General features: G+C 51.0%; 97 protein-coding genes and 4 pseudogenes (1 of these 101 cut by a window edge). 69 read left to right on the forward strand and 32 right to left on the reverse strand.

What is annotated here, in order from left to right; all coding sequences use genetic code 11:
• On the forward strand, positions 1-336 hold the end of the coding sequence (locus ACFOLF_RS29330) for a discoidin domain-containing protein (RefSeq protein WP_210037507.1). It extends 8,592 nt beyond the left edge of the window; 336 of the gene's 8,928 nt are visible here — the last part of the coding sequence; its start codon lies beyond the left edge, outside the window; the stop codon is at positions 334-336.
• An 87-nt stretch (positions 337-423) separates the two neighbouring features.
• Here the strand turns inward: ACFOLF_RS29330 and ACFOLF_RS29335 are convergent, their stop codons facing one another.
• Positions 424-2,037, reverse strand: a complete 1,614-nt coding sequence (locus ACFOLF_RS29335; protein ID WP_210037508.1) for a response regulator — start codon at positions 2,035-2,037, stop codon at positions 424-426.
• The gene (locus ACFOLF_RS29340) at positions 2,038-3,744 is read right to left on the reverse strand and encodes a cache domain-containing sensor histidine kinase (protein ID WP_379112782.1); all 1,707 of its coding nucleotides are present in this window, start codon (positions 3,742-3,744) and stop codon (positions 2,038-2,040) included.
• Positions 3,745-3,992: 248 nt separating this feature from the next.
• Between ACFOLF_RS29340 and ACFOLF_RS29345 the strand changes: the two genes are divergently transcribed.
• The 5 genes from ACFOLF_RS29345 to ACFOLF_RS29365 all read left to right on the forward strand — a co-directional run bounded on the left by ACFOLF_RS29345 (position 3,993) and on the right by ACFOLF_RS29365 (position 9,210).
• Positions 3,993-5,369, forward strand: coding sequence for an extracellular solute-binding protein (locus tag ACFOLF_RS29345; RefSeq protein WP_210037509.1), 1,377 nt, complete (start codon positions 3,993-3,995; stop codon positions 5,367-5,369).
• Positions 5,370-5,442: 73 nt separating this feature from the next.
• A complete protein-coding gene (locus ACFOLF_RS29350; RefSeq protein WP_379112779.1) occupies positions 5,443-6,330 on the forward strand; it encodes a carbohydrate ABC transporter permease in 888 nt (295 codons plus the stop codon).
• A complete protein-coding gene (locus ACFOLF_RS29355) occupies positions 6,330-7,169 on the forward strand; it encodes a carbohydrate ABC transporter permease (RefSeq protein ID WP_210037510.1) in 840 nt (279 codons plus the stop codon). The genes ACFOLF_RS29350 and ACFOLF_RS29355 overlap by 1 nt, the downstream gene beginning before the upstream one ends.
• A gap of 400 nt (positions 7,170-7,569) precedes the next feature.
• Positions 7,570-8,004 carry a DUF1641 domain-containing protein gene (locus ACFOLF_RS29360; protein WP_210037511.1) on the forward strand — a complete coding sequence of 145 codons (435 nt, stop codon included), beginning with the start codon at positions 7,570-7,572 and terminating at the stop codon, positions 8,002-8,004.
• A gap of 27 nt (positions 8,005-8,031) precedes the next feature.
• Complete coding sequence (locus ACFOLF_RS29365; protein ID WP_210037512.1) at positions 8,032-9,210, forward strand: NAD(P)/FAD-dependent oxidoreductase; 1,179 nt, start codon at positions 8,032-8,034, stop codon at positions 9,208-9,210.
• Positions 9,211-9,353: 143 nt separating this feature from the next.
• Here ACFOLF_RS29365 and trhO read toward each other — a convergent pair whose 3' ends face one another.
• From trhO to ACFOLF_RS29385, 4 genes are all read right to left on the reverse strand, one after another.
• A complete protein-coding gene (gene trhO / locus ACFOLF_RS29370) occupies positions 9,354-10,268 on the reverse strand; it encodes an oxygen-dependent tRNA uridine(34) hydroxylase TrhO (RefSeq protein WP_379219566.1) in 915 nt (304 codons plus the stop codon).
• Positions 10,269-10,351: 83 nt separating this feature from the next.
• Entirely contained in the window at positions 10,352-11,014 is a 663-nt protein-coding gene (locus ACFOLF_RS29375; RefSeq protein WP_210037513.1) for a TetR family transcriptional regulator, read from the reverse strand.
• A 152-nt stretch (positions 11,015-11,166) separates the two neighbouring features.
• Entirely contained in the window at positions 11,167-11,991 is an 825-nt protein-coding gene (locus ACFOLF_RS29380; protein ID WP_379112776.1) for an oxidoreductase, read from the reverse strand.
• A 402-nt stretch (positions 11,992-12,393) separates the two neighbouring features.
• Positions 12,394-13,134, reverse strand: coding sequence for an SDR family oxidoreductase (locus ACFOLF_RS29385; protein ID WP_210037514.1), 741 nt, complete (start codon positions 13,132-13,134; stop codon positions 12,394-12,396).
• A 205-nt stretch (positions 13,135-13,339) separates the two neighbouring features.
• On the opposite strand from ACFOLF_RS29385, the gene ACFOLF_RS29390 reads away from it, so the two are divergent.
• Complete coding sequence (locus ACFOLF_RS29390) at positions 13,340-13,921, forward strand: TetR/AcrR family transcriptional regulator (protein ID WP_210037515.1); 582 nt, start codon at positions 13,340-13,342, stop codon at positions 13,919-13,921.
• 108 nt (positions 13,922-14,029) lie between these two features.
• On the opposite strand, the gene melA is transcribed toward ACFOLF_RS29390, so the two are convergent.
• The gene (melA, locus tag ACFOLF_RS29395) at positions 14,030-15,442 is read right to left on the reverse strand and encodes an alpha-galactosidase (protein ID WP_210037516.1); all 1,413 of its coding nucleotides are present in this window, start codon (positions 15,440-15,442) and stop codon (positions 14,030-14,032) included.
• Positions 15,443-15,622: 180 nt separating this feature from the next.
• On the opposite strand from melA, the gene ACFOLF_RS29400 reads away from it, so the two are divergent.
• The 14 genes and pseudogenes from ACFOLF_RS29400 to ACFOLF_RS29465 all read left to right on the forward strand — a co-directional run bounded on the left by ACFOLF_RS29400 (position 15,623) and on the right by ACFOLF_RS29465 (position 34,072).
• Positions 15,623-16,603: an Ldh family oxidoreductase gene (locus ACFOLF_RS29400; protein ID WP_210037517.1), complete on the forward strand. Its 981-nt coding sequence runs from the start codon at positions 15,623-15,625 to the stop codon at positions 16,601-16,603.
• A 328-nt stretch (positions 16,604-16,931) separates the two neighbouring features.
• Positions 16,932-17,345, forward strand: coding sequence for a LytR/AlgR family response regulator transcription factor (locus ACFOLF_RS29405; RefSeq protein ID WP_379112950.1), 414 nt, complete (start codon positions 16,932-16,934; stop codon positions 17,343-17,345).
• 196 nt (positions 17,346-17,541) lie between these two features.
• A pseudogene (gene cysK, locus ACFOLF_RS29410) lies at positions 17,542-18,484 on the forward strand (cysteine synthase A).
• A 42-nt stretch (positions 18,485-18,526) separates the two neighbouring features.
• Complete coding sequence (locus ACFOLF_RS29415; protein WP_210037519.1) at positions 18,527-19,105, forward strand: GNAT family N-acetyltransferase; 579 nt, start codon at positions 18,527-18,529, stop codon at positions 19,103-19,105.
• Between the two features lie 502 nt (positions 19,106-19,607).
• Positions 19,608-21,251, forward strand: coding sequence for an extracellular solute-binding protein (locus tag ACFOLF_RS29420; RefSeq protein ID WP_210037520.1), 1,644 nt, complete (start codon positions 19,608-19,610; stop codon positions 21,249-21,251).
• A 161-nt stretch (positions 21,252-21,412) separates the two neighbouring features.
• On the forward strand, positions 21,413-22,291 hold the full coding sequence (locus ACFOLF_RS29425; protein ID WP_210037657.1) for an ABC transporter permease: 879 nt from the start codon (positions 21,413-21,415) through the stop codon (positions 22,289-22,291).
• 12 nt (positions 22,292-22,303) lie between these two features.
• The gene (locus tag ACFOLF_RS29430; protein WP_210037521.1) at positions 22,304-23,185 is read left to right on the forward strand and encodes a carbohydrate ABC transporter permease; all 882 of its coding nucleotides are present in this window, start codon (positions 22,304-22,306) and stop codon (positions 23,183-23,185) included.
• Positions 23,186-23,382: 197 nt separating this feature from the next.
• Positions 23,383-25,740, forward strand: coding sequence for a helix-turn-helix domain-containing protein (locus ACFOLF_RS29435; protein WP_210037522.1), 2,358 nt, complete (start codon positions 23,383-23,385; stop codon positions 25,738-25,740).
• A gap of 31 nt (positions 25,741-25,771) precedes the next feature.
• Positions 25,772-27,451, forward strand: coding sequence for an extracellular solute-binding protein (locus ACFOLF_RS29440; protein WP_210037523.1), 1,680 nt, complete (start codon positions 25,772-25,774; stop codon positions 27,449-27,451).
• A 71-nt stretch (positions 27,452-27,522) separates the two neighbouring features.
• Complete coding sequence (locus ACFOLF_RS29445; RefSeq protein ID WP_210037524.1) at positions 27,523-29,364, forward strand: cache domain-containing sensor histidine kinase; 1,842 nt, start codon at positions 27,523-27,525, stop codon at positions 29,362-29,364.
• Positions 29,364-30,875, forward strand: coding sequence for a helix-turn-helix domain-containing protein (locus tag ACFOLF_RS29450; RefSeq protein ID WP_210037525.1), 1,512 nt, complete (start codon positions 29,364-29,366; stop codon positions 30,873-30,875). The genes ACFOLF_RS29445 and ACFOLF_RS29450 overlap by 1 nt, the downstream gene beginning before the upstream one ends.
• Positions 30,876-31,028: 153 nt before the next feature.
• Positions 31,029-32,303, forward strand: coding sequence for an ABC transporter substrate-binding protein (locus ACFOLF_RS29455; RefSeq protein WP_210037526.1), 1,275 nt, complete (start codon positions 31,029-31,031; stop codon positions 32,301-32,303).
• A 63-nt stretch (positions 32,304-32,366) separates the two neighbouring features.
• Positions 32,367-33,251, forward strand: coding sequence for a carbohydrate ABC transporter permease (locus tag ACFOLF_RS29460; RefSeq protein WP_210037527.1), 885 nt, complete (start codon positions 32,367-32,369; stop codon positions 33,249-33,251).
• The gene (locus ACFOLF_RS29465) at positions 33,248-34,072 is read left to right on the forward strand and encodes a carbohydrate ABC transporter permease (protein ID WP_210037528.1); all 825 of its coding nucleotides are present in this window, start codon (positions 33,248-33,250) and stop codon (positions 34,070-34,072) included. Before ACFOLF_RS29460 ends, ACFOLF_RS29465 begins: the two co-directional genes overlap by 4 nt.
• Before the next feature lie 9 nt (positions 34,073-34,081).
• On the opposite strand, the gene ACFOLF_RS29470 is transcribed toward ACFOLF_RS29465, so the two are convergent.
• Entirely contained in the window at positions 34,082-35,188 is a 1,107-nt protein-coding gene (locus ACFOLF_RS29470) for an acyltransferase (protein ID WP_210037529.1), read from the reverse strand.
• 559 nt (positions 35,189-35,747) lie between these two features.
• Between ACFOLF_RS29470 and ACFOLF_RS29475 the strand changes: the two genes are divergently transcribed.
• Positions 35,748-36,044, forward strand: coding sequence for a DUF4286 family protein (locus tag ACFOLF_RS29475; protein WP_210037530.1), 297 nt, complete (start codon positions 35,748-35,750; stop codon positions 36,042-36,044).
• Positions 36,045-36,094: 50 nt separating this feature from the next.
• Positions 36,095-37,021: an SDR family oxidoreductase gene (locus ACFOLF_RS29480; protein WP_379219568.1), complete on the forward strand. Its 927-nt coding sequence runs from the start codon at positions 36,095-36,097 to the stop codon at positions 37,019-37,021.
• 106 nt (positions 37,022-37,127) lie between these two features.
• Here the strand turns inward: ACFOLF_RS29480 and ACFOLF_RS29485 are convergent, their stop codons facing one another.
• Complete coding sequence (locus tag ACFOLF_RS29485; RefSeq protein ID WP_210037531.1) at positions 37,128-37,748, reverse strand: isochorismatase family cysteine hydrolase; 621 nt, start codon at positions 37,746-37,748, stop codon at positions 37,128-37,130.
• A 787-nt stretch (positions 37,749-38,535) separates the two neighbouring features.
• Between ACFOLF_RS29485 and ACFOLF_RS29490 the strand changes: the two genes are divergently transcribed.
• Together ACFOLF_RS29490 and ACFOLF_RS29495 are read left to right on the forward strand one after the other, a co-directional pair.
• The gene (locus ACFOLF_RS29490) at positions 38,536-39,120 is read left to right on the forward strand and encodes a TetR/AcrR family transcriptional regulator (protein WP_379112773.1); all 585 of its coding nucleotides are present in this window, start codon (positions 38,536-38,538) and stop codon (positions 39,118-39,120) included.
• Between the two features lie 568 nt (positions 39,121-39,688).
• Positions 39,689-39,911 (forward strand): annotated as a pseudogene (locus ACFOLF_RS29495) (IS1595 family transposase); the annotation flags it as partial.
• 188 nt (positions 39,912-40,099) lie between these two features.
• Here ACFOLF_RS29495 and ACFOLF_RS29500 read toward each other — a convergent pair.
• The gene (locus tag ACFOLF_RS29500; RefSeq protein WP_379112768.1) at positions 40,100-40,519 is read right to left on the reverse strand and encodes a winged helix-turn-helix transcriptional regulator; all 420 of its coding nucleotides are present in this window, start codon (positions 40,517-40,519) and stop codon (positions 40,100-40,102) included.
• 9 nt (positions 40,520-40,528) lie between these two features.
• The gene (locus tag ACFOLF_RS29505) at positions 40,529-40,801 is read right to left on the reverse strand and encodes a hypothetical protein (RefSeq protein WP_210037534.1); all 273 of its coding nucleotides are present in this window, start codon (positions 40,799-40,801) and stop codon (positions 40,529-40,531) included.
• 199 nt (positions 40,802-41,000) lie between these two features.
• Between ACFOLF_RS29505 and ACFOLF_RS29510 the strand changes: the two genes are divergently transcribed.
• The 13 genes from ACFOLF_RS29510 to ACFOLF_RS29570 all read left to right on the forward strand — a co-directional run bounded on the left by ACFOLF_RS29510 (position 41,001) and on the right by ACFOLF_RS29570 (position 57,128).
• A complete protein-coding gene (locus tag ACFOLF_RS29510; protein ID WP_379112765.1) occupies positions 41,001-42,107 on the forward strand; it encodes a GerAB/ArcD/ProY family transporter in 1,107 nt (368 codons plus the stop codon).
• A 190-nt stretch (positions 42,108-42,297) separates the two neighbouring features.
• Complete coding sequence (locus ACFOLF_RS29515) at positions 42,298-42,582, forward strand: hypothetical protein (protein ID WP_210037535.1); 285 nt, start codon at positions 42,298-42,300, stop codon at positions 42,580-42,582.
• 232 nt (positions 42,583-42,814) lie between these two features.
• Positions 42,815-44,695: a molecular chaperone HtpG gene (gene htpG, locus ACFOLF_RS29520; RefSeq protein WP_210037536.1), complete on the forward strand. Its 1,881-nt coding sequence runs from the start codon at positions 42,815-42,817 to the stop codon at positions 44,693-44,695.
• A gap of 174 nt (positions 44,696-44,869) precedes the next feature.
• Positions 44,870-45,550, forward strand: coding sequence for a GntR family transcriptional regulator (locus tag ACFOLF_RS29525; RefSeq protein ID WP_210037537.1), 681 nt, complete (start codon positions 44,870-44,872; stop codon positions 45,548-45,550).
• Between the two features lie 297 nt (positions 45,551-45,847).
• The gene (locus tag ACFOLF_RS29530) at positions 45,848-47,509 is read left to right on the forward strand and encodes an extracellular solute-binding protein (protein WP_210037538.1); all 1,662 of its coding nucleotides are present in this window, start codon (positions 45,848-45,850) and stop codon (positions 47,507-47,509) included.
• Between the two features lie 22 nt (positions 47,510-47,531).
• Entirely contained in the window at positions 47,532-49,517 is a 1,986-nt protein-coding gene (locus ACFOLF_RS29535) for an ABC transporter permease subunit (RefSeq protein WP_210037539.1), read from the forward strand.
• Positions 49,518-49,522: 5 nt separating this feature from the next.
• Positions 49,523-50,371, forward strand: a complete 849-nt coding sequence (locus tag ACFOLF_RS29540; RefSeq protein ID WP_210037540.1) for a carbohydrate ABC transporter permease — start codon at positions 49,523-49,525, stop codon at positions 50,369-50,371.
• Positions 50,372-50,509: 138 nt separating this feature from the next.
• Positions 50,510-52,597 carry a right-handed parallel beta-helix repeat-containing protein gene (locus ACFOLF_RS29545; protein ID WP_210037541.1) on the forward strand — a complete coding sequence of 696 codons (2,088 nt, stop codon included), beginning with the start codon at positions 50,510-50,512 and terminating at the stop codon, positions 52,595-52,597.
• A 31-nt stretch (positions 52,598-52,628) separates the two neighbouring features.
• The gene (locus ACFOLF_RS29550; RefSeq protein WP_210037542.1) at positions 52,629-53,387 is read left to right on the forward strand and encodes an SDR family NAD(P)-dependent oxidoreductase; all 759 of its coding nucleotides are present in this window, start codon (positions 52,629-52,631) and stop codon (positions 53,385-53,387) included.
• Between the two features lie 39 nt (positions 53,388-53,426).
• Positions 53,427-53,729, forward strand: a complete 303-nt coding sequence (locus tag ACFOLF_RS29555) for a hypothetical protein (RefSeq protein WP_210037543.1) — start codon at positions 53,427-53,429, stop codon at positions 53,727-53,729.
• Positions 53,710-54,471: a phytanoyl-CoA dioxygenase family protein gene (locus ACFOLF_RS29560; protein WP_210037544.1), complete on the forward strand. Its 762-nt coding sequence runs from the start codon at positions 53,710-53,712 to the stop codon at positions 54,469-54,471. The genes ACFOLF_RS29555 and ACFOLF_RS29560 overlap by 20 nt, the downstream gene beginning before the upstream one ends.
• Before the next feature lie 48 nt (positions 54,472-54,519).
• Entirely contained in the window at positions 54,520-56,427 is a 1,908-nt protein-coding gene (locus ACFOLF_RS29565) for a hypothetical protein (protein WP_210037545.1), read from the forward strand.
• A gap of 185 nt (positions 56,428-56,612) precedes the next feature.
• Positions 56,613-57,128 carry a DUF6886 family protein gene (locus ACFOLF_RS29570; protein WP_210037546.1) on the forward strand — a complete coding sequence of 172 codons (516 nt, stop codon included), beginning with the start codon at positions 56,613-56,615 and terminating at the stop codon, positions 57,126-57,128.
• A 55-nt stretch (positions 57,129-57,183) separates the two neighbouring features.
• On the opposite strand, the gene ACFOLF_RS29575 is transcribed toward ACFOLF_RS29570, so the two are convergent.
• Both ACFOLF_RS29575 and ACFOLF_RS29580 read right to left on the reverse strand, forming a co-directional pair.
• The gene (locus ACFOLF_RS29575) at positions 57,184-57,966 is read right to left on the reverse strand and encodes a sugar phosphate isomerase/epimerase family protein (protein WP_210037547.1); all 783 of its coding nucleotides are present in this window, start codon (positions 57,964-57,966) and stop codon (positions 57,184-57,186) included.
• 132 nt (positions 57,967-58,098) lie between these two features.
• Entirely contained in the window at positions 58,099-58,938 is an 840-nt protein-coding gene (locus ACFOLF_RS29580) for a helix-turn-helix transcriptional regulator (RefSeq protein WP_210037548.1), read from the reverse strand.
• 148 nt (positions 58,939-59,086) lie between these two features.
• Between ACFOLF_RS29580 and ACFOLF_RS29585 the strand changes: the two genes are divergently transcribed.
• Positions 59,087-60,475: an MFS transporter gene (locus ACFOLF_RS29585; RefSeq protein WP_379112762.1), complete on the forward strand. Its 1,389-nt coding sequence runs from the start codon at positions 59,087-59,089 to the stop codon at positions 60,473-60,475.
• Positions 60,476-60,654: 179 nt separating this feature from the next.
• The gene (locus ACFOLF_RS29590; protein ID WP_379112759.1) at positions 60,655-61,701 is read left to right on the forward strand and encodes a DUF4037 domain-containing protein; all 1,047 of its coding nucleotides are present in this window, start codon (positions 60,655-60,657) and stop codon (positions 61,699-61,701) included.
• A gap of 71 nt (positions 61,702-61,772) precedes the next feature.
• On the opposite strand, the gene ACFOLF_RS29595 is transcribed toward ACFOLF_RS29590, so the two are convergent.
• The 4 genes and pseudogenes from ACFOLF_RS29595 to ACFOLF_RS29610 all read right to left on the reverse strand — a co-directional run bounded on the left by ACFOLF_RS29595 (position 61,773) and on the right by ACFOLF_RS29610 (position 66,154).
• Positions 61,773-62,777, reverse strand: coding sequence for a CotS family spore coat protein (locus ACFOLF_RS29595; RefSeq protein ID WP_210037550.1), 1,005 nt, complete (start codon positions 62,775-62,777; stop codon positions 61,773-61,775).
• 5 nt (positions 62,778-62,782) lie between these two features.
• Positions 62,783-64,039 carry a glycosyltransferase family 4 protein gene (locus ACFOLF_RS29600; protein WP_210037551.1) on the reverse strand — a complete coding sequence of 419 codons (1,257 nt, stop codon included), beginning with the start codon at positions 64,037-64,039 and terminating at the stop codon, positions 62,783-62,785.
• Positions 64,040-64,057: 18 nt separating this feature from the next.
• Positions 64,058-64,874: pseudogene (locus ACFOLF_RS29605) on the reverse strand (NAD-dependent epimerase/dehydratase family protein).
• Entirely contained in the window at positions 64,871-66,154 is a 1,284-nt protein-coding gene (locus ACFOLF_RS29610) for a UDP-glucose dehydrogenase family protein (protein WP_210037552.1), read from the reverse strand. Before ACFOLF_RS29610 ends, ACFOLF_RS29605 begins: the two are co-directional and overlap by 4 nt.
• A gap of 226 nt (positions 66,155-66,380) precedes the next feature.
• On the opposite strand from ACFOLF_RS29610, the gene ACFOLF_RS29615 reads away from it, so the two are divergent.
• A complete protein-coding gene (locus ACFOLF_RS29615; RefSeq protein ID WP_210037553.1) occupies positions 66,381-67,196 on the forward strand; it encodes a UTP--glucose-1-phosphate uridylyltransferase in 816 nt (271 codons plus the stop codon).
• Positions 67,197-67,365: 169 nt separating this feature from the next.
• On the opposite strand, the gene ACFOLF_RS29620 is transcribed toward ACFOLF_RS29615, so the two are convergent.
• Positions 67,366-67,659, reverse strand: coding sequence for a c2 calcium-dependent domain-containing protein 4C-like protein (locus tag ACFOLF_RS29620; RefSeq protein ID WP_210037554.1), 294 nt, complete (start codon positions 67,657-67,659; stop codon positions 67,366-67,368).
• 321 nt (positions 67,660-67,980) lie between these two features.
• Between ACFOLF_RS29620 and ACFOLF_RS29625 the strand changes: the two are divergent.
• From ACFOLF_RS29625 to ACFOLF_RS29665, 9 genes and pseudogenes are all read left to right on the forward strand, one after another.
• Positions 67,981-68,845, forward strand: a pseudogene (locus ACFOLF_RS29625) (MurR/RpiR family transcriptional regulator).
• Positions 68,846-69,055: 210 nt separating this feature from the next.
• Positions 69,056-69,970 (forward strand): N-acetylmuramic acid 6-phosphate etherase, encoded by a 915-nt coding sequence (gene murQ, locus ACFOLF_RS29630; RefSeq protein ID WP_210037556.1) that lies wholly within the window; start codon positions 69,056-69,058, stop codon positions 69,968-69,970.
• 40 nt (positions 69,971-70,010) lie between these two features.
• Positions 70,011-71,462, forward strand: a complete 1,452-nt coding sequence (locus ACFOLF_RS29635) for an ABC transporter substrate-binding protein (protein ID WP_210037557.1) — start codon at positions 70,011-70,013, stop codon at positions 71,460-71,462.
• An 81-nt stretch (positions 71,463-71,543) separates the two neighbouring features.
• The gene (locus ACFOLF_RS29640) at positions 71,544-72,446 is read left to right on the forward strand and encodes a carbohydrate ABC transporter permease (RefSeq protein ID WP_210037558.1); all 903 of its coding nucleotides are present in this window, start codon (positions 71,544-71,546) and stop codon (positions 72,444-72,446) included.
• Positions 72,447-72,464: 18 nt separating this feature from the next.
• Positions 72,465-73,325 (forward strand): carbohydrate ABC transporter permease, encoded by an 861-nt coding sequence (locus ACFOLF_RS29645; RefSeq protein ID WP_210037559.1) that lies wholly within the window; start codon positions 72,465-72,467, stop codon positions 73,323-73,325.
• The gene (locus ACFOLF_RS29650) at positions 73,326-74,522 is read left to right on the forward strand and encodes an anhydro-N-acetylmuramic acid kinase (RefSeq protein WP_210037560.1); all 1,197 of its coding nucleotides are present in this window, start codon (positions 73,326-73,328) and stop codon (positions 74,520-74,522) included. It begins immediately after the preceding gene.
• Between the two features lie 28 nt (positions 74,523-74,550).
• Positions 74,551-75,516: a GNAT family N-acetyltransferase gene (locus ACFOLF_RS29655; protein WP_210037561.1), complete on the forward strand. Its 966-nt coding sequence runs from the start codon at positions 74,551-74,553 to the stop codon at positions 75,514-75,516.
• Positions 75,517-75,518: 2 nt separating this feature from the next.
• Positions 75,519-76,223 (forward strand): PIG-L deacetylase family protein, encoded by a 705-nt coding sequence (locus ACFOLF_RS29660; protein ID WP_210037562.1) that lies wholly within the window; start codon positions 75,519-75,521, stop codon positions 76,221-76,223.
• Positions 76,220-77,359: an exo-beta-N-acetylmuramidase NamZ family protein gene (locus ACFOLF_RS29665; protein WP_210037563.1), complete on the forward strand. Its 1,140-nt coding sequence runs from the start codon at positions 76,220-76,222 to the stop codon at positions 77,357-77,359. The genes ACFOLF_RS29660 and ACFOLF_RS29665 overlap by 4 nt, the downstream gene beginning before the upstream one ends.
• 219 nt (positions 77,360-77,578) lie before the next feature.
• Here the strand turns inward: ACFOLF_RS29665 and ACFOLF_RS29670 are convergent, their stop codons facing one another.
• Both ACFOLF_RS29670 and ACFOLF_RS29675 read right to left on the reverse strand, forming a co-directional pair.
• On the reverse strand, positions 77,579-78,379 hold the full coding sequence (locus ACFOLF_RS29670) for an SDR family NAD(P)-dependent oxidoreductase (RefSeq protein WP_210037564.1): 801 nt from the start codon (positions 78,377-78,379) through the stop codon (positions 77,579-77,581).
• Positions 78,380-78,494: 115 nt separating this feature from the next.
• On the reverse strand, positions 78,495-79,238 hold the full coding sequence (locus ACFOLF_RS29675; protein ID WP_210037565.1) for an SDR family oxidoreductase: 744 nt from the start codon (positions 79,236-79,238) through the stop codon (positions 78,495-78,497).
• Positions 79,239-79,390: 152 nt separating this feature from the next.
• Here ACFOLF_RS29675 and ACFOLF_RS29680 point away from each other — a divergent pair, with 152 nt between their 5' ends.
• From ACFOLF_RS29680 to ACFOLF_RS29710, 7 genes are all read left to right on the forward strand, one after another.
• Complete coding sequence (locus tag ACFOLF_RS29680; RefSeq protein ID WP_210037566.1) at positions 79,391-80,236, forward strand: helix-turn-helix transcriptional regulator; 846 nt, start codon at positions 79,391-79,393, stop codon at positions 80,234-80,236.
• Between the two features lie 206 nt (positions 80,237-80,442).
• A complete protein-coding gene (locus ACFOLF_RS29685; protein ID WP_210037567.1) occupies positions 80,443-82,017 on the forward strand; it encodes a response regulator in 1,575 nt (524 codons plus the stop codon).
• A gap of 78 nt (positions 82,018-82,095) precedes the next feature.
• Positions 82,096-83,823 (forward strand): sensor histidine kinase, encoded by a 1,728-nt coding sequence (locus tag ACFOLF_RS29690; protein ID WP_210037661.1) that lies wholly within the window; start codon positions 82,096-82,098, stop codon positions 83,821-83,823.
• 144 nt (positions 83,824-83,967) lie between these two features.
• On the forward strand, positions 83,968-85,674 hold the full coding sequence (locus ACFOLF_RS29695; protein ID WP_210037568.1) for an extracellular solute-binding protein: 1,707 nt from the start codon (positions 83,968-83,970) through the stop codon (positions 85,672-85,674).
• A 119-nt stretch (positions 85,675-85,793) separates the two neighbouring features.
• Positions 85,794-86,744, forward strand: coding sequence for an ABC transporter permease (locus ACFOLF_RS29700; protein ID WP_379112947.1), 951 nt, complete (start codon positions 85,794-85,796; stop codon positions 86,742-86,744).
• A 14-nt stretch (positions 86,745-86,758) separates the two neighbouring features.
• Positions 86,759-87,703 carry a carbohydrate ABC transporter permease gene (locus ACFOLF_RS29705; protein WP_210037570.1) on the forward strand — a complete coding sequence of 315 codons (945 nt, stop codon included), beginning with the start codon at positions 86,759-86,761 and terminating at the stop codon, positions 87,701-87,703.
• Between the two features lie 143 nt (positions 87,704-87,846).
• Entirely contained in the window at positions 87,847-88,296 is a 450-nt protein-coding gene (locus ACFOLF_RS29710; protein ID WP_379219571.1) for a HEAT repeat domain-containing protein, read from the forward strand.
• A 232-nt stretch (positions 88,297-88,528) separates the two neighbouring features.
• On the opposite strand, the gene ACFOLF_RS29715 is transcribed toward ACFOLF_RS29710, so the two are convergent.
• Both ACFOLF_RS29715 and ACFOLF_RS29720 read right to left on the reverse strand, forming a co-directional pair.
• Complete coding sequence (locus ACFOLF_RS29715) at positions 88,529-89,587, reverse strand: Gfo/Idh/MocA family protein (protein WP_210037572.1); 1,059 nt, start codon at positions 89,585-89,587, stop codon at positions 88,529-88,531.
• 6 nt (positions 89,588-89,593) lie between these two features.
• The gene (locus tag ACFOLF_RS29720) at positions 89,594-90,679 is read right to left on the reverse strand and encodes an FG-GAP repeat domain-containing protein (RefSeq protein WP_379112944.1); all 1,086 of its coding nucleotides are present in this window, start codon (positions 90,677-90,679) and stop codon (positions 89,594-89,596) included.
• A gap of 179 nt (positions 90,680-90,858) precedes the next feature.
• On the opposite strand from ACFOLF_RS29720, the gene ACFOLF_RS29725 reads away from it, so the two are divergent.
• A complete protein-coding gene (locus ACFOLF_RS29725) occupies positions 90,859-91,656 on the forward strand; it encodes a helix-turn-helix transcriptional regulator (protein ID WP_210037574.1) in 798 nt (265 codons plus the stop codon).
• 117 nt (positions 91,657-91,773) lie between these two features.
• Here the strand turns inward: ACFOLF_RS29725 and ACFOLF_RS29730 are convergent, their stop codons facing one another.
• From ACFOLF_RS29730 to ACFOLF_RS29740, 3 genes are all read right to left on the reverse strand, one after another.
• Positions 91,774-92,421, reverse strand: a complete 648-nt coding sequence (locus ACFOLF_RS29730) for a transmembrane-type terpene cyclase (protein ID WP_210037575.1) — start codon at positions 92,419-92,421, stop codon at positions 91,774-91,776.
• Between the two features lie 278 nt (positions 92,422-92,699).
• Positions 92,700-93,812 (reverse strand): copper amine oxidase N-terminal domain-containing protein, encoded by a 1,113-nt coding sequence (locus ACFOLF_RS29735; RefSeq protein WP_210037576.1) that lies wholly within the window; start codon positions 93,810-93,812, stop codon positions 92,700-92,702.
• A 246-nt stretch (positions 93,813-94,058) separates the two neighbouring features.
• Complete coding sequence (locus ACFOLF_RS29740; protein WP_210037577.1) at positions 94,059-94,757, reverse strand: hypothetical protein; 699 nt, start codon at positions 94,755-94,757, stop codon at positions 94,059-94,061.
• Positions 94,758-94,878: 121 nt separating this feature from the next.
• Between ACFOLF_RS29740 and ACFOLF_RS29745 the strand changes: the two genes are divergently transcribed.
• Both ACFOLF_RS29745 and ACFOLF_RS29750 read left to right on the forward strand, forming a co-directional pair.
• Entirely contained in the window at positions 94,879-95,649 is a 771-nt protein-coding gene (locus tag ACFOLF_RS29745; RefSeq protein ID WP_379112756.1) for a gluconate 2-dehydrogenase subunit 3 family protein, read from the forward strand.
• A gap of 21 nt (positions 95,650-95,670) precedes the next feature.
• Positions 95,671-97,386 (forward strand): GMC family oxidoreductase, encoded by a 1,716-nt coding sequence (locus ACFOLF_RS29750; RefSeq protein ID WP_210037579.1) that lies wholly within the window; start codon positions 95,671-95,673, stop codon positions 97,384-97,386.
• Positions 97,387-97,494: 108 nt separating this feature from the next.
• Here ACFOLF_RS29750 and tatA read toward each other — a convergent pair whose 3' ends face one another.
• Together tatA and tatC are read right to left on the reverse strand one after the other, a co-directional pair.
• Positions 97,495-97,707 carry a twin-arginine translocase TatA/TatE family subunit gene (tatA, locus tag ACFOLF_RS29755; RefSeq protein WP_210037580.1) on the reverse strand — a complete coding sequence of 71 codons (213 nt, stop codon included), beginning with the start codon at positions 97,705-97,707 and terminating at the stop codon, positions 97,495-97,497.
• Positions 97,708-97,725: 18 nt separating this feature from the next.
• On the reverse strand, positions 97,726-98,463 hold the full coding sequence (gene tatC, locus ACFOLF_RS29760; RefSeq protein WP_210037581.1) for a twin-arginine translocase subunit TatC: 738 nt from the start codon (positions 98,461-98,463) through the stop codon (positions 97,726-97,728).
• A 209-nt stretch (positions 98,464-98,672) separates the two neighbouring features.
• Here tatC and ACFOLF_RS29765 point away from each other — a divergent pair, with 209 nt between their 5' ends.
• Positions 98,673-99,056, forward strand: coding sequence for a c-type cytochrome (locus tag ACFOLF_RS29765; RefSeq protein WP_210037582.1), 384 nt, complete (start codon positions 98,673-98,675; stop codon positions 99,054-99,056).
• A gap of 148 nt (positions 99,057-99,204) precedes the next feature.
• Here the strand turns inward: ACFOLF_RS29765 and ACFOLF_RS29770 are convergent, their stop codons facing one another.
• Positions 99,205-99,792 carry a TetR/AcrR family transcriptional regulator gene (locus ACFOLF_RS29770; RefSeq protein ID WP_210037583.1) on the reverse strand — a complete coding sequence of 196 codons (588 nt, stop codon included), beginning with the start codon at positions 99,790-99,792 and terminating at the stop codon, positions 99,205-99,207.
• Between the two features lie 304 nt (positions 99,793-100,096).
• Between ACFOLF_RS29770 and ACFOLF_RS29775 the strand changes: the two genes are divergently transcribed.
• The 6 genes from ACFOLF_RS29775 to ACFOLF_RS29800 all read left to right on the forward strand — a co-directional run bounded on the left by ACFOLF_RS29775 (position 100,097) and on the right by ACFOLF_RS29800 (position 108,081).
• A complete protein-coding gene (locus tag ACFOLF_RS29775; RefSeq protein ID WP_379112753.1) occupies positions 100,097-100,849 on the forward strand; it encodes a 3-oxoacyl-ACP reductase family protein in 753 nt (250 codons plus the stop codon).
• Between the two features lie 344 nt (positions 100,850-101,193).
• Positions 101,194-102,330 carry a DNA sulfur modification protein DndB gene (locus ACFOLF_RS29780; RefSeq protein WP_210037585.1) on the forward strand — a complete coding sequence of 379 codons (1,137 nt, stop codon included), beginning with the start codon at positions 101,194-101,196 and terminating at the stop codon, positions 102,328-102,330.
• Positions 102,330-103,487, forward strand: a complete 1,158-nt coding sequence (locus ACFOLF_RS29785; RefSeq protein ID WP_210037586.1) for a DNA sulfur modification protein DndB — start codon at positions 102,330-102,332, stop codon at positions 103,485-103,487. Before ACFOLF_RS29780 ends, ACFOLF_RS29785 begins: the two co-directional genes overlap by 1 nt.
• A 59-nt stretch (positions 103,488-103,546) precedes the next feature.
• A complete protein-coding gene (locus ACFOLF_RS29790) occupies positions 103,547-104,110 on the forward strand; it encodes an FAD-dependent oxidoreductase (protein WP_210037587.1) in 564 nt (187 codons plus the stop codon).
• Between the two features lie 302 nt (positions 104,111-104,412).
• On the forward strand, positions 104,413-105,558 hold the full coding sequence (locus tag ACFOLF_RS29795; RefSeq protein WP_379112750.1) for a metallophosphoesterase: 1,146 nt from the start codon (positions 104,413-104,415) through the stop codon (positions 105,556-105,558).
• A 255-nt stretch (positions 105,559-105,813) separates the two neighbouring features.
• Positions 105,814-108,081: a poly(ethylene terephthalate) hydrolase family protein gene (locus ACFOLF_RS29800; RefSeq protein WP_210037589.1), complete on the forward strand. Its 2,268-nt coding sequence runs from the start codon at positions 105,814-105,816 to the stop codon at positions 108,079-108,081.
• A 62-nt stretch (positions 108,082-108,143) separates the two neighbouring features.
• On the opposite strand, the gene ACFOLF_RS29805 is transcribed toward ACFOLF_RS29800, so the two are convergent.
• The 4 genes from ACFOLF_RS29805 to ACFOLF_RS29820 all read right to left on the reverse strand — a co-directional run bounded on the left by ACFOLF_RS29805 (position 108,144) and on the right by ACFOLF_RS29820 (position 112,262).
• Positions 108,144-109,250 (reverse strand): GerAB/ArcD/ProY family transporter, encoded by a 1,107-nt coding sequence (locus ACFOLF_RS29805; protein ID WP_210037590.1) that lies wholly within the window; start codon positions 109,248-109,250, stop codon positions 108,144-108,146.
• A gap of 5 nt (positions 109,251-109,255) precedes the next feature.
• Entirely contained in the window at positions 109,256-109,501 is a 246-nt protein-coding gene (locus tag ACFOLF_RS29810) for a hypothetical protein (protein WP_210037591.1), read from the reverse strand.
• Positions 109,502-109,518: 17 nt separating this feature from the next.
• Positions 109,519-110,739 (reverse strand): Ger(x)C family spore germination protein, encoded by a 1,221-nt coding sequence (locus tag ACFOLF_RS29815; RefSeq protein ID WP_210037592.1) that lies wholly within the window; start codon positions 110,737-110,739, stop codon positions 109,519-109,521.
• 62 nt (positions 110,740-110,801) lie between these two features.
• On the reverse strand, positions 110,802-112,262 hold the full coding sequence (locus tag ACFOLF_RS29820) for a spore germination protein (protein WP_210037593.1): 1,461 nt from the start codon (positions 112,260-112,262) through the stop codon (positions 110,802-110,804).
• Between the two features lie 240 nt (positions 112,263-112,502).
• Here ACFOLF_RS29820 and ACFOLF_RS29825 point away from each other — a divergent pair, with 240 nt between their 5' ends.
• Both ACFOLF_RS29825 and ACFOLF_RS29830 read left to right on the forward strand, forming a co-directional pair.
• A complete protein-coding gene (locus ACFOLF_RS29825) occupies positions 112,503-114,689 on the forward strand; it encodes an alpha-galactosidase (protein ID WP_210037594.1) in 2,187 nt (728 codons plus the stop codon).
• A 168-nt stretch (positions 114,690-114,857) separates the two neighbouring features.
• Complete coding sequence (locus tag ACFOLF_RS29830; protein WP_210037595.1) at positions 114,858-115,217, forward strand: phage holin family protein; 360 nt, start codon at positions 114,858-114,860, stop codon at positions 115,215-115,217.
• Positions 115,218-115,343 lie beyond the last annotated feature (126 nt).

A 115,343-nucleotide genomic window follows, 5' to 3' on the forward strand; every position in this document is an offset into this window, starting at 1 on the left:
GACTGGTATGCGGAAGCGGTCTTGATCGCGGCGAAAGCGGGAATCGCGACGGGGAAAGGCGAAGGCGTATTCGATCCGAACGCGCAAATTACGCGTGAAGAAATGGTGACGATGCTGATGAGAGCGTATATCGCGGCGAACGGCGTCGGCAATGACGGCGCAAGCGGCGCAGTGTTTGGCGATGAAGGGGAAATATCCTCCTGGGCGTCGGAATACGTTCGGAATGCTGCAGCGCTCCAATTGATTCAAGACCGTTCGGCCGGCCTATTCGATCCGCAGGGCATTGCCACGCGTGCGGAGTCGGCGCAAATCATTTACAATTTATTGAATTCCTAATAGACGAAAAGCGGCTGAACAGGAGATCTTCCTGCTCAGCCGCTTTTCTGTCCTTTTAGCGTACATATGTTTCACTAGGGGCTGTTTTCATTGCCTCTGCCTCAGCTCTTTAAATGCGCGGGGGGAATAGCCGGTATGCTTTTTAAATATATTCGAGAAATATTTGTAATCGTTGAATCCCACTTTCTCCGCCACGGAGTAGGTTTTGGCGTCAACCGCCCCCAGCAGGGCTTTGGCCTTCTCCACTCTGAAGCGGTTGAGCCATTCGGTAAACGCGACGCCCATTTCTTCCTTGAACACACGGCTCAAATAATTGGGTGTCACATGCACAACCCCGGCCACTTCGCGGAGACTCATTTCCCGGTTATAATTTTCCTGCATATAGTGCAGCGCAATCTTGACCAGGCTTTTGAATCTCAGCGATTTATTGGCGCGGACAAGCTCTGTAATCCGCCCCAGCAGCGAGCCAATCCATTGGCGCAAATCCTCTAGCGTATCAAATTTCTCCGCTTCCTTATAAGGACTGTAGCGGGAGCCGAAGTCGTTCTGGACGTCTACCCCTATATCCTCGACGCTGCTGAGCGCAATAACAATCAATCGGCCGCATATATTCCGAATGCTCTCGATGCTTGCTCCGCCGGTGACAAAACCGGCAAAAAAACCGTCGACAGCACGGCTTAAATCCTCTTTGTTCAGCGTTTGCAGGCAATGGATGACGGTTTTTTCTTCCTCTGACGGATAAAGCACGGGTCTCGGCGGGTCCGCCGACGCATTTTCCTTGAATCGGATCACGCTGCCTTTTCCCGCATAGGTTTTTTCCCTCAACGCGGATACGGCTTCCCTGTAGGAGGCTGGCAGGTCCAGGATGCTAAGGCGGGCGGCGCCGATGCCGATGGAAACCGAGAGCTTCAAATAATGGTTGACACAATGCCGGATTTCCCCGCACAACCCGGATACGCCCGCCTCTGTCAGCTTCCTGGCGCCCACCAGCCCGATAAGATGCTCAAATTCGCTGTGGCAGACCAGACCGGATGCCCGGGACGCAATCAGCTCTTCGGCAATGTTCATGACAGCGAACTTCAGCAGCTGCTTCTCGGCAGCCGACCGGTTCTCGGTCATGATGGCCAAATCGTCAATATCAATTGTGATGACAGCATATTCCGGCTCCGACAGATTCAGCTTCAGCAGGCGGCTTTTCTCGTGAACGGCATCGAAGTCGGCATATTCGCCCTTCAGCATTTTGTTGATGAAATCGGATTTGATCGCAGGGTAATTCTCATTAAAAATCAGATCGCGCTGCAGCCGCTTGCGTTTTCCGTCCTCTTCCTGCCGGATTTCTCCGCTGAGCCGGCCCATCAGAGCAATCAGCTCCTCCGCGCCTGCAGGCTTGAGCAAATATTCATTGACACCCATGCTAAGCGCCTTCTTGGCATAGGCGAAATCCTCATAACCGCTCAGAATAACAACACGGGCTTGAGGGAGCCGCGTTCTTAAATGGCCGGATAGCTCCAGCCCATCCATCACGGGCATACGGATATCCGTAAGGACAATATCAGGCTGCAGCGCCAGCGCCTTATCCAGCGCCTCCGCACCGTTGGCGGCTTCACCCGCGATTTCGATGCCGCAGCTTTCCCATTCGATGGAAGTGCGAATCCCTCTTCGAATAATCGGTTCATCGTCCACAAGCAGCAGCTTAATCATCTAACGTTCCTCCTCTATATAGGGCTGGCTGACAATAACGGCCATTCCCTGGCCCGGCGCCGAGCGGAAGCTGATTCCATAGGACGGTCCAAAGTAAAGACGGATCCGGTCATTGACATTTTTGATGCCAAGGCCCCGATTGTTCTCTTCAACCTTACCGAGCAGGGCGTTCAATTCCGCTTCGTCCGCGCCCGCCCCGTCGTCTGTAATCCGGTAGATCAACCGGTTCTCCTCCTTGTAAATGTCCACCTCGATGCTTCCACGGCAGCCTTTCCTTTCAATGCCATGGTGAATGGCGTTTTCCACCAACGGCTGGAGCACAATTTTGACCGCTTTGCAGTTCAGCGTATCCTCGGCAGCGCGAAGCTGGAAATGAATCAGATCCTCAAACCGCTTTTCCTGGATGGCCATATAATACTTCAAATGCTCAATCTCCTTGCCGACCGTCGTAAATTCGTTGCCGCTGTTCAGGCTTAGCCGGAACAGCTTGGATAGAGCCTGAACCAGATGCGAGCTTTCATGAGCTTTCTCCATCCGGCACATCCAATAGATCGTGTCCAATGTATTGTAGAGAAAATGCGGGTTGATCTGCGCCTGCAGCGCCTCAAGCTCGGCTTCCTTCCGCTTGATTTGCACCGCGTAGACCTCATTGATCAATTCATTCAGCCGCTTGGACATCCGGTTGAAGCTGGTCCCGATCAAGGCGATTTCATCATTGCCCCGCACATGAATGTTGATATTGAAATTTTCTTTTTCCAGTGCTTTCATCGCCTTGCTGATCCGATTCAAAGGACTGAGCACTCTGAAGGAAAACAGGACGATCATGAGCAGGCATAGGGCAAAGCTTCCCGAAACGGCATAAAGCGTAATATTCCGGATTATTTTCGTATCCCTGGACAGCTCGTTCATCGGCATCAGATTGACCAGCTTCCAGCCCGGGCGCGACAAATTGTAATAGGTCTGAATGAATTGTCTGCCGTCCAGCGTTGTTTTGAAGTAACCGTTTTCATCTTGATGCAGCCGCGGGTCGTTCAGCTTGTCTTCCAGCGTCAGGCCAAGCTTGGCTTTGTCCAATGAAGAAATGACGGTATTCTTCTCATCGATAATAAAGAAATCGACGCTGCCGCCGAGCAGCTTGTCCCGATAGACGGCGGAGAACTGTTCTTCCGCTACATTGATTTTAATAATGGCCAGATTGGAGGACAGATCGTCGATATCCTTCAGCACCTTGATAAAGGAGATGACCGGCAGCTCCGAACCGTCGTATTGGATAATTTCATCCGCAATCCACATGCCCTCGCCGCGAAGTCCGAACAGGCGGCTTTGAAGCTCGCCGTCAAGCTTATTGGTGTTGCTGGCGGTGTCAAATACGAGGCCGTTCATCCCCTGGACATAGATGGAATGAATGTCCGGCTTGAAGACGACAAAGCTGTTGACGGCGTTTTGCGTAGCCAGCAGATCGTTTCGCGATTGCCGGACCTCTTGCGAGGGCAGCTTGAGATAATGAATAAACGCTCTGTTCTGCGCCAGATAGATAGAGGACTGGCTCATATCATTCAGGATGAAATTAAGATTTTCGGCAATCTGCTGAACGGTCTTGAAATTGGACAGGCCGACCTTTTCCTCGATGACCGAAGTCGACTTGACATAAGAAAAGCCGCCTACCAGGAGCAGGGGGATGATCGCGATCAACAGCGAAAAGATCATAAATTTGTACTGCAGACTGAAAAATCTTCTCTTGAATATACGGAACACCCCTTGAAATTATGCGCTTTCAGCCTATCATAGCGCTATCATTCGGGCTTTGTAAAGAAAGCTTCCGCTAGAAAGGAAGAGCAGCGGAATTCAGAATATATTTCGGACATTATTGTAGAATAGTCGCCTGTGTTTCTCCCCGGGAGCCGTCTACAATAAGTGTGGGATTCATAAATAAAGGGGAAAAACAGGAGGAGAACATGAATACAAAAATGTGGAAATTACTCAAATTGCCGCTCGTTGTCGCTTTGGGAACAACATTGCTTGCGGGCTGCGGAAATGCTAATCAGCCGTCGTCCTCATCGAATGCGGAGAACGGAGCGCCTTCGCCGGAGACAACCGCGAAGACCCCGACCGAAGAGACGGTGGAGATTTCTTTCATGAATCTGTGGGCCAAGGACAATACGGAAAATGTGGCTACGTCCGTGAGAGAAGCCCTGGCCAAATTCCAGGAAGAGAATCCGGGTATCGTCATTAAAGAGGAAGCGATCGGAGATCAGAATGCGTATTACACCAAATTGAAAACGCTGGCAGCATCCAATGATCTCCCGGATATCTTCATCAGCAAAGGCTCGGAGCTTGCCATGTTTGCCGCCAACGGCGCTGCCGCTCCTCTCGATGAAATTCTTGAAGCGGACGCCGGCTGGAAGGATGGATTTCTGCCTTCATCCTTCAACGACTTGAGCAGCGGGGGACAAACCTACGGTATTCCGTTCTCGATGCTGGCAACTTCGGTTGTTTATTACAACAAACAGATTTTGGCGGATGCGGGATACGATACGTTCCCCGCTACCTGGAACGAATTTGTGGACGCAATCGGAAAAATCAAAGCGAAGGGCATTGTGCCGATTGCTTTGGGCAACAAGGAGCAGTGGGTGGCCGAATCCTGCATATTGAGCGCATTGGGAGACCGGTTCACAGGACCGGAATGGTTTGCAAGCATTAATGAAAAAACCGGGGCCAAATTTACCGACGGGGCGTTTGTTCAGAGTCTTACCGCGTTCCAGAGCCTGGCTCAGATGGGCGCATTCAATTCGGACTTGAACAGTATTAACAATGATCAGCAGAAAACGATTTATTTCAACGGAAAAGCCGCGATGTTCATAGAAGGCAGCTGGGCAATCGGAGCTGTCGCGTCGGCGCCGCCGGAAATCGCGAGCAATACGGACGTGGCCGTTCTGCCGGCTGTGGACGGAGGCCAAGGCAATCCGCTTGCGACATCGGGCGGCGCCGGCTCCGGCTTTGCAGTGGGAGTGAAAGGATACGACGCCAAGAAAGAAGCGATCGCCAAAGTGCTGAAAGCGATCAGCGGCGCCGAATTTGCTGCAAGTCTCGCCGAGAAAGGCGAGCCTGCCGCGTTTAAAGTCGCCGATTACGACAAAAGCAATGTAAGCCCGCTCGCTGTCAAATACGCAGAGCTGTCGTCCAAGCTGCAGTTTACGCCGATCTATGATTCTTATCTGAGCCCAGCGCTCGTCAGCACGATGAACGCCGGCTTGCAGGATCTGCTGATCGACGCCGTGTCGCCGGAAGAGCTGGCCAAACGGATTCAGGCCGAGTATGAGAAAACAAGCTAGAGCAGCTGGCGGATATTCCGATTTCGCACGGGGATGGTGGCATTCCCCCGTGCTGCAGATAAGGAGCAAGGCAATGATGAACGATTCGACTGCAATGAAAATTAAACCGGTTATGCTGCTGGCTTTGCTGGTTCCGGGATTGGCCGTGTATACATTTGTCATGATCGTGCCGCTGGTGTTCTCATTCTATTACAGTCTGACCGATTGGACGGGGGGGCCGGTCAAGCAATTTATAGGATTTGACAACTACCTGCAGCTGGTCAAGGATCGACTGTTCTGGGATTCCTTCAAGAACAATTTGACCATTATGCTTCTGACGCTGATTATCCAGATGGGACTGGCCTTTTTTCTGACCACTTTGTTCATGTCCAAGCTGATGCGTATGAAGGAGTTTCATCGAACGGTCATTTTTTTCCCGGTTGTCTTGTCGGCGGTTGTTGTGGGCTTCATCTGGCAAATGATCTACAGCCGCGATTACGGCATTTTGAATGCGGTTTTGACCTCCGTCGGACTGGAAAGCTGGATTCGGCCCTGGCTTGACGATCCAGGACTGGTCATCTATTCCGTTGCGGTACCGCTGATTTGGCAGTATCTGGGGATCCCGCTTATTATTTTTTTGTCCGCTGTACATGGGATTCCCAAGGAGATTTACGAGACTTGCGAGCTGGACGGGTGCACGGGCTTCAAGAAAGCAAGATATATTACATTTCCGCTTATTTACGACACGATTAAAGTTGTCATGATGCTGAGCATCTCGTCCAACATGCTTGTTTTTAGCCATATCTATGTCATGACGGGCGGAGGGCCGGGGACGAGCTCCATGGTGCTGGCGCAGTATGCTTACAAGACCTCGTTCACAAGCATGCAGCTGGGCTATGGCAGCGCGGTGACGATGGGGATGTTCGTGCTCAGCTTTGGCATCGTGCTAATCTTCAAACGGTTGACGGAGGTGAGGCGGTGATGTCCGTTCGACTGCTTTTAGGAAAAACCGCGGGATATGTGTTAAATGCGGCCATGCTTGTTTTTTCCCTGAGCTGCATATATCCGATCGTCTGGATTATGTATTCATCCCTGAAAAGCAAAGACGAATTTATGCTGGATTCCGTTTCTTTGCCGGGACGTCTGCAATTCGGTAACTACTACAAGGCGTTTGTGGAAGGCGAGATGAGTCAGTATTTTATAAGCAGCACGCTCAACAGCGCGGTCACTGTCATTGCAGTTGTCGTACTGTCCTTCTGCATGGCATATGCGCTGTCCAGATTCAGGTTTCGGGGACGCAGCTTCATTTACATCTTTTTTATTGCGGGCATGCTCATACCGGTCTACGGGCTGATTGTTCCGCTGTTTCTGCAATTCAAGCAGCTTGGCTTGTACGACAAATTTTACACGCTCATTCTGCCTTATATCGCAATCCGGCTGCCGCTGCCGATTTTTCTGCTGGAGAGCTATATCCGGACCATTCCGAAGGATTTGGACGAAGCTGCCTATATGGACGGCGCCTCCACCTTTTACACGATGACCCGGATATTGTTCCCGCTGTGCAGCCCGGTGATTTCCACCGTGATTATTCTGGTGTTTCTGGATACGTGGAACGAGTTCCCGTTCTCGCTGGTGCTCGTCACCAATGAGGCGTTCAAGACGCTCCCTGTGGGGCTGACCAACTTCTACGGCCAGTACACGACAGATTACACCACCCTGATGGCGGCGATGGTGTTGTCCATTCTGCCGGTCATGCTGGTATACCTGATCTTCTACAAAAATATTATTCAGGGAATGACCGCAGGGGCAGTCAAAGGATAAAATAACGCCCGCAGCGGCGAATCACCGATGATTGCTGTTAAAAAATAACCGGCAGCGCGATATGCGCGCAGCCGGTTTTCTTGTTGAAAAATTCTCATTGGCCCAGGTAGAATAAGCAGCCTGACTATCCCGCATAATAAATCCAGATCCGCCATAAAAACAAAAGATCTGACAATTTGTTTTGGGGATGCAAAATTCGTCGTTTAGGTATACAATAGATACAGATGTGACCATGTCGTTCGCATCAGTCTGGATACGGCCCACCTCTATGATTCTATGTGAAGATTTTCACTAAGAAGGCTGATAGATGAAAAATTATTACATTCCGACTGATTAGAAGAGTATCCGTTTTCAGCAGCGAGCCGGCACTATTTATTTGAATGAAGGAGGAAACGTGCAAATGTCAGAAACAACTGTACAACAAACAGAAGTTACCGCAGTACAAGCAGCTGCCAAGCCGGATGTGCTGGATCAACTGCTAAAGCCGGAAGTACAAGAGTCCTTAACGGTATTGGTGGAACAATTGCCGAAGCTTACCGAAATGATGACTCTGCTTACCAAAACGTATGATCTTGCTTCAAAAGTGGCAACGGACCGCGTGCTTATTCAAGATATGGTCGGAGGCCTTCAAGAGGTGGTAAAGCCGCTTGAGAAGAAAGTCAAAGGCTACGCATCTGCCGTTATCGAAGCGAATGACCGCGCTGAGCAAAGCGAAGCAACCATCGGTTTGTTTGGCATGCTTAAGCTGCTGAAAGATCCGGAGCTTCAGAAAATGCTTCGTTTCAGCCAAGCTTACCTGGATATTCTGGGCGAAAGAAATAAAAAAGACGAATAGATTAATCATTCAGAACGGAGGATGAACGTGAGTAAACATATTCTTATATTGGGCGGCGGTTACGGCGGCTTGTTGAGCGCTCTTTCGGCACGTGAGCATCTGTCGGCAGAAGAGGCTACAATCACAGTCATTAACCGTGTTCCTTCACATCAAATCATCACGGAACTGCACCGTCTTGCGGCGGGCAATGTGGAAGAGAAGGCGGTTGCCCTGCCTTTGGAGAAGCTGCTTAAAGGCAAGCAAATCAACGTTAAAGTCGGCACGGTTCAAAAGATCGACGTCGCAGGCCGTTCAGTGAAGCTTGAGGGCGGAGAATCCTATCGTTATGATTCCCTGGTTCTTGCTCTGGGCAGCGAAACGAACTACTTCGGTATACCGGGACTGCAGGAAAACAGCCTGACCCTGAAATCCGTACAGGACGCCAACCGCGTCTACGCGCATGTTGAAGACCGCATCCGCGAATACAGCAAAACCAAAAACAAAGCGGACGCTACTTTCGTTATCGGCGGCGGCGGACTTACAGGCGTGGAGCTTGTGGGCGAGCTGGCGGACGAGCTTCCAGGCATCTGCCGCAAGAACGGCGTAGATTTTGCCGATATTTCGCTTTATCTTGTTGAGGCTATGCCAAGCATTCTGCCGATTTTCTCGGCCGATCTGATTGCGCGTGCAACTTCAAGCCTTGAGCAGCGCGGCGTTAAGTTCCTGACAGGCCTTGCCATCACAGAAGTGAACGGATCTGTTGTCAGCCTGAAAGACGGCCAAACGATCGATACGAGCACGCTGGTATGGACAGGCGGCGTTCAAGGCAGCACGCTGGTTGCCGAAAGCGGCGTAGAAGTAAACCGCGGCCGTGCCACGGTCAATGAATTCCTGCAATCCGTATCCCATCCGGAAGTATTCCTTGCCGGCGACTGTGCGGTTGTCTTTGGTCCCGAGGGCCGTCCTTACCCGCCGACAGCACAGCTGGCCTGGCAAATGGGCGAGCTTGCCGGCGCCAACATCGCAGCTTTCTTCAACGGCAGCAGCATGGACACGTTCAATCCGGTATTCTCCGGTACTCTGGCGAGTCTCGGACGCAAAGATGGAATCGGCAGCATTGGCGGCAGCGGCATCGAGCTGAAAGGCACGCCGGCTTCCCTGATGAAAAAAGCGAGCAATGCCCGCTACCTGGCTCATATCAACGGCTTGTTCTCACTCGCTTATTAAGATTCACCAGCGGCACATTTCTATTCATACCGGCAGCGCCGATTTCAGCTTCCTGAAATCGGCGCTGTTTTTTATAAAAAAACCACTTATCCATTCCCGGCTGCAGCGGGAGGGTAAGTGGTTGGTTGCATTTTGACCGTAAGTTAGATTGCCTGCGAGAACGAGCTGCATTCCTCGGAACAATAATGATTGTGCAGGGTTTCGCATTCGTCGCAGATAATATGCTGGTGATGGCAGAGATCATTGGCGCAGTTGATGTAACGGTCGGCGGGCTTGGCGCAATGATGGCATTGTCCCACCACATTGGCTTCCTCCGTATGATTGATGGGGATGGAGATCCGCTCATCAAACACATAACATTTGCCGTCGAATAATCTGCCCTTTACTTCCTCATCCTGTCCATAGGTGACGATGCCGCCATCCAGCTGATAAACGTCCTCGAAGCCTTCCTTCAGCAGAAAGCTGCTCAGCTTCTCGCAGCGTATGCCGCCGGTGCAGTAGGTCAGAATCGGCTTATGCTTATTCTCGCTCAGGTTCTCCCTGATCCATTCGGGAAACTCCTTGGAGGTCTCGATGTCCGGACGGATGGCGCCGCGGAAATGACCCAGGTCATACTCATACCCATTGCGGCCATCGAGCACAATCACGTCATCGCGCTGCAAATATTCATAAAATTGCTTCGGAGCGAGCCGCTTGCCGCTCTGGAGAGTAGGGTTGATATCTTCCTCGTTGAAGCGGAAGGTGACCAGTTCCTTCTTGTAGCGGACAAATATTTTACGGAAGGTATGTCCTTCGACGGCATCGATCTTGAAGACAATATCAGCAAAAAGAGGATTCTGGCGCAGATCATGCATGTATTGCTCCGTCTGCCCGATCGTCCCCGATAAGGTTCCATTAATTCCTTCGTCGGCTATCAGGATGCGTCCCTTGATGCCAAGCTCTCTGCAGTAGGCCAGATGCTCCTGCGTAAATTGTTCCGCATCGGGTACGGCGATAAATTTGTAAAACAATAATACATTGTACTCGGATTGCCCGTTCACTTTCTTCACCTGCTTCATTGATTGTAAAATACATTCTATATATTTTAACATAACGTGCTTGATTAACAAACGGAAAAATATTATAACCGGCGCCAGGCTTTTTAATTAATCTTCAGCTTTTCAAATAATCCAACAAGATAATAATCCATTGCGGTCAGTGCATTTTTCTTGAAATCTATTCTGAAACCCTCCAGCTCATGGTCGTCAATCGCTTTAAGCAGCACCTCGGGCATGCTTGCCATATTGGCATACCCTACAATAATGGCGTTCTGAGCCAACAGTAAATCGTAAAAAGCTTCAGCATTTAATAAACTCACTCTTTCAGTCAATAAGCGTACGATATGATCTAATATTGCGTACAACCCCGTGCTGTCTTTAACGGCTGTTTCTTGATCGATATTCTTTTCCAGAATGGTATTCTTTATGGCGCTCAATCGGATCAACATGGAATCCTGGTCCAGAATGCTTTCCATCTCGCTCAGAAAAAAGGTTTTGAATGCTTCAAGTGTCATGGTTTGAAAAGGAAGAAGGACATTCACGAAATTCTGAAAGCGTTTCTCGTATTCGAGGAAAAGCATTTCCATAAATAGAATTTCTTTCGTGCTGTAGTAATAAAACAACGTCCCGTTTGAAACTTTCGCCGCTTTCGCTATATCACTCATTTTGATTTTATCAAATGTGCTGTTCTGATACATTTCACGTGCGGTATCTAAAATCAGCTTCGCTTTCTCTGCTTTAGCGCTTTCCGTCATGGCTCTTTTCATTGAAACCGGCACCTCGATCATTAACTTCTATGTCGACTTGCAGTCAATCGTAAGTAATACATGCAGGATTGTCAAGGAAAAGGACAAATACCCTGACTTCAGATTGAGCATCCTCAAACTGGAATCAAGGTATTCTTAGCAAAGCTTTGTCTTTATTTCATTTGACTCATAATGAGTCTGTCAAAGTTCCTGTCGCTAATCCATTTTCGCAATATAATCAAGGGTTTGGCCATTTTTCCGACAGCGTATCTGATTTTGGGATTCTTCGCTGCGATTGCTTTTGAAACGATATTTGCCACAACGCCAGGGGATGAACCGCCTCCTGCCTGATAGGAGCTTTTGGTTGTCTTCGCAACGGCCTCTGCCAGGTCCTTATACGGACCGTTTCCAGAGGTTTTCAGCATAGGCTCGCTCATCACATCTCCGAATGAGGTCTCAATAATTCCCGGCTCAATAACGATGACATCTATTCCAAACGGCTTCAATTCGAGTCTCAAGCAATCGGACCATCCTTCCAGCGCATGTTTGGTGGCATGATACCATGCGCCAAGCGGCGTGTAGATTTTTCCGCCTACAGATGAAGTATTGATGATGATTCCTTTTCTTTGTGCTCTCATGTAAGGCACGACAAGCTGGGTCATTCGGGCCAATCCGAAAATATTCACTTCAAACTGATATCTCGCATCATCCATGCTCACTTCCTCTACGCTCCCGTAAAGACCAAATCCGGCGTTGTTGAAAAGCACATCAATTCTTCCTTGTTCCTTGATGATTTTATCGATACAAGCTCTGATTTCTTCCTCTATTGAAATATCCATTTTTACTGTTATCGCGCCTGATTCTGTTAGATCGCGCATTTGTTCAACCCGCCTTGAGGCGGCATAAACAATATGACCTTCGGATAGAAGCTTCTTTGCGGTTTCCTTGCCTATACCGGATGATGCACCCGTGATCAAGATGACCTTTTTACTCATCATTCATTCCTCCGCCCTGAATAATTATTTAGTGTATAATTTGTCAACTACAGTTATTGACTCAAAATCAATTATAATTGACTATGAATCGATTATAATTGACTCAGAGTCGATTGTAAAGGCGGATTTTTTGGTGATACATCTTTTGGAGGCTATATGGAGCCGCTAATAAGTGGATGAACGCGAGTATTCCATCAATGACAAGTCCGCTTGCGCCCAGGCGGTTCAACGCAAACATCATGTCTGCATTCGCTATCCGCGAAAAGTCGCAGCGGGATGAAAAAAGGCAGCTTCGCATTGAGCGAAGCTGCCCTAAAATAATTCTATTTTTATTGAGCATAAAAAGGACGACCATAGCTTTGGAGAGGATCCCTTAAGACGTATTTTTCCATCAGGATGATTGCATCAGGGTTGTATTGTCGGTCTGATAATAATCTCATTGACTCCGGTATCCTCGGGTTCATTAATGGCATAGGCAATCGCTCTTGCGATACTGAAAGGCGAGATGGCCATGCTTTTCATTTGACTTGCCATCGCTTTTATTTCAGGACTGCTGATCGTATCGGTCAGCTCCGTATCCGTAAGTCCCGGGGAGATGATGGTGGACCGGATATTGGAGGAAGGAGATTCCTCCTGGCGCAGCCCTTCCGAAATCGCTCTGACTGCAAATTTTGTAGCGCTGTACACGGCTGCGGTCGGACTTACCTGATAACCTACAACCGAGGAGACGTTAAGGATATGTCCCGATTTCTGCTCTCTCATGGTTGGCAAAACAGCGGCGATGCCGTACAAAACGCCTTTGATGTTAACATCGATCATTTGATCCCATTCCTGGATCTTGAGTTCATTCAAATGGGAAACCGGCATAATTCCGGCATTATTCACAAGCACATCGATCCGGCCATATTGCTGCAATGCAAACTGTGCCAGCTTCTGCATGTCCTCTGATGAAGCTACATTCGTTGGTATATAAACAGCTTCTCCGCCGTCTTGTTTAATATCGTTCACGATGGTTTGCAGACGATCCTCTCTTCTTGCCGCCAATACGACCTTTGCGCCCTGTTGGGCCAATAACTTCGCTGTTGCTTCACCTATTCCGCTGGATGCTCCCGTAATAATGATGACCTTGGATTTCAAGTTTTCCATTCGTTATCGCCCCTTAAAGGAATTTTGTTATTGCTTTCCTGCTATGAAACTGGTGTTGGTTATTTAACGGCAGTTGATTATCTTACTGCTGTTGATTATTATTATATAGAGAAGAGAAGTTAATTCAATCGCTAATATACTCGCTTTTGTTTCATATCCAACAGCAGCACCGGGAATGTTCAATAACAGGGGAGGCAATGGCAAAATGGCAGCGGAAACGAAAATAGACCGCCGGATTCTGCGGACGAAGGAAGCCATCAACAAGGCGTTTCTGGAACTGTTTTCAGAGAAAGAACTCGATCACATTACCATTAATGACATTTCGGAACGGGCAAATGTAAACCGGGGAACCGTCTATCTTCATTACACGGATAAATATGATCTGCTTAATCAATGTATAGATGACCATTTGAACAAAATGTTCCATGCCTGCAAATTCAACGAGTTTAATCAGGTGCAAACCGGTCTGATTGATGCGCTGAAGCCTGCATTCGTTTATTTCGAGGAGAATTACCTGTTCTTCTCTTCCATGCTTGCCAATCAAAGAACAACCGTATTTCGGGAACGCCTGATGCAAATCATTGCGTCAACGGTAGACCAGAAGATAAAAATGAATGACATCAATCAGGAAATGGATAAGGAATTGATTGCCCAATTTATGGCCTCAGCCTTCGTGGGTACCGTGGAGTGGTGGATTCTGAATAAAATGCCGCATCCGCCTCAATTTATGGCTGAGCAGCTGTGGAGATTATTTGAACGGAACGATATTTATCCTCTGGACAGATAGAGCGAAAAAACAAGACTGTGAAAAATAAAAGCTCCTGTCCGGCAATAAGCCGGGCAGGAGCTTCTATAATAAGTCAGTGTCCAGCAGAAGGGCAGGGTTCCAATCACCCTACCTGGCAAGCTCGCCAAATCTTGAAAATATCGCGAGCGCGGGATCGATAGGAACCTCGGCGCGCTGTACGTCCTGGGGGATAGCGATGGTGGGAGTCGCTCTTGGCTTCCTGCCGGCAAACTGCGGCAGCCACTGGGCTTCCGCCTCCAGCATCTCGGTGACCATCTCGCGGATTTCCTTCAGAGAAAGCACCGCTGAGGTGAGAGGGTCGAGGGCGCAAGCATGGACAACCGCTTCCGGATCGCCTGTCTTGGCGGCGAGAACAGCTAGACGCTGCACATTAATATTCGTCATATTGAGCGCCATGCACTGCGGCGGCAGATCACCCAGCAGCGTACGGTTCAATCCTGTCCGGTCCGCATAGATCGGTCCCTCCGCGCAGCATTCATCAGGCAGATTGGCGATCATTCCGCTATTTCGGACATTGCCGTTGAACTTGAAGGGCTTGCCTGTCTCCAGCGCTTCTATAATATAGGCGCAGTATTCCACGCTCCGCTTCGGCAGCTTCGTCGGCTCGTTATCCATGATATTCGGCTGATTGTACTTGCCGGCCACATAAGCCGACCACTCGTAAGCCGCGCCGGATTCTCCGCCGAAGGCCGGTTCGTCGCAGTAAAGCGCAAGCTCTCTGGCATTTTTGCGGAACCAGGGGACATATTCGGAGAGATGGCCCGTCGACTCCGTCATAAAATAGCCGAAGTGGCGGAACACTTCCCCGCGCACCTTCTCATTGACATAGAATTCCGGCTGCTCGAACTTCTCCCGCAGCAGGGGATACAAATCCCGTCCCTGATGCTCCAGCCGGAGAAACCAGCCCATATGATTAATGCCAGCGCTTACATAATCGATCTCCGTCTTGGGCAGACCGACGTAACCTGCGATCAGATCCAGCGTCGTCTGCACGCCGTGGCAGAGCCCGACGAATTTCACTTTGGTTTCCCCGAGCGCCCAGCCAATCATCGCCATTGGATTCACATAGTTGAGCAGAAGGGCATTCGGACATAGTTCTTCCATGTCTCTGGCCACATCAAGAATGACGGGAATGCTGCGCAGCGCCCGGAAGATGCCGCCTGGTCCAAGCGTATCGCCGATACATTGATCCACGCCGTACTTAAGCGGAATCTTATAATCCATTTCGAAGGCGGAGACGCCTCCCACCTGGAAGGTGCAGATGACATAATCGGCGCCGGTCAACGCTTCCCGCCGATCCGTTGTAATGGAGACTTTGGACTTCAAGCCATTCTCCGCAATGACCTTGTTTGCAAAAGCCTCCACTTGAGCTGTCTTGGAGGTGGATGGAGCCATGAGTACAAATTCTGTCTCCTCCAGCGCTTCCGTCGCCATAATATCCAGCATCAGTGTTTTGCAAAATACAATGCTGCCAGCTCCTATAATCGCAACTCTTCTCATTTTGTGTTGAACCTCCTTATGGTTTCTGCATGCCCTCATCATAGCATGATTTGTTTTCCAGCTGAACGGTTGTCCCCATAATTATAATCAAGAATATGAAGCGGAATGGCTGAAATGATACAATGGTAATTACGCCGGGCGAGGGGTACAATGGCGATAGATGGGAGTGTTTAAACAAATATGAATATTGAACAAGCAAATCATACGAGGGTGGAACCGGAGAAGCTGCGCGGTATTATTTCCGCATTGGCGAAGAGTGCCGGAATGCCTGAAGAAAAGGCTTTATTTTTGACGGATATATTGGTTCAAAATGATCTCCGCGGCGTACTCAGCCATGGAACCAGACAAATGGCCACCTATGCGCGTATTATGCGCGAGGGGTTGATTAATCCTGATCCGCAGATCAGCACTACGAATGAGGCTCCTTCAACAATCGTGGTCGACGGCGATGGAGGTCTTGGTTATTTTGCCGCTTACCGCGCAGTGGAGAAGCTTGCGGATCGTGCCCGTGAGCAGGGGATAGCGGCTGCGGTCACACGCAATCACGGCCACATCGGCGCAGCCGGCATTTATTCCCGACTTCTGGCCGAGCAAGGCCTTATTGGCTATGTCACCTCCGGGCATCAGCTGGAGCTGAAGCCCGAGGATTCGATTATGAGAGCGGCGGGCGGCTCGCCGATGTCGTTCGCGGTCCCTTCCGGCGAAGAGGTTCCGATGGTGCTCGACTTTGGCGCCATGCATGATTTGTACGCCGATTCCCCTCATGTGGACGAGCTGTTCAAGCTCGCGCCCGGCCTTGTATTTCGCAGTATGGGTCTGGGTTTCATGTGTCAGGCGCTTGGCGGTTTCCTTGCAGGGGTACCGGCTGCTCCGTCCGGGGGAGGCAAAAGCTTCAACGGAGCGAATCAAGGCTCCTTGATTATTGCCCTTGATATAAGCCGGTTTATTTCCCCGGCAGCCTTCAAGGGAGAAATGGATGCCTATATGAGGATGACCCGCACCATGCAGCCTATGCCAGGGTATGACCAGGCGACGCTTCCCGGCGTTTTGGAAGCACAGCGCGAGCGGGACTGGACAATCTCTGGAATACCTGTCAGCCGGGAACATAAAGCCGATCTGGCGGCAGCCGCGGCTGAATTCGGACTGGAGCTTCCGTTCTAATAGCCGGGAGTCGGGGCAGGGGATGGTTGTTTCACAGGAGGCCAATCGATCCCGCTGCAAGGCTGCCAAGAAAGTGCCGGTTTCCAAAATATGGCAGCCGCTATGAACAAATTAGAGCTTGATATCAAGAAATACCAGGGCAGCTCCCTGGTATTTCTTTTTTTTGAATTACAGAAGAAAGTATAAAATCCCTCATGCTTGTCATGTACAGATTTTGTACAGGTGCGGTTGGTATACTGCATTGAATACAGAATGACTGCCCAACAACCGCTGCTGTATTTGGTGAACGGCCGGGCGGGAATGCCGAGGTGAACGCAAGTTGAGAGCGATGTTGATCGATGATGAACGATTGGCTTTGAAACAGCTCAAGAGAATGCTGGAAGAAGTTGTGGGCGGTGTAGAGATCATTGAAATGACATCAAATCCGGTGCAGGCTCTCGAACGGTCGGAGGAGCTTCAGCCCGATGTTGTATTTCTGGATATTCATATGCCCGGTATGAACGGATTGAAGCTGGGCGAGAAGCTGCAGCAGGCGGTGCCGCATGTAGAGATTGTGTTTGTAACGGCTTATGATCAGTATGCGGTCAAGGCATTTGATATTTGCGCGCTGGATTATATTTTGAAGCCTGTGCATCCAATTCGTCTGCAGCAGACCGTAGAGCGTGTGAGACAGAAAATTATGCTGGTCAGGGAGATAGACGGGTTATCTCCAATACCTTGTCCGGAATCGTCACAGATCTGATGTGCTGTGAGCAGCCATGTCCGGGATCTGCAGGGAAGTAACTTACGATAAGGAAGGCGGTAGTCTACGTCTTCTTTTTTTTGAATTTTATAGCTGCTATAAGAATCGCATCCGGATGGTATTTATTTACTCGCCAAAATGGCTATGCTAGTATGATAATACCAACTTCTCAAGTTGGAATTGAAGGCTCGGAGTGATGACATTGCCCGGAATTGCTAAGAATCTGACTGATCTGATAGGGAATACGCCGCTGCTTGCGCTCACCAATTTCACCAAAAAATATCATGTCGAAGCTAAACATCATCGTAAAACTGGAATCTTTTAATCCGGCAGGCAGTGTAAAAGACAGAATTGGCTATGCCATGATCAAAGATGCTGAAGAACGGGGAATTATTCATGAGGATTCCGTCATTATTGAACCGACGAGCGGGAATACGGGTATTGGTCTTGCCTTTGCGGCCGCGGCGATGGGATACAGATTAATTATTACGCTGCCGGAAAATTTCAGTATGGAACGCAGGAAGCTCCTGGTCGCGCTCGGAGCGGAATTGGTGCTTACCCCCGCGAATGAAGGAATGGCCGGAGCCATAAGAAAAGCCGAAGATTTAGCGGCAATAACCCCTCATTCCTATATCCCCCAACAATTTAATAATCCGGCCAATCCGCAAATTCACAGAACAACAACCGCTGAGGAAATCTGGAGAGATACAGATGGAGAGGTAGACATTTTTATTGGCGGTGTCGGCTCGGGAGGGACGATTACAGGGGTAGGCGAATTGCTGAAGGAGCGTAAGCCATCAGTCCGAATCATCGCTGTAGAACCTTTTCATTCTCCCGTCCTCTCCGGAGGCAGCAAAGGGGTTCACAAGATCCAGGGGATTGGCGCGGGATTTGTTCCGGATAACTTTAACCGGTCCATTGTGGACGAAATTATTCAGGTGAAAAATGAAGAGGCGTTCGATACGGCGCGTAAGTTAGCCCGGGTTGAAGGTCTGCTTGCCGGAATATCATCGGGCGCCGCCGTATTCGCCGCACTCCAAATCGCCAAAAGACCGGAAAATAAAAACAAAAATATCGTTGTCGTGCTTCCGGACAGCGGCGAGCGCTATTTGTCCAGTGATCTTTATCCGGATTCATAACGGTACATGTGTACGTAAGATCAGCATGAAGGAGTGACTATTATGGTAGAGAACATTTGGACAGGCAGCAAAGTAAGGTTGCGTTCAATAGTACCTGGTGATTGGGAGAAGTTTCATCACAATGATTATGATACTGAAACCGCCAGGTTATGCGATGTCACACACTTCCCGAGATCGGAAGAAGGCACGCGATCATGGGCGGATAATCAAGCCTCTCTCGGCCCTGATAACGATAATATTATGCTGGCCATTGAAACACATGAGGGCGAGTTGATCGGAAGCATCAATACCCACAGCTGTGATGCAAGGCATGGAACCTTTAAGTACGGTGTTGCGATATTTCGGGAGCACTGGCGGAAGGGTTACGCAGCAGAGGCTGTCAGGCTGCTGCTGCGGTATTATTTTGAGGAGCTGCGCTACCAGAAAGCAACGGCGCATGTTTATGCTTTTAACGAAAGCTCCAAAGCGCTGCAGGAGCATCTTGGGTTCCAGCAGGAAGGAAGACTCAGAAATATGCTGTTCACGAAGGGACAGCATTATGATGAGCTTGTCTACGGCCTGCTCCGGAGTGAATATGACCAGCTGAAAAAAATAGGAAATCTGGCTGACAAGAGCAGTTAGAGGAAACGGCTTCTTGACGTAGAATTATTTGATTAGCGCGATTGATAATCAGGGGGAGGTAATAACCTTGATTGTTTTAAAAATAATTGGAGTCTCGATTATTGTACTTGCGCCGGCTTATGAGTTCTATAGAAGACGTTTATGGAGAAAATCAAATTCATTCGACTCCTTTTGAGGAAGCAGGCAAGCCGGAAGTAGCCCACACCGGTCCGAATGCCGGTGATTAGGGGCCTTTGCATCAGAGTGATGAAATTTCATACGGGATCACAGGAAACCGCCTGCAGGGGCGGTTTTTTTGTCGTTCTGATCATAAGAAACTGATTTTGGCTGTCAGCGATAGCCGTTATTCTTGCGTTATGATCAATTCAATTGGCGTTATGATCAATCTGCCTGGAACGAAATCGGCATCGGATTTGCTTTTTTGCTCATATCGGGAGAAGCCGGTTATCCGTTAGTCTATGGAGGAGATGCATCTCACTAAACGACCAACGGAGGTTAGGGAATGAAAAGACTGTTCGCAACTGCCCTGAGCATCGTGCTGCTGGGCACATTATTAATCGCGTGTTCTTCTAATGGGGGGAACGCCGGCAGCGGCAATACGAATACGGACAAACCGGCGAATGAGACAGAGACGCCTGCCGAAACGACTGCGACAACCTATCCGATAAAGACGGACGAGAAGCTCTCCTATTGGGGAGAAATCAACGGCAATCTGATCGGTGTCAAAGCATCGCATAGCGAAGTTCCGTTCTTCCAGGATTGGCAGAAGAAGACGGGGGTATCGCTCGAATTCACGGCTCCGCCGACCGGCCAGACGCAGGAAGCGCTCAACGTGATGCTGGCTTCCGGCGACCTGCCGGATATGATCGAATACAACTTTCTGGGCTTTCCAGGCGGGCCCGAGAAAGCAATCAATGACGGTTATATCCTCAAGCTGAACGATCTGATTGACAAGTATGCGCCGAACCTGAAGAAGTTCCTGCAGGAGAATCCGGACATCGACAAAATGGTCAAAACCGACAGCGGCAGCTACTATGCCTTCCCGTTCATCCGGGGAGATGAATATTTGCGCGTGTTCCAGGGGCCGATTATCCGCAAGGACTGGCTGGACGAGCTGGGTCTTTCCGTTCCGGAGACGATCGACGAGTGGACCGCAGCCTTGACGGCCTTCAAGGAAAAGAAAGGGGCGGCGGCGCCATTCTCGGTAGTCAGCAAGCCGCGCTTCTTCAATGAATCCGGCAACGGCGCGTTCCTGGGAGCGTTCGGCGTGAACCGCGGCTTCTATCAGGAGGACGGCGTGATCAAGTTCGGACCGTCGGAGAGCGGCTTCAAGGAGTACCTGAGCCTGTTCCGCGATTGGTACCAGAAGGGCCTGATTGATAAGAATGTTGCCACTGCAGATTCGAAGGCGCTCGACAGCAGCATTGCTTCGGGCGCTACAGGAGCAACCATTGGTAATGCGGGCGGCGGCATCGGCAAGTGGCAGCCGCTTGTGGAAGCGAACAATCCGGAAGCGGTGCTGGTGGCTGCTCCCTATCCGGTATTGAAGCATGGCGATATGCCCAAGTTCGGGCAAAAGAGCATGGCTTATGCTTCCGAAGGAACCGTAGCCATAACGACGGCTGCGAAGAATCCGGAGCTTGCGGTCCGGATGCTGGACTACGGCTACAGCGAGGAAGGCAGGATGTTCTTTAACTTTGGCACGGAAGGCGTCAGCTATAATCTCGAGGACGGGTATCCGAAGTATACCGATCTGCTGATGAAGAATCCGGACAAGCTGGCTCCGGCACAGGCGATCTCCATGTATGCCCGCGCCAGCTACAACGGCCCTTTCATACAGGATAAGCGTTACGCCGAGCAGTTCTTCGCCCTGCAGACGCAGCGCGATGCGGTTACGACCTGGCAGAAAACGGACGCCAACAAATACAATCTGCCGCCGATCACGCCGACGCCGGAGGAGAGCTCGGAATTCGCCACCATTATGAATGATATAAATACGCTTGTGGACGAGATGACGCTGAAAATCATTTTGGGCTCCGAGCCGCTGGATCAGTTCGAGAGCTACGTTGCGAAGATGAAGTCGCTTAATCTGGATCGGGCGATTGCCATTCAGACCGCGGCTCTGGAGCGCTATAACAGCCGGTAAAGAATGAAAATCCGAAGGAGGGGGTACGGCCCTCTCCTTCAATCCGGATGGAGGTGAAGATGCAAGTGGCAAAAGCGCAAGCGATGAACAGCAGGAAGCCGCTCAGCGGCCAGACGCAGCGGTTCGTCAAGAAAGGCCGGAACCGGTTCGCACGTGACTTCATGCTGAATAAATATCTGTACCTGATGATGCTTCCCGTTATCGCCTATTATCTGATTTTTCATTATGCCCCCATGTATGGGGCCCTGATCGCCTTCAAGGATTATTCACCGATGAAGGGCATTGTGGGCAGCGACTGGGTCGGGCTGAAGCATTTCTATGATTTCTTCAACAGCTATTATTTTGTCCGAATCCTTAAGAATACGATTATCATCAGCTTGTATTCTCTCATCTTCGAGTTCCCCGCGCCTATCATATTGGCGCTGCTGATTAACGAGGTTCGCAGCAGGGCATTCAAGCGTGTTGCCCAGACGATCACCTATATGCCTTATTTCATCTCGCTCGTTGTCATCTGCGGGATCATCACCGACTTTACGAATGCCGACGGCGTGATTAACCGTTTGTTCATGCTGCTGGGCTACGACGGGCAAGCGATGCTCCAGAAGCCGGATCTGTTCCGGCCGATCTATATTCTGTCCGAGATCTGGCAGCGTATCGGCTGGGAGTCGATTATTTATATCGCCGCCTTGATGAGCATCGACCAGGAGCAGTACGAGGCGGCGAGAATGGATGGAGCGAGCCGGTTCAAGCAGATTTTCTACATCACGCTTCCCGGCATCATGCCTACGATTGCCATTATGCTCATCCTGCGGATGGGCAATCTGCTGAATGTCGGCTTCGAGAAGATTATTCTGCTGTACAATCCCATTACCTACGAGAAAGCCGACGTGATCTCTTCGTTCGTTTACCGCAAGGGCCTGCTGGAATTCGGGTGGAGCTACAGCTCGGCAGTCGGCTTGTTCAATTCGGTCATCAATCTCGCGCTGCTGGTAACCGCGAACTATATCAGCCGCAAGGTCAACAAAAGCAGTTTATGGTGAGGTGAGCTATCAATGAAAAGAGAGATTGGCCTGTTCGAGAGATTGTTCGACGCCGGTATCTATGCGGTATTGATCTTCCTCGTCGTTGTGACCTTATATCCGCTGCTGTATGTATTATTCGCTTCATTCAGCGAGGCGGGGCAGCTCATTATCCACAAAGGGATTCTGTGGAAGCCGCTCGGCTTCAGCTTCGAGGCTTATAAAAGCGTAATGAACAACCCTGGCATTCTGATCGGTTACCGCAACACGCTGTTCATCGTATTTGCGGGTCTTGCGGTTAATCTGGTCATGACTGCGCTTGGCGCGTATGTGCTGTCGCGGAAGAATGTGCTGTGGAACAACAGCTTCATGGTATTCATCGTGTTCACGATGTTCTTCCACGGCGGATTGATTCCGCTCTATCTCGTCGTAAAAGGAGTAGGGCTGCTCGATTCGTTATGGTCGACCATTCTGCCGTTTGCGGTCGGCACGTTCAATCTGATCATTATGCGCACGGCTTTTATGGGCATCCCCGACAGTCTGGAGGAATCGGCAAAGATCGACGGGGCGAATCATTTTACGATCCTGTTCCGTATTATCATTCCGCTGTCCATGCCGGTAATTGCCGTCATGATTCTTTATTACGCGGTAGACAAGTGGAATGGCTGGTTCTACGCTTCCGTATTCATCAAGAGCCGCGAGCTGTTCCCGCTGCAGCTTGTGCTCAGGGAAATTCTGATCGCGAACTCCACGGACAGCATGTCGGCAGGCGCCTCGGCGGGCGACCGCCATCAGATCGGAGAGACGATCAAATATGCGACGATCATGGTCGCGACTGTGCCGATCCTGTGCGTATATCCCTTTGTGCAGCGTTTCTTCGTCAAAGGGGTAATGGTCGGTTCATTGAAGGGCTGAAGGCAGTATTTATATGAATCGTAACGGCCGCTTGGCACAAAAACCCGAATGGAGGGGATCCATTCGGTTTTTTGTGCGTTTCGTCAATCGCTTTGAACGTTTTGCATATTCCTTGGCCTTTGCATTTATAGGTATAATAAGGGTCTGACTCGGGTAACCCCTTGTTATTTACTCTACGCTTAGGTGAGGAGATTCTATTGAACATCCGACAGTTATGGAAGAAACGGAAGAGTATTATTTTTACATGGCTTATCTCTTATAGCACTGTCCTGTTCGTGCCTATCCTGATCAGCCTCATCGTCTATTCACAGTCGAGCGGGGCGCTGAGGAGCGAGATTCACCGCGCCAACGATTCCATGCTCAAGCAGGTGCGGTATACCATAGACAACCAGATCGATCTGATGAAGCGCTTGAACATGGAGCTGACCTGGAATGCCAAGCTGCAGACCTTGATGTATTCCAGCATGCCCGACGGAAGCGCGCAATTCAGCGCCTACGAGCTGGTGAAGGATTTCCGCATGTATCAAACCTCGTACGCCTCCATCGATGAATTTTATGTAACCTGGGAGCGGGAGGCTTCGGTGCTGCGCCCAGGCAACGTCAGGGATATGAAGACCGCTTTCAATACACTGCATCAGACCGGGAAGATGACGTATGAGCAGTGGCTCGCGGTCATCGGAGGATCGGAGCATAATCAGTTCATGGTGCTGCCCCATCTTGATTCGGCCCAGCCGAACACGTCAATCGCCTATATTACCCGTCTGCCCAAGGACCTGAACGGCAAGGAAACGGGAACAGTCGTCGTCATGGCTGATACAGTCCGGTTCCAGGCGGCGATCGAGAGCATATCGGGGTTCAGCGGCGGACAGGTGCTGATCCTGAACCGGAATAATGAGGTTCTGTTGTCCAATCTGCCGGTGCAGGCGGATGAGAAGCATATTCTGGAGCGCATCAAGGGAGGCGGTCAGACGATGCCCGCTTCCGCGAAGGACGGAAGTTCGGAGCTCTTTTATCTGAAGTCCGCCGTATCGGATTTGAAGTATGCGCTCGTCATCCCCAGCAGCATTTACTGGGAGAAGGCGGAGTATGTCAGGCAGTTCACCTATATCAGTATTCTTATCAGTATTATGGGTGCCGGCGTATTGACCTGGTTCTTCATGCGCCGCAACTACTCGCCGATTCAGCAGCTTGTACAGTCGTTGTCCGATAAGAATGCCTATGAGGAGCGGACGGAGTGGAATGAACTGAGCTTCATTCAGCGGGCGATCTCCACTGCCAGAAGCGAGAAGGAGAATATCGCCCTGCAGCTGCAAATTCATCAGAATGTGCTCCGCTCGAACATGCTGAACCGGCTGATGAAAGGCAAGCTGGATTCGCCAATCCCATACGAGGAAGCCTTCAAATCGTTCAACATGAAGCTGTTGTCCGATGAGTTTGCCGTTATTCTGTTCGTTGTGGAGAATGACGGGAGCCTTGCGGAAAATATGCCGGGCATCGATATCAACGAGACGCGGAAGCTGATTCATTTTATTATTACGAATGTGGTGGAGGAATTGGCAGGCCAGCATCGTCATGCGGGTTACGTGGCTGAAGTGGACGATATGATGGTTTGCCTGGTTAATCTGGCGGAGCCCGATGACGGGCGCTATAAGGATGAGCTGCGTATGATTGCCGGGGAGGCCCAGCGCTTCCTCATGCGGTACCAGATGGATCTGACGGTCTCGATCGGCGGCAAGCACGCCAACTTGTCCGGTATCGCCGCGGCGTATCAGGAGGCGGTGGACGCCATGGAGTACAAGATGGTTCTCGGCAAGAAGGGAATTATTACGTACGACGACATCCGTATCGACCCGGCGGATCACTCGCAGTTCGGCTACTATTACCCGCTCCAGGCGGAGCAGCAGATGATCAATCTGATCAAGGCCGGCGACTTTGAGCATGCATCCGCATTCATGAAGGAGATTACGGACCGGAACTTCAACAAGCCGATCATGTCGCTTACGCTTGCCAGATGCCTGATATTCGACCTTGTAGGGACAATGGTGAAAGCGATTAACGAGCTGGGCGACGGAGACAGCAGCGTATTGGGCGGCAATCCCTTGTGGATGGATCAGATTATCGCATGCGACACGATTCAGGAGATGCAGGATGAGCTCCAGATCCTGCTCCGTGAGGTATGCGCTTTCGCAGTGGCCAGGCTGGAGACGAATGTGACGCACGAGCGGGCGGAATCGCTGCGGGAGCTGACGGCAAGGGTCGCTCACCATATCGAAGACCATTATCAGGATTTCAATCTGAATGTCAATATGATCGGTGAACGCTTCGACCTGAAGGGCAGCTACCTGTCGAAGCTGTTCAAGACGCAGACCGGCGAAGGGCTTCTGGACTATATACACAAATACCGGATAAAGCAGGCCAAGTGGATGATGAAAAGCAGGCAGGAATCGATCTCGGATATTTCGCGGCTGGTCGGCTACAATGATGCGGCTACCTTCATCCGCGTGTTCAAGAAGTATGAAGGCATTACTCCTGGCAAGTATAAGGAAATTCATTAAATCGGGACAAGTAGTGGGGAGGTCTGGGAAAATGAGAGGATCGCGTATTACCGCAGTGATAGCTCTTCTGCTGTCAGCGGCGCTGCTGCTGTCCGCCTGCGATCGGTCGGATGCCGTTCCGCTCGCCGGGTATTCGCAAGGGGATGCCATGCCGGAGCAGCAGACAGGTTCGGGTAAAGGGGCCGGGGCAGGCTTGCTTGCAGATACAGGCGGGATCGGAAGCTATCCGATCCGCACCGGCAAAACGCTCACCTATTGGGCGGAGCTCAACGGCAATGCGGCCAGCATCAAGCCTTCCTTCGAGGACATTCCATTCTTCAGGGAATGGCAGAAGCGGACAGGCGTGAAGCTGCAATTTATCCAGCCTCCGGCGAATCAGGCGAAGGAAGCGATGAATGTGCTCCTCGCTTCGGGCGAGCTGCCGGACATGATCGAATACGAATGGGCAAGCTTTCCCGGCGGGCCGGAGAAAGCCATTAAGGACGGTTATATTCTCAGACTGAACGAAGCCATCGACCGTTATGCGCCCAATCTCAAAAAATATCTTGGCGGGCACCCGGAGATCGATAAACAGGTCAAGACGGCAGACGGCAGCTATTACGTTTTTCCGTTCATCCAGGGAGACGACCGGCTGCGCACCTACCAGGGACCGGTTATCCGCAAGGACTGGCTGGATGAGCTGGGCCTTCCGGTGCCGGCTACCATTGATGAATGGCATACCGCCCTGAAGGGCTTCAAGGAGAAGAAGGGCGTCCAGGCGCCGCTGACATTCCTGGGCGTGCCAAGCCCGTTATTCGGTATCGAGAATGGCGCTTTCGTAGGTGCTTTCGGCATCAAGAAAGGCTTCTACCTGGATCAGGGAGAGGTGAAATTCGGACCGCTTGAGCCGGGTTATAAGCAATTCCTCGCCTTGTTCCGCAAGTGGTATGAAGAGGGACTGCTCGACCGGAACATTGCGACGGTCGATACAAAGACGCTCGATTCCAATATGATATCGGGGAGAAGCGGCGCGAGCATATGGAATGCGGGAGCGGGAATCGGCACCTGGCAGCCGATTGTGCAGGAGCGGGACCCGAACGCGAGGTTCGTTGCGGCTCCTTATCCCGTGCTGAACAAGGGTGACCGCCCGAAGTTCGGACAGCGGACCAATTTGTATACGGGCAGCGGCGGCGTTGCCATCTCCAGCAAGAGCGGCAATGTCGAGGAAGCGGTCCGGATGCTGGACTACGGCTACAGCCCGGAGGGACATCTGTTCTTTAACTTCGGATTAGAGAATATAAGCTACACGATGGTGGACGGGTACCCGACATATACGGATCTTATCCTCCGCAATCCGGACAGGCTTGCGCCCTCGCAGGCGCTTGCCATGTATAACAGGGCCAGCTACTTCGGGCCTTTCGTGCAGGATGTGCGGTACCTGGAGCAGTATTATGTACTGCCCGAGCAGAAGGAGGCGACGCGCATCTGGTCGGATACGGATGCCGACAGCCATCTGCTGCCGCCGGTTCCGAAGACGGAGCGGGAAAGCGCGGAGCTGTCGGCGATCATGATGGATGTGACGACGCTTGTCGATGAGATGTCCCTGAAGATCATCCTCGGCATCGAACCGGTGGATGCCTGCGATGCCTATGTCGCGCAGCTGAAAGCCCTGCATATTGATAGAGCGATAGAGATTCAGGAGAAGGCGCTGGAGCGATATAACCGCATGTAGCTGCATAATAATGCCAATGGTTCTGGTATAATGCAATCGTGCGGAATATGGAAAACAAAATGAGGTGGCTGATGAAGAAATTGTTCCGTTTTTTTCGGCATTTTATTTTTAATCGAACGATCTACCGGACGATCCTGTTTTCCTATTTGATCGTTAATCTGCTTCTTCTCCTGTTCTTCGGCATGCTCTCTATCCGGGACTCCACGAGAATGATGACGGATGAAATTATCCGTTCGAGCAACAAGGTGATGGAGCAGGCCGCCTTGGGCCTGAGCTTCAATCTGGAAGAGACCAAGCGTTCGCTGATCCTCCTGGCAGGGAATTACTCTGTCGCTTCGCTTATGCGCGAGGCAGGCAAGATGGAGATGATCAACCTGATTCAGCATGAACGCAATATTGCCGAAATTACGAAAGGCATTTATACGTACCAGTCCCTGATCAGCGATGTGCTGATTCTCGGCCAGAATGGATACGTGAACAACTTGAATGGCCGCAATTCCCTCCAGTGGGATTATGCCTTCAGGCAGCAGCCCTGGGTACAGGAATCCTTCCGCTCTCATCCGGACAACACCTTCTTCAGTCTGGGCGTACACGTACAAAACTACTATTTAAAGGATGATACGTCCCGATACGGGCTTCCGACCTTGTCCGTTGGCATGAAGGTGCAGGGCTTTCAGGGGGACACGGTAGGCTCTGTTATCGCCAATCTCGACCTGGACAAGCTGAACGGGATGTTCGAGAGGAGCGCCTATCACAACAGGGGCAATATCTTCCTGATCGACGAGAACCACACCATTATCGTTCACCAGGACAGGGAGCAGATCGGCCACGCTCTGAAATTCCAGGGGATCGAAAAGCTTGATTCCGATATTGGCGGCAACTTCACGGAGGAGATTGACGGGGAAGAGCATCTCGTTATCTATCAGCCCACCGTCATTAAAGGCTTGACCATGATTGCAACCGTTACCATGAAGGAAATCTCCGATCAATCCATCCCGCTCAAATCTAATCTTATCCGCATCCTGTATCTTTGCATTCTGCTCAATACCTTGATCAGCGTGGTTATTACCTTCCGGATTTCGCGCCCGGTCAGCAGGCTGCTGATGACGCTGGACAGAATGGGAGGAGATGACACGCTTTTTGTTAAAAACAGGGACTACCGGTATCAGGAGCTCAATCATATCGGCACCAAATTCAAGGAGCTGATGAACCGCATTGAGCTGCTCATTCAACAAAATTACCTGACCCGGATCGCCTTGAAGGATGAAGAATTCAAGGCTCTTCAATCCCAGATCAATCCTCACTTTCTGTTCAATACGCTGCAGCTGCTGCAAACGGAGATCGTATGCGGAAATATCCAATCCTCCAATACGATCGTGCTTTCCTTAAGCAGCCTGTTTCGTTACTCCATGCGGCAATCCGACGAAATGGCGGAGCTGGCGACGGAGCTCGCCCATATGAAGGACTACTTATTTATCATGAACAAAAAATACGAGGATCGGATTACAGTGACGGTTCATATTCCGGATCCTGCGGTCCTGGCTTACAAGATTCCGAAGCTCATTCTTCAGCCTATGGCCGAAAATTCGATCCGGCACGGCTTCGGGGAGAACCGCCGGGAAGGCGCGATTCAGTTAAGCGTCCTCTCCGTTAAGCGCGGGCTGCTGATCGTCATCCGGGATACGGGTAAAGGGATGGACAGGCACAGTCTGAAGGCGCTGAGGCGGCATATTGATCCTGCCAGCCCAAAGCCAGGCAATATCGGACTGTATAATGTCAACCACCGGATCAAGCTGAAGTTCGGCAATGATTACGGTATTTATATCCGAAGCGACGAGAATGTCCATACGACCCTGTATATTTTACTGCCTGTCATTCCTGGCGGAGCCGATTTGCGGAAAGGGGACTTTTAATGAAATTGCTGATAGCCGATGATCAAGCCTCCCTCCACACCTTTCTGGACAAAATGGTAGACTGGCTCTCGTTGGGGATTACCGAGATCAGACATGCATACGACAGCAAGGAAACGCTGCTGATTATTGAACAATTCATGCCGGATCTGCTGATACTTGATGTGCAGATGCCCTTCATGAACGGCCTGGAAATGCTGAAGCAGCTGAAGCAGCCCTTCCGAAAACCGAAGACGGTTATTTTGAGCGCCTATGACGAATTTGAATTTGCGCGGGAAGCGCTGCACCTGAGCGTAGCCCAGTATTTGCTTAAACCGGTGGACGTCGCTCTACTGACGAGCGCCATCAGGGAGCTTCTCGCCAGCATTCAGGATGAGCAGCAAGCAGCGCTCGCTCATGAGCTGGGCCGGATCGTTCAGTCCTTATCCTGTCCGGCAGAATCGTTTGAGGTGATCGGGCGCTCGTTCCAGGCGCTGCAAATAAGGGAATACATGCTGCTGGATGTAGATGGCGGACAGCCGTCCGCCGAGTCATTGATCGAGTGGATTTCCGGGCTTGAAGATGCGATTATACCGGTCGTGCACCGGAAAAGCCCCGACGGATATGCCTGCTTGCTGGGAATGACAGCCCCGGTTCCAGCCATGCGGCTGGAGGAGTTGTACCGGCAATTATCCGATCAATGGATTGAGCGGTTTGCGGATTCACAGGCTTCAATCGGGATCAGCGCGGTCGCTGATACTCCCGACAGATTGCTGGAGCTGTACAGGCAGAGTGAGGAAGCGGGCCTGCAGCGTTTCTATTCGCAGGAAGCGGTCAATCTGTACAAGGAAGGCTATTTCACGACAGACTGGAGAACCAGGGAACTTCAAAAATATGAACGCGCGCTTCCGGAGCAGGTATCCTATGGCTTTCAATCCGCTTCGGTCAGCAAGCTTGTATCCGGGCTGTTCGATCATTTTCGCGAGAAGCGTCTCCATCCGGAAAACGTATATATGCTGATTCTCCACTATGTGTACATAACCGGACAAGCCTTGAATGACTCCGTTGCAGGGAAGACGGAGTGGGCTGGAATAACACTCGACATGCTCAAAGCTTACCGGACGGCGGATAGACTTGAGCATTACCTTCAAGCCCTGCTTCACCGTATTGCCGATAAATCCGAGACCGCGCCGCTTGCCGGTGAAACGGTGCTGCAGGTGAAGCATTTCGTCGATCTCCATTACGGCGAGGATCTGTCGCTGCAAAGGATCGCCACGCTGTTCAATATGGATAAATTTCAATTAAGCAGAGCCTTCAAGCAGGAGCTGCATATTAATTATTGGACGTATGTGATGCAGGCAAGAATGTCCAAGGCCGCTGAAATGCTGGTCAATACGGAGATGAAGAACAGTGCGATCGCCGCTGCAACCGGCTTTGGCGACGAGAGCCATTTCAGCCGCAGCTTCAAAAAGCATTTTGACCTGTCCCCCAAGCAGTACCGGCAAGCAAAGACAGGTGCGGAAGGCGGCAGTTGAATCCGGAGCAGCGGGCGCAAGATCAAATGACTCCTGGCTTACGCAACAAAATACAAATAAACATGCAACAATATGAATTCCCCCGTTGCGGCAAAGAAGTTATCATATGGCTTGTAAGTGCTTACAACCAGTATTGAAGGGGGAACTAATACGATGAGAAGAATAAGGTGCCTGCTCCCGATTGTTCTATTGACTGCTTTGCTGCTCAGCGCATGCGGCAGCGCCGGCGGCAATGAGCAGGGGGCGGAAAGCAGCAATGGGCAGACGGCGGAGAAGGTTAAGCTGAGCCTGCTTTCCTGGAACAATGAAACCGAAATGAAGCCGGTTCTCGACGGATTCAAGAAGAAGTATCCGCATATCTCCATTGATTTTCAATTCGCTCCACCCGTGAAGGATTATATTGCCAAGCTCCAGACGATGCTGTTGTCGGAATCGGCTACGGACATTTTCATGATCGCGGCCGAAAACCGGAATGAGATTATCGACGGCGGTCATGCGCTGGATCTGACGGATTTTCCATTCATGGAAACGATGCTGGACAGCAACAAGCCAATGCTCAGCAAAAACGGCAAAACATATGCATATACGCAGAACGGCTGGGTTGGCGGCTGGTGTTATAACAAAGACCTGTTCACGAAGGCGGGAATTGAGAAGCTGCCGGAAAACTGGGATGAATTCGTTGCCCTCTGTCTGAAGCTCAAGGAAGCCGGCATTACTCCGATCTATGACAATATGCAGGACCTCACCCAGATTCATTCCGCGCTGTACGGCAACATGACCCTCGCGGCAGACGCAAATTTTGATGACAAAATCTTTACCGGAGAAAAAACATTCGCCGAAGGCTGGACGGAAGTGTTCAAGCTATGGAAAAAGGATCTGATCGACACCCAGATACTTACGCCGGATATGATCGGTCTGACAGGCGATCAGATTGAGAGTGAATTCACGCTTGGCAACGTCGCGATGTTCTTCGGCGGTCCATGGAGCATCGCCAAGCTGGAGGCAACGGAGGGGCTGAACTTCAGCATGATGCCTATACCGGGTCCGAAGCAGGGAGCGAATTATTATGTAGGAGCGCCCGGCGTCGGGTTTGCGGTCAATACCGCCAGCAAGCATCAGGAGGAAGCGCTGCAGTTCATCGAATATTTAAGCACGCAGGAAGGGCTGCAGCTGTTTTATGACGGAACGGGAGCGTTGATAACGGTCAAGGACTTCGAGGCTAAGGTGCATCCGGCGCTGCAAACCGCTTTTGAAGAAGGGCTGATGAAAGGAAACGTCTACCTGCCGATGGTAACGTGGCCGCGTCATCAGGAAGCGCTCCGCAATCAATTCGTCATCTCGACACAGGATATGGCAGTCGGCAAAATAACACCGGAGCAAGCAGCGGAAGCGATCGATAAAAAGTTCGAGGAAATGGAAAATAAATAACAGTCATCGCGCCAGGGCAATAGGGAAACCTGCTGCTCTTTCGGCTGCTGAAAGGAGACAATCGTGACTAAGGTTCTTCGACTGCTACAGTACCAGATTTTTCTGCTTCCGATCCTGCTGGTCTACACGCTATTCACGATCTATCCGTTAATTCGCTCTCTGATCCTGAGCTTCACGGATTTTGACGGGTATGACAAGAATTATGCTTTTACCGGACTAAAAAATTATATGAAATTATTTACCGACGACGCCATCGTATCGGGCATCTCGTTCACCCTGCTGTTTGCATTGCTGAGCACCCTGCTGATCACGATACTGGCCATCCCGCTGGCTCTCATACTGGATCAGAAATTTATGACAAGAAATTTGCACCGGGCCATCTTCTTTTTCCCATCCATTCCGAGCGGCCTTTTGCTGGCTTTCATATGGGGATTTATCCTGTCTCCCGTTCCATCCGGCGTTCTCAACACGGTGCTGCGTGAAGTCTTCCATGCCGGCCCGCAGCCATGGCTGTCGGATCCGCTTCTGGCCAAGCTGTCTACCATTGTTGTGGCTGCCTGGGCGGCAGTGGGCTGGCATGCCGTGCTGTATCTGGCCTTCCTTCAATCGATTTCCAGGGATTATTATGAAGCCGCCTCGATCGACGGGGCCAACCGCCGGCAGCAGATCCGCTATATTACGCTGCCGCTGCTTGCGCCAGCCATGACGGTAAGCGTCATGCTGCTTCTTACAGGGGGACTCAAAGTCTATGAAGTGCCTTTTGCCTTGACGAAGGGCGGACCCGGCTTCGAAACCCATACGATTACACAGGTCATCGTGCTGCGCGGCATCACGGAGACCCAGTATGGGCTGGCTTCCGCGATATCCATTGTTTTCTTCCTGATTGTACTGGTCATCGCCTATTTCCAGGTTACCCTGATGCAGAAGAGGGAGGATCGGATCCAATGACGGGCGCAGTGAGAAGAAATTGGTGGTTGGACATTCTGATGCTGCCGGTCGGATTGCTGACGTTCTTTCCGTTCTACCTGGTTATTGTCAACACGTTCAAGAGCGAGCAGGAAACGGCGGCCAGACCGATGAGCCTGCCGACGACCTGGGATTTCTCGAATTACGCCCAGGTGTTCGAGCAGACTTCCATCGTCCAAAGCTTCGGCAACAGCCTGGTCGTGACCGTCGTGTCCGTCCTGCTGATGGTGCTGATCGGGGCAATGGCGGCTTACCCGGTCGTCTTCAACCCGGGACGCCTGAATCACTATGTCATGCTTTATTTGCTGCTTGGCTTCATGATTCCTTTCCAGACGACGCTGATTCCATTATTTCAGCTGATGACCGATTTGAACCTCGTCGACCGTCTTTACGGGCTGATTGCCTTGTATACAGGGGGTGCGGTATTCGTCTTCTTCCTGATGCTCGGTTATATGAAAACGATCCCGAAAGAGCTGTCGGAGGCAGCCATTATTGATGGAAGCTCGATATGGGGAATATTCTGGCGGATTATTCTTCCCCTGCTCAAGCCGATCACCGTCACGAGCATCATCTTCCAGACGATGTGGATCTGGAATGACTTTCTGGCCCCGATGCTGTTTCTGGGCTCCCGCAGCAACTCTACGCTCGTTCTGGAAATCTACAAGGCCAAGGGAGAGTTCTCGGTGAATTGGCCTTTGTTCATGACTATGACCGTTATAACGCTTATTCCGATCTTTATCTTCTTCATCCTCATGCAGAAGCAGATTGTGAAAGGCATCGTAGGCGGAGCGGTAAAAGGGTAGTCAACGATGTTACGTCGTTGAAGACGCAGGAGAAAGTCTGCGACTATCCGATTTCCCCACGATGTACACGCCGAGGCGCGATTTCTGAACGGCGATTGTAATCAGCCATGAAAGAATGAATGCGACCGCTCCTCCTGCCCATATGAGCAGATGATAGGATATCGCGCCGTGGACCATCACTTCCTGACGCCAAAGGAGCAGGAAGAATGGATGGATGAAATATATGCCGAATGAGTACGTGCCGATCGAAAGCAGCGTATTGCGCGAAAGAAGAAGACGTCCTCCTTCCAGCAGCGATGCGGCCTGCAGCAGAATGATGCAGCTGATTGCGGCGTAGGAGTAGTCGGAAACGAAATTGAGATAAGAGTAATACGGCTGCGGAATCCAGTGCGGATTTGTTTTCTGCAGCCACATTTGGCCGACATAGATAACGGCGGAGATGATAAATCCGGCAAAAAGGCACCATCTCCGCCAATCCTTGCCGCCTGCCGTAATGGTTTTCAATTTTCCGGCCGCATAAGCGCCCAGAAACAAATAGAGCAGGTACGAGCCGATGAACGAGCCGACCCCTTTCATATCAAGAGCGTAATAATTCAACAGGTAAAAGGCGGTTTGGGCTGCTGCGCCGCACAGCAGTGGATGGTTCTTGACGAATCGGATCCGAAACAGCAAATGAAAGAGCGGGAATGCCAGGTAAAATTGGGCGATCACAATGATGAAATACAGATGGGGGTAACTGCCGCCGAACGGCAGCCCCTTAACAAAGCCGAGCAGGCTGTCTTCCGCGGACATATGCTTGACGTATGAGTCGGCAGCTGAATAGAACACGGACCAGATCAAGTAGGGAATAACGATCGTTTTCAGCCGCTTACGGTAAAAAACGAGCCAGTTTTGCTTCGTGCTCTCATCATAATGATAAAAAAGCAGGAGCGAGCTCAGGAAGAGAAAGGCCGGCACGGCAAAATGCGAGGCTGCATTAATAATCTTGTAGACGGGAAAAAGTGACGAAGCCGTCGACAGCTCAGTGATCGCGGACGACGTCGTATGAATCGCCAAAACGGCCAGAATCGCAAATCCCCTTAATATTTCGAGATAAGTAAGTTTTTCTCTCACCATACGCCCTCCGATAGCAGTTGATCTATATCCTGAACATGACCTCCAACGAAAGATTAGCTACTTACATATGGACATCCAGCGCTCCCTTCGAATCAGCTTACAGAATCTTCTAGCCAGTATGCCCGAAAACTCCCCTGGACATATTCGGTTCTCCTGGTCCCCTTATTCTCACTCCCGACGGATTCCGATTAGAAAACTCCTGAGTATACCCACATAAATAATTAAAATTACAATAATTCAGGTAATTATAATTAATTGTAAATAGTTGTCATGGGATTATCGTTATTTATCTTGTACAAAAACGATAGTACGCACTATTCGTGGCTGAATAATGCAAAAGGATGGCTAGGATATCTAAATACATGCAATAATTATTGTTTTTATAAAAGAAGGGAATTGAAGATTATTGCTGAAAGGCATAAATACCAGGTGGAGGAAAGAATACTGATGAAAATAAAAGCCGCAAGGAAGATTGGAACGTCCTTTTGTTTCCCTGTTAGTTTAAGAAATCAAGGTAGTCAAAGTGCTCATTATATACGAGATCCCGGGAGGATTTAATATGGGTAAGTACATAGTAACGGTAATGACCAAGCCGAAAGACGGTAAAGATGAAGAGTTTAGAAACTGGTATAAACACATCCACATCCCCGAGCTTCTCAAACTCCCGGGCTTTATTAGCGGGAACAGATATTACAGTGTAAAAGCCGAGCTGCCTTATATGGCTATCTATGAAATAGAAACAGAGGACATTCAGAAAACGATGGACTGTTTTCAAAATAATTCGCCAAACTTGACATGGTCAAATGCTCTGGACATGGATTCCATTCAGTCACAGGTATATGAAGTGTTGGAGTGAAGCACCGAGTGGAGTATAGGATTCATTTTTAACAATTAGATTGATATAAGATGCTATCCGTTATTATTTTTGTCAATGAAATGAATCTAAGAAGACATTTGAGTAGAAAAAGTGAATCAAAAATTCTGAAGGGAATGGTAAGGATGTCACAGAAAAAGGTCTGGTTCGTCACGGGATCTTCCAAAGGATTCGGATTAGCTTTAGTTAAGACACTGGTGGATAGGGGTTATAAGGTAGCAGCCACTTCAAGAGTGGTTAGAGATCTTGAGCTATCCGTTGGTCTGCACGACAACTTTTTTCCACTTCAAATGGATTTAACAAATGATTCAGATGTCAAAACTGCAATTGATGCCACAATTAAGCGGTTTGGCCGATTGGATGTAGTTGTTAATAATGCAGGTTACTGCCAGGTTGGACCAATAGAGGAAGTTCCAGATCATCTTATTCGGCAAAACTTTGAAGTCAATGTATTTGGAACGTTGAATGTAATAAGACACGCGCTTCCCCAGCTGCGGAAACAAAGGTCAGGTCATATTTTTAATATATCCTCGATAGCCGGATATCAAGGGATGGCTGCTACCGGCGTATATAGCGCTACAAAGTTTGCCGTAGATGGAATGAGTGAATCTTTGGCGCAGGAAGTAGCGCCTTTAGGAATCTTTGTCACATCGGTTAAGCCTGGCTTTTTCCGCACCAACTTTTTCTCTGAAGGATCGATTCGTGCTGGAGGCAATCCTATCGCCGATTATGAGACAATAAGAAAAAACCAGGAATCCGGCATCCGGAGTTATGATAAGAATCAACCTGGCGACCCGAATAAAGGAATGGATGTTTTGATTCGAGTTTCCGAGTCCGAGTATCCTCCGGTTCATCTTTTTCTGGGAGCGGATGCGTATGGAGTGGCGGATCAGAAGGTTGCCAATGTAAAACAAGAAATGCAATTCTGGAAATACTTGGCGACCAAAACTGATTTTTGAAATAACGTCTATGAAAACATCGAGGAGACGGATTTTATAGGAAGATCGCTGTGAAAGGGGCATGATAGACTTAAAGAATTTCCTCTGGGAGAGTTATTGGATAGATTTATAATTGAGAGATCGCCTGTTGAGTTGACCACGTAGCACTGCTGAATGCCTGAAAATTTGTAATTGCTGCTTGAAAATCCTTCTCGCTTAAAGCTGCAGTGGCATCATATACAACAGCGGTTTGAAATCCATTTTCAATTAAGTCTCTCATATGCGATTCTACACAAATGTTTGATAGGACACCTGCCAAAATGACCTTTTCTTTTCTATGCTGACGTAATTGGTAAACGAGATCATTGTTCTGCGGACTGGCAACCTTATGGGCGGTCGAAACGACTGTTTGGTTTGCCAAAATGTATGGCTTAAGTGATGGAACCCAGTCAGCTCCCACAGAAAGGTGGTCATGATTTTTTTGATAGACCCGAAGCTTTAATAACATGTCTTGTTCAGCTCCAGTAAATTGCCAACCATAATCATGCGGATATATATAATGAGGGGATACAAAAAGCTGATACCCTTTACTCATGGCGGTGCTTATTAGAATCTCAAGGTTTCCTAGTGTGTTGTAATGCTCAATAATATGTTTAGTTAAATAGTAGCCTTTCCCTCCAGGTGAAAGAAAGTCATTTTGTGGGTCCGTTATGACAATTGCTGTATTAGCAGGATGAGATTTAAACATTGTTCTCCTCCAATTCACATTTAAATATATCTATCTTTTGAGTAACAATTTATATAATGATTCGGCTATCGTCGTTTATGAATATATATTAATGGAATCATGGAGATATTCTGTTTTTTGATGGCGCATCGGTATTAATACAAGTGCAAAGTAAGATGAAAGATCCCGGCTAATGTAGGACTTCCGATCTCCAGGCCGTGAATTAGCAGACGATGATGTTTACACTGCTTACGCCTTCTTGGGCTCCACTGAATATAAAAAAACCACTTCAGACGAAGTGGTTTGAATGATTGTTTCAGTGGAGCCTGGCGGGATCGAACCGTTGACCTCTTCGCTGCCAGTGTTAGTGATAGGTTTGGATCCGGCCATTTGCCCCCATTCTCTGTTGAATGAGTTAATTGAAAGAGATTTCGCTCATATCTATCGTTATTAATAGCGGTTCCGGAATCATATGTTCATCTTGTCTTGGATAGACCCGGCGTCTTGTCGGAACCATGATGCCGTTATATTCTTGGTAATCAAAAGCGGCCGTGGTTTGGCACTGCTTCTGCTGGCTGCGGCGCTCCCGGCAAGTTTGTGTGACTCCAACACGTCGGACATTAATATTTTCTCTCCTTTTACCCGAGATCTCCCCGTGACGGATTGGCTATGGCCCAATTGACAGCAGCAGGGGATTTTCTGTAGAATTAGGGAGACAAGTCTGTCTCACATACACTGAATGATACAGACAAATCTGTCTCATGTCAATCGCTCATAGATATATTTTCTAATGACAGGAGGGAACGATTTGGAGAAGAAACGCACGGCCAAGGAACGGATTTTGGCCACGGCATCCGAGCTTTTTTACCGCGAAGGCATTCGTGCCGTTGGAATCGACCGGATTATCGAGGAATCGGACGTCGCCAAGGCGAGCTTCTATCGCAGCTTCTCGACGAAGGATGACCTGATTGTCGCTTATTTGCAAGAGCGGGGCAGGCTCGGCCGGGAGAGAGTGAAGGAGGCGGAGCTCCTTCATCCCGATTCGGTCAAGGAGCAGCTCTATATGCTGCTTCGCCAATTGGTCGAGCGGATGCGGCAGACGGGCTTCAGAGGATGCGCATACATGAATGCGGTTGTGGAATTCCCGGACGAGGACCATCCCGCGCATCGCCAAGCGGTCGAGAACCGGCTGGAGCAGTGGGACACCATCGAACGAATCGCCACGCGCGGCGGCGCGCGCAAGCCGGACGAGCTCGCGTTCAAGATGCGGCTCATGTGCAATGGCGCCATGTCGACATCCTATATGCACAAGGAAAGGTTCCGTCCTGACGTGTTTTTCGAAGCCGCCAAGCTCATCATCGACAGTCACTTCGACGAACGTCCCGAACAATAAGCGGCTCAATCCGGGACTGCCGCGGGCGGGGAGGAGAAGTTGCACGCTTAACGGCTATATGTTTTCATCTGACCTTTTGTCCACCGATATTTGCTGGCTTCCTCCGGGCCGCCAATTCTGCCGGCGGGTATGGACGCCCAGGCAGGAAACCGGGTTGGCTCCGGGTATTGACTAGCGCGTCCAGCCTGCCGAATACGGAGCGGATGCGCTAGAGGTTATCCCGGATCGGTTGCCGGATTCCGGCTAATCACCCCGCGACGAGACAATCACCGCGTAACCTTTGGCGGTCAACGTCAGCGCCGTCTCGCGGCCGATGTCCCCGCTTGCGCCCACGTATGCGCCACTCTTTTTTGATCCAGACATGTGCGTCCACTCCTATTATGCGATACGAATCAAAATACGCATGCATATTCAGCTTCCACAGCGGAGCGATCATGGCTGCCCAAAACGTAAAAAGCGGATTGGCAATATTTATGCAAGTATATTTTGCAAGCAGTACCACGGCGAGAGCGTGGATATTACGTGGCGTGACTGTGATTAGCGTAATTGGCTGAACGATGAATTCTATAAACACCATGGAATCAGCAATAACCAGGTTTGTGTATTGGTTGCCCATGGCCGTCAGAAGATGATTTTCTCTGGTTCTTGTACGTATACGGACAACGAAATTAGGTGAAGGTATTAGAGGTCATGTATCTGATGCAAACGTGCTTTGTACCGATTCGTGGAGGGCATTCAGCTCATATGCGAATAAGAAAGGTTTGGTTCAATACAATTTCAAGTCCAATGGCTTGGTTTCGCTTTTTAGATAGCAAGGAATACGAAAAAACCATAGAAAATAAAAAAAACATGCTCGTATTTGCATGTCTTTTCTACATGTAATTAATAAATAACTTGCTTATAGTCATGTCAAATTGAATCAAGACGTAATATCGTCGAAATTCCGCAAAAGGCGCTGCTCCAGCCCTTTTCATTTGTTTTAAGTTCTTGCATGATCGGAATGCTCATATCGGGCAAAGACGATCGGATACAGATCAAGCGCCTTTTGCGTTGGTCGGTACATTGTTTGTGCGCGGTTTGTTTCGCCTTCTATCTTGATGAGCAGGTCTGCTTCAGTGAGTGATTGGAGCCGTGCGCTCAAAATATTGGTTGCGATCCGTTCATCTGAAGCAAGAAACTCGCGGTAATGCCGCTTATTATGGATTAGGACATCGCAAAGTATGACGAGGCTCCATGGATCACCTAATATATCGAGCGTCAAGGAAGATCGCCGAGGCAGGTGCTGACGTGTGAGTCTGCGTCGACGCAATGCCGCCAGCGAACGAGAAGATAGACTGCAACTGGCCGCCGGCGTATTTGACCTGACTGCGTTATAGACCAACTTTATCAAGGCTCTCATAAGCTTCGTTCAAACTGCCTCGTATAAGCTTGGAGAGGCATTTAGTTTTGAGGGGATGTTTGTGTCGCGATCCAGTGACATAAACATCCCCTCAAACGGTTCTAATGACACAAACATGTACCCATAAGAATCGCTAATTATTTGCGGTTCAATGCTCACTAGGATCGCTATTGCATTGGTGACGACGGCCGGCGATAGCCGGCAACGATCTTCGCCATGAACAAATCCGCTCAAATCTCCTGCCTCGCCTAGAAGACCAGCTACACGAATGTCCATGATCACAGCCTCACCCTCCTGATTTGAAAGATGACTCCATTATAAGACTGGTAAACCCGTTCAATCATTCATACCGCCATACCGCGATCATTATTTGCATGAAACGACTGTCTCAACTTTAGTTTAGAAGAATTGCGATACATAATTGAATGAAAAAAATGGAAACCTATCCCTATAATCGCTTATTCTGAGAGGAGAAAATGAATTGCGTCCCATCACCACGCTTCAGGTAGCAGCAATTGTAGTTAGTTCTACAATCGGAGGTGGCGTTCTCGCAGTTCCCCTTCTTGCTGTTCGCGCAGCAGATACCGGAGCTCCGCTTGTCACGCTGCTCGGAACACTGGTCGGATTATTCGGCCTGATCATTGTTACGGTGCTCGGCATCCGTTTTCCTGACCAGTCGATTATTCAATACAGCGAGGATATTATCGGAAGAGGCATCTCATTCGTGGCCAGCCTGAGTATTGTCATTTTCTTCAGTATATTGGCGGCTGCGATTTCCAGGGAATTCGGGGAAGTGGTTATCACCTCCATATTAAAGAGGACACCATTGGAAGTGACCGTTCTCGCGATGCTGCTGCTTGCAGCCGTATTCGCCCGAACGGATATTGTAACGTTCGCCAGTATCCATCTTTTTTACCTGCCGTTCATTATGGTGCCCGGCCTTACTATCGTATCATTGTCACTTAAGAACTCCCGCGTCCTGAATTTGCTGCCTGTATGGGGTAATGAGCATCACGACCTGTTTTTATGGATATTTACGATTGCCGCCTTGTTTCAAGGCTCCTTCATCATTACGATGGTCATCCCGTTCATGAAATCGCCAACAAAGGCCTTTCTCTCCATGATTTGGGGCTGGGCTATACCCAGTTTGTTATATGTACTCATTGTCATTTCCTCCGTAGCCGTATTCGGTCCGGAAGAAATCAAATTATTGATGTGGCCTACATTGGAATTGGCTAAAACAACGGCACTGCCCGCCAATATATTGGAACGGCTGGACGCGGCGTTTCTTGCGGTCTGGGTGACTAACGTGTTCACGACGATGCTGTCGACTTTCTACCTTACGGTCAAATCCATAACCCAGATGTTTCATTTGAAGGAGCATAAAATATTTGCTTTTTTCATGCTGCCTTTTATCTTTCTGATTGCCATGCTTCCGCAAAGCGTGCTTGAATTATATGAGTTTGCAGAATATGCCGGAAAATTGGGATTGTATATTACCATCGGCTATCCCTTATTGCTGCTGCTCATTGCGGTAATTCGTAAAAAACGCGGAAAACCGGTCGCCGTCAAAGACAGCAGCAGCTAATTCAGTCAAGTTTTTTCATCCCATTTCTACCTGGATATAATGCGCGTCTCCTCCCCCGGCATGAGAGGAGGGAATCCAGGGCATCCGAATTCTATTGAATCGACATGATGCAGAAAAGAATACCGCTGCGTTTTTGAACGCACTGCAGTCCCAACATTTCGAAGAGTTGACAGAGCAGTACGGGGGCTGGATGGATATTGAAAAAATGCGGAAGCTCCATGAGGAGCAGGATTTCCGGCTGCTGTCCTACAACCGTATCCAGGCTGACTACGAAGACGGTTGTGTTTGCACAGGTCAAGTGCAGACGACCTTCGAGGTCGACGGAAATCCGCTGCATACGACAGCCATTCTTGCATTCGACTCAGACTATGAGCTGAAACAGCTCTGTGCTGTTACGCCTCCGGGAGTCAAGCGGGGCTCCATTCCCGAGTTATCCGGCTTGAACCTGATCGCCTGCGGGAGCGATTCGTTCTAAAGTTGTACAGGCGATGCCGCACAGCTGTCAGTATAAGCATACGGTTCAACGGCGCCAGCCCAAGCTCAACCCCGGCTTGGGTTTTTTTGTACAAACCGGTCAGTTCGTATTGACATAAAAAAATGGGGATTATAAAATAAGGATTGGCACTCAATGGATTAGAGTGCTAATCGCAATCCGGTAACTATCTGAGCAGGATGAAAATCTTTTTATAATTGGAGGAGAGATAAGGATGGCAGTAAAAGAGTTTAAAGCGGAATCCAAGCGGCTTCTGGATATGATGATCAACTCCATTTACACGCAGAAAGAGATCTTCTTGAGAGAATTGATTTCCAATGCCAGCGATGCAATCGACAAAATCTATTATAAAGCGCTAACTGATGACAATTTGGCTTTTGACAAGGACAGCTACTTTGTTAAAGTTACAGCCGATAAAGCAAACCGTACACTGACCATTACAGATACCGGTATTGGGATGACCCAGGAGGATTTGGAAAACAACCTCGGCGTCATTGCCAAAAGCGGTTCTTTGGCGTTCAAAAAAGAAAATGAGTCCAAAGACGGCCATGATATCATCGGTCAGTTCGGCGTCGGATTTTATTCCGCGTTTATGGTTGCTGACGTCGTGACGGTTATCAGCAAGCCTTTGGGAGGCGAAGGAGCCTTCAAGTGGGAATCCCACGGAGCGGAAGGATATACGATTGAGCCTTTCGAGAAGGATACGGTAGGCACAGAGGTTATCCTGAAGATCAAGGAAAACACGGAAGACGAGAGCTATGACGAGTACCTGGAGGAATATCGTTTAAAGGCGATTATCAAGAAGTACTCCGATTTCATCCGTTATCCGATCAAGATGGAGATTTCCAGCCAAAGGGTAAAGGAAGGCACCGAGAACGAATTCGAGGCTTACCAGGAAGAGCAAACGGTCAACAGCATGGTTCCCATCTGGAGAAAAAACAAAAGCGAGCTGACTCCCGAGGATTACGAGAAGTTTTATATGGAGAAGCATTACGGCTTCGACAAGCCGCTCAAGCATATCCATATCAGCGTCGACGGCGCGGTGAGATATCAGGCGATCTTGTTCATCCCGGAGAACATCCCATTTGATTACTATTCCAAGGAATTTGAGAAAGGCTTGGAGCTGTACGCCAACGGCGTGCTTATCATGAACAAATGCGCCGATCTGCTCCCTGACTTCTTCAGCTTTGTCAAAGGGATGGTGGATTCGGAGGATTTATCGCTTAATATTTCCAGGGAAATGCTGCAGCATGACCGCCAGCTGAAGCTGATCGCCAAGAACATCCAAAGCAAAATCAAGAGCCAGCTGCAAAGCCTCCTGAAGGATGAGAGAGAGCAGTACGAGCAGTTCTACAAGTCGTTTGGCAGACAGCTGAAGTTTGGGGTTTATAATGAATACGGCCGCCATAAGGATGTGCTGCAGGATCTGCTGATGTTCTATTCCTCCAAAGAGCGTAAGCTTGTGACGCTGGATGAATATATCGCCAGAATGCCGGAAGACCAGAAATTCATTTATTACGCCTCCGGCGAAACAAATGAACGGATCGACAAGCTTCCACAGACCGAGCTGGTAGCGGACAAAGGCTATGAAATCCTGTATTTCACCGATGATATCGATGAGTTCGCGATCAAAATGATCATGTCCTATAAAGAGAAGGAATTCAAATCCGTATCCAGCGGCGACCTCGGCATTGAGGAGGACAAGGATCAGGATCAGTCGGATTCCGATGAGAACGACAATAAAGAGCTGTTCGAGTCGATGAAAGAAATTCTCGCGGACAAAGTGAGCAGCGTCAAAGCATCGAAGAGACTCCGCACTCATCCCGTATGCTTCTCGACGGACGGCGAGGTCACCATTGAGATGGAGAAGATCCTGAAGGCGATGCCAAACAATCAGGATGTAAAAGCGGACAAGGTGCTGGAAATCAACACGCATCATGCGGTGTTCCAATCCCTCAAGGACGCTTACGGCAAGGACAAGGAAAAGCTGCAGCTGTATACGGCTCTGCTCTACAATCAAGCCCTTCTGATCGAAGGTTTGCCGCTTCAGGATCCCGTGGAGTTCACGAACGATATCTGCAAAATCATGGTCTAAGCATGGCGCTTTAACAGGCAATAGGAGTACCGGAAGGGGCGGGCCGCAACAGGCTTCGCCTCTTTTTCTGCTGAGTTTTGTCGTATTTTATTTTGGGTTGACTTCCCTCCGGGCATCTTATATCTTATATATAACAGATGGTTTTTTCCATTATTTGAAGAAGGCGTGATTGCTGTGGAACTTCCCAAAATACAAACCTCCAATTTATTCGATCAGGTATACGGTACGATGAAGCAGATGATTATCCGCCGCAGCTTCCGTACCAATGAGAAAATATCCATCCCTGTCCTTGCAAAAAATTTGGGCATCAGCATTACTCCGATCCGCGAAGCGCTGAATCGATTGGAAGCCGAGGGACTGGTCAAAACCGTACCCAAGGTGGGGACCTTTGTCGTGGGGATCGATAAGAGCTATGTGGAGCAGGTGATTGAGTTCAGGCTGATGATCGATTTCTGGGTGCTTGAGCAATACCGCACGTTCTCCGGGGAACGCTTCGACGAGATTGCTGCCAAGCTCGATCAGCTCACCCAATTCGCGGTCGAGGAGGTTGACCCGGCGGTAACGCCTATCGAGCAGTATGGTAATTTCGATATGATTTTTCATACGGAATTTATTAACACCTGCGGCAATATTCAGATTCTTGAAACCTATCAGAACCTGATGAATTTCCGGATATTGACGGTCAGCGACCCCACACCCAAGCAGTACAATCTATCCATGACGCAGCACCGGGAAATCGTAAAGCAGCTGCTGCAGCAGGACTGGCAGGGAACCCGCAATGCGATCCGGCAGCATCTGAATTATTCCAGGCAAAATCTGACCGACTGGATCGAAAGCAATGGAGGGGAGGTATAAACCAAACCTTTCTTCAATATTGTAAACGGTTACATCATCCGCACCCAAGAGCCTCTACTATTCCTTTCCTGCGTTATCAATCCTCAATTATCAAAACTATCCCAGCCTATTTCCACTTGCTGCCCCTCCCAATACTCATTTTATATAGCAGCATCACAATCGATTATCCATTTATTGTATAAAGGAGGTGGTTTTTATTCGATAAACCTATAATAGATAGCTGACCACAGGCTGCTGCTTCGAAAAGGGGTTTGAATGCGTTCTGCGTTCCTAATCTATTTCTACGGAGGGTTATGCATGAAAAAGATCAGCTCCATGCTCGTAGTTACGCTCCTTGCTTTAACCGCCATTTTATCTGCGTGCAGCAATTCGTCCGCACCGATTGTACCTGCCAATAATGAGCCGGCGACCCAAGAGAACAATGGTGCAAATACGCCGGCGGAACCGGCAGCCGGGCAGGAACCGGCGGCAGCTGAACCTGACCATAAACAGTACAGCGGGGAAATCGTCATTTCCCTGAACGGGAATTCCGATGATGTCGGGGATGCCAAAGCGTTCGAGGCTCTCGCAGCGGCTTACAAGAAGGTGCAGCCTAATGTGAAGCTGGTATGGGAGCCCAAGGGCAGCTCAGCCGGCGATTATCCGACCGTCCTCGGAACGATGCTGGCTGTAGGCAACCCGCGTCCGGATCTGGTGGCGGGCAATTATGTGCCGACCTATGACAAGTATTTGAATTTCGATAAGTACCGCTATCAGGTTAACCCGTATACCGGCAACAAGTGGGACGATGATCTGGACTTTAACTTCTTCGTGGCGAAGAATGCCAAGGGAGACCGGATCATGCTTCCGACGCAATCGGTCCATATTATGTGGTTCTACAACAAGGACATCTTCGACAAGCTGGACCTGCAGCCGCCGACCAACTGGGATGAGCTTGCGGCGGTATCCGAGAAGATCAACGCGGCAGGCATCATTCCGATTGCCTCCAACTTCGTATGGAAGGTGCCGCAGTGGGTGATCGAGATTTATCTGGATCAATTCACCCGCAATTGGCATGATATCGTCCGGGCGCATGAGGGAGATTACAATTACGACGACGAGCTGGACGGCAATTTCAAAGCAGATCCGAACGATCCTTACATTGATCTGAAATATAATTTCAATCAGGCCCGGATGTATAAAGCGATCAAGGACGGTCAAATCCGTTTCGACACACCGGAAATGACACAGATGGTAACCAACATGGCGAAGGTGTTTCCAAAATATGCGCAGAAGGATTTCTTCGTCAGCACCGACGATTATCCGCTGTTCCTGCAGCAGAAAGCGGCCATGATTATTGACGGCACCTGGAGCCTGCCAACAGTGAAGCAGGATATGGCCAACCTCAACGACCCGGCCCGGCTGAAGGAGCTGAAAATTACAGATACCAGCTCGCTCAAGCCCTTCAATTGGGGGACATTCGAGAATCCGCCGATGACTGGCGATCTTGTGCAGGGTCCCGTACGGAGCGTCGAATCCGCAACAGGCGAATATGTGAGCATTATCGAGAAGAATCAGGCTCAAACGGATATGGTGCTGGATTTCGTCATGTTCTGGCTCTCCCAGCCCGGCTATCAGGCATGGGTCGACGGCATGGTGGCTGCCGATGAGTTCAATCCCGGCGGTCCGGTTATGGTCAAGAATGTGAAGGTCCCGGCGGAGATCGAGGAGATGTTCAAAGGGGTCAAAATGCTCGGAAACGCGGAGATTCCCCTCAACAACCCGTTATCCACACGCGTGCCTGACCTGGATAAGGCCCACTTTAATTTGTATAAAGAGGCGCTGGAGGGCAAAATCACGCCTGAGGAATTCGGCAAGAAGCTTCAGGAGTCCTGGACCAAAAACTTTGACGCGATCATCAAGAACGCAGGGCTGACCGCCGAAGACATCGAGCATCCGGAGCGGGCGCCGGGGCAGTAGCCGCCCGGGGCAGGAGGGTATCATGCCGAACATAACACGGGAGAAAGGCGCGCCGATATTCGCCGGAAGAGGACTGCGGGCTGCCATTGGAACGCTTATCCTGCTCATCCTTGTGAATTTGCTGTGTGTTCTCGTTTTTGCCTCTTCCGGCGAGCCTTACAAGACAGGCAGCCCGATCAGCGGCGGGAATGTGATGAAAGCGGTCGGGATTGACGCCCGGACGACCGCGGCAATAACCAGCGACAGCCGGTTAATCCTGCTTGACGGTCAGCAGCAGGTGCTCAGGGAGAAGAAGCTTGAAGGAACGGCCTCGGCGCTTGCCTTGTCAGCCGACAAGAGCAAGATCTATATCGGCACCAGCGACAGAAAGGTATATGTGTTTGATTTGACGCTGAACGAGATTGACGGCTTCGACGTGAACGGCAGAGTCATCGGACTTGATTCGGCGGTAAACGGTGAAATGGCCATTGCTTACGGAATTGGACAGTATACGGACCGGTTCTGGGTCGGTCTGTTCGACGAGTCCGGAGCGGACCGGTACAAGACGAAGATCGGATTTGACGTTAACGCTGTCGCAGCCGGAGAGCAAGGCGTATATTTCGGCACCGCGGATTCCAAAGTCGGCTATTTATCCCCTGAGGGCGAGGAACTGTGGAGAACGAATCTGATCCAGCCGATTACCCGGCTCAGTCTGAACGGAAAGCAGGAGCTGCTGGCTGGAGACGAGAGAGGCAATGTTGCGCTGGTCTCGGCCAAAGGGAAGGTTCTGTGGATCAATCATCTCTCCGCATACCCGATTACAATGGTCGCAGCGGTGGACGAAGCGGGACATATTCTGGCAGGAGATAAGGACGGGAAGCTGTTTGTGCTGAATGCGGAAGGCTATGCCCTTTATAACGCAGGCGTTTCAGCCGGTTCAATCAACAGTCTGATTGGCACAACAGGCGATGAAATTCTGCTGCTGACCGATCAGGGCAAGCCGGTAACGGTTTCCCTCAGCAGCGCTCTGGATGCAAAAAGGCAGTTTTATATTCAAACCGCTCTGATCGTCGTCGATGCGGCGCTTGCTGTAACAGCCTTCTGCCTGTTTGTGTGGTCTGTTGCAAGCTGGCGTGCCGCCGTCATCCGCTTCGGCAGGAAGCTCAGGCGTTCCAGATCAGCCTATATGCTGCTGCTGCCTTCCATCATTCTCATTCTTATCTTTACTATCGCGCCGACGCTGATGGCAGTGTTCTATTCCTTTACCAACTTCAGCTTGAAGGAGCCGCTCAAGGTGATCGGTCTGAGTAATTTCGTTGCAATGTGGTCCGATGAATTTTTCTGGATCGGGATATGGAACATGTTCCTGATCCTGATTACTTCGATTATCAAAGAGGTTACGATGCCGCTGCTCGTTGCGGAGCTGATCTTCTGGCTCCGCAGCAGCCGGATGAAGTACTGGTTCCGCACCGCTTATGTCGTTCCAAGCATCGTACCCGGCGTTGTCGGCATTTTGCTGTGGAAGATGATGTATGAGCCCGAAGTCGGCATGATCAATCAGTTTCTGGGCGTGATCGGGCTTGACGGCTGGAAGCATGCCTGGCTTGGAGAGGAGAACCTCGCTCTCTGGAGTATTATTATGGCGGGATTTCCATTCGTGAGCATCTTTGCTTTTCTGATTTATTTCGGCGGTCTGATCGGGATCAGCAGAGATATCTACGATTCCTCCTCCATTGACGGAATAGGCTCATGGGGACGTTTCTGGAAAATTGATCTGCCAATGATCCGGCCGCAGATCAGGCTGATTCTGTTCTTCACCTTCATAGGCAGCATCCAGGGCTTCGCCAATATCTACCTGTTCACCCGGGGAGGACCGGGAACGGCTACCTATGTGCCGGGCCTGCAGATGTACAACCAGATCTCGAACGCCAATTTCGGTTATGCTTCGGCCATCGGTTTTGTTCTGGCTGTCTTCGTCTTGGCCGGCTCGATACTGAACCTGCGGTTTTCCAAACAGGAAGGAGTCTAAAGAGGATGCCGAGGAAAATAAACGCAAAAGCGATCATCAGCTATTCCTTGCTGGCTGTTATCCTGATTCTTTCTTTTGTTCCCATTATTATGATGGTCTCTATGTCGCTGCGCGACAGCCTGCTCATATACGGAGATTTCTGGGGCTTGCCCTGGCCGCCGAAAATCAGCAATTATTCGTTCGCGCTGTTTGATCTGCTGGCTCCTGTCCTGCGGACCATGTATTTATGCGTCATCTCCATCCTTGGCATCATGCTGTTCGCGACGCTTAGCGGCTACGCCTTTGCCCGGCTCAGCTTCGTTGGCCGGAATATGATGTTCTGGGTCATCGTCATGCTGATGACGGTCCCCGGAGTACTGCTGCTGACGCCGAACTTCGTGCTTGCCGACTGGCTGCATCTGAAGAACAGCCTGGAGGGGCTGGCTGTGTTCTACATTGGCGGCGGCCAGCTGTTTGCGATTTTTCTGCTGCGCACCTTCTTCACCTCCCAGCCCGAGGAAATGTTCGAAGCGGCCCGGGTGGAAGGCGCCAGCGAATTCCGCTGCGTGTGGTCGATCGCGCTGCCCCTGGCGCGTCCGATTCTGATCACGATCGCCATCATGAATTTTCTATCGATTTACAACGATCTGATCTGGCCCATGCTGATGATCAGCACGCCGAACCTGCAGACGATTTCCATGGCACTGGCCAGTTACGCGCCGGATGCCGGGAACTCGGTAGGCAAAATATCCCGGCCGGATCTCGGCATTATTACTTCGGGCTATGTATTCGCCTCCGTGCCGCTGCTCCTGATGTTTACGCTCGGCATGCGCTATTTTATCGAAGGACTTACTTCGGGCTCTATTAAAGCCTAGAACGGGCAAGCAGATAAGCAGGCTGCAGCGAATCGGCAGGCTTAACCGGGTTTAGGCAAGGGCAAGGTAAACACGCTTGTAACACTCAGCTATTCTATAATGACTTAGCTATTAAAGAATTACAGAAGGAGAGAGAGCATGAGCATAAACGAGCTGTATATTTCCACTTCCGGCAATGACGCCTGGTCAGGCAGACAGCCGGACCCCGGCCCTGACGGGAAAGACGGCCCTTTTGCCACAATCGCCGGAGCGCGGGATGCCATCCGCCGGCTGAAGAAGTCGGCGATGCTGTCAGGACCGGTTACAGTGTGGCTTAGGGGCGGCATTTACGAGCAGACGGAGCCGGTCGTATTTGCGCCCGAGGACTCGGGATCAGTCACGTACGCCGCCTATCCGGGCGAGCAGCCTGTGGTGGATGGGGGCTGGCGGATTACGGGCTGGCGGGAAGAGACAGTGGGCGATATACCGATGTGGGTTGCTGATATTCCGGGTGTCGCCCGAGGAAAAGGGGAATTCCGCCAGCTGTTCGTGAGCGGAGAGCGCCGGCCGCGGACCCGTCTGCCCAGGCAGGGCTTTTATTGGATGAAGGATGTGCCGGGCACAGGCTTCCACAGCGGAAGTATGACGAGCGATCTGTTCGCCGGTACGGATACGTTCGTTTGCTCACCAGGCGATATCGACGGCTCCTGGCGCAATATGAACGATGTGGATGTCGTCGCCGTCCATTACTGGATCGAAGAAAGAATGCCGGTGGAATCCTTCGATAAACTCACGGGTGAGGTGAAGTCCAGCCGGAGGAGCATGTTCGTGCTCAAAGACGATGTGGCGAAGCGGTACGCCAAATATTATGTGGAGAATGTATTCGAGGCTCTGACCGAGCCCGGGCAGTGGTATCTTGACCGCCCGGCCGGCAAAGTCTATTACATCCCGCACCCGGGTGAAACGCTGGAGGAAACGGAGTTCGTCGCCTGTTCCGCGCAGCAGCTGCTGAAGCTGGAAGGCAGGCCGGACGAGGAGAAATATGTGGAATACTTGTCCTTCAAAGGACTTTCCTTTGCCCATACGGATTGGGTACAGCCCAAAGGCGGGGGAGAGCGGTTCGAGCGTCCGGGAATCGATTTTGCAGCGGCACCTCAGGCGGCATTCCATATTCCCGGCGTGATCTATATGCGCGGAGCCCGCTATTGCGCAATCGAGGATTGCCGGATTGAGCGAATCGGCTGGTACGGCGTCGAACTGTCCGAGGGCTGCCTGTCCAACCGTATTGTCGGCAATACAATCGCCGATATGGGAGCAGGCGGGATCAAGCTGGACGGCGCGGATGCGGATGGCCCTGTGCTGAGTCGTACGGGAAACAACCGGATTACGGACAATCATATTCACGGCGGCGGTCGTATCTTTCACAGCGCCTGCGGCATTCTCTCGGTGCATTCGTTTGGCAGCAGCATCTCGCATAATCATATTCACGATCTGTATTACACGGGAATTTCCTGCGGCTGGGTGTGGGGATATGCGGAGAATGTATCGAAGGACAACCGGATCGAGAAGAACCATATTCATGATATCGGCCACGGTCTGCTCAGCGATATGGGCGGCATCTACACGCTTGGCGTCCAGCCGGGCACGGTCATCCGCGGCAATCTTGTTCATGATATCGAAAAATGCAACTATGGCGGCTGGGCGATTTATCCGGATGAAGGCAGCTCGCATATCATCATTGAGAATAACGTATGCTTCCGGACGACCAGCCAGGTTTTTCATCAGCATTACGGGCGGGAAAATATCGTGCGCAACAATATTTTTGCCTTCGGCCGTGAAGGCCAGGCGTCTCTGAGCAGGGCGGAGGGTCATAATTCCTTAACATTCGAGAAGAATCTGGTCATTGCCGACGGGCAGCCAATCTTCGTTGCGGGATATGCCGGCCATTTCGACAAAAAGGGGTTTTACAGCGATCTGAATCTGTTCTGGGACGTCTCCGGCGGCGAGCCGCTATCCGGCAATCAAAGATTCGATGAGCAGGCGAATTTCTCGCTGGACGACACCCGGTCCATTGGGGATATGAGGCAGCTGGGTTATGACCTTCATTCCATCTATGCCGATCCGCGCCTTGTGGGTGCGGCTGGGGGAGATTTTACGCTCAAGGAGGATTCGCCGGCATTCGCACTTGGATTCAAGCCGATTGATCTGTCCGATGTCGGCCCCCGCTCCGCTGCTGACAGGCAATAACGTAAAACTACCGGTTTCGGGAGATGAAGAAATGAGCGTTCAAGGTAAAGCCGCGATTATAACAGGCTCAACGAGCGGGATCGGTCAGGCGGCGGCCGAAGCATTGGCGCGTCACGGCGCGAAGGTGCTGGTAAGCGGCCGGGATCAGGCGAGAGGGGAAGAGATCGCCAGAAGCATTACGGAGAGCGGTGGCGAAGCCCATTTTGTAAAAGCCGATCTGGCAGACCGCGATGCGCCGGCCAGGCTCGTTCATGAGGCGGCAGGCCGATGGGGAACCATTGATATTGTCGTCAACAATGCCGCTCTCGTCTGCAACAAACCGGTTGAAGAGATCGTGCATGAGGATTGGGACAGATTGCTTAACGTCAATTTGAAGGCCCCTTTCTTCCTCATACAGGCAGCGCTGCCGTGGTTGAGGGAAAGCCGGGGCAGCGTCATCAATATCAGCTCCATCAACGGTATCCGAAATGACAACAATAACCTGGTCTATGACACGATAAAAGCGGGATTGAATCATATGACGCAGGGGCTGGCGCTTGATCTGCGGACAGCGGGCATCCGCTTCAATGCGCTTATGCCCGGGGGAGTTGCGACCCCGCTGCTCAATCAGTGGTTCCGGCAGTTTACGGTCAATCCCGAAGATGCGGATCGGCTGGCGGAAGCCGCCAAGCACGGGCCGCATGTGGGGACGCCCCGGCAAATTGCCGATGCCGTGCTGTATCTGGCAGGCAGCCGGTCATCGTGGGTGAACGGAGCGGTCATTCCGATCGATGGCGGATATCATCTGTAATCTGACGTTCACATTTTATGAATAAGAGGTGCGATAACGATGACAGTCAAACGACAACAGGTTTTGTTTCTGTGCCTGACCAACCCGGAGCTGAGCTCCAAAACGGTGGCGTGGGCGCTTTACGACGGCGCATCGGCTGAGGGGGACAGCCGGATGGAAACGGGTGATTCCGCGATTCCTCCCTATGACTCGGTGCTGGATGCCATGAGGGACGGATGGAAGGTCATCCAGGCACCCCAGCTGCCGTATTTCATGTATGGCCATGAGAACGAAACGGGCCATCTGCCCTGGGAATATTTGCTGGAGAGGGAGGTCGGGATCAATGGTCAGCAAGGCGAATGAGCATTTGCTTGATGCGCGGCAGATGGCCCGATTTTGCAGTGACGGGCTGCTTGTATTGGAGGATCTGGTTCCGCAGGAGCTGAATGAAGCGGTTTATAGGGATGAATTGACAGTCGAACCGCAGGGCTACGAATTCTGGAACAGCTCGGAGGCGATCCGCGAGGTCTTTGAGCTGCCCCAGGTCAGAGGCGTTATTGAAAGTCTGGTGGGCCGAAATTATGTTTATGACCATTCTTTTCTGCATACCGTCAAGCCCAATAACAGCAAATCGCAGAACTGGCATGTGGATTCCGGCGTCATGAATCCGAATCCCCATAACTTTGACATCCAGGCCTTTTATTTCGCCCATGACACGCCGGTCGAAATGGGTCCGACGCTGGTGCTCCCCGGTTCCCAGCTGCGCCGGGCCAGCTATTGGAGCATTTCGCGCTACAAGAATATCGCGGGCCAGCGCCATCTGGCATCGAAGGCGGGTACGATCGCCTTCATGCACCAGGATATCTGGCACTGCGCGCAGCCCAACCAAACGGACAAAACCCGTTATGTGTTCAAAATCCGCCTGAATTCCGTGGAGCAGCAGCGCAATCTGTTCAATACCGATGGCTATGACGACCCTGAGGTAGTGGAAATTTTAAAAACCCGGCATCCCTGGTACGGTTCGGACTGGCAGAAGGAATTCTATCAAAGACTGGATTTCTGGCGCTATCTGGTCGGCAATGATTATATTTTGAAAAAACGCTAGATGCAGGTTTAAGAGATCCTTATACATTCCAACGGGGAGATGCAGGCGATGATAAAAATTGCGGCTGAGGAGAGCTGGGCTCCTCCGCATTGGGCGCTGATGGAGAGACTGCTGCTTGATTCGCTGAATCAGGCGGCGGCCGAATTCGTAAACCGTTATACCCGCGCCGACGGCACGCTGATTTGGCGGCCGGATTGGCCCGGCATGGATGGCTCGGATGATCCTTATGAAGGCTTCATGTATCTGGCGCTCCTGTATGTATTGGGAGGAAGCGACGAAACGCTGGAGCTGGCGCAGAAGCTGTGGGAGGGGATTACGTGGCAGTGGACGCAATACGGTCAAATCTCCCGCGAATTCGATGCCTATTACGATTGGATGCATCACGGCGAAGGTTATCTTTATTTATATTTTCTCGGCCTTGCAGACCCCGGCTATTTGAAGAACAGGCAAAGAGCGATGCGGTTTGCCGCCATGTACACCGGCGATGACCCGGAGGCGCCCAATTACGACAAGGAAAAGCGGCTGATCCGCTCTCCCATTAACGGAAGCCGGGGGCCGCGTTTCGATTTGACGGAGGAGGATTGGAGCACGCACCGCGGCATACTGGATCACTATCCAGCCCCGTTCGAGGATTTGGCCGGCGTGGATTATGCTTCGGGCAAATGCGCCTGGTCGGATGATGCGGTCTACCGGGAAATTATCCGGATGATGAATGAGCGGATGGCCAGAGGGGATGTCCCGCTGAATCTGAACGCGACGGGAATGGTCGCGAACGCTTATTTGTATTCCGGGCAGCAGCAGCTTCGCGACTGGGTACTGGAATATGTCGATGCCTGGAAGGAGAGAGCCGAGACGAACGGCGGCATTATGCCGGACAATGTCGGCTTGAGCGGCATAATCGGAGAATATATGGACGGCAAGTGGTGGGGCGGCTACTATGGCTGGCGTTGGCCCCATGGTTTCATAACCATTATCGAACCGCTGGTGAATGCGGCATCCAATGCCGTTCTGCTGACAGGGGATATGGAACGGCTGAATGTGGCCCGGGACCAGCTGGACCGCAATTGGGAGCTTCGGAAGACCGTGAATGGCCGTTCATCGGTTCCGTATAAACATACCGACGCAGGATGGACGGATTACCGCCCCGCCGATCCTTTTATTCCGATCCATCTCTGGTTCATCTCTATGGCGGACGAGGATCTGGAGCGTATCCGGCGGATTGGACTGGATGAGAGCTCTCTTGAAATCACGATTCCCGGCGTATCGGGAACAAGCGCGGAGACGAACAAGAGCACCAAGCATTACAACGGGAATACCGTTCCATGGTTTCAATACATGCAGGGAAACAATCCGGGTTATCCCGAGCGGATACTGGATGCCAACTATCGGCTGATCGGCAATCAGCTGCATAAAATGCGTTCACCTGAAGGCGACCCTGAAGAGTGGCGCTCGGACGGTTTCAATCTGGAGGATCTGTCCAGCATTCATAAATGGCAGGAGATGTGTCCGGTTTATTTTGAAGGACTGCTGCAGACTACGCTTGGCGCGCCCATGCATATTTCCCATGGCGGCCTGCAGCATGCCAGCGTCCGGTATTACGATGGCGTAAGGCAGCGGCCGGGACTGCCTGAGGATGTCGGAGCTCTTGTGGAATCCATCTCCTCTGGCTCGCTGATGCTTCAGCTGGTGAATCTGAGCTTGTTTGAGCGCAAGGAAGTGATCGTGCAGGCAGGCGCGTTCGGCGAGCACCGGTTCGAGGAAGCCGTTATGTTCAACGGGCAGGGCGGGGAAATCCGGCGGATTGAAGTAGGGGATAAGTGGCTGAGCGTGGAGCTTGCGCCGGGCTCGGGAACCAGACTGGAGCTGTCGCTGGCGCGTTATGTCAACCGCCCGACCTACGACCCGGTGTGGCCGGATCCGAATAAGGCGGAGATTCTCACAGGGAGAAACCCATAGGCAGCTTAACAATGGAGACCCCGTGCCGATTCCGGTGCAGGGTCTCTTCTGGTTGTGCGGAGGCTATCGATTTCAGTCTTGTGCATGGGGCACGGTTGCTTAGAGGTTTGCCAAATCATAACGTGCCGCAGGTCTGGACAGTATGGTAGATTAGAGGGTGAGCGAAAGGCGAAGAGGGGGATAAAATGAAGCTGTTTCATTTTAGCAAGGACGCTGCCATTCATACCTTTTTTCCCAGAGTAAAAGAAAACCGACAGAATATGCCCCCTGTGGTTTGGGCGATTGACGATGCGCATGAGTTTACTTTTTATTTTCCGCGGGATTGTCCACGAATTGTGTATACCAAGGGTGAAGGGATTCTAGAGGAGGATCACCGACGGTTTTTTGGCTTGACCGGCGCGGACATTGTGATTACCGTCGAAACCCATTGGTATGAGCGCATCAAAAACGCTACCGTATACAGATACCGTCTGCCCGTCGAGAGCTTTCGGTTATTCGATGAAATTGCGGGATACTACATATCGCCCGAGACGGTAAAGCCGCTGGAAATGGAACCCATTTCGAATCTGCTGGAGAGATTAATGGGTTTGAATATCGATGTGCGTTTCACCCCCAACCTGAATCCATTGAGAGAAGCCATTCTAAACTCCTCATTGAAGGATTTCGGCATGCACCGCTTCGAAAATGCAGGGAATCGATGAAAAGAAAAAAGCAAGCTGTCTCCAATAGCGGAAGACAGCTTGCTTAGTATTGAAATTAATTCTCGCCAAACGCCTGTCTTACAGCGCGCCGGACAGTCAGCAGATCATGTTCCACTTCCAGATACTCATCCGCTCCGCCCCGGAATTCCAGCGACCAGCACCCCTGGTAACCGCCCTGCCGCAGCAGCTGCACTTTCTGGAGCAGCCCGGTTCCGGCGAAATCCACAAACGCCCTGTCAAACTGGGCATGCATCGTGAAAGGGGAAACCAGCTCGTCCCCGATTTCCTTATCCGCCAGCCAGCGGTTGACATTCAGTACGATTCCAAAGGACGGCGAAGCAACCTCGTCGCTGACCCGCTTCAGATTTTGGGGGGATTGGGAACCGGCCTGATGCGTCTGCGGCCCTACCCGAAAACCATGCTCCTGGCCAAACTGCGTGTACTCCCTGTACCGCATGACAATGAGATTAAACTGTTCATCCGTGATGGCAAGTGAATTGACACCCATATCGATCCGAAGCGCTTTAGCCCCCCATCTGCGTGCGATGTCGAGGTACAGGAGCGCTTTTTGGTAGTTTTGTTCGCGTATGGCAGGATCATCATGCCAGATATCGGCACCGTCCACGCTCAGGCAAGCGACGGTCAAGCCCTCTTCATCAAGCGTCTCCTTGACGCTGTTGATATAGCTGTCTTCTGTGGAGAGCAGCATGCCGCTCCAAATATCTGCCTGATCAAGGCGGTAGCGGTACTTGATGCTTTCCAGATAGCCAAACAAATTGATTTTTCCTGCGGCGAATAAAGCGTGAAATGACCATGATCCGATAGAAAAGCCTGCCATTTGATTTCCTCCTAATTCAACCCGGCGGTAAGCGGGTTATGCCCTTTATTGAATTACTTCAGGATTATATCATAAATGTTCAGAGGTTGAGGGGGGAGAGGTGCACTGCGATTATTCCAAAAAAGACGTTTCTCAATTGGATTGAAGCTTTATAAGCCTGGATATTGTATCGTCATCCTTCGACGGTATATTGATGGTGACGGTCAGGTGGGGAGAGCCCGCCACAAGAAACGAAATTTGGTCAAATACGAGCATGCCGGCCGACGGGTGATGATTGATTTTCTTCCCTTCGGGACCGTTCAGGACGTCGTGCTGCGGCCACCATTCCCTGAATTCCGGGCTTGCCTGATTGAGATCCTCGATGAGCTCCATCCACCATGGATCGCCGGCAAATTTGCCGTAGCTGGCGCGGAATTGAGCCAAGCGGTGCCGGGCATGCGTTTCCCAGTTTTCCTGAAGCATCTGCCGGACATATGGCGATGTGAAGGAACGCCAGACGGTGCTGCGCTCACGCGGGGACATGGCCTCATAATTCCCGTAAATCCGATTTGCCATACTGTTCCAGCCAACAATGTTCAGGCGTTGATCGGTAACATAGGCAGGACTTATCCCCTGCTGATCAAGGAAGCCCTGCAGCGTCGGACTGATGCTGCTTTCGGCCGGGTTCAGATCCGCAGGCGGCTGCTGCAGGGCCAGCTGAAATAAATGTTTTCGCTCATCCGGATCCAGCTGGAGAGCACGGGCAATGCTTTCCAGTACTTGTGCGGATACCTGAATGCTGCGCGCCTGCTCCAGCCATGTATACCAATCGACGCTGACGCCCGAGAGCAGCGCCACTTCCCCGCGCCGAAGACCCGGCGTCCGCCGCCGTCCTCCGCCGGGCAGACCGGCCTGCTCGGGTGAAATACGGGCGCGCCGCGTCCGCAGGAACTGCGCAAGCTCCAGAAAACGCTCATTATTTGCCTGGTTCATTCCACTTCACCGGCTTCCTTGATGGGATATTATCATAGGAGATTTTCTCCTATGATAAACCATCATCTTATTCTAGTATAAAATCCATTATACACTTTCATCAGGGAAATGACGATTTTCCATATCGCGATGAAAGGGGTAGATAAGTTTGGAACATACGCTGCAAATACAGGCCAAACAGGCAGGCAAGCTCTCCAAAATGCTGCTGCTTATCGGACTTTCACTCGGTTATTTTATGGTGCTCCTGGATACGACGGTGGTGAGTGTAGCTTTGCCTGCCATTCGCGCCGACCTTGGGGGAGGCATAGCCGGCCTGCAGTGGGTCGTGAACGCCTATACGATCGTTTTCGCCGGCCTGCTGCTGTCGATGGGAGCATTTGCCGACAAGCTGGGAGCCAAGCGCGTCTATATTGGCGGCCTCGGCTTGTTTCTGGCGGCATCCGCCTTTTCGGCATTTGTTCCATCCCTTGGGGCGCTGATCGGTCTGCGCGCCATACTTGGTATTGGCGGGGCCGCTCTGCTGCCAGCCTCGCTGACGCTCCTTGCCTATGCTTATCCGGAGCCATCGGAACGTGCGCGGGCATTGGGAATATGGGCAGCGGTGACGGGAGCGGCGATGGCGGCAGGACCTGTCGTGGGCGGATTGCTGGTCGACTCGCTGGGCTGGCGCAGCATCTTCCTGCTCAATGTTCCGCTTGGCCTCATCAGTCTGGTCATGACATCGCTTCTGGTCAGTGAAACCAGGCGCAAACCGCAGACAGGCTTTGATCCGGCAGGTCAAATCACAGCCATTGCCGGCATTGCTTCACTGTCTTACGCTCTTATGGAGGGAGATCAATACGGATGGCATTCTACGGTCATTCTCTCTGCGTTTATTCTGGCGCTTCTAAGCGCCATCCTGTTCCTGATTGTTGAAGCAAAAGGCAGGAATCCGCTGCTTCCGATGCTGATCTTCAGGAATGCGGCGGTATCAGCCGGGATGCTTGCAGGGATGGCGGTTAATATCGGCCTGTCGGGTATTTTGTTTATTCTGCCTTTATTCTTCCAGCAAGCGCGCGGATTATCCGCCCATATAGCGGGACTCGCGCTCCTGCCAATGATGCTTCCGCTGGCGTTCAATCCAATTTTTACCGGTCGTCTCGTAGGCCGGATCGGAGCAAGAATACCGATGACGTCCGGCTTTGGCCTGGGTGCGCTGGGTATGTTACTCCTCGTATGGGTGGACACCGATACGAATTACATGCTCACGCTCGCGGGACTGCTGTTGATCGGATTTGGCGTATCATTTACGATTCCCGCATTGATGGCGGCTGTCATCTCTTCCGTGCCAAAAGAAATGACCGGCGCCGCATCAGGCGCTCTGAACTCAAGCCGGCAGCTTGGGGCGACGCTGGGCGTTGCCATTCTCGGTTCAATTTTGAGCGGCAGCGAATCCTTTGCAGGCGGTATGCATATCTCGCTTATGGTTACAGCCGCGGTTATGCTTGGCGGCAGCTTGCTCTCGCTGGCGTTTATCGGCCGGAGAAAATCAAATTGACAGCAGAGTATGCAGGCTTTTCCAATTGCCTGGGATCAGGTAAAATGAAGGCTGCGGCAAACGCCCCGGAAGTGAGCGGAAGTACGAATATTTCGAAGCAGGCACGTATGAATTTTTCTAAAAATAACAAAAACCGGCTGCTTCGGCAGCCATTTTTTGCAGAGAAAGGGGACTCGTTTATGTTAGGCATTGAATTATGCCGCCGATTTTATGCTGAAATTGTGGAGCCCGTAATGGATACATTATCGCCTGTATCCTATTCGGCTACTCTGATCGGCCCGGGAAGCGAAGTACTGGGGTTTGACACGGAAATGTCGAGGGACCATGACTGGGGACCGCGCGTCTATCTTTTTCTGCATGAACGTGATCTTGCGCTTCGCGAGACTATCCGGGCTTTGCTTGATCAGAGAGTCCCGCCAAGCTTCTACGGTTTTCCCATCGATATCAAGATGACTGTAATCACTACGGTGCCAAATTTCATCAGGGGCCATCTTGCCACGGACATCACCCGATCGTTGGAGCTGGTTGATTGGCTGACCTTCCCCTCCCAGAATCTTCTGGAGATAACCCGCGGAGAGGTTTTTCGGGATGATGACGGTCAGCTGTCAGCGCTGCGCCATACATTTGCTTTCTATCCGCGCGATATTTGGTTATACCTGATGGCATCCGGCTGGCAGCGGATCGGGCAGGAGGAGCATCTGATGCACCGTTCCGGTTTTGTTGGCGACGAGCTGGGCTCAGCGGTCATCGGTTCTCGCGTCGTTCGGGACATTATGAATCTGTGTTTCTTGATGGAAGGCCAATATGCGCCATATCCAAAATGGTTCGGCACGGCATTCAGACGTTTGAAATGCTCGGATCAGCTCCTGCCCTGCCTGTTAACGGCTCAGACGACAGCCGACTGGAGAGAACGCGAGCTTGCATTAAATGAGGCATACAGCTGTTTATCGCAAATGCACAACGGGCTGGGGATCAGCGAAAATATTCCCGCTGACGCCTCAATGTTCTACGACCGCCCCTTCAAGGTTATGAACGGGGAAAGAGTTGCCGGCCTCATTGCGGGGCAAATTGCGGATTCGGAACTTCAACAGCTGGCCCAGGCTCGTCTGATCGGCGGCATTGACCAAATTACGGACAACACCGATTTCAGAAAACTGGGCAGTTGGCCGGACGGAGATCTTGCACGAAATGCTTTGAAAACATTATTCAAGCCGCTAAGAAAATGAAATATTTCTCCTTGAGCTATGTACCGGCCATGCTGCTGTCGGCCGGGCAGGACTAATGAAACATAACGTTTTCAGGATTGCCTGACGATTGCCGGCCATGAGGACAGCATCTTCTGACGGTCGCTTTCTGCCGCGATGAACGATTTCAGCTTCTGCACTTCAACGGAAGGATTCCACTCAGAACGTTTATTAAAGACTTTGCTCGCAATTCCATAGAATAGATGGGGGAACAACAGGTCGGCATAAACAATCTGGCATTCCTCATCGCTCAGAGGATGGACCTCGCGGTAGGCTCTGAGCATCGCAGTCGCTTTCGCTGCGCTCCATCCATGCTTTTTCATGACTTTATTGAAGATTTTACGAAGATCCCGGGCTGGCAAATCATAAGTCAGCGAATCCATGTCGATTACAGCAAGGCCTTTACCCGTCTTGATCAAGTTAGCTGCCGCAAAATCCTGATGGCACAGATTTTTTTGCGCAGCGACCTTGTTGACCCAATTGGTGTAATAGCTGCTTCTAATCCACTTCAGGGCTTCTTTTCCCTGGTTGATGAAATTGTCGGCATGGAGCAGGTACAGCTTTTGAAATTCACTGCTGCTTTTGGCCATTCCCTTAAAGCCCTCCAACCGCTCGATATACCGCTCATAGCTTTGCGCCCAGCCGCCCAGATGAACTCTTTCGTTGGTCGTGTAATTCGAGGTGAATCCTCTTGAAGCCATATGAAATCTGCCGAGCTCCTTCATGATGGCCAGCAGATCCTCTGTTCCATAGGTTGGGGAAGAGCCCTGCACTGCGTCCGATAAGACATAGCAGTTGCCGCTGCTGTCCTCGGCATAATCTTTTCCTGACCGGGTCTCCACCATTGCCGGGATGGGAGCCCCGTTTTTTTGCATATGCCTGATCGCTTGAACCAGAAACAGCAGTCTCTTTTGGGTTGCGGGCGATTTCTTTAATATTTTTGTGCCTGCGTTGGTGACTACGCTCCATGTCGCTTTTTTGCCTTTGTCCGAGATCAGTTTGACGCTTTTCACACGTAGAGGATACTGGAACATAATTTCATTAATATTCGCCTGCATGAATCCTACCTGCCTCTGTAAGATATTCTTTTAAGACCTGCAGCGCTATTCCTGTTCTTGCGTGAACGAAGCGGGCGGGCCGATTTTCTCTTGGATACGGATGCACTGGACAATGGAGTGGGACTGCTGGAATAGGCCCCCATGTAAATCTTGTTCAGCCGGTCCGACACATGCCCGAACGTGAATTTGCTGTCTACCAGCTGCCTCCCCCGTACAGCCATTGCCGATGCCTCTTCTTTATTGGTGAGCATATAGTTGATGGCATTGGCAAATGAATTCGCGCTCGTATAGTCACGGACGATGTAGCCGTTGTCCTTATGCGTAATAACTTCAGCATTACCGCCGCGATTGGTCGTAATGACGGGAACGCCTGCAGCCATCGCTTCGTAATGTACGCGCGCAAGAGGCTCCTGCCATTGCGAGCTGCACACGAATACGTCGGCCATCGAGAAGTAATTTTGAATCTCGTCAGCCGGAACGAACTGGGTGAATATGACCTGATTCTTATACGGTTCGGCCAGCTTCAACAGCGATTTCCCGTAGTCATCCACAGTATTGTCGCTGAACCACTTGCCTCCCACTATGACCAGAACGGCATCCGGATGCTGCGCAAGGACACGTTCCATTGCCTGAATGAGCAGATGCGGGCCTTTTTTTACGCTCAGCCGCCCTACAAATAGGATAACTTTCTTATTATTGACCCCGTAACGGGTGCGAAGCTGCTCGCGCATGCTGTTCCCCCGTGCCGTCCATATAGGAAAATAGCGATTGGGATCAAACCCGGAATAGATCGCTTCGACTTTATCTTTCGCTTCGGGAACCCGGTCCGTTATGGTCTTCTTAATGTAGTTGCTGACGGTCGTTATTTTATGGACATACTGTACACAAAGCTTTGCATCCGAATCCGAAATTTTGTTCTCGGCAAACATTTCATTATGAAGACTCAGGACAAAGCGGCTGGAGGGAGAGGCCTTCTTGAACGGAATGACGTTGACCGGCCGGTTAAAAACATGAACGACGTCATAAGCGTTTTCTTTTAGCGAACGGGCCACTTCCGTTACATACTGTTCCCTTGGAAATCTTATATAGTTAACGCTGCCGCGAGTCTCCAGATCCGGCAGGAGCTCATCCGTCACTGAATAAATGGTTAATTGATGCTCGCGGGCAAGAATGGGAGAAACCCCGTCCATCATCATCTGGATGGCGCCGCCTTTTACAGCGGGAGCAGGAAGTTTCTCCGTACATACGAATGCCAGTCTCATTCCAAAGACAGCCTCCCGTTATGAATAGTATTTTGTAAAGTAGGCCGGTTCTTCGGCCAAGCCTTCTGTTAAGCTTACTTTCGGTTCGTAGTTCAAGAGCCGGGACGCGTTGGTAATATCTGCCCATGTATGCATCGGCTCTCCCCGCAGGGCGCCTGCGTTCACGATATTCGCGTGTTTTCCCGTCAAATTCTCCAGTACGCGAATCACATTCAGAATGGAGGAGCGTTCTTTTCCTCCAATATTAATGGTTTCACCTACCACTGAGGGCTGGTCCGCGACTGCAGCCGTCGCTTCAATGCAATCGCTGATATACGTAAAATCTCTTGACTGCGTGCCGTCTCCAATCAGCGTTATCGGTTCGTTTTTAATCATTTGCTTTATAAACCGATGAAAGGCCATATCCGATCGTTGACGGGGTCCATATACGGTGAAAAAACGCAGAATAACGATGGGAACGCCATCGTTATTCCAATAAACACGGCATAATTGTTCACCCGTAAGCTTGCTCACACCATAAGGAGAGAGCGGGGGCGTGCTTGTGTCCTCCGGCACCCTTCCTGTCCGTTCTCCATAAACGGAAGAAGTGGAAGCAAAGATGAATTTCTTGATTGCCTTGCAGCAGTCCATCCCAATCGGTATGCAGCAATTCTGACGTAACCAAGGTGAACTTTGAGTGGGAATGAAACATCTCGATGTTCTTGGTTCCTATTATTTTCAACTCGTCGCGAACAAAGGCATCGATTCCAATGACTTCGTGCTTCCCGCTATTCAGTAAAAATTCACAAAGATGCGAACCGATAAATCCCGCGGCACCCGTCACCATGATTTTCATGGTCTTCCAACTCCGAAGCATTCAAACCCATGCGCTTCCATTGTTTTTTTGTCCAGACAGTTTCGTCCATCTAACAGAAGATTTCGTTTCATCAGCAGCTTGACGCGGTGAAAGTCGGCTTCCATAAATTCCGGCCAGCCTGTCGCAATGACAAGCGCATCTGCCTCCTTTACGGCCTCATATTTATCGGAACACCAAACGACGGACGGGATAGGAGGAGATACGAGCGGATCGTAAGCATAAACCTGGTATCCTTGTTTCGTCAGCAGCTTCATAAAGGCTATTGCCTGAGAATAGCGGGTATCATCGGTATTCTCCTTGAACGTTGCTCCCCAGACTGCGATCCGGATGTTCTCTCTCTTTTCGCCCAGCTTGTGGTTCAGTTTATTCAGATAAACCCCCAGTTGTGAGCGGTTAATTTTTTTAACGGCCTGAAGCAGCTCCATTTTTACCTGTTTGGTGGAAGCGGCATAATTCAATGCATTGACGTCCTTCGGGAAGCAGGAGCCTCCATAACCTAACCCCGCCTGCAGAAATTTGGGCCCGATCCGATTGTCCATCCCGATCCCTTGGGCAACCTCCGTGATATCGGCGTGATAAGCCTCGCAAATACGCGATATTTCATTGATAAAAGAAATTTTGGTAGCCAAAAAAGCGTTGGACGCATATTTAATCAATTCCGCTTCAATACGTTGAGTCAATAGAAATCTGGTTTCAATAGCCTGGTACAGATCCTTCACTATAAGCGCCGCTTCTTCATTGGCTGCTCCGATGACGATTCGGTCGGGATGCACCGTATCCTCAATTGCGCTTCCTTCCCGCAGAAATTCGGGATTGGACACAAGCTCGTACAGCGCTTGGCTTACCCCATATTCTTGAAGCAGAGCATCAATCCGGTCCGCAGTTCCAGGGGGAACGGTACTTTTTATAATGATGGTTTTAGGAGAACGAATAACAAGCGAGAGGTCTTGAACGACACTAAGGATATACTTCATATCCGCACTGCCGTTTTTGGCGGAAGGCGTTCCGACTGCAACGACAACGACCGGGCAGTTCATCATATGCCGTTTTACGTTCGCAGCGAAAAACAGTCTTTCTTCCGCCTGATTCTTCGCGATCATTTCGGTAAGTCCGGGTTCATAGATCGGTACGATTCCTTCTTTCAGGCTGCTTATCCTGGCGGTGTCGCGATCCGTGCAATAGACAATATGGCCGATATCGGCTAATACAGCAGCCGTCGTGAGGCCGACATATCCCGCTCCAACAACACAAATATTCATATAGGAATTCCCTCTTTCAAATCTACTAATCTATTATATTAGCGGTTGTCCAACAATCGTCACGGCCAATGATCCAAACAGGATGAAATTGGGCCCTGAATAAGTACTCTATAAAATGGGTGTATACAGATGCCTGATTTTGATAGAGGACAAGCTTCAAATAGAAAATTCTTTATATACTGATAATTAACAATAATAAAATATTTGAATGGAAGAGGTGATTTTCATGGTGTTGAAAGCAATCATTCCCGCTGCCGGCTATGGGACTCGAAATCTGCCGATAACCAAAGCGGTTCCAAAGGAAATGTTCCCGATCAGCGGCCGGCCGGCGATCGATTATATCGTATCGGAAGCCATAAACGCGGGGATACAGGAAATTCTAATCATTCTCTCCCGCAATAAAACGGATATAATGGACTACTTTGACCGCTCGATTGAGCTGGAGTCGCATTTATCCAAGCATCACAAAGAACATATGATTGAAAAGGTTGGCCCGGCCAAGGTGTACATTCAATATGCCCGACAGCCGGATGCGCTCGGACTGGGACATGCCATTCAGATCGGCAAATCGTTCGCAGGAGATGACCCGTTTGCCATTCTGCTTCCGGATCAAGTCAGCCTGGCTCAGACCTCACCGTTACAGGCATTGATTCATGTGTACGAGCAATACAAATGTCCGGTGATCGGACTGCAAGCGGTACCGGAGGAGCTGCTTCAAAACTATGGAGTCGTCTCCGGAACGAGTCTGGAATCTCAGGTCTGCCATCTTCAATCCATAATCGAAAAGCCTAAAATCAATCCGCCATCCAAGCTTGCCGTTATGGGGAGATATGTACTGACGCCGGAAATATTTCCTTATCTCGAACAAATCGAAGCTAACGGGGGAGAAATCCAGCTGACTGAAGCATTAAACGCAATGTGCCGATCCAGGAGGATGCTTGGTTACGTGTTCACGGAGAAGTGGTACGATATCAGCATTGAACAGGAATATCTGAACATCCAACGCTGCGCATACCTGATGAAGCAAGGGAAAAATGAATAGACGAAAAAAAACCGTTTACAACCTGTGACCCGCAATAAGGACACTTTGCAGAAGTGACCTTTGGATGGGTCATTTGCGCTTTCCAGGAGCTTTTGTTGATTAAAAAAAATGACCTCTGATGAAACCAGAAGTCATCTATGAACCGTATAACCGCAAAATGTGTATGATCTTATTCGATATCATCGCCGGTTGTCCGGTTGCCGCCCGACTTGCCGCCCGCTGTCCGGTTGCCCGCTGTCTTGTTGCCGCCCGACTTGCTGCCCGCCGTCCGGCTGCCGGCCGTCTTGCTGCCGCCCGACTTGCTGCCCGCTGTCCGGTTGCCCGCTGTCTTGTTGCCGGCCGTCTTGCTGCCGCCTGACGTGCTGCCCGCTGTCTTGCTGCCCCCGGTTTGATCGCCGGCCGTCTTGCTGCCGCCAGTTTGGCTGCCTGCAGCATTTTTTTTGGATTTCTTTCCTAATGGCATATACATTTACCTCCTCTTTACGTTATTTAGTATCATATGAATGAAAACTAGTACTCGTAACGGGTCATCAGTTGGTTTTATAGAATACTAGATATCGCTCTCCAGTTTTCACTCTGAGCTATGAATATATCTGAATGATTATAAACAGAAATAATTTTCATTGTGATTTATATTTATGAAATAAATATGCAAGACAAGTGAAACGGATTTCCCGAATATTTATTTGCTTTATCTTGTGTTTTGGCGTAAATACACTTAATATAAAGTTGAATTTTGTGAAGCCCGGTTCGTAGAATTTTAAGGTGAGTGGGAAAAAATTAAATGGCGATTAATGATAATATTCTGATTAAGATCAGGGACAAGAAGGATAGCTTGACGCCAGTCGAGAGAATGGTAGCTGAGAGCATTTTGACCAATTTGGAGGAAATTCCCCATCTTTCCATCAAGGGTCTTGCTAAACTGAGTAAAACCAGCGATGCCTCCGTTCTTCGTTTCTGCAAAACGATGGGTTATAACGGTTACCGCAGTTTTATCGTAAGCATCTCTGCATCACTGGGCTCCATGGACGAGGAACAGAAGGATCAGTACACCGATATCCAACCAGGAGACGACCTGTCCATCATCATCTCCAATATTTCTCACAACAATGTCAGATCCATTGAAGACACGCTCAGCATCATCGACCGGAATGAGGTAGCCCGTGCTGTCAAAGCGCTCCGTGCCAGCAATCGGATTGTTTTCTTCGGTGTCGGAGCCTCCGGTCTGGCCTGTCAGGATGGGGAACAGAAGTTTTCCCGGATCAACAAGATGTGTCACGCCTATACCGATGGCCATAGCCAGCTCACTGCCGCAACCCTCTTGGGAAAGGGCGATGTAGCCATCTTTATCTCGAATTCCGGCGCTACGATAGAGATACTCGACTCGCTGGAAATTGCCAAGAGGAATGGAGCCAATATTATTGCCATTACCAAATATAACAAAAGCGAATTAGCGGGAAAGTCAGATATTGTGCTCAGCATCTCAACTCCGGAATTAACCATAAGAAGCGGGGCTATGGGGTCAAGAATCGCTATGCTTACCATTATTGATATCCTTTTTGCGGGGAGTAGCGAGTGCGGAATACCAGAATGTGAAAAAATACCTGACCAAGACCCATAACATCCTGGCAAGCAAGCAGAAGAAATAAGATGGACGTTACTGACATTAGTGATTTAGAGCTAGTGTCTTTTTTTGTCGCAAGTAAGAATTAAAAAAACAAAAATTAATTCTAAAATAAAATTTAATTTCAGAATCTATTGACGGAATCCCGGCGTCCCCTTAATATAAGCTTAAGAAATGGAATGTGTGTCAGCTAAATTGACATTACAATAACCTGAGGCAGGAGAATGAATTGGCTATGAATGAATATCTCGCGGGACTGACAACGGAGGAGATTAACCAGGATACGCTGATGATCGATGATAGCACGACAGAACAAATACTGCGGCTCCTGAATCAAGAGGATGCGAAGGTTCCTGCAGCGGTCGCTGCGGAAATCCCGCAAATCATGAAAGCGGTTGAAATTCTGCATCATCTGCTTGGAAATGGTGGCAGAATGTTTTATATAGGGGCCGGAACTTCGGGCAGATTAGGTGTGCTCGACGCGTCTGAATGCCCACCCACCTTTGGCGTTGATCCTCTGCTGGTGCAGGGACATATTGCCGGAGGGGATCTTGCTTTGAGATTGGCTGTTGAAGGATTTGAAGACAATGCAGAGGAGGGGATCGCTTTAATTGAGCGCTGCGGCGTTACGAATAAAGACGCGGTTATAGGCATTTCTGCGAGCGGGAGCGCAAATTTCGTCATTGCCGGTTTGAAGAAGGCAAGAGAGCTTGGTGCCGCAACTATAGGGGTAGTGAACAACAAAAACTCCAGAATAGAGGATGTCTGCGATGTATGTATTGCGCCTGTTGTCGGGCCTGAAGCAATTGCGGGCTCTACAAGGCTGAAGGCGGGAACTGCTCAGAAGCTGGTTCTCAACATGCTCACAACCTGTTCGATGGTGAAGCTGGGCAAGACGTATAACAATCTTATGGTCGACTTGAAGGCAAGCAACAACAAGCTGAATGACCGCTCTATCCGCATTATTCAGACAGCAACAGGCACGGACGCCGGAACAGCAGCCAAATATCTGGAAAAGGCTTCAATGAGCTGCAAGCTTGCCATCATGATGATAAAAACGAGCCTGGAGGCAGAGGATGCCAAGCGGGCACTGGATCTATCTGGCGGAAACCTGAAAGCAGCCATACGCAATTTCAGTCGAGTTGTTTAATCCGCAATTATAAAATCCGATTCCTAGGGGGCAATATTCTGTGAAAAGTAAAATGCGCGTTCTGACATCCGTATTAGCTTTGAGTCTGTCTTTGACCACACTTGCAGCATGTTCATCCAATAACGCGAATTCCAATAACGGCAATGCTTCCAGCCCGGGCAACACTTCAAGCGCAGGAAGCACAGAGGCGAAAGACACCATTACGGCGCTGCTGCCGCCGGTTTCCGCAAATTTTCAAGAACATTTTGCTCAAATGGAGAAGGGGTTCAATGAATTATATCCTAATCTCACCTTGAAAATAGAGCCTGCCAGTTGGGAAGACATGACACAGAAGCTCGATACGCAGGTCAATGCGGGCAGCCCTCCTGATCTGGCGTTCATCGGCTCGGACGGGATTTCCAAGTATGTGCAGCAGGGAATGCTTATGGACATCACTGATACGGCAACACCGGAAATGGTCGCAGATTACGATAAAACTCCGCTGGAATACATGAAAAACGGCAGTGGTCTGTATGGCTTCCCGGCGTATATGGAGGCTCACGCCTTGGGAGGGAACAAGAAGTTCATGGAAGAGGCCGGAATCGACTGGAAAGATATTCAAAAAAACGGTTGGACCTACGAGCAATTCCGCGAAGCGATTAAAAAAGGCGTTGTTAAGGACGGAGACCAAACGAGCCGCTACGGATTTGTGTTCGCAACCGCTGGCGTTACATCCAAAGACTATTTGAATGTGTTGATCAAAAATGCAGGCATGCCGTCCGCATTCACCACAGATCTGAAATACGCTTATACCAATAAAAATTATCTGGAAGTGTTGAAAGCAGTCCGGGCTCTTATTGACGACGGCTCGATGCCAAAGGAGCTCAGCTCCGTCGACGCGGGCAAACGCTGGAACATGTTTCTGACCGGTCAGACGATGATCACGGGCAAGGGCCTGGCCACCTTTGAGAACTCCGCCAACCAAAATAACGAGAAGCTGGAAGCCAACGACGGCAGCGCCGTAAAAGGAAGTATAGCGGTCGATTATATCGTACTGCCCGTACCTACATTTCTGGGGAATGAACCGCAGTCCAGCGTTGCGGTAGATGGTTATGTCGCTTTCCGCGGCAAAAAGGAACCGACGGCCGAGCACAAAGCCAATGTCGTAAAAGCAGCCTATTACCTGGCAAGCGGCAATGTTGCGGCAACAACCAATAATGACCTTTTCGTTGCGCATATTACGGAAAGCGGGAGAAAAGCCGCTGAAAGCATGACGATCAACAGGAATCCCGACAATGTGGCAGCCGTCGAAACCCTGCTCTCGCATGCAACGCCTGCCCGTCCTGATATCCCTGTTGAATTGGGTGCCGAAGCCATCAAAATTGAAGATGAAGTGATTATTCCTAAATTACAGGCGCTGCTGGCTGGTGAAATTACGCCTGAAGCCATGTATGAAGCGGTAAAAGCCGCTGCAATCGACGCCTTTGGCGAAGACGGCGTGGTGCAGGAATAAGGAATCAACCAGATAGTCGTGTGCATCCGCATGCGGCTATCCGGTTGAGCGAGCCGGATATCTGAAATGAGGTGCTGCTGTATGATTCACTCAAGCAAATTCATAAAAAAGCGAAAAATAAAAGGAGACGGAGCTTGGGGATATGCGTTTATCGCCGTAGCTTTAGTCATATTTGCAATGTTTACGGCCTATCCGGTTGCCAGTGCCTTCGTGATCAGCTTTCAGGAATATAAACCGCTGGGATCCACCTTTGTTGGATTCGATAATTATGCTCATACGATACAGGATTCCTTGTTCTGGAAATCCATCAAAAATACCGTTGTGTATACGATTCTAACCGTGCCGGTGGCCCTGTTCCTGTCCTTTGCCGTGGCAATCCTGATTTTTCCATTGAAGAAATGGATGCAGACGACCTTTAAGGCCGTCTATTATCTTCCGGCAGTTGCTTCAGATGTTGCCTTATCGGTTGTATGGCTGTGGATTTTTGATCCGATGCCGTCAGGTATTTTTAATCAATTGATTAACTCGGTTGGGATCGGCAACCAGAATTGGCTGGGATCGAGCTCGACATCCATGTTCTCTTTGGTGTTTATGGCATGGCTATCCAGTCATGGTGCGAGTATTATCATCTATTTGGCAGCCTTGCTGGGCATAGACGGGAGCTACTATGAAGCGGCCGAGCTCGATGGGGCGTCTTTCCTGCAAAAGCTTTGGTATATCGTCATTCCTTGCCTGAAGCCAACGACCTTATTTCTCTTGGTCACCGGTGTTATCGGTTCGTTCCAGGTGTTTCAGAACGCTTATTTGATGACAGGCGGAGGTCCCGATAATGCAACTACGATGGTCGGATTGCTCATATTCAATAATGCATTCAAGTACTTCGAGTTCGGCGAAGCGGCTGCGCAATCCTTAATCCTGGCGCTTCTCATCGCGGGAATAGCATTGGTCCAATTCAAATTCCTTGGCAAAGAAGTGGAATATTAGGGGGAAGGAGGATCATAGATGGCGCTCTTTAGCAACCATTCAGAGAACAATAAGATCAGATATATCAGAAATACGGCGATCATCATTTTGCTTCTAATCTTTGCCTTGGCAACGTTATTCCCCATTTATTTTATGATCATTTCATCCTTGGGGGATCCCGTTGAAGCAGGTGCGATGAGCTATTCCCTCTTTCCAACCAAGATATCGCTTGATTCCTACAAGTTTTTCTTCGATTACAGCGAATATTCCGTCAGATGGCTTTTGAACTCCTTGATTGTGGCGGGGAGCGTCACCATTTCCAATGTATTTTTTGCAAGTATGGCAGGTTATGCATTCTCGAAAATTAAATTTAAAGGCAGAGCGTGGCTCTTTGCTTTGCTGCTATGCTCCATGATGATTCCTTATCAAGTGACACAGGTACCCTTGTATATCCTGATCGTCAATGTATTCAGCATTCAGAATACCTACAGCGCCTTGATACTGCCAGGTCTGGTTACGGTATATAATATTTTTCTTGCCAAACAATTTATGACCACCATTCCCAAAGAGATTATAGAAAGCGCCAAGATAGAAGGCTGCAGCCAGCTGCAAATCTATCTCAGAATTATTCTGCCTTTATCCAAAACCGTCATGGCCGTCATGGCAATCCTCACGTTCATGGATAATTGGAACTCCTTCTTCTGGCCGTTTCTGGTTACCAATACAATGGATATGCAAACCATTCAGGTTGGTTTGAAAAATTTCCGCTTTGCCAATACAACTTATTTCGCTCCGATGATGGCAGGCGCCACGATATCCGCCCTTCCCATGTTTATTCTGTTTTTCAGCCTGCAAAAGTATTTTTTGGAGGGCGTTACCGTAGGGGCGGTGAAAGGCTAAATGGCCAGCATATCATTGCCTTCTCATGACCGTCGCTATGCCGTGGGTTTGATGTCCGGTACTTCTGTGGATGGTATCGATGCCGCCGTGATTGAGATTAACGGTGTTCCCGGCGGGCAGCCTCATGTCCGCCTGATCGCATTTGAGAATAAGCCCTATCCGGCTAAAGTCAGGGAAGAGATTTTTGCCTTGTTTGATCCGAAGGAGGCGGCAATAGACAGAGTCGGACGCATGAATATATGGTTAGGCGAGCTGTTTGCGGAGTCTGCCCTGTCTGCCATAGCAGCAGCCGGTATCGAGCCCAAAGATATTGCGGTCATCGGTTCCCACGGGCAAACGATTTATCATGCACCTGAAGCGCATGATGTGGATGGTTACAATCTTCATTACACGGTGCAGATTGGAGAAGGTGCGGTTATATCTGCCCGAACCGGAATTCCCTGCGTATCGGATTTCCGCGTGGCTGATATGGCTGTCGGCGGGCAAGGGGCACCGCTGGTTCCGTTTACGGAATATCTGCTGTACCGGGAGGACAATCGGACCCTGCTGCTGCAGAATATTGGCGGCATCGGCAATATTACCGTGATTCCGGCAGGCGGCACCCCAGATCAGGTTTTTGCGTTTGATACGGGTCCGGGGAACATGCTGATCGATGGCGTGGTGGCGCGTTTGTATCCCGGAGAAAAAACGATGGATACCGGAGGAGCCATAGCACATAGGGGCGACGTAAATAGCGATCTTCTTCGTATGCTGCAGCAAGAGGCCTATTACAGCCTTCCTTTGCCCAAATCAACGGGCAGAGAACGGTTTGGCACATCTTATATCGATGGGCTGATTCGCTATCAACAAGAGAACAGTCTATCTTCAGATGATATCGTCGCTACCGTCACCATGCTCACTGCGTGGTCGATTGGAGAGGCTTACTCCCGTTTTATCCGCCACCGCCACCCAGCAGATATGATGATCGTGGGCGGAGGAGGAAGCTATAATCCGGTGCTGATGAAATTTCTAAAGCATGAGCTCGAGTCTATGAATGTGCAGGTGGTTACTCAAGAAGAGGCTGGATATCGCAGCGATGCCAAGGAGGCGATTGCTTTCGCCTTGCTTGCCGATTATACAATGGCTGCGAAGCCAAACAATCTTCCTGTCGTCACGGGAGCCCAGCGAGCAGTGATTCTGGGGAAAATCTCTTATTAAATTCCTGCCTGAATGGAGGCATAGCTTCATGATTGTGTCTTGGGACAGCCATTATACTCAAGGGGTTATATCTTTGTGGAACAAGGAAGCTGTGAAAGACGGATATAAGGAGCTTACCGAAATCAGCTTCACAGACATTTTTTTGTCCAACCCCTACTTTGATGAAGAAACGACATTTATTTTACTGGAATCTGATCAGGTTAAAGGCTTTGCCTGTGGATGTACGGGCGATGACTTGCCCTTGGGACATGCTGCAGGCTATATAACCTGTATAGTATTATCCAGCGATTGTAGAACCAATGAAACGTACGCGATGATGTTAGAGGTCTTGGAGAACCGTTTTAAGTATTTGGGTAAACAGCAGTCAGAGCTCATGTTTTTTAATCCCATGCGACTGCCTTGGTATATACCGGACACCCCGCATCATGAGCATAACAACGCACCCGGCGTACCGGTAGACAGTGCGCTTTATCCCTTTCTGCTCAGTCAGGGTTATGCAGAACGTGCCAGAGAATGTGCCATGTATCTGAATCTTGCCGGTTTCACTGTTCCTGAAGATATGAAAGCCAAAGAAGCAGCAGCGGGCATGGACGGTTACAGGGTGGAACTGTTTGAATCAGAGGAGATCAGCGGTGTGGAGGAAATGCTGGACGGATTCAATAATCCTTTGTGGAAGAGGGAAATAGCACAATGTGCCGCTGACAGCGTGCCCGTTGTATTCGCCGAATATGAAGGGAAAGCAGTCGGCTTCGCCGGTCCAGTCATACGCCAGAACAACGGCAGGGGCTATTTTACCGGAATCGGAGTACATCCTGAGCATGAGGGACACGGACTGGGGAGTATCCTTTTCTTTAAATTATGCGAAGCATTTCAGCGTATCCAGGCTACGTATATGTCGTTGTATACGGGCAGCACCAATCCGGCCATCCGGATTTACGAGAAGGCTGGTTTTCGGACGGTCAAACCATTTGCTGTGATGAGAAGGGAGCTCTGATTATGAGTGAACAACAATTAACGATATTGGCGGTCGGCGGTCATGTGGGCGATATGGAGCTGACTGCTGGCGGCGTCCTGGCAAGCCATGCGCTGAGCGGCGACAGGATTGTAACTTTAGCGCTGACAGCGGGTGAACGCGGAGTTCCGGCAGGCAGAGATGTGGGGGAATACCGCGAGCAGAAGGTTAGGGAAGCCGCAGCTTTCGCAGAGATGCTGGGCGGTGAATCCATCGTATTCGAGATACCCGATGGAGAGCTGCAGGATAACGAGGAGATGCGCCTGCGGGTATGTGATGTGATTCGTGAAGTGCGGCCCACTGTTATCATCACTCACTTCAAGAACAGCATGCACAAGGATCATATGACGACTCATCTTATTGTCAACGACGCGCGATTCTATGCCGCTCTGGCCCCTCTGGAACGGGAGAATCCCGCTTTCTTTGCCTCCAGGCTGTATTATGCGGAGAACTGGGAGGACGCAGTCGGCTTTGTACCTTATGTATATGTGGATTTCTCTCAAGAAGCTTATGATTTGTGGATTAAGGCGGTGTCACGGCACTGGTTTGTGACCGGAAGCAAATCCTTCCCTTATTTGGAATATTATAAGCATTTGTCCAGAGTCCGCGGCATCGAATCCCGAAACGAGTATGCGGAGACCTTCATGATTCCGGAGGAAAGTATGCGTGTCCTTAAGGGGCAGCTATGATCCGAAACGGCATTGACTGTATAACGCAATATGCCCATGTATTCAAAGGCAAACGGTTGGGACTGATTACGGGTCCTACAGGCTTGAACAATGATTTTGCAGCTACCATTCAGATTCTGCATGAGAATTTCAACCTGGCCGCTTTGTTCTCGCCAGAGCATGGTGTGCGCGGCGACCAAGAAGCCGGGGCGATGGTAGATACCTATCAGGATCCGATTACTGGCGTGCCCGTATACAGCTTGTACCGGAAGGATTCCAAGCGGCTGACTCAGGAGATGCTGGAGAGAGTAGATATGGTCGTTTATGATATTCAGGATGTGGGAGTACGGTATTATACCTTTATCTACACCATGCTTTACGCTTTGGAGGATTGTGCAAAAAACGGCAAGGAATTTGTCGTTCTCGACCGGATCAATCCGCTCGATGGCGTGACGGTGGAAGGGAATATTCTGAAGCCAGGCTATCAATCGTTCGTGGGCAATTACCCTCTCTGTGTGCGCTATGGCTTGACCCCTGGCGAGGTAGCTTCAATGGCCAATGATCAGATGAACTGGAACGGCAAGCTGACTATCGTGCGATGCGACGGCTGGGACCGGAGGATGCAATTCCCTGACACGGGCCGTATCTGGGTGCAGCCCTCCATGGGAATTCCGCGCTTTGAGACGGCATTGCTGTATTCCGGCACCTGCTTGTTTGAGGGCACCAATATTTCTGAAGGAAGAGGAACCACGTTTCCCTTTGAAATCATAGGAGCACCGTTCATCAATGCCCTGCAGCTGGCGGATGAAATGAACCGGATGAAGCTGCCCGGCGTGCTTTTCCGCCCTGTTTACTTCAAACCAACGGCTTCCAAATATAAAGACGAGCTCTGTGGCGGTATACAGCTTCATGTAACAGATGCCCGTACCATCCAGGCTGTAAAAACGGGAGTTACTCTTATGTATACAATCAGGAGGTTCTATGAACCTTTTTCATTTTTGCCGCCAATAAGGGAGAACGCCAGACCTTTTATTGATTTGCTGTGCGGGGATAATTTGTACCGTGGCGATTCAGTAGACTTGTCGTCTATGCTGGAGAAGTTCCAGGCGGAAAGCCGTGACTTTGCAAATCTCAAACGGAACTATCATCTTTATTGATGAGGAAAGGGCTCCATTGCCCCTTCCGGTCGAGTGAGTATTACAGGTGAAGATAACAAGGACGTGATCATGGAATGAGATATGTTGCCGGATTGGATGGCGGCGGCACCAAGACGGCGGTGAGTATTGCGCGCAAAAAGGCACATGGCGTGATTTCTCTGCCATATGCCTTTATTATCTGGTATTGTGCATCAATTATGCGGTCGGCAGAAGGGCCGTTCAAACGCCCGGCTGCTGTCCGCCGTCGATGACAATTTCCGTGCCCGTAATGGAAGGAACATGATCGGAAACAAGCAGCAGCGCCATCGCTGCAATTTCGGACGGAGCGACCATGTGCCCGAGCGGAATCGCAGCGTTCATTTCCGCTTTCTGGGCCTCGACGGTGATGCCTTTGGCCTCCGCGTTTTGTCGGGCGAGCTTTTCCGCACGCTCCGTGTTGGTTGCGCCCGGTGAAATGACGTTAATCCTGACGTTCGATTTCGCCAGTTCCTTGGAAATGCCTCTTGTAAAATTGAGCAGCGCCGCATTGGCGGTACTGCCCGCGAGGAATGCAGGGGTTGGCGTCCGTCCTGCGCCGCCGACAATGTTAACAATACGCCCGTCTCTCTGTTTGATCATGTGGGGCGCTGCTTCCTTCACCATTCGGATGTAACCAAGCAGCTTTAAATTCCATGCCTCCAAAAAAGCTTCCTCAGGCATTTCGAAGAAAGACCCCGCTTTGGCTGAACCGGCATTATTGATCAAAATATCAATACGGCCATTAACCCCCAGCGCTGCGGTAACCGCCTGCTTAGCCGTCTGCGGCTCATTCATATCGCCTGCTACAGTGATAATACGGGCTGCTTCCTCCCTGGAGCGGCCAGAAAGAATCGCATCTACCGCCTGTCTAGCGCGGTCAGGATCCCTCGCAACCATGACAACGGCAGCGCCCTCTTGGAATAATGCCCTGGAGCAAGCAAAACCGATCCCTGCGCTTGCTCCAGTAACAATTGCTACTTTTCCGCCTAGTCCCAAATCCATTTCATTTTCCTCCCGTGTATCACATGCCGTTGTTTCGTGAAAGCAACAGCTGTGCAGCTTTATCTCTTATAATAAAGCTTTCCTGAACGGATGTAAAAATCCCATGGGGAGAGACTTAAACCGAAGCTTTGGCGTTCACCTGCTTGAACATTTCGTCGCGTTCCGCACGCGAAGCCTGAGCCGTCAACTGTGACCAGCCGTACGTAATTTCATCTTCACCCAGAGCAAGAGCCTTCATCGTTTCGTCAGCGAACAGCTCCACCGGTATGCCTACGGCATTTCCGCCGGGAATTCCCAGATCGGTATTGGTATGGGGCGGCGAAATTTCAATGACGCGGATGGAGTGGCCGGCCAATAGATGTCTCAATGACAGGGTAAAGGAGTGAAGAGCGGCTTTGGTTGCGCTGTATACAGGAGTCAGAGCCAATGCTACATGAGCAAGTCCGGAAGTGACGTTCATGATCGCCGCATTTTTTTGCCTCATCAAATGCTCCGTGAACAATCGCGATAAATGAACGGGTGCCGCCAGATTAATTTCGATTTCGGAGACTGTTTCCTTCCAGTCTTCCGGCTTGGTGAAATCCTGGTAGCGCATGATGCCGGCATTGTTCAGGAGAATATTCGTCTCCGGATGCTCCTGTGTCACCTGCTTGAACAGGGCGATGCGTTCCTCTTCCCTGGATACGTCGAATGTATACGTTACAAGCCCCGGAAGAGCGACTTTGGCTTCGGCCAGTTTATCCGCTCTTCTTCCGCAGATGATGACTTTATTGCCTGCCTGGATGAATCGTTCCGCAAGCGCATAACCGATGCCGGATGCGCCGCCTGTAATAAGAATGGTATTAGAGCTCATGTTCATAAGATGTTTCCTCCCAAGGTTTGATTTATGATGCGGCTTGTCATAGGCTATTGTATAATGAGCAATATTGTATAGGGAGAGGACCGGTTATACTGGAACCCGTACTACCACCCTCCTTGGGAATGGAATCACGGATTGGAGGAACCAAGATTATGGCTACAAAGGAATTTGACCGCTACAGCGAGCTGGCTGATTTTCTGCGCAACCGGCGGGAACGCATTACGCCGGGGCGCGCAGGCTTGCCGGATGACGGGCGCAGGCGCACGCCGGGACTGCGGCGCGGAGAAGTGGCCATGCTGGCTGGAGTCAGCCTGGAATGGTACACCTACCTGGAGCAGGGACGCCATATCAATGTCTCGGCGGAGGTGCTTGAAAGTCTGGCGGAAGTGCTCCAGCTGGATGCGGCTGAGCGCAAGCATATGTTTTTTCTGGCTCACCGCCAGCCACCGCCCGAGCAGCCGAGGCAGCAGACGGAGGTTACTCCGGTGCTTCAGCGTTTTCTGGAGGATCTCCATACTTCCCCCGGCTGCGCGATGGATTCCAAAATGAATATTATGGCCTGGAACAAGGCTTTTAGCGCAGTAAACGGCGATATGGAAGGCTTGTCGGGGCAGGAGCGGAATTTACTGTGGATTACATTTACTTCCGGGGATTTCCGGCAGCGCAAAGGGGTACAATGGGAAGAGCATGCGAGGTGTATGGTGGCTCAGTTCCGCAGGGAATATGCCCGTTTTATCGATGATACCTGGTGGTCCGAGCAGGTCGCAGCTTTATCTGCCGTCAGTCCGGAGTTCAGGGAATTTTGGCAGCTTCATGATGTGCTGGAAACCACGGATGCCGATAAAATCATCAATCATCCGGTCGTCGGCAAGCTGGCCTTTGATCATATTTCCTTCCAGCCGATGGGTGCCGGGGATCTTCAGATTTCGATTCACGTGCCCCTTCATGATGGAGTGACGACGGACAAGATACGGAAACTTCTCGAGGCGCAGAGCTAGGCCGCAGACCGGCAGGAATACGCGCTTGAGGAGCTTTCGTCAAATTCAGGAGCCCGCATTCGACCAGCGGGGCTCCTTTTTGACGTGCCCGGAATCGGCAGGGATATTCGATTACAATCCTTTCATAAAATGGAGACCTCATTGTCCGCTGCACCGGAGTAGATGTTACTATATGAGAGAGAATAGCGGAAAGGAATGATTGATCCATGTACAGCGTTATTCTGGTGGATGACGAGGTTTTCACCCGCAAAGGCTTGATGAAGCTGATCGACTGGGAGGCTTGCGGCTTCCAGGTCGTGGACGAAGCGGACAACGGGGAGGATGCTCTTGAGCTTATCCGGCGGCTTCGGCCCGATCTCGTTATTACCGATATCCGCATGCCGGTGCTGGATGGGATGGAGCTGATCCGGCGCATCGTGGAGGAGAATGAGGCAAGCCCCGTTTTCATCATCATTAGCGGCTACGATGATTTCAAATATGCCCAGCAGGCCGTGCGTTACGGCGTTCATGACTTTATCGTCAAGCCGATCGATGAGCATGAATTTTCCGATGCGCTGCGCAAATTGAACGACAGGCTCGGGAGGCTGCGGGAAGAGCGCGTACGCCATGACCGTCTGTTGTCCGGAGCCATGATCGAATCTCTCATTCTCGGAGAGGCGGATGACAGCTTTATTGCCGAGTGGGAGCAGCGCCTCATGCTTGGCAAGGCCGATCGCTTGTACTACCTGTTCGCCGAGCTGAACGACAACCATATCTGGAAGCCGCCCGGCGAACAGCTCTCATCCGCACGCTTCAAGGAGCTTGTACAGCAGGCGCTTCAGGATATGACCGCAGGGGATCAGCCGCTCTACCTGCATGAGCACCGGAACCGGATCGGCATCCTGCTGCCCGATCACGTACTGGTGCCGTTCAAGGGGGACATCAGGCAGTTCGCCGTAAGATTCCGGCAGACGATGTCAGTCGAGGCGGGGGGACGTGTTTTTCTTTATGCCGGCGCACCCGTTGACCGGCTGGCGAATATCCGGCAATCCTACATAACAGCCAAGGAAGCCATGCTGCACAAATATATCCACGATGACAGCCGTATCGTCATCTATGCTCAGGTGCAATCGGAGCCGCTGAACTACATAGGAATGGACCCGGCCGAATTAGGCCGTTTTATTGAGCAGATTGAGGAACAGCAGTCGGAGAAGGTAAAGCTTGCGGTCGACGCGCTGTTCCAGGATTTCCGCGTGAAGCGGTATGCGCCTGAAGCGGTAAAAATGACCATTCACCAGTGCGTGCTCGGCATAACCAAGGCCATCCGCAGCATGGAGGGGGATGAACGGTCCCTCGCGAGCATGGCTCCGATTGTCGGCTGGCATGATTTAAGCCTGTCGCTTGGCGAGCTTAAGGGATTGTTCGCCGGTTTTGTCGAAGAGAGCAAGGACTATATCGCGGAGCTGAGAAAGGTGCAGGTGAAAGGCGGCATTCAGAAGGTCCGCAGCTATATTGAAGCGAATTACGCGGGCAACATCAGCTTGAAGAGCATTGCAGCCCATTTTTTTATCAACCCGGTGTATCTGGGACAGCTGTTCAAGAAAACGTACGGCGTTTATTTTAATGACTTCCTGCTGCAAATACGGGTCAATGAAGCGAAGAAGCTGCTGCGTCAATCGCCGGATATCCGGATTTACGAGGTAGCGGAGAAGGTCGGCTTCAGCAGTGCGGATTATTTCGTCAACCAGTTCGAGAAGATTGAACATATGAAGCCGTCGGAATACCGCAATAAGCTGCTGTAAGCAGCTATCTTCCGGTAAAGGGGACCAATCCGCGTGAAACCGAGCCTGAACTTGAATAATGTCCGGTTGCGGAACAAAATGCTGATTCTTTATATTTGCTGCGTATTTGTTCCGATCATCTTTACGAATGTCATTTTCTATTATGTGACAACGAATAATGTCAAGAACCAGCGGACGAAGGATATTACAAGGGCAATCGAACAGATCAAGAATGAATTCCGGGCCAAAATTGAAGATGCCGTAACCGTCTCGACCGCATTTTACACGGATCTTAATTTAAATGACATGCTGGAGGCCGAATATGTGGAGCCTGCCGATTATGTCGGCGCCTACGACTCTTATTTCCGCAAAATCATCAACAACTACACACCCATGTACAACGCCGTCCAGAACATCAAGATTTATGTCGATAATCCCACGCTTCTGCACTCGGGGGGCATCGGGGATCTGACGGATAAAGTAAAGCAGTCGGTGTGGTATCAGCAGCTGGAAAACAGCAAATCGTCCCAGCCGATTTTTGTCCGGACCGAACGGGAGGACTTGTTCTCGGTGAAGGACGCGGAGCCTGTCAGGGATTCGTTCAGCATCATCCGCAGAATGGACTATTACTCTTCCCAGAATCACTGGAACAAAATTTTGAAAATCGAGATGAAAACCACGTCGATCCAGCAGATTTTCCAAAACCTGAACCTGCAGGGACATATTTATTTGATCAATGCGGAGGATCAGATAGAGTATACGACCGATCCCAAGGTGGATTGGAGAAAAGACTCGGCCTCCTTCAGCTCGCTTAAGTTTCCGCCCGGCATGCTGGAATTCGAGACGACTTACCAGTATGTCAATTATATGGAGGGCTGGCGGATCGTCGGGACAATCCCCGAGGAGGAAGTGCTCAAGGAGGTCCGCAATTCGCGGGAATTCATTTTCCTTCTGGCTTGCATCAACATTATTCTGCCAACGCTGATCATCCTCTGGATCACAAGGTCCATGAATGTCCGTCTGGTCCGCATTCTCAAGCATATGAAGAAAGTGAAAAACCAGCATTTTGATATCATCAACCAACGGGAGCATACCGATGAGATCGGCCAATTAACAAGCGAGTTCAACCGGATGACGATCCAGGTGAAAAGCCTCATTGACGATGTGTACGTTGCCGATATCCAGACCAAATCGCTGGAGCTGGAGCGCAGGAAGGCGCAGCTGAATGCCCTGCAAAGCCAGATCAATCCGCATTTTCTGTTCAATGCGCTGGAAACGATCCGGATGCGCAGCCTGATCAAGGACGAGATGGAAACAGCCAAGATCATTCACAATATGGCGAAGATCTTCCGTATGTCCCTCACCTGGGGCAAGGATCGGGTAAAGGTCATGGAGGAAATTGAATTTGTCCTGTGTTTTCTGGAAATTCAGAAGTACCGGTTCGAGGACCGGCTCGACTATCATATCCATATTGATCCGTCCGCCAAGGAATGCGTGGTGCCCAAGATGATGTTCCTGCCGTTCGTGGAGAATGCCAGCATTCACGGCATCGAGCCGCTCCGGAACGGGGGAAGGATTGAGGTGCGGATTGAGAGGCAGGCGGCAGCTCTGGTGTTCTCGATCAGGGACAACGGAGTCGGCATGGACGAGGACAAAGTCAACCAGTTCTACAGCTATCTTGAAAGCGAGGAAGTGATCGGGGAGAGGATCGGTGTGCAGAATGTCATCTATCGCATGAAGCTGATTTATGGCAGCCGCTTCCGTTTTCTGATTGAGAGCGCGCCCGGTCAAGGGACATATATCTGTCTGAGCGTTCCTGTCGATTGATTGAACAAGAAGAGCATGTCCCGGTCATACTCCTATATTTTTTACTGAATGAACTATAGTTTATCAGGTAAACAAAGTCTGGAATTCCCCATATAATGAAAGGGCTTACAAAAAAATAATGGATGTGAAAGGGGCTCGAATTCAGTGTCAAAGAAACTTCTATTGGTTTGTATGGCCGCCATCATGGTGTTGATCACAGCATGTTCAAACAACAATAACACGGGCAGCAGCAATCCGCCGGCGAACACGGCCGGTACGAATGAGACAGCAGAGGGCGATGCGCCGGAGCAGCAGGAGAAAGTGACATTTTCTTATTTCAACGGGGTTGCAGCGGCAAAAGATATTAACACGAACGAGACGACGATCGGCAAGATGCTCGAGGATCAAACGGGCGTCAACTTCAAGATCGAGCATCTGGTAGGCGATCTCAACACGAAAATCGGGACGATGATCGCCTCCAACGAATATCCGGACGTCATGATTCCGGACGCGGCCATCGACAAGATCCTCGATGCCGGAGCATTTATTGCGCTGGATGATCTGATTGAGCAGTACGGTCCAAACATCAAGCGGGTATACGGTCCTTATTTCAACCAAATGAAAGCGGCGGACGGCAAAATTTATTTCCTGCCCTTCTCGAACGTAGTCGGCGAATTTATCCCCGATCCGAACATTGGACAGGGCGCATTCTGGGTGCAGCGCCGGGTGCTGAAGGAAGCGGGATATCCGAAGGTCAACACGCTTGACGGTTATATGGATCTGGTCAAAAATTTCGTGGAGAAACATAAAGACGAGGATTTGACTGGCTTTATTTCCCTCACGCATGACTGGAGATTCTTCTCCACCTCCAACCCGCCCATGCATTTGCTGGGCTACCCGAACGACGGCAACATTACCATCGACATGACGACTCATGAGGCGAAGGTGTATGCGGCTACGGATGCCACCAAGCGCTGGCTGCAGAAGCTGAATGACCTGAATGCGCAAGGTTTGTTCGACAAAGCCTCTTTCGTCGACAATTACGATCAGTATCTGGCTAAACTGACTTCGGGCAAGGTTGTAGGCTTCTTCGATTACGGCTGGCAGTTCCAGAATGCGCAAAGCGCATTGACGGACGCGGCGAAGCTGGACCCGGCCAAGGATGATTTCGTATATTTCCCGCTGCCGGTCACCTTCGACGGACAGAAGGACCAATACCTGGATCCTCCGGGCTTCGTTAAGAACCGCGGCATGGGAATCACGGTCAGCGCCAAGGACCCTGTCCGCATCATTAAGTACCTGGATAACCTGCTGACGGACGAGAACCAGATTCTTCAACGATGGGGCATAAAAGGTGAAACCTACGAGGTTGACGAGAATGGCCGGATGTTCCGTACAGCCGAACAAATCGCCAAAATCGACGAGCCGTTCAATGAATCGTTCGGGTTTAAATATTATTCCTGGAACTGGCCGCTGTACGGCAACGGTTCTTCCTATGCGGACGGCAACTCGGTTGCTCCGGGCCTGCAGCCTGAAGTATTCCAGATGAGCCTAACGGAAGCGGATAAAGTGATCCTTGAGAAATACGGCGTCAAAACCTATGCCGAGCTGTTTGCCGCTCCGGATGACCGTCCATGGTTCCCGGCATGGGGCATTCCGAAGGAGCAGGGCTCGGAGCAGCAAATCTGGGAAACGAAGAAAGACGAAATCACCAAGAAATACTTCCCGAAACTGGTCCTTGCGAAGCCGGCTGATTTCGAGAAGGTCTGGACCGAGTACACGACCGAATTCGGCAAGCTGGATACGGCCGGTTACGAGAAATGGACGACCGACGAAGTGAAGAAGCTGATTGATACCGCAAGCAGCAAATAATCAGGTGTAGGCGAAAGGCCGGCTTCGTGCCCCGCGCATAAGTCCGGCCTTTTCCATTGAACGAATCCGATTCAGTCCGGAAGGAGAGATGGAAGATGGAGAAGAAACCAACAATGTCAATGCCGGATCTGGCGTTGCCAAAGAAGCCGACGGGACTGAAGCGGTTTGCCTTGAAGCTGGTTCACCAACGGATGCTGGTCCTCATGTCGGTTCCTTTTCTGGTATGGCTGTTTATTTTCAAATACATGCCCTTATGGGGATGGACAATCGCCTTTCAGGATTATAAGCCGGCCAAGGATTTCAAGGATCAGGAATGGGTGGGATTCAGACATTTTGAATTTTTGTTTCAGGACGAACGATTCATCCGTGTCTTAAGAAATACGCTTGCGATGAGCGGAATTAACCTGGTTCTTGGCTTTGTTACGGCCATTATACTCGCCCTGCTCTTGAATGAGGTGCGCCGGATCGCGTTCAAGCGGGTCGTTCAGACCGTCAGCTATCTGCCTCATTTTATCTCATGGGTGGTTGCGGCAAGCATCGTCCAGACGACATTGTCGCCGGACGGCATCATCAATGAATTGTTAATCCGGTTCGGTTTTGTGGAGAAAGGCAATGAGATCCTGTTCCTCGGCATACCGGAATATTTCTGGGGAATATTCGGAGCAAGCTCCGTGTGGAAGGACGTTGGATGGAATACTATCGTCTATCTGGCTGCCATGACAATGATTGACCCTGCCCAATATGAAGCGGCGGAAATGGATGGAGCAGGCCGTATTAAACGAATGTGGTATATTACGCTGCCGGGCATCAAGCCTGTCATCGTCGTATTGTTGATTATGAATATCGGGTATCTGCTGGAATCGGGTTTCGAACCGCAGTACTTGCTGGGCAACGGTATGAACATCGATTATTCCGAGAACCTTGACATATTTGTGCTGAAATACGGAATTGCCCAAGGTAACTTCTCGCTTTCCATTGCGGCGGGCATGTTCAAGACAATCATCAGCTTCATCTTATTGTTCGCAGCGAACAATATTGCAAAACGAATGGGCGAGTCCAGACTGTTCTAGAAGGAGGGAACCTCATGGCTAATCCGGCAGCAGAAGCGGTGTCCAACAAGTCCAGCCGCATCCGCGCGTCGCGCGGCGACCTGATTTTTGATATTGTCAATTATGCTTTTCTGACGATTCTGATGATCGTCACCCTGTATCCTTTCCTGAATACGCTCGCCGTCTCCTTGAATACGGCGGATGATTCGATCAGGGGCGGCATTTATTTGTGGCCGAGGATATGGACGCTCGACAACTATGTCTATGTATTCAAAGAAGCCACCATCTTTCATGCGACGCTGATTTCGATACTTCGTACCGTCATCGGCACCGTGCTTACCGTTTTCTGTTCAGCGATGGTCGCCTACACCATAAGCAGACAGGATTATGTTCTCCGCAAATTCGTCACCATCGCATTTATTCTGACGATGTATTTTAACGGTGGACTTATTCCCAATTTCCTGCTCATCCGCGATCTGGGTCTGATCAACAGCTTCTGGGTATACATCTGGCCTGGCCTTATCGGCGTATTTAATCTGATCATCATCCGCTCATTCATTGAGGGCCTGCCGGAGAGTCTTCTGGAGTCCGCGAAGATAGACGGGGCAGGCGATTTCAAAACCTTCTTCAGCATCGTGCTGCCGCTCTGCATGCCCGTGCTTGCGACTGTTGCATTATTCACGGCCGTCTATCAGTGGAACCAATGGTTCGATGTTTTCCTGTACAATTCGTCGAATATCGAGCTCAGCACGCTGCAGTACGAGCTGCAGAAGATTCTTCAGAACTCCAACGCCTCCCTGACGGCGAAGACGGCGGGCGACGCGTTTGCAAACGCCGGCAATTCGGGAGGGAACACGGTGACGCCGTTCTCGATCCGCGCAACGATGACGATTGTCGCTTCCCTGCCGATCATTATGGTTTATCCGTTCCTGCAGAAATATTTTGTCAAAGGGATGACGGTTGGCGGTGTAAAGGGTTAGGGCGCTGATGTCGCTGAGGGGAAGGGATGGGCTGATTCCTGCCTGGGATTTTGCAACTTAAGGTTATGTTCTTCTCTGGATGATGGTACAATACCAGATGAAGGCTTGTTCAGGTATCAGGCAGGAATCGAACTAGAAGGAGAATGGATCGTTTGAGTGAAATAGAAGTCAATCATGAGCTGCCCCCGAATTACGAAGAATTGAAGAAAGCGGCTAACCGCTCCAGCTGGCAAGAGCGTCTGGAAGCGGTGGAGGAGCTGGGTCAGTGGAACCACCCGAAAACCATTGACGTGCTTACGCACCGGATGAATCACGATACCGTATACAGCGTGCAGGAGGCTGCTTACCGCAAGCTGCTGGCATTTGGCGAAGAGGTTCAGCCGCCTTCCAAGGCGAAGGGCGAGCTCATCAAAGGAGTCGGCAAAATCCTGGTCAGAATCAAGAAGAGTCTGCCGGAGGGGCACTCCTATGAAGAGTTCAAGGAAAAGCTGCGGAAGACCAGACTTGATGTGTATAATTCGTACGAAGGCGATAAGGGCGAGGATTTCGATGCCTGGCTTGAGCAAACATGGGCCTCGCTAACGAGGAGATAGATACCTTCATGGCACTATCTTCTTGTATTTTTAATATGTGTATAACGGACAGCATACGCGGTATGCGAGGTTAAAAGGAAACGGCTTACGCCGTCCTTGGGCGAAAAAGTCAGATTGTGCCACAAGAAATTTAAGCAGTAAGGAATAGAATTTTAACCTATGAAAAAGCCGTATCCAAGGAGTCGCAAGCGACGCCGGATACGGCTTTTTTCCTTTGGCATATTTTGGAAATTTATTGGTAAGCTTCCAGCAGCCGGATATAATCCCGGGCAAGCTTCAAATCCTCCAGTGCCTCGGGAGCGGAGCATGGGGCAGGTCTCTCGCCGCGGACAGCCGCAAGGAAATTCCTGGCCTGATTGCGCATGGCTGATACATTCGGCATAACCGGAGTCGTATAGGAAGGCATATCCTTGCCGTTATCCCGCATCACCGTCACCTGTCCCGATTGCTGGCGGACCAGCGGCGCGGGCAAATCCACTTTAATGAAGCCCTGCTCAAAAGCGACGAGAATCCCCTCATGCCATTCAATCGACGTAGTGTAGGGGGCCATTTCCAGCGTCACGCATATGCCGCTCTCGCTTTCTCCAACGAACAGCGCCTCAGACCGGTCGGCGTAAGTCACCTTATAGGATTCGCCAAGCAGGAAACGGATGGCATTGACCTGGTGAATATAATAATTGACGAAGGCGTCATATTTTCTGCCGTTTGCTTCGCTGAATTCCGCCGGAAGCGGCTCCAGAAGGCCTGCTATGCCCGGTTCACTGGTGCCGATCGGTGCGTCGGTTGCTGCCGTCCAATCACCCGGGGGCATCGTAATGCGGATATAGCGCAGCTTGCCGAATTCTCCGCTTTGCTTCCATTCATCGACGATGCGCTTCGCATATTCCATCGCCGGATCGGAGCGCTTGTGATAACCGACCATATGCAGGGAACCCAGCTCCTGCCCCAGCTTCACCAGCTTTTCACCAGCCGCAACGGACAGGGTTACCGGCTTCTCCGTTAATACCGGGATGCCCGCGCGCAATATATCCGGGATTAGAATGCTGTGGCGCGTGTATGGTTGCGAAGCGACGACCGCATCGACGAGGCCGCTTGCCAGCAATTCCTCATGGCTGCCGAATACATGGGGGATCGCATAGCGGGTGGAGACAGATTGTGCAAGTCCCGGACGCGGCTCGGCCAGGGCGACAATGTCGCACTCCTCTGGCAGGTTGAGATAGTTGGTCATATGGGCAAGCTGTCCCATATAACCGCTTCCGATAAAACCAAGCCTGATTTTTTGGCGGCTCATCTGATCCTACTCCTTTTCAGTAACGAGATTTTCAAACAAATATAAGCCGTCCTTGCCGGGGGCGACGAGATCGGGTCGGCCATTGCCGGTCAAATCCGCCATCCAGAAATAGATTCCGCAGCCGGCTGCCTCGCCTGCTGGTCCATAATCGATGACATGCTTCTGGAACTGCCCGGCGCGCATCTTGAAGTAATAAATGCCCACAGGATCGAATGCTCCCGGATCGCCGTCGTTATGGGCGCGGTAGCGCTTGCCGGTGACCAGCTCAAGCTCGCCGTCGAGATCGATATCGACGAGGTACAGGTCGTGGTACTGCGAGCAGGTTGGATCGATTTGATGCTTCAGCCAGCTGCGGTTGCCCGCCGAATCGACAATCTGCTCGTACCAGTCAAGACCGTAATCATGCGCCTGGCCCACAATAAGATCGGTCAGTCCGTTGCCGGTAACATCGTGGGCAAGAATGGGGACGCTTGCCGAGCCAAGCGAAAATTCGGGATGAAACTCCCAAGGGGTCTGGAAGGGATTCTCCGGCTGTTCCAGCCATCCGCCGCAGAGGAGGATATCTGTGCGTCCATTGCCGCTGATATCCCCAAAGCCCAGCCCATGCCCGCTGGGCTGCCCGCCAATGATGTATTTCTCGAATTTCCCCGTTCCGCGGCCGTTCGCGTCCACAATAAGCTTGAAGAAAAGCTGCGGGCCGCCCGGCGTATTCGGGAAGATCTCAGGTATGCCGCAGCCGTCAATATCATAGAACCGTATCGTTTCAATGCTGCCGACATGTCCGATGTCGAAGGTTTGCCACTCTCCTCCCGCGGCACCGGGATTTTGCCGCCAGCGCAGCGTTTCGCCCCACCAGCCGCCTGTAATAATATCCAGATTGCCGTCGCCGTCCACGTCCATGGGATAATCGGAAAAATCATCGTGATACTCGTTGATGGTCAGAATATCGCAGATTTTATGCTTTTTCGTAAATTCAGGTCCTTCATACCAATATTCGCCGCTGACAATATCGAGCTGCCCATCATTGTTGACATCAAATACAGAGCAAGCCTCGAATGGCGCCGAATCAATCAGACGCTTCTTCCATTTCACAGACAAGCGCGTCACCTCCATAATCAGATAGGTTCATTTTATAGCAAGATCCTCTAACGCAATAAGAGCCAAGAAGGACAATATATTACGTTATACGGACATGTGGGGGTTGTTTAAGGTCTGTTATCTGTTATGCTGTTGATGTATCTTCCAATATAGGCTGGGGAGTGTGAACGGCTGTGCAGGTAACTTTCGACCAAATCGGAATCGAAGCTAATTTTATGGGGTATGTCGCGCCCAAGCCGGGCTGGTACATAGCCCCGCATTGCCATCAGCAGTATGAGCTGCATTTTATAACAAAGGGCAGAGGGATCAACTGGCTCGACAAGGATCAGTTTGAGCTGATGCCCCAAATGGTGTATATGGCTCCGCCGGGCGAGATGCATGAGCAGCGGTCGGATCTCCAGGACCCCATGGAAATCCTTTTCCTGCCGTTCTCTATCACCGGCCTTGGGCAGGAGCTGCCGCATATTCACGGCATTTACCCGTTGATCCAAAAGGAACTGCAGACGATCCTGCAGCTGCAGCAGAATGTCGGCGGCCATCAGATATTCCGCGTGCAGCTGCGGATTATTGAACTGATCTGGACGATTATTTCGCCGCTCGTCGAGCTCAAGGATCAAGAAGTGGAGAAGATCACCGATGTCGGCTTCATCGGTTCCCGGCAGATTGTGGAGCAGGCGCTGCTCTATATCCAGGACCATAAGCTGGCGAACCCGGCACTTGCGGAGATCGCCAGGCACTGTCATATCAGCCCGCGGCATCTCTCCCGGATCTTCGCCGAAACGATGCACATGACGGTTAACGCGTTCATTCAGCAGGAACGTTTTCTGTGGGCGTGCAGGGAGCTTCAGCAGACGGACAGTACGATTGACGAGCTTAGCGAGGCGCTGAACCTGGGCTCCAAGCAGTATTTCTGCCATTGGTTCAAGCGATATTCATCGAAGAGTCCTGCCGTTTACCGGAAGGAGAGCTAGCGTTTCTTAAATATTGGGGAAATTTGGTGCGGGAAATGAGGGAACCTCGATGCAAAAAAGCGAAAGTTGTCAGTTGGTTGGTAATCCTGGAGAAATGCGTTCATAGTACTCCACTCATCAGATCGTCTTATTAGTAATAGCCGGCTTGTGAGTACTGCTGACTGACCGGCTAGCGAGCAGGAGGATGTACGCAGCGTCCAGGATAAAGATCAGAACATACATAATCGTCAATAAAACGGATTGGGGGAAAAGCGAGTAGCTGAAGAAGGAGGCGCATAAGGTGCCGATCATTTTGCAGTAAGCGATGGGCAGGGATTGGCCCTGGGGCCCTTTGACCAGCAGCATCTGGATGAAGAGGATGGACATCAGCAGATTGATGCCGAAGGCCGAATAAATGCCCCATTTATCGTGAAATTCAACCGCCATCCCGTAATGAAGCAGCAAAGCGATGACAAGCAGGGAGAAGACGGCAGCGTGAAGCGTGCGTTTTGGATACAAGCCTTTGGAATAATAGAGATATTGGAGCAAAATGATGCAGTCCAGCAAAAACCACACCAGGGTGACGATTTGCTGAAGGGGATGAAACGGCATAAGAAAAGTAAACAGAAACTCCCAGGTAATATTGGCGCATATGGAGGCGGGGGGCATTCCGCAGAATTTATCCTTAAACCCCCTATATATGACGAGAGTATAAACGACCGTCCAAAGCAGGGCTGTTCCGAACATCAGCAGATATACAACCTTTAGCGGCAATAGGTGCTCCATACGGCGGCATTCGCATCCTTTCAAAAATACGGATTGAGCTTGTCTATGCCTATGTATATGAAACAAGCTTTCCATATAGACCGTTTGAAGGGAACCAGAAATAGGGCCGACCTGCGGCTCCGTAATGAAAGAAAACCGGCTTGATCGGGTCTTTCTGTATGCGTGATGCTGCACATGAGCTGCGGCATGGAAGAGGAAGCAGTCTGCACCCGTGTTACAAAAAAACAGCCCGGGCTTATCAAAATAAGCCTGGACTGCTTTTTCCTGTTCCTCTTCGATTATTTCTTCAGGGAAAGCTGGATATCGTCAAAATACAAGGTCGTCAAGCCTTCATAGCCGGAATCGCTGCCTATCAGAATAAAGCATTCGCCGTTGGCATTGGTCGTAACGCTGGTTCCGTAATTGAAGGTCACGAGCTGATAGCCTTCCTTTTCGGAATCGGGCTTCGTGATATTGCCGACAATTTTGGCGTCTGCGCCTTCGACGGACTGGTTTCCTTTATCCACATTCATCTGGTAGAACTTCCCGCCGCCATCATCCTTCTGAACGGCCTTCGGCTCTATGCCCAGCACACCGGCCTTGATGCTGACCGCTTCGCCGGGAGCACCTCCAACGCCCATCATTCCTCCGCCCTGATTCGTATACATTCCGATCTTAAGCTTTGCCTGATATGTTGTGTTTGGCTCCAGACCTTCAACCTTTTTGGTGGCGAACATAAACAGATCGTCGCTTCGGTTCATTCCGCTCAGCTTTAATCCGAAGTTTGTTGTATTGCCCTCGAGAGGGATAAGCTCGCGTTTATAGTCAAGGTTATAAATAGCCTGATCGTAACCGACCGGCAGATCGGCGAAGCCGCCGTCCCAGCCCTCATCATCTTTGTTGAATCCATACTGGAAGGTCAGCTTGTCCGCTTGCGCGCTTCCCTGGCTGATGACGATGCTGCGGTCCGCTCCGTTCCATTGAACGGTAAAGCCCATAAGCTGTGACAGGCTTCTGACCGGGATAAAGAGAATGCCTTTCACATTCGTAACGCGCTCCGGAAGCTTGATTTTCCCGCCTTTGTCATTGACGGCGATGTTCTCGTTCAGCTTCACGGTCAGCCTGCCGAAGGATTGGCCGGTCAAGACGGCACTTTGCGATTTGACGCTCCAGCTGACTCCTGCCTTCATGGCTTCAGCCGCCGCCCGAAGCGGCACCATCGTGGTGGCATTCTTCATATAGGGAGGGGCCGCCAGAGGGTGAACCGCGGAATTGATGGAATAGGACGGCTTTCCAATCTGAAATTGCGCCTCGTCCGCTGCAGCAGCGGCATGGGAGGGTGAAAGCTGCATCAAGGGAGCAACCGCTATAGCAGTAAGCAGGCCTGTGCGTATCATGTTTTTTCTCAACATAGCGTTGCACCATCCTTTATTTATTGGGTACCGACAAATAGACGCGGATATAAGGCAATTAGTTGCACCGGACGAATTGGACAAGCGATAGAGAATGCAGGCTGCCAGCTGGTTGAATGGGAGCGCCGACACAAAAAAAGTTCCTCTTGTCAGCAGCAGCAAGAGGAACTCTTTTTCTTCCATTCATCAATTCGCTTAAACATGCCGGTGAAAATAGCGAAGGGACGATTCTTCGTCGCTCTCCGCTTATTTCTGGGGCATTTGGGGGGCCAGTCTCAGCAGCTTGTTAATTCCGTCCGCGATCTGACTCGGGTGTGCTTCCGGATTTTCCGAATAGCTCCTGATCTGTTTGATGGTTTTGACCGCTTCGGGATTTACAATTTTGATCACATGCACGCTGCCGCCAATGAGCGTTTCGATCTGCTTTTCGGCCATATCGATATTGTCGGCAGATACCTTCTCACCGGCGCCAAAGGTTCCGATCCGGCTGTTCGGTTCCGTTCCCCTGCCCGAGAACCCGCCTGTACCGCTCAGTACTTTCTCCTGCATCGGATCGTACTGCGAAGCGGTGAGCTCCCGCTTGGCTGCTGCCAGGACGACAGAGTCGTCAAAGACGAAGACCGATACGTTGTTGATCCCCATGCCGCTAAGACGCGACTCCAGATGCTGCGACAAGCCCTCGCTGTGCAGCCCCGAGCTTCCAATGACACTGTACACATTGCTGCCCATTCCGTAGCTTGTCTTGCCCAGTTCATTCGTTGTCTGCACTTTCATGTGGCCTGCGCTTGGAATGATATTGGGGTTGCGCAGCGTTCTCATTTGCTGCTCCCGGATGTGTTGGGCGTCCTGGACGCTCTCTGTCTTGAGATTGCGTCCGTTTTGGCAGCCGGATACGGCAATTGCCCCGATGAGCAGAACGGAAAGCAGGATAGGCTTGATATTCATGTGAAAGTTCCTCTCTATAATGAGCTGCGTTCTTTAAGGTTAATATTTACTGCGGAACTAAAATGTATAATCACATATTATTGGAAAATAATAACCCTAATCCATGCAAGGGGTGAAGCGATTGGCAGCAGATGAAGATAATCGCAAGAAACCGTCCGATCCGGACGTTCGTGAGCCTTCCAGACGCCGTTTTCTCGTAAATACCGGATTTGCCCTGGGGGGCGTCGTTGTCGGAGGAGCGCTCGGGAGTCTGATTCCGCGCAAAGCCAAACCGGCAGCGCCCGCGAATGAGCCCGCTCCGCCGGCGGTCAATTACAACCGCGCGCTCATGTTTTTCAACCAGGAGCAGTTTGCGATTGTGGATGCGGCAACCGAACGGATTTTTCCGTCGGACAGTAACGGTCCGGGAGCGCGCGAGCTTGGCGTAGCCTTCTTTATCGACCACCAGCTGGCCGGTGAATACGGCTTTAACGGAAGAGAGTACATGTCCCCTCCTTTTTATACCGGGGAGATGGTCCAGGGTTACCAAGGGCGTCTGAAACGAAGAGAGATGTATGAAATCGGGCTCAGAGAAATGGAAAACTACAGCCAGACCAAGTTAAGCAAAAGCTTCGCCGGGCTGACCGGGGAAGAGCAGGATCAGGTACTCAAAGCGTTCGAGTCCGATGAAGTGAAGCTGACGACCATATCGGCGAGCGGTTTTTTCAAAATGATGCGCGGCAATACGCTGGAAGGCGCATACAGCGATCCGCTGTACGGCGGCAATACGGATAAGAACGGCTGGCGGATGCGGAATTATCCGGGCAATCAAATGAGCTATACCGATTTGATCGAAAAAGAATTTACGGCTATCGCCCCAAGCAGTCTGCAAGAGCATATGGCGGGGCATTAGCGGAAACGAGGAAGGAATTCTATGGCTAAGAAGCTGCCGAAAACGGATGTTGTCATTGTCGGGGTCGGTTGGGCCGGCGGTATAATCGCTTCCGAGCTGACCAGGAAAGGCTTGAATGTTGTTGGTTTGGAGAAGGGCCGCGAACGCAAAACGGAGGATTATTTTATGGTCCATGACGAGCTGCGTTACGGGATTCGCTACGACCTGATGCAGGATTTATCGAAGGAGACCATCACCTTCCGCAGCAGCGAGAAGTTCCGCGCGCTGCCGATGCGGCAGTACGGCTCCTTCCTGATCGGCGACGGTCTTGGCGGGTCAGGGGTGCACTGGAACGGTCAGACCTACCGCTTTCTCCCTTACGATTTCCAAATCCGCAGCAAAACGATCGAACGCTACGGCAAGAATAAAATCCCTGCCGATATGACGATTCAGGACTGGGGCATCACCTACGACGAGCTTGAGCCTTATTATGACAAGTTCGAGAAGACGGCTGGAATCTCCGGAGAACCGAATCCGCTGGGCGGCAAGCGCTCCAATCCGTACCCGACGCCGCCGATGAAGAAATCGCCTGCCATGCAGCGTTTCATCGATACCAGCAAGAAACTGAATTTGCATCCGTACATGATGCCCTCGGCCAATCTGTCCGAGAACTACACCAATCCGGACGGAATTTCCCGGGCTGCCTGCCAATACTGCGGCTATTGCGAACGGTTCGGCTGCGAATACGGAGCGAAGGCTGACCCCGTTGTGACGGTCATCCCCGTAGCCAACAAGACAGGGAAGTTCGAAATCCGCACCCATTCGCATGTCAGACGAGTGTTATATACGGGCAATAAGGCAACCGGGGTGATGTATACGGATGTTACGACAGGCGAGGAGATCGAGCAGCCTGCAGACATCGTCGTATTGACCAGCTATGTGTTCAATAATGTCCGGCTTCTGCGGATGTCCGATATCGGCACGCCTTATGATCCCAAGACGGGAAAAGGGGTCATCGGCAAAAACTATGCCTATCAAGTGACGAAGGGTTCGGCGCAGGGCTTCTTCGAGAAAGACCAGTTCAATAATTTTGCCGGCGCGGGGGCTCTTGGCGTCAATATCGATGACTATAACGGAGATAATTTCGACCATTCGGATTTGAAATTTATTCACGGCGGCTCGCTTTCCCTGAGCCAGTCCGGGCAGAGGCCGATTCAGAACAATCCCGCACCATCAGGAACTCCGACATGGGGGCCTGAATTCAAGGCGAATACCATCAAATACGCGAACCGTATCCTGTCAGTCGGCGGACAAGGATCCTCCATGTCATTCCGGCAGCATTTTCTTGATCTGGATACGACGTATAAGGATGCATATGGGGACCCGCTGCTGCGGATAACCTTTGACTTTGAGGATCAGGACCGTGAGCTTGCCAAGTATCTGGCTTCCAAATGCAAAGAGATCGTAACGGAAATGGGCGCCGACCACGTGGACTCCTTGAAGGAGCTTGGCCCCTACGATATTTCCACGTACCAGTCCACCCACAACACAGGAGGCGTTATTATGGGCAACGCGCCTGACACATCGGCAGTCAATAACTACTCGCAGATGTGGGATATGGACAATCTGTTTGTGGTGGGAGCCAGCTCGTTTCCCCAGAATTCCGGCTATAACCCGACAGGAACGGTGGGGGCGCTTGCTTACCGCGCAGCGGAGGGAATCATCACCTACCGGAGCAAGGGCGGATTACTGGTGTAAGCTTGGGCATCGGCAGCAAAAGAACCTCCAGTCCGCGAAAGCGGGATTGGAGGTTCTTTTTGACCTTGTAGAATTTAGGCGACAGCCGGTTCCTGCTTGCTTTTTATGCTACAGGAGCTTGAGCTGCTCGTCCTTGGACTTGGATTCCGTTGCGCCGGATACGGGCTCATCATCGTCTGCAATGCCTTTCGTAGAGTTGCGGAATTCGCGGAGTGTGTCTCCGAATGCTCTTCCAAGCTGCGGGAGCTTGGCCGGTCCGAATACGATGAGCGCGATCAGCAAAATAATCACAAGCCCGGAAATGCCGATGTTATTGAACATGGCTTAAACCTCCTTTCATTATTGGCTTGACGGTATGGCGGATGTTCCTCTCCGGCGATAATAATTCACGGAAATGAGGACGCTGATCTCGAACAGCACCAATAACGGAATCGTAACGGACAGATGGGAGGCAAAATCCGGCGGCGAAATGCAGGACCCGGCGACAGCCAGGCTGACATAGGCGTACTTCCGGGTGCTCCGCAGCCTGTCCGGCGTCAGCAGCCCAAGCTTCGTCAGGAATAAAATGACGAGCGGCATTTCAAAAGCAATGCCAAGGGGCAGGATCAGATTGAACAGAAAGGAAAAATAACGGTCGATACCGTAGGTTTCCACTGCTCCGATGCTTTGATTCATCTGCTCCATAAACCGGAGCATCATGGGAAAAACAAGAAAATAACTGAACGAGATTCCGCAGATAAACAGCAGGAAGGAGACAGGGACATAGGAAAGGGTTCCTTTGGCTTCCTTCTCAGTGAGCCCCGGCCGGGCGAAGGCCCATATCTGGTATAGCAATAGAGGAAGCGTGAACAAGATGGCAAACAACAACGCGCACCGCAAATAGATGAACAGCCCGTCCGTGAACGAGAAGACATTCCACTGGATCTCCGCGGTGCCGGGCCTGGATTTGATATACCGTAATATGGCGGGCGACAGATACAAGCCCCCGCTGAATGCTGCCGCAAACCAGACCGCGACGAGAATAAGCCGTTTACGGAGCTCGGTTAAATGACGAATCAAATCCTCGTCGCTTCTCATCTTCCTTCTTCAGCTCCCTTTAGTATCAAGCGGATTTCCCTCTGAAATGGATTTTCAGGGATACTTTTACTTTACCCATTCACGCCCGCATTATGCGTGCTTCACCAAAGGGAGGCATCCGCGTGTATGAGGAAGTATAAGACGGGCAATCTTAAAGACAAGCTATCCCATTCAAAGAAGCTACGGACAACATTCAGGAGGACACCCACATGAAAAAAACCACATTACCGCTGGTGCTGGTGATGGCTGCCATCCTTATGGCAGCAACAGGATGCGGAGGCAACAACAATACGAATAACGCGCCGCCGCCGGCGAATAACTCAAATAACGCACCGGCAGCCCCGCCGGCCGGGAATGCGGGAACGGTTGATGCGACAGCGGAAGCCGTATACAAGCAGCAGTGCATTTCCTGCCATGCGGCGGATCTGTCCGGAGGCGTAGGCCCGAATTTGCAGAAGATTGGCGCCACTATGAGCGCGGACCAGATTTCCACCCAGATTCAAAATGGCGGCGGCGGTATGCCACCTTTCAAAGGAACGCTGACGGATGATGAAATTACCGCGCTTACGGATTGGCTGGCGAATCACAAGTAACGGGCTCTTCCGAACGAGAAGGAAGCGGCTCGTGCGGAAGCGAAACATACATCATATCCAACATAAAAGCGGGACGTGGCTTAATTAGCCTCACGTCCCGCTTTTATTTGATTTCCTTTTCTTCAAATGACGGTGGCTGAATCCGGTTTCAGGATGGCCAAGCCTGCAGCGCCGTATCAATCACCTCTTGCAATTCCTCACGGCTTGCGCCGTCAGCAGCTTGAATGGACATTCCTTCGGCGATCGTAGAAATGAACCGGGCAAGAGCGGCCGGATTGGAATGGGCGGGCAAATCCCCGCTTGCCTTGGCCTGCTCGAAACGTTGCCGCAGCGCGATCCCGGATGCCTTCCGGCGTGTAATGAGCTCCTGTCGTATAGGTTCAGCTTCCTCTCCGCATGAAAGAGCGCCTTGTATAGTGAGGCATCCCGGTGGAGTGGCAGGATCAGTGACCGTGTCGGCTGTCGCGCTCAATAGCCGTTCGGCAACGGCACGGGCGGTTGATTCGTGAAGAGCAGCGCCAGTGACGCTTGGCGGACCTTCGTAATAAAGATCAAGTACTTTGCGGAACAGCTCTTCCTTGCTGCCAAAAGTTGTATAAAGGCTTGAACGGTTAATATTCATAGCCTCCGTAAGATCCGACAGCGACGTGCCCTCATAGCCTTTCTGCCAGAACAGTCTTAGGGCGCTTTCCAGAGCAATATCAATGTCGAAAGCACGCGGGCGTCCTCCTGCCATACTGATTACCCCTTTCAACCGCTGTTGTTTTCCCGAAAACATATATTGTCATAATATTGAACTGTTCGGTTTATAAATATGACATAAATATAACGAATAGGCATATGAATTGTCAAGTATCTGCGCGGCAGATCCCTATTATTCATGGGAAATGTCCTGCCGGGCTTTAAATTCAAGATTTTCGGCTTGTCAATATATAACATTTGAAATTTGGAAATGAGCTCTTGACAGCAGTTGATCCTTTACGATACATTAGCGGTGAAGTAATGAACCGAACGTTCCAAAACGAAAAGGAGATGGCAATATGACTCAATCAGCTAAACCTTTATCAGGAAAAACGGCTTTGATAACAGGAGGGTCCAGAAGTATAGGAGCGGCAATCGTGAAACGACTCGCAGGCGATGGAGCAGCAGTGGCTTTCACTTATGTAAACGCGCAGAATAAAGCGGATGAGCTGGTAAAGGAAATTGAGGCTTCCGGCGGCCGCGCTTTGGCGGTTCGGGCAGATAGCGCGGATGTGGAGGCCGTTCAAGGAGCAGTTGCAGAAACCGTCAAAGCTTTTGGCGGAATAGATATTCTCGTTAACAATGCGGGAATGGCCAACCTGAAGCCCTATGATCAATTCTCTATTGAAGAGTTCGATAAAATGGTCGCTGTTAACTTCCGGGCTATATTCGTTGCTGTCCAAGCCGCCGGCCCCCTAATGGGCGCAGGAGGACGCATAATCAATATTGGGAGCATCAACGCCGACAGCAACCCTTTCCCCGGCAACAGTCTTTATACTGCGACGAAAGCGGCCGCAGCCGGATTGACCCGCGGTCTTGCCCGCGATCTCGCCCCAGCCGGCATCACAGTAAATATTGTTCAGCCAGGGCCGACGGATACGGACATGAATCCGGCTGACGGACCTTATGCGCCGATCGTAAACGGCATGATTTCTCTGGGCCGATACGGACATGACTTCGAAATTGCCAGTATGGTGGCCTACCTTGCGTCGCCGGAAGCCAGCTTTGTAACCGGCGCAACAATCAATGTGGACGGCGGCGTTGTTATCTAAATAGAAAGGGTGACGGGAGATGGCCGGATCTTCAGAAACAAAGGCAAATTAATGCCTGAGATCGGCATTGCCGGCGGAAGCCGCTGCGCTGCTTCATCGTTTGCAAAATGCACGGTTGATCAAAAGAATAATCCGGGATAAAGTTTTCTGTTTCTTCCCGGGACAAAGAACCCTGCTTCCAACGAAGCACGGTTCTTTGTTTTATCCGGCAAAAAAGGGCTCGGACGCTTCTTTTTACAGGCGTATCGTGAATATACTATAATACGAAAGAATCCGAAAGACGACATTGCGAAGTTTACAATACTACTATATTCTGTATGTAATACGAAATATGGAGGTTAATTATGGAACCGGTACAATCCCTATCCGAGCTGTTTTCAACTGGAATTCCTGGTACTTATGTTGAAGTGCCCGGAAATATGGCGCGCACATTCGGTCAAACAACTTTGTCAACCACGCTGCCAATGAGCAAGCTGTTTACAATTTATGAAATCGACCTTGAAGTGCAGCGCCAGCTGATCCCCAAAAATGTATCCAGGCTTGTGGATTATATTCTGCTTTATCTGGATCATGGGCAAAATGTTTATTTTCCAGGCATCATACTATCCGCCAGAGGCGCTGGCAAATACGATCCGAACCGAAGCTCCTATGACCTGCAATCCGTAGAGAAATGCTACGTCGTCGACGGGCAGCATCGCCTGGCCGCATTCCGTCGTGTTATGGAAACGCTTCAGGGCAATATGGCAAGAGCCAAGGACAGACGTGAATATGACCGGGTTGCTGAACTTACGGAAAAGCTGCGGAAGCTGTACGATTTCCCCATGTCCGTCATGATTTATCTCGATATTAATTCCAGGCAGGAACGCCAGCTGTTCTCCGATATCAACAAGCTGCCGCGCAAGATCGGCGGGAATCTGGCATCGCTGCGCGATCAGCGGCGATTCTATCACATCATGGCTACTCGTCTTGTGCAGGAATATCCGGTGATGAATCAGCTTCCGACCGATACATACTCTGAACGGGGCAAGGGACCGGAGTATTTGTTCGCTTATTCGCTCGTTATTGAATTATTGATTGCCCTCTTCGAGGGACGGCTCAAATCGGCCGCCAGAAACAACGGCTATCACTACACCGAGGTGTCGCTGAACGAGCATCTGGAGCAGGCCAATTATTATTTTGAGACCATGCTCCGTTATTTGCCCGCTCCCGACCGTAAGGAGCTGTGCTGGTCGGAGAATGTGCAGATCGCGCTTGCGCTGTTCCTCAACGAGGAAGCGTTCAAGACGCTGCAGTTCAACAAATATTCGCTCGCGCATGCCATGAAGATCCTGCCCCATATCGATTGGAGCCTGATCTACAAGGATGAGGAGAAGGACCGCCTGCCTAGGCGGAGCCGGATTATGAAGGCCTATCAATATATCCGGGATTTCTACGATAAAGAAAATCTGTTTCTCATTTCGGATAAGGAGGAGATCGGTTAATGGACGGTTTACGCTTAAATATGACGATTCATCCTTATTGCGACCGCTTCGGCCTGGCAACAGTCTCGCTGCGGATCCATGATTTGCTGAACTATACGGCTATCGATCCCATGGTGCAGCGGAAGCTGAGCGGCATGCAGCGCCGCAAAATCGCCAACTATCTGCAGGAGCGCGAGCTGGATCATGTGTTCTTTGGTCCTGTTACGCTTTCCCTGCGTGATGTGGGCGCCCTTGCCAAAGCGGAGGACCATCTTGTACTGCTGCATGGCTCCAAGCTCAGCATTCTGGACGGCCAGCACCGGATTCTGGCGCTCGGCTACACGAATGAGCAGCTGATCAAGGAAAACCGCAGATGGGAGAAGGAAGTCGCGAAGCTCAAGCTGAAATTCCGCCGCTCTCCGGAGGATCCGCAGGCGAAGGAAGAGCTGGAGCAGGCCGAGGGGCTGCTTGAGCAGATGGAGGCCAGAAGGCTGGATCTGCTGGAGAGCGAGCTTTCCGTACAGCTGTATGTAGGTCTGGGGGAAGAGGAAGAGAAGCAGCTGTTCGGGGATATCAACTCCAAGGTACAGCTGGTGAGCAAGGAGCTCGGGCATTCATATGACGGCAGCGATCCGCTTAATCTGGTGCTGCAGCAGGTGGCCGACAACAACGAGCTGCTGAAGACGGTTGGTATCGAGCGCCGCAACAACCTGACCGCCTACAACAAGAATTTCACCTGCTTCAGCTGGTTGTATTCGGTGGCGACCCTGCTGTACACGGGCAAAATGAATCCAACCTATGAATTGGCGCGCCGAATCCGCAAGGACCCTGCCACTCATGTGGAAATTCTTCATCAATTCTTTAACGGAGTTCTGCCTCATATGCCGGAGCAGCCTGGCATGGCTCATTATATATCCTCCAGCCGGATCGTACAGGAGTCGCTGGCGCTGTATGCCCATGACTTCCTGTACAAGGAAGACGGCAAATATAATCCGGGATGGTCAGACTGCCTGGATGTGCTCAGCCAGGTGGATTGGACGCATGATAATCCGGAATTGTCCGAGCGATTCGGGAAGCTGGACAACGGCAAGCTGAATATGGTTCATGAGAAATCGATGCGCAAGCATATTCAAGTCATCGAATATTTGAAGGAATTGGAAGGCGCAGTTGTAAACTAGCAAATGCAAGCGGTATGATGGGGTTTGTAAGCCTACTAATTTGAGGAGGTTTTGGACTTATGGTGGATATTGCGATTATCGGGGCTGGCCCGGCAGGCGGCAGCGCTGCGCTGTTTGCAGCAAAAGCGGGGAAAAAGACGCTTTTGATCGACAGCGATCAAAGCATTACGAAGAGAGCCTGGATCGAGAATCATTACGGCGTTCCGGAAATCAAAGGCGTCGATCTTGTTGAAGTCGGCATCAAACAGGCGCAAAAATTCGGTGCCGAGCTTATTCGGGCCAAAGTAACCCATGTACAGCAATCAGAGGATGGCTTTCAAATTACAACCGAGAATGAAACCTATCAGGCGAAAGTGGTCATTGTGGCATCCGGGCTGCTGCTCGATCTGGCAGAAACGATAGGCCTGCAGACCAAACCGGGAACGGAGCCGAGAGTGAAGGCTGTGTTCGATGTTGACGCTTCGGGCAGGACGAATGTGGAAGGCATCTGGGCGGCAGGCGCCTGTGCAGGTGTGAGCCTGCATACGATCATTACGGCAGGCGACGGCGCCAAGGTTGCGATCAATGTGATCAGCGAGCTGAACGGCGAGCGTTATGTCGATCATGATGTATTGAAGGCGTAAAAGCGATCAGTCGAAAAGATGAAGCAGGATGGCCGCGTGACAGCGGCTCTCCTGCTTTTTTTTTGCTGCCTGGATAGCACGACGCCGGGCGCAAGCTCGTTCGCGCTACCGGTTCGTGGTGCACAGAACCGGGCGCTGATTTGCTTGCCCCACCGGTTCGCTGCACAGAACCGGGCGCTGATTTACTCGCGGCACCGGTTCGTGCGGGGAGTTAGCTGTTTCCTCTTAATCCGGTTATAATAGAGAGATGTGGTTGAATCGCAGATAAGCAGAAGCGGAGTGAAGGTATGAGAGTTTTTCGGATGATAGGCACAATAGCTGCGGTGCTTGGTATTTTTGTAGGATTGCAATGGTATATTGGCTGGAATGGATCGGTATTTCTGTCTGCCCTGACGGATAGCTATTCGGGCGCTCTCTATTGGACATGCTTTTGGATTATCGCGTTATCCTATATTATTTCCAGACTGCTGGAGAGAGTCATTCCCGGTCCCCTCCCGCGGGGCTTGAAATGGATCGGCTCCTATTGGTTTGCGGTGTTCGAATATAGTGTCATATTGCTGCCGCTGGCTGATCTGGCCGTCTGGGCGCAGCGCAGCGCTTCCGTTTCCCGGGATACGGCGGTACTGTCTGCGGGCGCGGTCTATTTTGTGATTCTGATTGCTATTCTTGCGCGAGGCTCCTGGAACGCTTGGAATCCTGTTGTCCGGCAATATTCAGTCGTCGTGAACAAACAGGCTGGCGACCTCAAACAGCTTCGCATTGCCGCCGCTTCCGACCTGCACCTCGGAACGATTGTGGGAACACGTTATCTGAAGGTGCTGGTGGAGCGCATCAATCAGCTGAAGCCGGATATTGTGCTGCTTCCGGGCGATGTCATCGACGATGACGTTGAGCCCTTCCGGCGGCTTGATCTGGGAAGTGTCATGAAGGGTTTCAAATCCTGCTACGGCACCTACGCCGTGCTGGGCAATCATGAATATATCGGGGGCAAAAAAGAAGAGTTTATTGCTCTTATGGATAAAGCGGGCATTCCCGTACTGACCGATCAAACGCTCAAAATCGCTGACAGCTTCTATCTGGTCGGGCGCAAGGATAAAGCGGCGCAAAGCGTCAGAACCGGCCGGAGCGGCCGCCTTCCCATCAAGGAGCTGATCGCGGAGCTGGATCACTCTCTTCCCTTGATCCTGCTGGATCATCAGCCCTCCTCAATAGGCGAGGCCGCGGATAGCGGCATTGACGTGTCGCTGCACGGCCATACGCACCGGGGACAAATGGCTCCGAATCATTTGCTTACCCGGAGGATATTTGAGCTGGACTGGGGTTATCTGCATAAAGGCAGGCTTCATGCCATTGTAAGCTCCGGTTATGGAACCTGGGGGCCCCCCATCCGGATCGGAAGCCGTTCGGAAATATTGGACATCACCATTTCCTTCGAGCCGCTTGCCTAAAGGTCCGGTGAAAAATCCGGCTGCGCTTGCGTCAAACATCTTCCGGTACTGGCAAGTGTTACAAGCGAGCTGGCAGCTTGTCACTTGCCGGGGAGCTCTTGACCCTGCACCGCTAGTTAATAACCGGAATTGTCAAGAGTTCTCTGCTTATGCAGCAACATTGTGTTGGCTGCATGGATGGATGCCTTCTATAATGAATAAGAGAACCGACAGCTCCACCATAACGCGCAAGCTTTCAGGGAGTGCATTTCAAAAATGGAGATGGAATTACGGCCCGTTCGCCGAAGCTCTATGTTTATCGAATGGCTGCTTAATCGCATATACAGCATGTTTGACTATGATACCCGCTTTTGGCGGTATTCACTGATCGGCCCGTGGATCGCCTGCTCCGTCATGCTGATTATCGCGGCGCTGGGAATGCCGACAGGGCTGGGAACCGCTTTTGATACGTCGGCAATTTTCCTGCTTGGTACGATCGGCATGGCGCTTGGCGCGGTTTTGATCGCATTTGTGCTTACGCTATGTTATTTGCCTGTGCCGCGTTTTTATACGGGAGCGCTGCTGGTCGCAGGAATTGCGATTTATCTGATCTGGTATTTTGCCGACGAAGGCATTCTGTTATCGGTTATCCTCTCCGCAATCTTGACAGCGGCCGGGGTGATAGCGGGAATTCTGGTCGGGCTGCTTGCCAGCTACCGGATCAGGCCGCTGCCGAAGCTGGCATCTCTCTTGGCGGCGGGGATTCTCTGCGTGGCGGTCGCTTATTGGCCGTGGCAGGAACAGGCGGCCGTGCCGGCTTTTGCCCGGGATGTCCCTGTTGACGCTTATCCCGTGGATGTTCTGCAGGCGGATGACCCCGCCAGTCCCGGGCCCTTCAGCTTCACCAGCTTTACGTACGGCAGCGGCGAGGATCGCCACCGCGATGAGTTTGGCGGGTCGGTGGACCTGACTTCGCAATCCGTCGATGCCTCGTCTTATATTAAATACTGGCCTTGGCTGCGTTCCTTCTTCTGGGGCTTTGACGAGCATGCGCTGCCTCTTAATGGAAGAGTCTGGATGCCGGAGGGCAGCGGGCCTTTCCCACTGGTGCTTATAGTTCACGGCAATCATCTGATGGAGCAGTTTTCCGACGAAGGTTATGCCTATTTGGGCGAATTGCTGGCCAGCCGGGGATTTATTGCCGTCTCTGTGGATGAGAACTTCCTTAATTACTCCGTGTGGGCCAATATCCCGAATCAGGATATGAAGGTAAGGGCCTGGGTTCTGCTTCAGCATCTGCAGCAGATCTCCGCTTTCAACGATCAGGCAGGCAGCCCTTTTTACAATAAGGTTGATCTGCAGAATGTTGCGCTGATCGGCCACTCCAGGGGAGGACAGGCCGTAGCGATGGCAGCGGACCGCTCCAGGTGGTTTGCTTCCGATGCAAGCCTGAAACGGCTGGGTGACATCAGGATTCAAGCGGTTATCGGCATTGCGCCAACGGACAAAACCGTCGACAAGCAGCTGGCTGCACTTAAGGATACCTATTATTTGACGCTTCAGGGAGCCAATGACGGCGATGTTGATACGTATACCGGGGAACGGCAGTATATCCGCTCCGCCTTCTCCCCGGGATCGGATCGCTTCAAGGCAGCCCTTTACATTGCCCAGGCCAACCACAGCCGCTTTAATACGGAGTGGGGCACGATGGACGACAGTCTGCCCGGCGGCTTATTGTTAACTCAGGACGGCATGATGGCGGCCGCCGACCAGCAGCAGATCGCCATGGTGTATGTGTCTGCTTTGCTGGAGGTTGCCCTCCACGGCAATACGCATTACAAGGAGCTGTTTGCCGATTATCGCACAGGCAGCAGCTGGCTGCCGGAGGGCCGATATACGAGCCGTTTCGAAGACGGAAGCTTCAAGGAGCTGGCCCGTTTCGACGACGATGCCGACAAATCGACCTATAAGAACGGGGTAACCGTCCAGGTGGATGGTCTGCAATGGTCAGAGGCGGCGGCGAAGGACCGCGACGGCTACAACAAGGGCACCAAAGGATCGGTGCTGGAATGGAAGAAGCAGCAGGGAGGCTCTTATACGCTGAAGCTGGACCCGTCAATCGGCAAAAAGCTTGCAGCTGATGGGGAGGCGAGTCTTGTATTCTCCATGTCCAATCTGGAGCAGGACCTGCTCTCTGATGAGGAGTCGGCGGGCGACTCTGTACCTTCCATCGATATCCGGCTCAAGAGCCGGAACGGCGTACAGGTCCGCTTGCCGCTTGACCGCTTCCTTCCGGTAACCTGGCAGCCGAAGACGATATTCACGATCGCCTCGTGGCTGGAGGATGGGGCCAAGGATGGCAAATACAAGGATGCCATGCAGCCTGTCTTCCAGACCTACAGATTGCAGCTCAGTCAATTTCAGGCGGAGAATCCGCAGTTCGATCCTGGGAGCTTGTCGGAGATCACATTCTTTCTGTCGGGCAGTCAAGGTAAAATCATGCTGGACGACATCGGCGTGGATAAGCCGGTGTTCGCTTCCTAGCTCTTATCCAGGGACTCTGCCAAGTTATATAGGCATCCAATTGATAACCGGTCACCGCCCCCTTACGGGAGTGTGGAGGCCGGTTTTTTCTTGCGCCGGATCAGCGCAATGAAGAATACGAGCAGGAGCGGCACAGCTCCGCATAACATGCCCCACATCGGATGAATAACGGTCACCTCGTAGTTCCATTTGGCCTCTCCGCCCTCGATGGCTGTCATGGAGATGAGAGCCATCAGCAGCGCCAGGGGAAACACCAGCATCTTGTCCTTTTTGAGTCCCAGCAGATGGATGCAGGTTTGATGTGCTGTGAAGAGCAGGATTGTTGTTTTCATAAAGGAAGCGACAATGAGCGAATAACCGATCAGGGCTTCAATCCGCTGAAAAACATCCAGAATGCTCACCGAGCGCGCGACCTCGAACAGCGAATATTTGCGTTCCCCTGCAATGGGGCCGAACACGAGGATCGTGGTAAGCGTTGTTACGATGAGCGATAGCGCAGTAAGCCCTATAGCGGCAAGCATTTTGAGTACATACCCCGGTCTGGGGCCGGCGACGAAAGGGAGGATCATGGAGAAGACTACAACCTCGACAAAAGGAAAACCGAAGGAATAGTAGATCCCGTGCAGCAGCGGCTTGACGCCGTCAGGTAAAATCGGCAGCAGGTGGTTAAAGTCGAAATTTGTAATCGACATCAGCACAATGAGGGAAACGAAGAACATGACGTTGACGATGAGGATCGGGAACAACCCGGTTATTTTATCGATTCCGGCGTCAACCGTCACGGCAACAACCAGGAAAATGAGAAATATAAACCAGTAGGACGGTGTCGACCGCATCATCGAGCTTTTTAGAAACATCGCAATATCCAGAACGATGGCGGCTCCCATATGAATTTGATAATAAAGAAATGCGAGGCCAAGCAGGAAGGCGACAGGGGCTCCAACGGTCTCTTTGCTGTATTCGATGAAATTTTTCTCCGGAAACGTCCGGGCCAGCCACAAGACAGGCAGTATCAGGATCATGCCCATGGCTGCCGAGATACAGAGGCTAATCCATGACGAATTGCCGGCAAAGCTTATGAGCGGCGCGGGAATATTGATGATCGCTGAACTGGTGAGATAGATAAATAGAAAGATCACCGCCTGAAACGGCGTTATTTTCACCTGCATGCTGCTCATCCTTTCGTTTTAACCCACTTCATTATCGTATTGCCTGCCCCGCCGAAAAGCGCATTCGCCGAATCATAATAGGTGAGCCAGTGGAGATTTCCTTGAATGACAATCGTGTGGTAAGCAATAACCAGCAGGAGCAGGCCGTAAATGAACTTTATCCGGACCGGCCTCGGGCCCTCCCGCCGTCCTGCACGCAAGTCGTACCCTGCCATGATGGCGATCCAAATCACTACAATAACCGTTACCATAATGGCTCACCTGCCTGTTATTCTTGCTGCGGCTCGTCTTCTAGCAGCGGTTTGCCTGTTGTTGTTCCATGTGTAACCATGAGGGTATGCGTATCAATTGTGAACGTTACACCGGCAAATCTGTTTGGCCAATCAGGCTTCCACTTCTTCCATAAAGCCGGATGATGCCGGTTGATTTGATTGCCGATTCCAAGCAAATCCACCTTCATCGCTACGATATGATTCAAAGTGTTCTCCATCTGCTGTTTGATCTGATCCGCAATCCGCTTCTCGAAGGCGGTTTCTTCAGCATCATTGGATATGGTGGAGCATGAGAGCTCGATCGCCGCTACTTTCGCATCCGCATGAAGGTTTACATGGATTTGATCGCCTTTGAGCTTGACGGTCTTCTGTACTTTATAGCTGACTACCTCCACCGATTCGTCAATCCCTGAAGATTTACCGGCGGACTTGTCCGGACAAGGCAGCTCGATACTGCCGCTTTTGTATTTATTGGTAAGCATGAGAAGCCCTTCGCTATAGTAGCCCTTCAACTGGCCGACCATCAGTCCTTTTCTGAGAACAGCAATGCCCGTAATGCGGGGGTCCTTGCCGGTTTCATCCGTACTTGTCTCCAGAAAGGGAAGTGTGGCATTGCCCGTTGCGCTTCTGACCTGGAGAGCTAATTTAAGCAGATTGGATTCCACGGATTTGCCGCTGTTTTGGCTGGCCTGCTCTTCGCTCAAGTAATACTGCTGGCTGACCGTATTCTCGATCAAGGGACGCTTGGAGAAATAATTAAAGGTCGGTCCGCGGGTGACTATGACGGAGCATGTCAGACGGGATTCATGATCCCTGTAGAACATTTCCAGCAGCTTGGCTACGGGGATTTTGCGGACCAGCGTATCGCTGATCAGAATGACCCGCATATGGCTGAACTGCGCTTTTCTCCCCAGGTGATTGGTTACATCCCGGATGGCTTCCATAACGGAGTCATCGGTTGTTCTCACATTAATATACGGCAGCCCGACATTGCCTTTGGTCGCGATGCTTTGCGAGGGCTTATAAATTTGAAAAGTCAGCAGCAGCTTCCCGGCTTCAGATTCGTCAATGCCGACTCCCATCACGAATGCCCGTTCGGGAAGCTCCGAGCGGTCTCCGCAGCCGGACAGGGCTGTAACGAACAGGATGGCCGCTGCCATCATTCCAATCAGCTTCAGCGTATAAGAGACCGTTTTTTGCGACAGCAGCGCACTCACCCCTTTCTTGTCCGTGAAGCCGCAGGAGGTCGGCCCGTTATTGCAGGAAAGGAGAGCTTTCCTTACGTTGGCGGCTTCGTATGCTTCATCAAGGTTTTTAGCGGTTGGCGGTAAATAACATCGCGCATCTGTCCCGGTATCCATGGCGCCAGCGGAGTCATATATGGGATGCCAAGCGATTTCAACCGGATCAGATGGTTCCATACCAGCAGGAAGCCAATCATAAGTCCGAACCCTCCGAGTATGGCGGCAAGCAGCATCAGCGGGAGCTGCAGCAGGCGGAGTGAAATGGCGAAATTGTACTGCGGCAGCGAGAACGAAGCGATCCCGGTAAGCGCCGTAACCACGACCATAATCGGGGAGGCGATACCTGCGTTGATAGCCGCTTCGCCGACGACGAGCGCTCCGACAATACTGACAGCAGAGCCGACCGGCCTTGGCAGACGGATGCCCGCCTCGCGCAGCAGCTCGAATATAAACATCATAATAATCGCTTCGGCGAAAGCCGGGAACGGGATTCCTTCGCGTGAATCGATAATAGCCAGCAGCAGTACGGTAGGGATGAGCTCTGTGTGAAAAGTCGAAATTGCGATGTATACGCTCGGAAGTCCCAAGGCAATGAGAAAGGAAAACAGACGCAGTAGCCTGATGGAATTCGCGATGGCCGTCCGCTGGTAATAGTCCTCGCTGGATTGAAACAGCTCAAAGAACAATCCGGGACAGACCAGAATGCTGCCCGTGCCTTCCGTAAGGACAATGATTTTCCCGCTCAAAAGCGCCGCTGCCGCTACATCCGTCCGTTCTGTATAACGGAATTGAGGGAAGGGCGTCCATGTGTGATCCTCCAGAAGCTCTTCAACGTATGAGGTTTCCAATACGTCGCCATTCGGGAGCTGGGCAAGCCTTTTTTTGAATTCCTTGAGCACATTCGGATCAACGGCGTCTTCCATATAACCGTAAGCAATGACGGTGTGCGCCTGGCCTCCGGTGGGAAGATAGTTGAATTTAACTTTGGGATTCCGGATGCGCAAGCGGATCATCCCGATGTTTTTCCTGAGATTCTCAACGGTTGACTCCCTTGGACCCTGCACCACCGGTTCCGTAACCGGTTCTGTCACCTGCCGTCTGTCCAAATCGGGGGTGCGGTAGCTGATCACCTTGTTCCAGCCGTCGATGAACACCATCGCACAGCCGCTGAGCAGCAGTGATTCCACCTGCGCGAAGTCCTTGATAATGAGCGCGGATTCAGAAGAAGCGACATGCTCGCTGAAATATTGTTCAATCATTTCCAGCGTAACTTCCGTGCCGGGACCTACCGTATGAGGGACGAGATCCTGCAGCGTCTGCTTGAAATAATTCATGACTTTCTCGGAAGTCAGTGTGTTGAAATAAATGGATACAGCACGATACTCCATGTGAGGGCCATACTTCCAGGGGGCTATCATCAAGTCATTGCAATCCTTGAATACATTTTGTATATAAGCCAGGTTATTTTCAATTCGGGCAGAAATGGAAACCGGCATTACAATAGACCCTCCCCTGCATTCGCTTTTCCTTACGATTCCCATGGAAGACCATTCCTTATTCATTCCCGGGGCAAACCTGCAGCCGCGGTAAGGATAATCGCCCAAGGTGGATATGCTATTAACCTACATTCATCCATATCGCGGCTAAATGCGTCCATACTCAGCCATAAAGCGCGCGCCTATACTTATATCGTGCGGCCAGGCAACAGGTGTTAAAAATAGGAGGACGGGGCAACCATGACGATTCGTTTCGATGAAGAACACCAGCTTTTCCATTTGCAGACTCCATCCATGAGTTATATTTTTCAAGCATTAAAAGGTTATCCGACCCAGCTTTACTGGGGACGCAAAATAAAACAAGCCCATCCCGGGCGGCTGCTGGAGCGCGTGGAGCGGGCATCCTTCAGCTCCAATCCGATCCGGGAAGACCGTACGATTTCACTGGACACGCTTCCCCATGAATATCCGGGCTACGGCACGAGCGATACGCGTACGCCGGCCTATGAGGTGCTGCTGTCCAGCGGTGCAAGCGCGACGGAGCTTCATTATGTGACCCACCGGATAGAAGCGGGCAAACCGAAGCTTGAGAATCTGCCTGCCGTGTATGCGGAGAACGATCAGGAAGCGCAAACCTTGATTGTCGAGCTGGCCGATGAGCTGGCGGGCTTGAAGGTGGAGCTGTCCTATACGGTATTTGAGAAATTCGACGCCATCATCCGTTCTTCAAGGATTATGAATATCAGCTCTGAAGCGATCAGCCTGCAGCGTGCGCTCAGTGCCAGCGTTGACCTGCCGCATGACCGCTATGATATGCTGCAGCTGTCAGGCGCCTGGACGCGTGAGCGCTATATTCACCGCCGCGCTTTAGTGCCGGGCACGCAATCAGTCGAGAGCCGCCGCGGCTCCAGCAGCCATATGCACAATCCGTTCTTTGCGCTCCTCTCCAAGGATGCCGTCGAGGATCAGGGCGAGGTGTACGGCTTCAGTCTGGTCTATAGCGGAAGCTTTGTCGGCGGGGTGGAGGTGGACCAGTTCCATACCGCCCGTGCCTATTTGGGAATTAATCCTTTTGATTTCTCCTGGCTGCTTGAGCCTGGAGAAGCGTTTCAGACGCCGGAAGCGGTTATGGTCTTCTCTGCGGAAGGTCTGGGAGCCATGTCCCGTACCTATCATGAGCTCTACCGCACGAAGCTGTGCCGCGGGGCATACCGCGACGCGGCCCGGCCGATTCTGGTCAACAACTGGGAAGCCACTTACTTTAACTTCAATGCCGATAAGATTGAAGCCATCGCCAAAGCGGGAAGCGAGCTTGGCATCGAGCTCCTGGTGCTGGACGATGGCTGGTTCGGACGCCGCGACAGCGACAATAGCTCGCTCGGCGACTGGGTGGTCGATAAGAAGAAGCTGCCTGCCGGACTTGCCGATCTGGCAGAGCGGGTGCGCAGCCAGGGCCTGCAGTTCGGCCTCTGGTTCGAGCCGGAGATGGTCTCGCCGGATTCCGATCTGTACCGCGCCCATCCGGACTGGTGTCTTCATGTCGCGGGCAGACGCCGCTCGGAAGCAAGAAGCCAGCTTATTCTGGACCTCTCCAGACAGGATGTGCAGGATTACATCGTTCAGTCCGTGAGCGATATTTTGCAAAGCGCTCCGATCACCTATGTAAAATGGGACATGAACCGCAATATGACAGAAATCGGATCGGCACTGCTTCCGGCGGACCGCCAGCGCGAGACCGCACACCGATATATGCTGGGTCTCTACAGCGTTCTCGAAAGAATCACTACGGCTTTCCCCGATATTCTGTTTGAGAGCTGCTCCGGCGGGGGAGGACGCTTCGATCCGGGAATGCTTTATTACATGCCGCAAACATGGACAAGCGATAATTCGGATGCCATCAGCCGTTTGAAGATTCAGTACGGCACCAGCATCGTCTATCCTGTCAGCTCGATGGGAGCCCATGTGTCGGCTGTGCCCAACCATCAAGTGGGACGCAATACGCCGCTGAAAACCCGGGGAGATGTGGCGATGTCCGGGAATTTCGGCTACGAGCTTGATTTGACGCTGTTTGACGATGCCGAGAAGACCGAAGTGAAAGGGCAGATTGCCCTGGTCAAGGAGATCCGCGAGCTGACTCAATTCGGTTTGTTTTACAGGCTGCTCAGTCCTTTCGAGGGCAATGAGACGGCATGGATGTTTGTGTCCGAAGATCAATCCGAAGCACTGGCTGTCCATGTCACAGAGCTCAATGAACCCAATGCCCGCCTGGACCGGCTGCGGCTGAAGGGGCTTGATCCGGACCGCACTTATGAATGGATCGGGAAGGGTGAGTTTATCGGCGGCGATGAGCTGATGCATGCCGGTATTGTCAAACCGCAGGCAAAGCATGATTATGCCAGCGTCGTCTACCGCTTCAGAGCGGTATAACGCGGCAAAGTCGGTCATACGTTTTGGATTCTAGTAAATATGTGTTTGTCCAGGGTCATTGCAACGGACAACCTTAACCGCTCCCGCATATGGTGTTAGTGACATGACATCATTGTGGGGGAGTGGTAATCTTTGCAGCAGCTCTTTATATGTTCAGCATGTGCGGTTATGGGTTCTACCCTGATGTTTGCTTATGGCATATGGCCGGAGTCGCTTTCCTTGCTGCTCGTGGCCATGGGTGTTGATTATTTGACGGGTGTTACCGCGGCGTTGATGGAGAAGAAGGGACTGAGCAGTCTGGTGGGGTCCTGGGGTCTCGCCAGGAAAGGCATCATGCTGCTGGTCATTCTGCTTGCTCACCGCATTGATATTCTGCTTGAGCTTGATAATATCGCAATGGGCGGCGCCATTTACTTCTACCTGGCCAATGAGCTGATATCCATCACCGAGAACCTGGGCAGAATCGGTGTGCCGATGCCGGAGCGTTTGCGCGATCTCATCCAGGTGCTGAAGAACAAAAAAGATTAAAACCGTATAACTAATCCTTCTCATGGCCAGCCTTATAGGGCTGGCTTTTTTTGACCTAATAGAATGGATAAGTTTCACGCCTCTATATGTCGCTGCAAGAGGAAGGCGATAGCCGGTTCTTCTTAC

This window comes from Paenibacillus sepulcri, from assembly GCF_042647105.1.
Classification (GTDB): Bacteria; Bacillota; Bacilli; order Paenibacillales; family Paenibacillaceae; genus Paenibacillus_Z; species Paenibacillus_Z sepulcri.

What these genes read in the sequence shown, in the direction of transcription:
- htpG (WP_210037536.1), top strand. Translation starts at nt 42,815, where the DNA reads ATGGCAGTAAAAGAGTTTAAAGCGGAATCCAAGCGGCTTCTGGATATG.
- ACFOLF_RS29350 (WP_379112779.1), top strand. Translation starts at nt 5,443, where the DNA reads ATGATGAACGATTCGACTGCAATGAAAATTAAACCGGTTATGCTGCTG.
- ACFOLF_RS29685 (WP_210037567.1), top strand. Translation starts at nt 80,443, where the DNA reads ATGTACAGCGTTATTCTGGTGGATGACGAGGTTTTCACCCGCAAAGGC.
- ACFOLF_RS29390 (WP_210037515.1), top strand. Translation starts at nt 13,340, where the DNA reads ATGGCAGCGGAAACGAAAATAGACCGCCGGATTCTGCGGACGAAGGAA.
- ACFOLF_RS29770 (WP_210037583.1), bottom strand. Translation starts at nt 99,792, where the DNA reads ATGGCAGGAGGACGCCCGCGTGCTTTCGACATTGATATTGCTCTGGAA.
- ACFOLF_RS29480 (WP_379219568.1), top strand. Translation starts at nt 36,095, where the DNA reads ATGCTATCCGTTATTATTTTTGTCAATGAAATGAATCTAAGAAGACAT.
- ACFOLF_RS29465 (WP_210037528.1), top strand. Translation starts at nt 33,248, where the DNA reads ATGACGGGCGCAGTGAGAAGAAATTGGTGGTTGGACATTCTGATGCTG.
- ACFOLF_RS29590 (WP_379112759.1), top strand. Translation starts at nt 60,655, where the DNA reads ATGTTAGGCATTGAATTATGCCGCCGATTTTATGCTGAAATTGTGGAG.
- ACFOLF_RS29345 (WP_210037509.1), top strand. Translation starts at nt 3,993, where the DNA reads ATGAATACAAAAATGTGGAAATTACTCAAATTGCCGCTCGTTGTCGCT.
- ACFOLF_RS29775 (WP_379112753.1), top strand. Translation starts at nt 100,097, where the DNA reads ATGACTCAATCAGCTAAACCTTTATCAGGAAAAACGGCTTTGATAACA.
- ACFOLF_RS29540 (WP_210037540.1), top strand. Translation starts at nt 49,523, where the DNA reads ATGCCGAGGAAAATAAACGCAAAAGCGATCATCAGCTATTCCTTGCTG.
- ACFOLF_RS29795 (WP_379112750.1), top strand. Translation starts at nt 104,413, where the DNA reads ATGATAGGCACAATAGCTGCGGTGCTTGGTATTTTTGTAGGATTGCAA.
- ACFOLF_RS29735 (WP_210037576.1), bottom strand. Translation starts at nt 93,812, where the DNA reads ATGTTGAGAAAAAACATGATACGCACAGGCCTGCTTACTGCTATAGCG.
- ACFOLF_RS29485 (WP_210037531.1), bottom strand. Translation starts at nt 37,748, where the DNA reads ATGTTTAAATCTCATCCTGCTAATACAGCAATTGTCATAACGGACCCA.
- ACFOLF_RS29825 (WP_210037594.1), top strand. Translation starts at nt 112,503, where the DNA reads ATGACGATTCGTTTCGATGAAGAACACCAGCTTTTCCATTTGCAGACT.
- ACFOLF_RS29560 (WP_210037544.1), top strand. Translation starts at nt 53,710, where the DNA reads ATGGTCAGCAAGGCGAATGAGCATTTGCTTGATGCGCGGCAGATGGCC.
- ACFOLF_RS29705 (WP_210037570.1), top strand. Translation starts at nt 86,759, where the DNA reads ATGGCTAATCCGGCAGCAGAAGCGGTGTCCAACAAGTCCAGCCGCATC.
- ACFOLF_RS29570 (WP_210037546.1), top strand. Translation starts at nt 56,613, where the DNA reads ATGAAGCTGTTTCATTTTAGCAAGGACGCTGCCATTCATACCTTTTTT.
- ACFOLF_RS29820 (WP_210037593.1), bottom strand. Translation starts at nt 112,262, where the DNA reads ATGCCGGTTTCCATTTCTGCCCGAATTGAAAATAACCTGGCTTATATA.
- ACFOLF_RS29515 (WP_210037535.1), top strand. Translation starts at nt 42,298, where the DNA reads ATGGATATTGAAAAAATGCGGAAGCTCCATGAGGAGCAGGATTTCCGG.
- ACFOLF_RS29715 (WP_210037572.1), bottom strand. Translation starts at nt 89,587, where the DNA reads ATGAGCCGCCAAAAAATCAGGCTTGGTTTTATCGGAAGCGGTTATATG.
- ACFOLF_RS29555 (WP_210037543.1), top strand. Translation starts at nt 53,427, where the DNA reads ATGACAGTCAAACGACAACAGGTTTTGTTTCTGTGCCTGACCAACCCG.
- ACFOLF_RS29660 (WP_210037562.1), top strand. Translation starts at nt 75,519, where the DNA reads ATGAGTGAACAACAATTAACGATATTGGCGGTCGGCGGTCATGTGGGC.
- ACFOLF_RS29530 (WP_210037538.1), top strand. Translation starts at nt 45,848, where the DNA reads ATGAAAAAGATCAGCTCCATGCTCGTAGTTACGCTCCTTGCTTTAACC.
- ACFOLF_RS29405 (WP_379112950.1), top strand. Translation starts at nt 16,932, where the DNA reads ATGTTGATCGATGATGAACGATTGGCTTTGAAACAGCTCAAGAGAATG.
- tatA (WP_210037580.1), bottom strand. Translation starts at nt 97,707, where the DNA reads ATGTTCAATAACATCGGCATTTCCGGGCTTGTGATTATTTTGCTGATC.
- ACFOLF_RS29765 (WP_210037582.1), top strand. Translation starts at nt 98,673, where the DNA reads ATGAAAAAAACCACATTACCGCTGGTGCTGGTGATGGCTGCCATCCTT.
- ACFOLF_RS29665 (WP_210037563.1), top strand. Translation starts at nt 76,220, where the DNA reads ATGATCCGAAACGGCATTGACTGTATAACGCAATATGCCCATGTATTC.
- ACFOLF_RS29780 (WP_210037585.1), top strand. Translation starts at nt 101,194, where the DNA reads ATGGAACCGGTACAATCCCTATCCGAGCTGTTTTCAACTGGAATTCCT.
- ACFOLF_RS29425 (WP_210037657.1), top strand. Translation starts at nt 21,413, where the DNA reads ATGCTGAATAAATATCTGTACCTGATGATGCTTCCCGTTATCGCCTAT.
- ACFOLF_RS29430 (WP_210037521.1), top strand. Translation starts at nt 22,304, where the DNA reads ATGAAAAGAGAGATTGGCCTGTTCGAGAGATTGTTCGACGCCGGTATC.
- ACFOLF_RS29675 (WP_210037565.1), bottom strand. Translation starts at nt 79,238, where the DNA reads ATGAACATGAGCTCTAATACCATTCTTATTACAGGCGGCGCATCCGGC.
- ACFOLF_RS29800 (WP_210037589.1), top strand. Translation starts at nt 105,814, where the DNA reads ATGGAGATGGAATTACGGCCCGTTCGCCGAAGCTCTATGTTTATCGAA.
- ACFOLF_RS29440 (WP_210037523.1), top strand. Translation starts at nt 25,772, where the DNA reads ATGAGAGGATCGCGTATTACCGCAGTGATAGCTCTTCTGCTGTCAGCG.
- ACFOLF_RS29550 (WP_210037542.1), top strand. Translation starts at nt 52,629, where the DNA reads ATGAGCGTTCAAGGTAAAGCCGCGATTATAACAGGCTCAACGAGCGGG.
- ACFOLF_RS29580 (WP_210037548.1), bottom strand. Translation starts at nt 58,938, where the DNA reads ATGAACCAGGCAAATAATGAGCGTTTTCTGGAGCTTGCGCAGTTCCTG.
- ACFOLF_RS29535 (WP_210037539.1), top strand. Translation starts at nt 47,532, where the DNA reads ATGCCGAACATAACACGGGAGAAAGGCGCGCCGATATTCGCCGGAAGA.
- ACFOLF_RS29335 (WP_210037508.1), bottom strand. Translation starts at nt 2,037, where the DNA reads ATGATTAAGCTGCTGCTTGTGGACGATGAACCGATTATTCGAAGAGGG.
- ACFOLF_RS29785 (WP_210037586.1), top strand. Translation starts at nt 102,330, where the DNA reads ATGGACGGTTTACGCTTAAATATGACGATTCATCCTTATTGCGACCGC.
- ACFOLF_RS29475 (WP_210037530.1), top strand. Translation starts at nt 35,748, where the DNA reads ATGGGTAAGTACATAGTAACGGTAATGACCAAGCCGAAAGACGGTAAA.
- ACFOLF_RS29790 (WP_210037587.1), top strand. Translation starts at nt 103,547, where the DNA reads ATGGTGGATATTGCGATTATCGGGGCTGGCCCGGCAGGCGGCAGCGCT.
- ACFOLF_RS29500 (WP_379112768.1), bottom strand. Translation starts at nt 40,519, where the DNA reads ATGAGAGCCTTGATAAAGTTGGTCTATAACGCAGTCAGGTCAAATACG.
- ACFOLF_RS29830 (WP_210037595.1), top strand. Translation starts at nt 114,858, where the DNA reads ATGGGTTCTACCCTGATGTTTGCTTATGGCATATGGCCGGAGTCGCTT.
- ACFOLF_RS29620 (WP_210037554.1), bottom strand. Translation starts at nt 67,659, where the DNA reads ATGCCATTAGGAAAGAAATCCAAAAAAAATGCTGCAGGCAGCCAAACT.
- ACFOLF_RS29415 (WP_210037519.1), top strand. Translation starts at nt 18,527, where the DNA reads ATGGTAGAGAACATTTGGACAGGCAGCAAAGTAAGGTTGCGTTCAATA.
- ACFOLF_RS29420 (WP_210037520.1), top strand. Translation starts at nt 19,608, where the DNA reads ATGAAAAGACTGTTCGCAACTGCCCTGAGCATCGTGCTGCTGGGCACA.
- ACFOLF_RS29595 (WP_210037550.1), bottom strand. Translation starts at nt 62,777, where the DNA reads ATGCAGGCGAATATTAATGAAATTATGTTCCAGTATCCTCTACGTGTG.
- melA (WP_210037516.1), bottom strand. Translation starts at nt 15,442, where the DNA reads ATGAGAAGAGTTGCGATTATAGGAGCTGGCAGCATTGTATTTTGCAAA.
- ACFOLF_RS29545 (WP_210037541.1), top strand. Translation starts at nt 50,510, where the DNA reads ATGAGCATAAACGAGCTGTATATTTCCACTTCCGGCAATGACGCCTGG.
- ACFOLF_RS29375 (WP_210037513.1), bottom strand. Translation starts at nt 11,014, where the DNA reads ATGAAAAGAGCCATGACGGAAAGCGCTAAAGCAGAGAAAGCGAAGCTG.
- ACFOLF_RS29700 (WP_379112947.1), top strand. Translation starts at nt 85,794, where the DNA reads ATGCCGGATCTGGCGTTGCCAAAGAAGCCGACGGGACTGAAGCGGTTT.
- ACFOLF_RS29690 (WP_210037661.1), top strand. Translation starts at nt 82,096, where the DNA reads ATGCTGATTCTTTATATTTGCTGCGTATTTGTTCCGATCATCTTTACG.
- ACFOLF_RS29740 (WP_210037577.1), bottom strand. Translation starts at nt 94,757, where the DNA reads ATGAATATCAAGCCTATCCTGCTTTCCGTTCTGCTCATCGGGGCAATT.
- trhO (WP_379219566.1), bottom strand. Translation starts at nt 10,268, where the DNA reads ATGAAGCAGGTGAAGAAAGTGAACGGGCAATCCGAGTACAATGTATTA.
- ACFOLF_RS29380 (WP_379112776.1), bottom strand. Translation starts at nt 11,991, where the DNA reads ATGATGAGTAAAAAGGTCATCTTGATCACGGGTGCATCATCCGGTATA.
- ACFOLF_RS29680 (WP_210037566.1), top strand. Translation starts at nt 79,391, where the DNA reads ATGGCTACAAAGGAATTTGACCGCTACAGCGAGCTGGCTGATTTTCTG.
- ACFOLF_RS29455 (WP_210037526.1), top strand. Translation starts at nt 31,029, where the DNA reads ATGAGAAGAATAAGGTGCCTGCTCCCGATTGTTCTATTGACTGCTTTG.
- ACFOLF_RS29400 (WP_210037517.1), top strand. Translation starts at nt 15,623, where the DNA reads ATGAATATTGAACAAGCAAATCATACGAGGGTGGAACCGGAGAAGCTG.
- ACFOLF_RS29445 (WP_210037524.1), top strand. Translation starts at nt 27,523, where the DNA reads ATGAAGAAATTGTTCCGTTTTTTTCGGCATTTTATTTTTAATCGAACG.
- murQ (WP_210037556.1), top strand. Translation starts at nt 69,056, where the DNA reads ATGAATGAATATCTCGCGGGACTGACAACGGAGGAGATTAACCAGGAT.
- ACFOLF_RS29810 (WP_210037591.1), bottom strand. Translation starts at nt 109,501, where the DNA reads ATGGTAACGGTTATTGTAGTGATTTGGATCGCCATCATGGCAGGGTAC.
- ACFOLF_RS29575 (WP_210037547.1), bottom strand. Translation starts at nt 57,966, where the DNA reads ATGGCAGGCTTTTCTATCGGATCATGGTCATTTCACGCTTTATTCGCC.
- ACFOLF_RS29340 (WP_379112782.1), bottom strand. Translation starts at nt 3,744, where the DNA reads ATGATCTTTTCGCTGTTGATCGCGATCATCCCCCTGCTCCTGGTAGGC.
- ACFOLF_RS29670 (WP_210037564.1), bottom strand. Translation starts at nt 78,379, where the DNA reads ATGGATTTGGGACTAGGCGGAAAAGTAGCAATTGTTACTGGAGCAAGC.
- ACFOLF_RS29710 (WP_379219571.1), top strand. Translation starts at nt 87,847, where the DNA reads ATGGATCGTTTGAGTGAAATAGAAGTCAATCATGAGCTGCCCCCGAAT.
- ACFOLF_RS29655 (WP_210037561.1), top strand. Translation starts at nt 74,551, where the DNA reads ATGATTGTGTCTTGGGACAGCCATTATACTCAAGGGGTTATATCTTTG.
- ACFOLF_RS29615 (WP_210037553.1), top strand. Translation starts at nt 66,381, where the DNA reads ATGGTGTTGAAAGCAATCATTCCCGCTGCCGGCTATGGGACTCGAAAT.
- ACFOLF_RS29730 (WP_210037575.1), bottom strand. Translation starts at nt 92,421, where the DNA reads ATGGAGCACCTATTGCCGCTAAAGGTTGTATATCTGCTGATGTTCGGA.
- tatC (WP_210037581.1), bottom strand. Translation starts at nt 98,463, where the DNA reads ATGAGAAGCGACGAGGATTTGATTCGTCATTTAACCGAGCTCCGTAAA.
- ACFOLF_RS29565 (WP_210037545.1), top strand. Translation starts at nt 54,520, where the DNA reads ATGATAAAAATTGCGGCTGAGGAGAGCTGGGCTCCTCCGCATTGGGCG.
- ACFOLF_RS29650 (WP_210037560.1), top strand. Translation starts at nt 73,326, where the DNA reads ATGGCCAGCATATCATTGCCTTCTCATGACCGTCGCTATGCCGTGGGT.
- ACFOLF_RS29750 (WP_210037579.1), top strand. Translation starts at nt 95,671, where the DNA reads ATGGCTAAGAAGCTGCCGAAAACGGATGTTGTCATTGTCGGGGTCGGT.
- ACFOLF_RS29805 (WP_210037590.1), bottom strand. Translation starts at nt 109,250, where the DNA reads ATGCAGGTGAAAATAACGCCGTTTCAGGCGGTGATCTTTCTATTTATC.
- ACFOLF_RS29645 (WP_210037559.1), top strand. Translation starts at nt 72,465, where the DNA reads ATGGCGCTCTTTAGCAACCATTCAGAGAACAATAAGATCAGATATATC.
- ACFOLF_RS29360 (WP_210037511.1), top strand. Translation starts at nt 7,570, where the DNA reads ATGTCAGAAACAACTGTACAACAAACAGAAGTTACCGCAGTACAAGCA.
- ACFOLF_RS29355 (WP_210037510.1), top strand. Translation starts at nt 6,330, where the DNA reads ATGTCCGTTCGACTGCTTTTAGGAAAAACCGCGGGATATGTGTTAAAT.
- ACFOLF_RS29385 (WP_210037514.1), bottom strand. Translation starts at nt 13,134, where the DNA reads ATGGAAAACTTGAAATCCAAGGTCATCATTATTACGGGAGCATCCAGC.
- ACFOLF_RS29450 (WP_210037525.1), top strand. Translation starts at nt 29,364, where the DNA reads ATGAAATTGCTGATAGCCGATGATCAAGCCTCCCTCCACACCTTTCTG.
- ACFOLF_RS29610 (WP_210037552.1), bottom strand. Translation starts at nt 66,154, where the DNA reads ATGAATATTTGTGTTGTTGGAGCGGGATATGTCGGCCTCACGACGGCT.
- ACFOLF_RS29600 (WP_210037551.1), bottom strand. Translation starts at nt 64,039, where the DNA reads ATGAGACTGGCATTCGTATGTACGGAGAAACTTCCTGCTCCCGCTGTA.
- ACFOLF_RS29470 (WP_210037529.1), bottom strand. Translation starts at nt 35,188, where the DNA reads ATGGTGAGAGAAAAACTTACTTATCTCGAAATATTAAGGGGATTTGCG.
- ACFOLF_RS29640 (WP_210037558.1), top strand. Translation starts at nt 71,544, where the DNA reads ATGATTCACTCAAGCAAATTCATAAAAAAGCGAAAAATAAAAGGAGAC.